This is a genomic window from Aquimarina algiphila, from assembly GCF_947494415.1.
GTDB classification, from domain to species: Bacteria; Bacteroidota; Bacteroidia; order Flavobacteriales; family Flavobacteriaceae; genus Aquimarina; species Aquimarina algiphila.
This window is the reverse complement of sequence record NZ_CANLVC010000004.1, coordinates 403,701-497,569: the sequence shown is the minus strand read 5'-3', so window position 1 is coordinate 497,569 and position 93,869 is coordinate 403,701. Positions and strand designations below refer to the sequence as shown.

The 93,869-nt window shown below is 33.4% G+C and carries 86 protein-coding genes and 2 tRNA genes (1 of these 88 only partly in view); 58 read left to right on the top strand and 30 right to left on the bottom strand.

Translation table 11 applies throughout. From position 1 onward, the window contains the following. Positions 1-2,542, bottom strand: a 2,542-nt coding sequence (locus PQF96_RS08955; protein WP_271765797.1) for a tetratricopeptide repeat protein, incomplete at its 3' end; no start/stop codon positions are given. 276 nt (positions 2,543-2,818) lie between these two features. Between PQF96_RS08955 and PQF96_RS08950 the strand changes: the two genes are divergently transcribed. Both PQF96_RS08950 and PQF96_RS08945 read left to right on the top strand, forming a co-directional pair. Beyond that, a complete protein-coding gene (locus tag PQF96_RS08950) occupies positions 2,819-3,400 on the top strand; it encodes an RNA polymerase sigma factor (RefSeq protein WP_109434202.1) in 582 nt (193 codons plus the stop codon). Between the two features lie 4 nt (positions 3,401-3,404). Continuing rightward, positions 3,405-4,151: a tetratricopeptide repeat protein gene (locus PQF96_RS08945; protein ID WP_271765796.1), complete on the top strand. Its 747-nt coding sequence runs from the start codon at positions 3,405-3,407 to the stop codon at positions 4,149-4,151. Positions 4,152-4,164: 13 nt separating this feature from the next. Here the strand turns inward: PQF96_RS08945 and PQF96_RS08940 are convergent, their stop codons facing one another. Beyond that, positions 4,165-4,512: an antibiotic biosynthesis monooxygenase family protein gene (locus PQF96_RS08940; protein WP_271765794.1), complete on the bottom strand. Its 348-nt coding sequence runs from the start codon at positions 4,510-4,512 to the stop codon at positions 4,165-4,167. Between the two features lie 47 nt (positions 4,513-4,559). Beyond that, positions 4,560-5,717 carry a cytochrome P450 gene (locus tag PQF96_RS08935; protein ID WP_271765793.1) on the bottom strand — a complete coding sequence of 386 codons (1,158 nt, stop codon included), beginning with the start codon at positions 5,715-5,717 and terminating at the stop codon, positions 4,560-4,562. A gap of 310 nt (positions 5,718-6,027) precedes the next feature. Between PQF96_RS08935 and PQF96_RS08930 the strand changes: the two genes are divergently transcribed. Further along, positions 6,028-6,300 carry a DNA-binding protein gene (locus tag PQF96_RS08930; protein ID WP_143919052.1) on the top strand — a complete coding sequence of 91 codons (273 nt, stop codon included), beginning with the start codon at positions 6,028-6,030 and terminating at the stop codon, positions 6,298-6,300. 6 nt (positions 6,301-6,306) lie between these two features. Here the strand turns inward: PQF96_RS08930 and PQF96_RS08925 are convergent, their stop codons facing one another. Beyond that, positions 6,307-7,485, bottom strand: a complete 1,179-nt coding sequence (locus PQF96_RS08925; protein ID WP_109434207.1) for an acyl-CoA dehydrogenase family protein — start codon at positions 7,483-7,485, stop codon at positions 6,307-6,309. Between the two features lie 400 nt (positions 7,486-7,885). Between PQF96_RS08925 and PQF96_RS08920 the strand changes: the two genes are divergently transcribed. Then, positions 7,886-8,191, top strand: coding sequence for a hypothetical protein (locus PQF96_RS08920; protein WP_109434210.1), 306 nt, complete (start codon positions 7,886-7,888; stop codon positions 8,189-8,191). Positions 8,192-8,568: 377 nt separating this feature from the next. Further along, complete coding sequence (locus PQF96_RS08915) at positions 8,569-8,877, top strand: hypothetical protein (RefSeq protein ID WP_109434211.1); 309 nt, start codon at positions 8,569-8,571, stop codon at positions 8,875-8,877. Positions 8,878-8,992: 115 nt separating this feature from the next. Here the strand turns inward: PQF96_RS08915 and PQF96_RS08910 are convergent, their stop codons facing one another. From PQF96_RS08910 to PQF96_RS08900, 3 genes are read right to left on the bottom strand one after another with little or no spacing between them, the layout of a single operon-like run. Continuing rightward, positions 8,993-9,706, bottom strand: a complete 714-nt coding sequence (locus tag PQF96_RS08910) for a tRNA1(Val) (adenine(37)-N6)-methyltransferase (RefSeq protein WP_109434212.1) — start codon at positions 9,704-9,706, stop codon at positions 8,993-8,995. Between the two features lie 54 nt (positions 9,707-9,760). Then, positions 9,761-10,285: a ribosome maturation factor RimM gene (rimM, locus tag PQF96_RS08905; RefSeq protein WP_109434213.1), complete on the bottom strand. Its 525-nt coding sequence runs from the start codon at positions 10,283-10,285 to the stop codon at positions 9,761-9,763. A gap of 15 nt (positions 10,286-10,300) precedes the next feature. Beyond that, positions 10,301-10,852, bottom strand: coding sequence for a 30S ribosomal protein S16 (locus PQF96_RS08900; protein ID WP_109434214.1), 552 nt, complete (start codon positions 10,850-10,852; stop codon positions 10,301-10,303). Positions 10,853-11,192: 340 nt separating this feature from the next. Here PQF96_RS08900 and PQF96_RS08895 point away from each other — a divergent pair, with 340 nt between their 5' ends. The 4 genes from PQF96_RS08895 to dnaE all read left to right on the top strand — a co-directional run bounded on the left by PQF96_RS08895 (position 11,193) and on the right by dnaE (position 20,280). Then, the gene (locus PQF96_RS08895; RefSeq protein ID WP_271765792.1) at positions 11,193-12,038 is read left to right on the top strand and encodes a DUF6252 family protein; all 846 of its coding nucleotides are present in this window, start codon (positions 11,193-11,195) and stop codon (positions 12,036-12,038) included. Between the two features lie 500 nt (positions 12,039-12,538). Continuing rightward, positions 12,539-13,846: a hypothetical protein gene (locus PQF96_RS08890; protein WP_271765791.1), complete on the top strand. Its 1,308-nt coding sequence runs from the start codon at positions 12,539-12,541 to the stop codon at positions 13,844-13,846. Positions 13,847-14,350: 504 nt separating this feature from the next. Further along, the gene (locus PQF96_RS08885; RefSeq protein WP_271765790.1) at positions 14,351-15,694 is read left to right on the top strand and encodes a hypothetical protein; all 1,344 of its coding nucleotides are present in this window, start codon (positions 14,351-14,353) and stop codon (positions 15,692-15,694) included. A gap of 200 nt (positions 15,695-15,894) precedes the next feature. Then, positions 15,895-20,280, top strand: a complete 4,386-nt coding sequence (dnaE, locus tag PQF96_RS08880) for a DNA polymerase III subunit alpha (RefSeq protein ID WP_271765789.1) — start codon at positions 15,895-15,897, stop codon at positions 20,278-20,280. Here dnaE and PQF96_RS08875 read toward each other — a convergent pair. Then, a complete protein-coding gene (locus PQF96_RS08875; protein WP_109434217.1) occupies positions 20,277-20,636 on the bottom strand; it encodes a hypothetical protein in 360 nt (119 codons plus the stop codon). The genes dnaE and PQF96_RS08875 overlap by 4 nt on opposite strands. A 265-nt stretch (positions 20,637-20,901) precedes the next feature. Here PQF96_RS08875 and trxA point away from each other — a divergent pair, with 265 nt between their 5' ends. The 3 genes from trxA (at position 20,902) to PQF96_RS08860 (ending at position 22,444) form a co-directional block, all read left to right on the top strand. Further along, the gene (trxA, locus tag PQF96_RS08870; RefSeq protein WP_103865399.1) at positions 20,902-21,219 is read left to right on the top strand and encodes a thioredoxin; all 318 of its coding nucleotides are present in this window, start codon (positions 20,902-20,904) and stop codon (positions 21,217-21,219) included. 135 nt (positions 21,220-21,354) lie between these two features. Then, positions 21,355-22,284 (top strand): DUF58 domain-containing protein, encoded by a 930-nt coding sequence (locus PQF96_RS08865; RefSeq protein WP_109434218.1) that lies wholly within the window; start codon positions 21,355-21,357, stop codon positions 22,282-22,284. A gap of 86 nt (positions 22,285-22,370) precedes the next feature. Next, a tRNA-Asp gene (locus PQF96_RS08860) sits at positions 22,371-22,444 on the top strand. Between the two features lie 239 nt (positions 22,445-22,683). On the opposite strand, the gene PQF96_RS08855 is transcribed toward PQF96_RS08860, so the two are convergent. Next, entirely contained in the window at positions 22,684-25,296 is a 2,613-nt protein-coding gene (locus tag PQF96_RS08855; protein WP_271765788.1) for a carbohydrate-binding protein, read from the bottom strand. Between the two features lie 254 nt (positions 25,297-25,550). Between PQF96_RS08855 and PQF96_RS08850 the strand changes: the two genes are divergently transcribed. Then, complete coding sequence (locus tag PQF96_RS08850; protein ID WP_109434465.1) at positions 25,551-26,282, top strand: SIMPL domain-containing protein; 732 nt, start codon at positions 25,551-25,553, stop codon at positions 26,280-26,282. Here the strand turns inward: PQF96_RS08850 and PQF96_RS08845 are convergent. Continuing rightward, positions 26,274-26,774, bottom strand: coding sequence for a DUF456 domain-containing protein (locus tag PQF96_RS08845; protein WP_109434220.1), 501 nt, complete (start codon positions 26,772-26,774; stop codon positions 26,274-26,276). The two genes, PQF96_RS08850 and PQF96_RS08845, sit on opposite strands and share 9 nt — an antisense overlap. A gap of 172 nt (positions 26,775-26,946) precedes the next feature. Between PQF96_RS08845 and PQF96_RS08840 the strand changes: the two genes are divergently transcribed. The 14 genes from PQF96_RS08840 (at position 26,947) to PQF96_RS08775 (ending at position 38,252) form a co-directional block, all read left to right on the top strand. Further along, positions 26,947-27,393, top strand: a complete 447-nt coding sequence (locus PQF96_RS08840; RefSeq protein WP_271765787.1) for a hypothetical protein — start codon at positions 26,947-26,949, stop codon at positions 27,391-27,393. 113 nt (positions 27,394-27,506) lie between these two features. Then, complete coding sequence (locus tag PQF96_RS08835) at positions 27,507-27,866, top strand: BlaI/MecI/CopY family transcriptional regulator (protein WP_271765786.1); 360 nt, start codon at positions 27,507-27,509, stop codon at positions 27,864-27,866. A gap of 41 nt (positions 27,867-27,907) precedes the next feature. Beyond that, on the top strand, positions 27,908-29,641 hold the full coding sequence (locus PQF96_RS08830; RefSeq protein ID WP_271765785.1) for a M56 family metallopeptidase: 1,734 nt from the start codon (positions 27,908-27,910) through the stop codon (positions 29,639-29,641). 145 nt (positions 29,642-29,786) lie between these two features. Next, positions 29,787-30,266 carry a hypothetical protein gene (locus tag PQF96_RS08825; RefSeq protein WP_271765784.1) on the top strand — a complete coding sequence of 160 codons (480 nt, stop codon included), beginning with the start codon at positions 29,787-29,789 and terminating at the stop codon, positions 30,264-30,266. 49 nt (positions 30,267-30,315) lie between these two features. Next, a complete protein-coding gene (ruvC, locus tag PQF96_RS08820; RefSeq protein ID WP_109434226.1) occupies positions 30,316-30,873 on the top strand; it encodes a crossover junction endodeoxyribonuclease RuvC in 558 nt (185 codons plus the stop codon). A gap of 129 nt (positions 30,874-31,002) precedes the next feature. Beyond that, positions 31,003-31,572, top strand: coding sequence for a hypothetical protein (locus PQF96_RS08815; protein WP_271765783.1), 570 nt, complete (start codon positions 31,003-31,005; stop codon positions 31,570-31,572). Positions 31,573-31,701: 129 nt separating this feature from the next. Continuing rightward, positions 31,702-32,838: a radical SAM family heme chaperone HemW gene (hemW, locus tag PQF96_RS08810; RefSeq protein WP_271765804.1), complete on the top strand. Its 1,137-nt coding sequence runs from the start codon at positions 31,702-31,704 to the stop codon at positions 32,836-32,838. A gap of 83 nt (positions 32,839-32,921) precedes the next feature. Then, positions 32,922-33,668 carry a cyclase family protein gene (locus tag PQF96_RS08805; protein ID WP_109434228.1) on the top strand — a complete coding sequence of 249 codons (747 nt, stop codon included), beginning with the start codon at positions 32,922-32,924 and terminating at the stop codon, positions 33,666-33,668. A 13-nt stretch (positions 33,669-33,681) separates the two neighbouring features. Then, on the top strand, positions 33,682-34,038 hold the full coding sequence (locus tag PQF96_RS08800; protein WP_271765781.1) for a DUF4260 domain-containing protein: 357 nt from the start codon (positions 33,682-33,684) through the stop codon (positions 34,036-34,038). A gap of 1 nt (position 34,039) precedes the next feature. Beyond that, complete coding sequence (locus PQF96_RS08795) at positions 34,040-34,657, top strand: DUF4230 domain-containing protein (protein ID WP_109434230.1); 618 nt, start codon at positions 34,040-34,042, stop codon at positions 34,655-34,657. Positions 34,658-34,663: 6 nt separating this feature from the next. Continuing rightward, on the top strand, positions 34,664-35,071 hold the full coding sequence (locus PQF96_RS08790; RefSeq protein WP_109434231.1) for a GNAT family N-acetyltransferase: 408 nt from the start codon (positions 34,664-34,666) through the stop codon (positions 35,069-35,071). Positions 35,072-35,073: 2 nt separating this feature from the next. After that, entirely contained in the window at positions 35,074-35,430 is a 357-nt protein-coding gene (locus PQF96_RS08785) for an MmcQ/YjbR family DNA-binding protein (RefSeq protein WP_109434232.1), read from the top strand. Positions 35,431-35,523: 93 nt separating this feature from the next. After that, positions 35,524-37,293 carry a MutS-related protein gene (locus PQF96_RS08780; protein ID WP_271765779.1) on the top strand — a complete coding sequence of 590 codons (1,770 nt, stop codon included), beginning with the start codon at positions 35,524-35,526 and terminating at the stop codon, positions 37,291-37,293. Between the two features lie 44 nt (positions 37,294-37,337). After that, complete coding sequence (locus PQF96_RS08775; RefSeq protein WP_271765778.1) at positions 37,338-38,252, top strand: alpha/beta hydrolase; 915 nt, start codon at positions 37,338-37,340, stop codon at positions 38,250-38,252. Between the two features lie 6 nt (positions 38,253-38,258). On the opposite strand, the gene PQF96_RS08770 is transcribed toward PQF96_RS08775, so the two are convergent. Next, on the bottom strand, positions 38,259-39,128 hold the full coding sequence (locus tag PQF96_RS08770; protein WP_271765777.1) for an AraC family transcriptional regulator: 870 nt from the start codon (positions 39,126-39,128) through the stop codon (positions 38,259-38,261). 124 nt (positions 39,129-39,252) lie between these two features. Between PQF96_RS08770 and PQF96_RS08765 the strand changes: the two genes are divergently transcribed. The 5 genes from PQF96_RS08765 to PQF96_RS08745 all read left to right on the top strand — a co-directional run bounded on the left by PQF96_RS08765 (position 39,253) and on the right by PQF96_RS08745 (position 45,944). After that, positions 39,253-40,170, top strand: coding sequence for a dihydrodipicolinate synthase family protein (locus PQF96_RS08765; protein WP_271765775.1), 918 nt, complete (start codon positions 39,253-39,255; stop codon positions 40,168-40,170). A 41-nt stretch (positions 40,171-40,211) separates the two neighbouring features. Further along, on the top strand, positions 40,212-41,795 hold the full coding sequence (locus PQF96_RS08760) for an aldehyde dehydrogenase (NADP(+)) (RefSeq protein ID WP_271765802.1): 1,584 nt from the start codon (positions 40,212-40,214) through the stop codon (positions 41,793-41,795). Between the two features lie 31 nt (positions 41,796-41,826). Then, entirely contained in the window at positions 41,827-43,569 is a 1,743-nt protein-coding gene (locus tag PQF96_RS08755) for a DUF885 domain-containing protein (RefSeq protein ID WP_271765774.1), read from the top strand. Beyond that, positions 43,562-44,572: a 4-hydroxyproline epimerase gene (locus PQF96_RS08750; protein ID WP_271765773.1), complete on the top strand. Its 1,011-nt coding sequence runs from the start codon at positions 43,562-43,564 to the stop codon at positions 44,570-44,572. The genes PQF96_RS08755 and PQF96_RS08750 overlap by 8 nt, the downstream gene beginning before the upstream one ends. Positions 44,573-44,696: 124 nt before the next feature. Beyond that, positions 44,697-45,944, top strand: a complete 1,248-nt coding sequence (locus PQF96_RS08745; RefSeq protein ID WP_271765772.1) for an NAD(P)/FAD-dependent oxidoreductase — start codon at positions 44,697-44,699, stop codon at positions 45,942-45,944. Here PQF96_RS08745 and PQF96_RS08740 read toward each other — a convergent pair whose 3' ends face one another. The 4 genes from PQF96_RS08740 to PQF96_RS08725 all read right to left on the bottom strand — a co-directional run bounded on the left by PQF96_RS08740 (position 45,945) and on the right by PQF96_RS08725 (position 50,985). Then, positions 45,945-47,045 carry a DUF4407 domain-containing protein gene (locus PQF96_RS08740; protein ID WP_271765771.1) on the bottom strand — a complete coding sequence of 367 codons (1,101 nt, stop codon included), beginning with the start codon at positions 47,043-47,045 and terminating at the stop codon, positions 45,945-45,947. It abuts the gene before it with no gap. A gap of 118 nt (positions 47,046-47,163) precedes the next feature. Continuing rightward, positions 47,164-49,101: a M56 family metallopeptidase gene (locus PQF96_RS08735; RefSeq protein WP_271765770.1), complete on the bottom strand. Its 1,938-nt coding sequence runs from the start codon at positions 49,099-49,101 to the stop codon at positions 47,164-47,166. Next, positions 49,098-49,469, bottom strand: a complete 372-nt coding sequence (locus tag PQF96_RS08730; RefSeq protein ID WP_109434244.1) for a BlaI/MecI/CopY family transcriptional regulator — start codon at positions 49,467-49,469, stop codon at positions 49,098-49,100. Before PQF96_RS08730 ends, PQF96_RS08735 begins: the two co-directional genes overlap by 4 nt. Positions 49,470-49,596: 127 nt before the next feature. Then, positions 49,597-50,985 carry a dipeptidase gene (locus PQF96_RS08725; RefSeq protein ID WP_271765769.1) on the bottom strand — a complete coding sequence of 463 codons (1,389 nt, stop codon included), beginning with the start codon at positions 50,983-50,985 and terminating at the stop codon, positions 49,597-49,599. Between the two features lie 296 nt (positions 50,986-51,281). Between PQF96_RS08725 and PQF96_RS08720 the strand changes: the two genes are divergently transcribed. After that, positions 51,282-51,363: transfer RNA gene (locus PQF96_RS08720), tRNA-Leu, on the top strand. Between the two features lie 120 nt (positions 51,364-51,483). On the opposite strand, the gene PQF96_RS08715 is transcribed toward PQF96_RS08720, so the two are convergent. Further along, the gene (locus PQF96_RS08715) at positions 51,484-51,993 is read right to left on the bottom strand and encodes a hypothetical protein (RefSeq protein ID WP_271765767.1); all 510 of its coding nucleotides are present in this window, start codon (positions 51,991-51,993) and stop codon (positions 51,484-51,486) included. Positions 51,994-52,242: 249 nt separating this feature from the next. Here PQF96_RS08715 and PQF96_RS08710 point away from each other — a divergent pair, with 249 nt between their 5' ends. Then, positions 52,243-52,629 carry a Fur family transcriptional regulator gene (locus PQF96_RS08710; RefSeq protein WP_109434247.1) on the top strand — a complete coding sequence of 129 codons (387 nt, stop codon included), beginning with the start codon at positions 52,243-52,245 and terminating at the stop codon, positions 52,627-52,629. 73 nt (positions 52,630-52,702) lie between these two features. Here the strand turns inward: PQF96_RS08710 and PQF96_RS08705 are convergent, their stop codons facing one another. After that, entirely contained in the window at positions 52,703-53,971 is a 1,269-nt protein-coding gene (locus PQF96_RS08705; protein WP_271765766.1) for a S8 family serine peptidase, read from the bottom strand. Positions 53,972-54,389: 418 nt separating this feature from the next. Here PQF96_RS08705 and PQF96_RS08700 point away from each other — a divergent pair, with 418 nt between their 5' ends. The 7 genes from PQF96_RS08700 (at position 54,390) to PQF96_RS08670 (ending at position 62,566) form a co-directional block, all read left to right on the top strand. After that, positions 54,390-54,704, top strand: coding sequence for a hypothetical protein (locus tag PQF96_RS08700; RefSeq protein WP_143916817.1), 315 nt, complete (start codon positions 54,390-54,392; stop codon positions 54,702-54,704). A gap of 279 nt (positions 54,705-54,983) precedes the next feature. Beyond that, complete coding sequence (locus tag PQF96_RS08695; protein WP_271765765.1) at positions 54,984-55,700, top strand: ABC transporter ATP-binding protein; 717 nt, start codon at positions 54,984-54,986, stop codon at positions 55,698-55,700. Beyond that, positions 55,697-57,100 carry an ABC transporter permease gene (locus PQF96_RS08690; RefSeq protein WP_271765764.1) on the top strand — a complete coding sequence of 468 codons (1,404 nt, stop codon included), beginning with the start codon at positions 55,697-55,699 and terminating at the stop codon, positions 57,098-57,100. The genes PQF96_RS08695 and PQF96_RS08690 overlap by 4 nt, the downstream gene beginning before the upstream one ends. Before the next feature lie 3 nt (positions 57,101-57,103). Further along, on the top strand, positions 57,104-58,537 hold the full coding sequence (locus PQF96_RS08685) for a DUF3526 domain-containing protein (protein ID WP_271765763.1): 1,434 nt from the start codon (positions 57,104-57,106) through the stop codon (positions 58,535-58,537). A gap of 1 nt (position 58,538) precedes the next feature. Further along, entirely contained in the window at positions 58,539-60,749 is a 2,211-nt protein-coding gene (locus PQF96_RS08680; protein WP_271765762.1) for a DUF5916 domain-containing protein, read from the top strand. A gap of 1 nt (position 60,750) precedes the next feature. Continuing rightward, positions 60,751-61,704: a DUF5829 family protein gene (locus PQF96_RS08675; RefSeq protein ID WP_143916812.1), complete on the top strand. Its 954-nt coding sequence runs from the start codon at positions 60,751-60,753 to the stop codon at positions 61,702-61,704. A 34-nt stretch (positions 61,705-61,738) separates the two neighbouring features. After that, the gene (locus tag PQF96_RS08670) at positions 61,739-62,566 is read left to right on the top strand and encodes a hypothetical protein (protein WP_271765761.1); all 828 of its coding nucleotides are present in this window, start codon (positions 61,739-61,741) and stop codon (positions 62,564-62,566) included. A 68-nt stretch (positions 62,567-62,634) separates the two neighbouring features. Here PQF96_RS08670 and PQF96_RS08665 read toward each other — a convergent pair whose 3' ends face one another. From PQF96_RS08665 to PQF96_RS08655, 3 genes are read right to left on the bottom strand one after another with little or no spacing between them, the layout of a single operon-like run. Next, complete coding sequence (locus PQF96_RS08665; protein WP_271765759.1) at positions 62,635-63,072, bottom strand: hypothetical protein; 438 nt, start codon at positions 63,070-63,072, stop codon at positions 62,635-62,637. After that, a complete protein-coding gene (locus PQF96_RS08660; protein WP_271765758.1) occupies positions 63,065-64,222 on the bottom strand; it encodes an ABC transporter permease in 1,158 nt (385 codons plus the stop codon). Before PQF96_RS08660 ends, PQF96_RS08665 begins: the two co-directional genes overlap by 8 nt. A gap of 41 nt (positions 64,223-64,263) precedes the next feature. Further along, positions 64,264-64,896 carry an ABC transporter ATP-binding protein gene (locus PQF96_RS08655; RefSeq protein WP_109434258.1) on the bottom strand — a complete coding sequence of 211 codons (633 nt, stop codon included), beginning with the start codon at positions 64,894-64,896 and terminating at the stop codon, positions 64,264-64,266. Between the two features lie 100 nt (positions 64,897-64,996). Here PQF96_RS08655 and PQF96_RS08650 point away from each other — a divergent pair, with 100 nt between their 5' ends. The 7 genes from PQF96_RS08650 to PQF96_RS08620 all read left to right on the top strand — a co-directional run bounded on the left by PQF96_RS08650 (position 64,997) and on the right by PQF96_RS08620 (position 72,790). After that, entirely contained in the window at positions 64,997-65,401 is a 405-nt protein-coding gene (locus PQF96_RS08650) for a MerC domain-containing protein (RefSeq protein WP_235010890.1), read from the top strand. Between the two features lie 6 nt (positions 65,402-65,407). Beyond that, positions 65,408-66,088, top strand: coding sequence for a GTP cyclohydrolase I FolE (folE, locus tag PQF96_RS08645; RefSeq protein ID WP_271765757.1), 681 nt, complete (start codon positions 65,408-65,410; stop codon positions 66,086-66,088). Positions 66,089-66,226: 138 nt separating this feature from the next. After that, positions 66,227-66,553 (top strand): hypothetical protein, encoded by a 327-nt coding sequence (locus PQF96_RS08640; protein WP_271765756.1) that lies wholly within the window; start codon positions 66,227-66,229, stop codon positions 66,551-66,553. A 232-nt stretch (positions 66,554-66,785) separates the two neighbouring features. Beyond that, a complete protein-coding gene (locus PQF96_RS08635) occupies positions 66,786-67,481 on the top strand; it encodes an ABC transporter ATP-binding protein (protein ID WP_109434260.1) in 696 nt (231 codons plus the stop codon). 24 nt (positions 67,482-67,505) lie between these two features. After that, complete coding sequence (locus tag PQF96_RS08630) at positions 67,506-69,992, top strand: TonB-dependent receptor (protein WP_271765755.1); 2,487 nt, start codon at positions 67,506-67,508, stop codon at positions 69,990-69,992. Positions 69,993-69,995: 3 nt separating this feature from the next. Further along, entirely contained in the window at positions 69,996-71,447 is a 1,452-nt protein-coding gene (locus PQF96_RS08625; protein WP_271765754.1) for an ABC transporter permease, read from the top strand. Next, a complete protein-coding gene (locus PQF96_RS08620; RefSeq protein ID WP_271765753.1) occupies positions 71,444-72,790 on the top strand; it encodes a DUF3526 domain-containing protein in 1,347 nt (448 codons plus the stop codon). Before PQF96_RS08625 ends, PQF96_RS08620 begins: the two co-directional genes overlap by 4 nt. A 637-nt stretch (positions 72,791-73,427) precedes the next feature. Here PQF96_RS08620 and PQF96_RS08615 read toward each other — a convergent pair. From PQF96_RS08615 to PQF96_RS08570, 10 genes are all read right to left on the bottom strand, one after another. Then, positions 73,428-74,294 (bottom strand): nuclear transport factor 2 family protein, encoded by an 867-nt coding sequence (locus PQF96_RS08615; RefSeq protein ID WP_244299615.1) that lies wholly within the window; start codon positions 74,292-74,294, stop codon positions 73,428-73,430. Between the two features lie 98 nt (positions 74,295-74,392). Continuing rightward, entirely contained in the window at positions 74,393-75,274 is an 882-nt protein-coding gene (locus PQF96_RS08610; RefSeq protein WP_271765752.1) for a helix-turn-helix domain-containing protein, read from the bottom strand. Positions 75,275-75,364: 90 nt separating this feature from the next. After that, positions 75,365-76,234 carry a metallophosphoesterase family protein gene (locus PQF96_RS08605; protein WP_271765751.1) on the bottom strand — a complete coding sequence of 290 codons (870 nt, stop codon included), beginning with the start codon at positions 76,232-76,234 and terminating at the stop codon, positions 75,365-75,367. Continuing rightward, entirely contained in the window at positions 76,216-77,559 is a 1,344-nt protein-coding gene (locus PQF96_RS08600; RefSeq protein WP_271765750.1) for an SLC5/6 family protein, read from the bottom strand. The genes PQF96_RS08605 and PQF96_RS08600 overlap by 19 nt, the downstream gene beginning before the upstream one ends. Positions 77,560-77,577: 18 nt before the next feature. Beyond that, entirely contained in the window at positions 77,578-79,008 is a 1,431-nt protein-coding gene (locus tag PQF96_RS08595) for a SusD/RagB family nutrient-binding outer membrane lipoprotein (RefSeq protein ID WP_271765749.1), read from the bottom strand. Between the two features lie 35 nt (positions 79,009-79,043). Continuing rightward, the gene (locus PQF96_RS08590; protein ID WP_271765748.1) at positions 79,044-82,265 is read right to left on the bottom strand and encodes a SusC/RagA family TonB-linked outer membrane protein; all 3,222 of its coding nucleotides are present in this window, start codon (positions 82,263-82,265) and stop codon (positions 79,044-79,046) included. Positions 82,266-82,312: 47 nt separating this feature from the next. Beyond that, positions 82,313-82,999 (bottom strand): TIGR04282 family arsenosugar biosynthesis glycosyltransferase, encoded by a 687-nt coding sequence (locus PQF96_RS08585; RefSeq protein WP_271765747.1) that lies wholly within the window; start codon positions 82,997-82,999, stop codon positions 82,313-82,315. Between the two features lie 1,123 nt (positions 83,000-84,122). Next, positions 84,123-84,791, bottom strand: coding sequence for a response regulator (locus PQF96_RS08580; protein WP_109434271.1), 669 nt, complete (start codon positions 84,789-84,791; stop codon positions 84,123-84,125). A 17-nt stretch (positions 84,792-84,808) separates the two neighbouring features. Next, complete coding sequence (locus PQF96_RS08575) at positions 84,809-86,785, bottom strand: tetratricopeptide repeat-containing sensor histidine kinase (RefSeq protein ID WP_271765746.1); 1,977 nt, start codon at positions 86,783-86,785, stop codon at positions 84,809-84,811. 91 nt (positions 86,786-86,876) lie between these two features. Next, positions 86,877-87,038 (bottom strand): hypothetical protein, encoded by a 162-nt coding sequence (locus PQF96_RS08570; RefSeq protein WP_271765745.1) that lies wholly within the window; start codon positions 87,036-87,038, stop codon positions 86,877-86,879. 358 nt (positions 87,039-87,396) lie between these two features. Here PQF96_RS08570 and PQF96_RS08565 point away from each other — a divergent pair, with 358 nt between their 5' ends. From PQF96_RS08565 to moaA, 10 genes are all read left to right on the top strand, one after another. Beyond that, the gene (locus PQF96_RS08565) at positions 87,397-87,951 is read left to right on the top strand and encodes a hypothetical protein (RefSeq protein ID WP_271765744.1); all 555 of its coding nucleotides are present in this window, start codon (positions 87,397-87,399) and stop codon (positions 87,949-87,951) included. Between the two features lie 313 nt (positions 87,952-88,264). Beyond that, the gene (locus PQF96_RS08560; protein ID WP_271765743.1) at positions 88,265-89,440 is read left to right on the top strand and encodes a molybdopterin molybdotransferase MoeA; all 1,176 of its coding nucleotides are present in this window, start codon (positions 88,265-88,267) and stop codon (positions 89,438-89,440) included. Positions 89,441-89,572: 132 nt separating this feature from the next. Then, positions 89,573-89,908: a winged helix-turn-helix domain-containing protein gene (locus PQF96_RS08555; RefSeq protein ID WP_271765742.1), complete on the top strand. Its 336-nt coding sequence runs from the start codon at positions 89,573-89,575 to the stop codon at positions 89,906-89,908. Positions 89,909-89,966: 58 nt separating this feature from the next. Then, a complete protein-coding gene (gene mobA, locus PQF96_RS08550) occupies positions 89,967-90,551 on the top strand; it encodes a molybdenum cofactor guanylyltransferase (protein ID WP_143916794.1) in 585 nt (194 codons plus the stop codon). Then, complete coding sequence (locus PQF96_RS08545) at positions 90,535-90,771, top strand: MoaD/ThiS family protein (RefSeq protein WP_109434277.1); 237 nt, start codon at positions 90,535-90,537, stop codon at positions 90,769-90,771. Before mobA ends, PQF96_RS08545 begins: the two co-directional genes overlap by 17 nt. A 28-nt stretch (positions 90,772-90,799) precedes the next feature. Beyond that, complete coding sequence (moeB, locus tag PQF96_RS08540; RefSeq protein WP_271765741.1) at positions 90,800-91,891, top strand: HesA/MoeB/ThiF family protein; 1,092 nt, start codon at positions 90,800-90,802, stop codon at positions 91,889-91,891. Between the two features lie 11 nt (positions 91,892-91,902). Continuing rightward, entirely contained in the window at positions 91,903-92,346 is a 444-nt protein-coding gene (locus PQF96_RS08535; protein ID WP_109434278.1) for a molybdenum cofactor biosynthesis protein MoaE, read from the top strand. Then, positions 92,328-92,753: a four helix bundle protein gene (locus tag PQF96_RS08530; protein WP_244299614.1), complete on the top strand. Its 426-nt coding sequence runs from the start codon at positions 92,328-92,330 to the stop codon at positions 92,751-92,753. Before PQF96_RS08535 ends, PQF96_RS08530 begins: the two co-directional genes overlap by 19 nt. Before the next feature lie 40 nt (positions 92,754-92,793). Then, positions 92,794-93,705, top strand: coding sequence for a bifunctional molybdenum cofactor biosynthesis protein MoaC/MoaB (gene moaCB / locus PQF96_RS08525; RefSeq protein WP_109434279.1), 912 nt, complete (start codon positions 92,794-92,796; stop codon positions 93,703-93,705). Continuing rightward, positions 93,698-93,869 carry the 5' end (the start) of a GTP 3',8-cyclase MoaA gene (gene moaA, locus PQF96_RS08520; protein WP_271765740.1) on the top strand. It continues 860 nt past the right edge of the window, so the window shows 172 of its 1,032 coding nt (coding positions 1-172); its start codon is at positions 93,698-93,700; its stop codon lies off the right edge, out of view. Before moaCB ends, moaA begins: the two co-directional genes overlap by 8 nt.

Genomic DNA, 93,869 nt, shown 5'->3' with positions numbered 1-93,869 from the left:
TACAATGCCATAATGGCCCATCGGGAACGATAATAAGTTCATCCCCTATGAATTGATCTTTGATCGGATGAATAAGTGTAGTATACAATTTATGGGCTATTGTTTTATAATGAGATAACTCTTGCGAAGTAATGGCCTCTCTTAGTTGTTCTATCTGACCTGTAAGATCTGGAGTGGATACTTCCTGTACCACCATCTTATGTTTAGAAACCGTAAACACATAGGTACTACTATCAGCAGTAAAAAACTCTACTACTGTTGTGCGTTCATTTAACTTCTTTTGAATATCAGCAATCGATACAATATTATTCTCATGCTTAAGTTGGTAATACTTGGGATAATTTTTTTCTAAAATAGCAGTGAGTGAGTCTTGTCTTCTATTGATCTCGAAGAGTTTGTTTTCATAATGAGTAATCTTCGATGAATCTATAGAGTTTACACTGAGTTTGTCGAAGGGCTCAGGACGAGCTTTGTTGAAGGATTCTGTAATTTTGGATTGATAAAACGCTTTGTCAATTCGTAATTCTTTTTCTAAGATTACTACATCATTGGGTAAGCCTGTAAAACTCTTGGCATTGGCTTCGCTAAGCAGTTCTTTAAGGGTATTGGCTTTACTTTTCTCTGCATAGTAAAAAGCACGCTCTAATGCTTTTTGCTTTTTTTTGGTATTATACAAGAGTAATTGTGTTTGTATCGCTCCTTGATAAACAACCTTTGCTTTTTGAGCAAAGCCCACTTTATCCTGATAGGTAGTAAACGTTTGTCTGATATCATTGATTAATGCATCTGCTTTTTTATAGGTAGTTATAGCCTGATTAAGGTCATCACTATTATTACTTTCTTGATACAAATGAGTATAGGTTTTGGCTTTGCCTAATAACGTGGTTAATAAGATGTTTCGATTTAAATACCGATTCTCCCTTATATTAGCCTTGACTGCTTTTTCATAATACAACAAACTATTTTTATAATCTTTTTGTAGTGTATATACATTTGCGATATCGTTATTGGATACTGCAACTTTGGGATGATGTGCCCCAAAAATATTTTGTCGTATCTCTAATGCTTTTTGGTAGTTTTCCAGAGCCAAATTATACTCTTTTGTATTTTTATAAATATTACCAAAATTCACATAAGAATCTGCTACATCGGAATGATATGTTCCAAACACATTTTGTCTTATTACTAATGCTTTTTTAGCATAGTTTATGGCTTTATTATACTCCTCTTTTATATTATATAATTCTCCTATATCATTATGTGAATCTGCTATATTCGAATTATTTTTATCAAGCATTCTTACTCTTATTGTTAAGGCTTTGTGATAATTTTCAAGAGCTTGATCGTAATTTCCTTTTAATCTATATATATTCCCAATGTTGTTACAGTTAATAGCTACTGCTAAGCTATTTTTCCCCTTGACTTCAAGATTAATATGAAGTGCTCTTTTATAATAATTCAATGCTTTATCATATTCTCCTTTATCCTTATAAATTACACCAATATTGTTATATATACTACCTCCAGCACTTCTAATACCAGAAAAAAAACGAGCTTCATTTTGCTTAGGAACATATTGTTTAATTTTAACTGCTTCTTTATAATAGCGTAAAGCCTTATCGTATTTTCCTTTATACTTATATATAATACCAATTTGATTAAGAGCAGTTGCTACAAGGTCGTGCTCTCTTCCATGTCTATGAATTAAAATAGATAAATACTTTTCTAGATATGGTAGAGCCTTGTCATATTCTCCTTTTTTTCTATACAGCCTACCAATAAGATTATTACAGTTAGCAATTTCTATATGATTTTCACTTAATTGCTTCTCCTTAATTAATAATGACCTATTCAGATATGGTAGAGCTTTATTGTATTCTTCTTTTCTATAATAAGCAAGACCAATACAAAAATTAGAAATACTAGCTTTGACATGATCCGATCCAAATTCTTTTTCTATAACCGCTAAAGATTTTTTATAGAAATTTATTGCTCTATCATATTCTAATTTAAAAAAATATGTACTTCCTAAATCAATGTAGGAATTTGCAATTTTTAAATTGTCTTTTGGAACAATTCTTAATTTGACCTTTAGAGCTTTTTGATAATACTCTAAAGCTATATTAAAATTTAAACTTTTATTATAATAATAATCCCCAATATTATCATACCCATACGCCTTCTCTCTATTATTTTTTGGCAAATATTGATCACTAATCGCTATAGCTTGTTTTGCATTGGTTAGAGATTCATCATACTTTTTATCTCGCCTTAGACTCTCAGAAATTTTATTATAAGATCGTGCTACACACTCCCAGGTTTTAGCTCTTCTATAGATCGGTAGTGCTTTTTTAAAATAGATTACTGCGCTGTCTAGTTTTCTATGGGTTAATAGGGTATCGGCTTTTGCAAAATATTGAGATGCGGGTATGGTGTCGACTGTGGTTTGGGTATGGCCTGTCGTGGATAAAAACAGCATACAACATAGCGTCCATAGTACAATGGAAGTTGTTTGTGATATGAGTATTATGTTGGTGGTCATCGCCTATTTATCATTTTTATTATTAATTATTTGTCATCCCAGCATAGGCTGGGATCTATTCTTAATTTTTGTTACTCTTATAGAGTCCTGTCTACACAGGAATGACAGGCCATTACTTCTCACTTCGTGCTTCCGGTTTCAAAAGTCATAGCACTTGATATGATATTACAATTATGTTCTTTCTTATTAATAGCAAAGAAACTAAAATTGTTACTTTTACGTTTAATTTTATTTCGTCTAAAAGGGTAACAATTTGTTGTATTAGCACATGAACTTATGAGTAGTACCGAAGAGCGCAAAATTTTGGAAGGTATCGTTGCGGGAGATGAAGTCATCATAACCACATTTTATAAACAAAACCTACAATATGTTAGGCAATACATCCTTCAAAACTCTGGTAATGAATCCGATGTAGAAGATGTGTTTCAAGATGCATTGGTTTTGATATACCAAAAATTAAAAGCAGACTCTCTGGAATTGCATTCTTCATTGCGAACTTATTTTTATGGAGTTTGTAAAAATATATGGAGAAACCGATTACGAAAAAATAAAAAAATGGTGATCACAGAAGAAATACCTGATGATGCAGAGAGTATACCTCCTGCTGTTATAGAATATATCGCACAAAAAGAACAAGAACATGTGTATCGCAAGCATTTCTTAAAGTTAAGTGATAGTTGTCGTGAAATACTGCAATTGCTTTTTCAAGGAAAAAGCATGAAAGATATTGCAACTATTACAGGGTATTCTGAAGGATATACCAGAAAGAAAAAATTTGACTGTAAACGATCTTTGATCCAAATGATCGAAAAAGATCCTATATACCAGGAGCTATATTTAACTCCTGAAAAAAAATAACGTTATGGAGAGAACTCCGGAAATATTTGAGAAAATAGAAGGGTATCTTACAAACACTTTACCCCAGGAAGAGCTAATCGCCTTTGAAAAAGCATTAGCAACTAACCAGGAATTACAAGAAGAAGTCGAAAAACACAGAATGATGCACAATGTTCTTGGAGATCAGGACACCTTGGATTTTAAAGAAAAACTTGCAAGTATTGGTACTACGATCAAAGAAGAAGAAGAAGAAAAAATAGTTACTACCTCTTCTTTTTCTTTATATTGGAAAGTTGCTGCATCTATTGTGATTGTATTTGGAGCAGGAACATTGTATTGGTACATCTCTAAAAGCCAGAACAAAACACAAAACCTATATGGTTCATATTATCAAGCTTTTCCTGCAGAAGACAACACTCGGGGAAATACAACTAATGAGATTCAAAAAGTTATAAAACAGTACACTAATGGTGTCTATGACAGTGTTGTTATAGCACTGGAAAACTATCCTAACCTAGAAACCCAAAAACGATTGCAATTATATTTGGGTAATAGTTATTTAAATCTTGGTCAGGAAAAAAAAGCAATTAACCAATTTACAGCTATTAGTGAAACAGATCGGTATTATGAGATTGGACAATGGTATCTGTCTCTTTCTTATTTAAAATTGAATAAACCTAAAAAAACCATTCCGATTCTGGAAGAAATTATGGCATATAATGGTGTATACAAGACCAAAGCGATGAAGTTATTAAAAGAGCTAAAGAAGTAGATATACTCCTTTGCTAATGATCATGAAAACCTTTACTATCATCGGGAGCTTCATCTCTATCAAACATCCCATAATCTCTGCTCACATCGGCAATACGTAAACGATATTCTTTAAAGATATGAGTTCTTCCTTTGGATTGTGCTCTGCGATGAGATTCTATAGTACGCCATTGAAGTATACTTTTTTCATCTCTCCAAAATGATAGCGACAATAGTTTTTCATTTTCTGAAAGGCTTTGAAACCTCTCTATAGAGATAAAACCATCTATAGTTTCTAGTTTTGGTTTTAGTTCCTTGGCAATCTGAAGATATTCTTCTTTACATCCCGTATTAGGAAAGAGTTCAAAAATTACTGCGATCATATTTTATTTTTTAAGTTATCTTTTACCATTTGCATTTTGAATTGGCATTAAAAAGAGAGTGTTATATATTTAGGAAGTCTTGCATGCATTACAGGCTCATACTGCACATCATTTTCGAGTAGTGTAATTGTTTTATACATTTTAAGAAAATGGTATATCGTTTCTGTCGCCAGGTGTATAGAAAAGTGTTTTGCCAAACACATATGACTCCCCATACCAAAGGTTAAGCATTCATTAACATTATGTCTCTCGATACTAAAATTGTTAGGATTATTAAATTTCTTTTTATCCCGATTAGCGGCTGCAAGCATTACAACTATAGACGCTCCTTTTTTAATAGTAATGTTATTAACTACCATATCTTTGCCAACTATTCTTTTTGTATGATGAAACGGGGGATCAAATCTTAAGGTCTCTATCACCATTTTTTCTACCCATTCTTGATGCATACATTTTTGCTCACTAAACTCTTTGGATTTTAGTATCCTCAATATTGCATTACTCAGGATCCCCCTGCATCCATCATAACTCTGAATAAGAAGACCTATCAGGTTACTTATGCACAAAAAAACAGCGTCATTATATTCTAATTTATACTTCATGACTAACCTACTAACCAAACCAGACTGTACTTCTAATATGTGGTTTTCTATGATCTTAAAAATTCGCTCAGCACTGCTATTAATTCTAGCTACTTGTTCTTTATTTTTATGAGGCAACATTATCATTTTGAGTAGCTCTATTTCTCCTAAAATAAGATCACATTCTTCGTCACCAAAATCAAAACTTTGCAAAATCACTAAAGCAGGAAGCTGCTTACAAACTGTATCAACCCAGTCTACTTTGTTATTTTTTGTTGTAGTTGATAATATAGATTGCAAAGTCAGATCAATGCTTATTTTTTTCATCCCATCAAATAAATACATTGTAATTTCTCTGGTTATTTCGTGCTGCATACCATTACTTAATCGAACTAAACCATTTTTTATATGTAATGCGAATTCATTTAATTGGTGTACATTCTTCTCATCAATTTGCGGAATAAGTACATCAGCACTATTTAAAATAGTAGTGCATGCATCATAAGAATATGAAACCCAGGTTTTATTTTCTTTATCCCAATGGATTGCACCTTCCTTCAGCATAATTTCATATAACGCAAATGGATTTTTTACTTCGGACTGTAAGAATAGTAGTTTCTTCATTATTCAATTAGATATAACACAAAAGTATATACCTCTATATCCAAATATTTCATTTTAGAGTGAACCATGAACACGTGCTTTTTTTCAGCTAATAAATACCCCTGACCAGATATCCAACTGAAAAAGCAGGATTAGTTCAACTATCTATTTTGAATGTATTGCTATGTAATTTCTCAAAATCGAGTTTCACTAAGAAAAATTTTAACATGATATCGGGTAACAAAGTCTAAAACCATAACATACACTTATATAACCCCGCAAATACATATTGCTTATTCAAAATCATTCAGTCACTAACAAAGAAGTAATTATGAACGTTATTATCAAGCACATTGAACTTATGGAGCGAATTGATCAGTTAATTCGTTTACAGGCCACGGGAAACCCTGTAGAATTGGCAGCAAGATTAAGAATCTCCAGAACCAAACTCTACCGTACTATCAATATGATGAAAAAACTAAATGCACCCATAGAGTATGACATCTCTATCCAAAGTTTTGTATATGCCGAAGAAGTTGGTTTTAAATTTGGCTTTTTTACAGAAGAAACATATTCCCACGAATTAAATCCATTCGTGGGATGAATACTTTTATTTAAATGCTGAAATACCGGTAATATCCAATCCTGTAATTAACAAGTGAATATCGTGTGTTCCTTCATAAGTGATTACACTTTCCAGATTCATCATATGACGCATGATACTATATTCGCCTGTAATTCCCATTCCGCCAAGGATTTGTCTGGCTTCTCTGGCAATATTGATCGCCATATCTACATTATTACGTTTTGCCATAGAAATCTGAGCTGACGTCGCTTTTCCTTCATTTCGCAAAACCCCTAATCGCCAAGCCAAAAGTTGTGCTTTGGTAATTTCTGTGATCATCTCTGCCAGTTTCTTTTGTTGTAATTGTGTCCCTCCAATAGGCTTATCAAACTGAATACGTTCCTTAGCATATCGCAAAGCAGTATCATAGCAATCCATAGCTGCACCAATAGCACCCCAGGCAATACCATAGCGTGCAGAATCCAAACAGCCTAACGGTGCACCTAATCCGCTTTTGCCAGGCAGTAAATTTTCTTTTGGCACCTTTACATTATCAAAGATTAATTCTCCAGTTGCAGAAGCACGAAGTGACCATTTATTATGAGTTTCTGGTGTTGAGAACCCTTCCATTCCCCGTTCTACAACAAGTCCATGAATCCTCCCTTCTTCATTTTTTGCCCAAACCACAGCGACATCTGCAAAAGGCGCGTTAGATATCCATAGCTTAGCGCCATTAAGTAAATAATGATCTCCTTTATCTTTAAAATTAGTGGTCATACCACTTGGATTAGAGCCATGATCAGGTTCAGTGAGCCCAAAGCAGCCCATAAATTCTCCTGACGCCAGTTTGGGTAAATATTTTTTTCGCTGCTCTTCAGAACCATATTTCCAGATGGGATACATCACCAAAGAGGATTGTACAGAAGATGTAGATCGCACCCCAGAATCTCCTCGCTCTATCTCTTGCATGATCAAACCATAACTGATCTGATCCAAACCAGCTCCCCCATATTCTTCTGGTATGTATGGCCCAAATGCTCCTATCTCTGCAAGTCCATTGATAATCTGTTTTGGAAATTCGGCTCGTTGCGCATAGTCCTCAATAATAGGTGACACTTCACGTTTTACCCAACTACGAGCAGCATCACGAACCAATTTATGTTCATCAGAAAGTAGTTCATCTAAATTATAGTAATCAGGAGCTTCAAAAAGATCAGGTTTCATCAGTTTCTATGTATTATATTGTGAATTCTATCTTGTTCTACAATGTATTTTGCAGTATTATCAAAATTAACACATATAAATGTGAAACAAATGTAAATACTAAAAAAAGAGTAGCTCATTTTATTGAATTTTAAAAAATTTGACATAAATATGGGTATAAACTTCAAAAATTAAAAATGTACACTAAAATCAAACATCTTCTCCAAGTCGTGTATAAATTCCGCAGATCATTACTTTTTTCTACACAAATAGTATACAATCTATAAAAATCACACTAACATTAAAACAATAACAACTGCCTGAAAAACAATGTGTTAAATCTAATTATCAGGTTTCAATTTCTTAATGGCATAATTCTTCTATATAGGTATAGCATAAAGAACGTTAAAACTAAAACAAGATGAAAAAATTATTTGTATTACCAGTAGTAGCTTTCGGATTATTAGTAGGAACTCAAAATATGATTGCTCAAGAAGTAGCTTCTAATGATACAGAAGTAAATGCTCCTGTTCAAGATAAATTTATTGAAATAGCAGTTGAAAATTTGCCCCAACCAGTTTTAGATGCTATAGCCAGTAAAATGCCAGATGTTACTATTGAAAAAGCAGAAGCCAAAGAAGACGCTTCAGAATTTAAAGTAACTGTAAAGCAAGGAGAAAAGACCTCAGAAGTTGTTCTTGATGCAGAAGGAAACATCAAAGGATAAATGTTGATAACAAACTAAGAGCTTTAATTTATAGTGCAATAAATTAAGCTTCATAGAGTGATTGAATTTTGGAAAAAGGAGAGTTTTAACGACTCTCCTTTTTTTATTTTAGAATACGAACCTACATGAACTCAAAAGAATGAAATATTTAATTATACAGTAGTGGTTCAATTCCGTGTATAAATTCCGCAGATCAACGTTTTTTTCCACACAAAAAAGCAATAAAAAAAGAAGTTTAGCTTATCAAATAAAAATATAAATGACTGGTAATTAGATTTTTAAATACATTTTGTTAACATTTCAAAAGCTCTGGCATAATTCTTCTATATAGATATAGTATAACAATAAAGGATTTAAAAAATTAAAACTTAAACAAGATGAAAAAATTATTTGTATTACCAGTATTAGCCTTAGGATTATTAGTAGGAACTCAAAATATGATTGCTCAAGAAGTAGCTTCTAATGATACAGAAGTAAATGCTCCGGTTCAGGATAAATATATCGATTTAGCCATAGAAAATTTACCTCAACCTGTAATTGATGCAGTAGCTAAAGATTTTGCAGGAGCAACTATCGAAAAAGCAGGTGCTAAAGAAGACGCATCAGAATTTAGATTAGTATTAAAACAAGGAGAAAAAGAGATGGAAGTTTTCTGTGATGCAGAAGGTAATTGGATTACCAAATAACAACATCTTTTGATGACAAATAAGACTTTAATTTATAGTGCAATAAATTAAATTCCATAGAGTGATTGAATTTTGGAAAAGGGGGAGTTTTAACAGACTCTCCTTTTTTTATGTATTACATTTTCAAATAAAAATCTTTAGTCAAATCAATATAGGATTTAGTATATTCATGACGAGTATTTTCAATAATCAATTCGTCAATTTCAGGAGTCTTCTTTTCTCGATCAAATAACAATAAACTCCTCTTAACTTCTGAAGTAAGAGTTCCTTTTACTCTTGTAATCTTAAGGGGAAATAATGTTACTTGTGAAGCAAGGTCAATAATACGCTCTTCTTCTTTATAGGGTACAATTACTGCAAATTTTCCTTGATCTGATAGTAATTTTGATACTCCTACTAACAAATGTTCAAAAGGAAGAGCATCTTCAAACCTGGCCATATCTCTTTTTGTATCTGAGGTTTTATAATCTTCTCTATAAAAAGGAGGATTGCTAATTAACAAATCATACTGATCATCTATCTCTGCCATAAACTCCTGAAAGGATGCATGATAACAAAACAACCGATCTCCCCAGGATGAAGCTTCAAAATTCTCTACTGCCTGCTCATAGGCATCTGCATCAATTTCGAGAGCATCGATAACCTCTGCATTAGAACGTTGGGCTGACATCAAAGCAATTACTCCCGTTCCTGTACCGATATCCAAAATCGAATCCACAGCACCATCAATTGGCACCCAGGCTCCCAGTAAAACCCCATCTGTTCCTACTTTCATAGCACAACGATCCTGATGAAGAGTAAATTCTTTAAATTTAAAAGGCTTTGACATCCTAATTAAGATATTGAAAATATTAATCCTATAAAGTATAGTAAAAGGTCTGTATTATAAATAAAGGTCTATCAACCCTTCGGGAGTTTTGACATGAATCACATTAGACTCTCTATCTATCTTATCAATAAACTCATCATTCATAGGAATAAGAATCTCAGTCCCATTGTGATCAATTTCAAACAAAGCCTGAGCCGTTGTATCATTTACAGCTTTAATTATTCCTACTTCTCCAAAAGAAGCATCAACAATTTTAAAACCTATGATTTCATGATAATAAAACTGATCTCCATCAAGTTTAGGTAATAATGTAAGTGGAAGATACAGCTCAGCCTTCATAAGGTCATCCGCATCCTCTTCTGTATCTACATCTTCAAATTTTATACGTAGTAAATCGCTTTTGTGCAAAGCACATCTTTCAATAAAAAATGGAACCAGATTATTGTTATAATTAACAAATACTGATTCCATTCTTGAATAACTTTCGGGTTCATCGGTATCTAGTTTTACTAATACCTCCCCTTTAAAGCTAAATTTACTTACGATTTTTCCTAGATAGAAGCATTCTTCTTTCTTCATCGTTAATAATTGCAACTATTCTTCCTCGTTGCTAGCTTCTTTGGTTACTTCTTCGGTAGTTGCTTCTGCTTCCTCAGCGGCAGCTTCTACAGTTTCTTCTGCTTCTGCTTCTGCTTCTTCAGCTTTTGCAGCAGCTTCACGTTTTGCATTAACTTCTTTTTCAGCTTCAAGTGCTTTTGCTTTTGCAGATGCATCAGCTTTTGCTAATTCTTCTTTCTTAGAATTAACAGCTCCTTCTTTTTCTGATAACCAAGCTTCAAATTTTTCTGCAGCTTGTTCTTCTGTTAAAGCACCTTTCTTTACTCCACCTGCAAGGTGGTTTTTAAGCAAAGCTCCTTTATAAGATAAAATTGCTCTTGCAGTATCAGTAGGTTGTGCACCATTCTGTAACCATTTTACAGCTCCATCAACATCTAAGTCAACACTTGCCGGGTTTACATTAGGATTATACGTACCTAATTTTTCAAGAAATCTACCATCTCTTTTTGATCTAGCATCAGCTGCTACGATCCAGTAAAAAGGTTTCCCTTTTTTACCATGTCTTTGTAATCTGATTTTAACAGGCATAAAAATTAATTTTTGGGTACTCGACCCTATTTATAATTAAGGGCGCAAAGATAACTTTTTTTAACTAAAAAGAATCATTGAAGTGAAGTTTATTCATTGAACTACAAATATTTATATTTTGATCCTAAAAAAAGAACATTTCAAAAGTAGATTTTTAAACAAAAAACGACTATTTAACCTACTTTTTATTCTCACTAAAGCCTATTTTGTGTATTTCATCGATTAAATATGCTTTTTTTCGATCAAAAAATTGTTTTCTTGAAATTTTACCTTTATGTTTGTACACATAACGATGTAATTACGGTAATTCCGTAAAAAAATCATACTAAAGCCCCATACTATGATTAAAAAAATTACTCTATTAATGGCAGTAGTCTGCTTAATTTTTACTTCTTGTTCAACCGATATCGAAATCAACGATCCTGCTCTTCAAGCAAAAGTTGATGGAGAACTATTTAGAACTTCCCTTAAAAAAGCTGTTATCTATGACGATGGAACTTTAGTAATATCTGGAAGTGCAGGAGATCAATCTATAAGTTTTACCACTACATCAACCAAAGTAGGAACGTATAAAACTTCCCAAAAAACGGTAAGTAAAGCCAGTTTTCAGAAAAACCAAACAAAATTTCTTTCAAAAAACGGAGAGACCACTGGACAAGTAACAATAACAGAAGTTTATAATAATGAGGTTTCTGGTAATTTTACTTTTAAAAACCTTAAAGATGATAAAGGTAACATCTTGAATTTTAGTGATGGATGGTTTTATAGACTCCCACTCGAAAATGGAGTGATCGAAGAAGAAGACAATATTACTGAACAAATCAACCCTTGCTTGCTTAATGCATCATTAACTGCTATGGTTAACGACTCTGAAATGATTACCGATAATCATACCGCCAAACTATTTGGTGTTGATGACGCTTCTATATTAATTACTGCAAGTAATGAAACCGAGGAAATTACTGTAGTATTTTTAGCAGATGTAGCTCCAGGAGAATATCCATTATCTGGGTCAGGAAATTATAGTGCTTCATATGCACTAGATAAGGACAAATCATCGGCCTCATCTGGAAAACTTATAATCACAGAACATAATACTGAATCAAAATGTATTAGCGGAAGTTTCGAATTTAGTACCAGAAGTGGTGTCGAAGTATCAGAAGGTTCCTTTGATTTTGGATATTAAACGTATAATTACCCCTAAATATCACTCAACTTTGATGAAAAGCGCTCATATAGATTAATGAGCGCTTTTTAATTTTTAAGAATCAAAAATTTCAAAGGTTGTCATAAACGATGTAGAAGAATTTTTATGTTCTGACTATAAATACAAATCCCTGAACTCCCTCTAAATGTGTTAGCTACCTAACATTTACGGACTTCAATCTCTCTTCCAAAACGTTATCATTCTGTTAATTAATTACTAATATTTCAATAAAAACATTTGTTTTTGAAAAAAAATATTTAGTCAGTTTTCCATCCTAAACCCTTTAGAATAAGATACTTTTTACTTATTACAAAGAAAATATCCATAAATTTTATTTATTCTGTAAGTTTTTATCCTGTAAGTACAAAATATTGTTGTCGTCTCAACTTATATCAAAATTAAAACATCAGTTTTTGATTCATAGAAACGATTGGCCAATTGTTTTTTTTAATAGACACAAACATTTAAAAAACACAAAAATGAAAAAGTTAAAATTAATATTTTTAAGTATAATAACAGCCTCAATCTTTACCGCCTGTAGTGACGATGATGCAGTAATAGTAGTAGAACCACCAGTAGTATCAGAATCCAGTTTATTGTTAGAAAGTATTAGACAAGACGGAGGAATTCCTTTTAATGCAGACAATCCTGCACTTACGTTTACTGCAGAACAAAATGTCTTTCTACCAAGTATATTGGGTATTGATTTTAGAACAGATAGATCAGTAGTTCCGGCAGGTCCAACAGCCAGATTTCCGATGTTTCAAGGTTGGGAAACTACACCTAGTGGGCCTAGAGAATGTTATTATGTAATTACAGAATCATCTGATAGAGAAATGTCAAGAGAATTAGGGGTTATTTTCTCACCTAGAATGGCAGAAGCTATAGGTTCTGGAGGAGAACAAAACGCTACTTGGACCGATGACGGGAGGCTTGTTTTTGAAGGATCTGTAGATTTTTCACCAAAAAGATCTTTGACCGCCGGAGGAACATCAGCAGATGGATTATTATTTGGTTTCCCACCAGCAGAAGTTAATCCTGGTGCGATAGCAGATGGAGCATGGTCTTCTTATGTTGTTTTACCTAGTGGTGTGGTAATCAATGCTCAGTTAGTAGCTAACAGCACTGGTATTCATGATAGAATCCCTCATCCAGATGGTAATGGCCCTGCTCAAGAAGATGATTTAAACAACCCAAATCTTGCTATAGATCAAGCATCTGTTGTAATGCAACTTTTGGATGGATGGCATAATGGTAGTCCTTACTACTTCCATATTGTAACAGATACTTCTGACCCAGGACCGGCAACTATAGAATTAGGAGTTTTTGCTCCAAGATTGGCTAACTTACCAACATTTGGATTATTTCCAGGAGGTTCTATGTTACCTTTTAGCCCAACGGCAAATGGTAGAACTACAGATACTGATGGTTTTGGAGTGCAAGGTTTAAATTCAGCTTCCTTAAGTGATCGACAAGTACAGGATCCTACAAATACATTCCCAATTGATCCTAGTGATGAGAGATATGCTCCTATGTGGGATGCGCATATCACTGAGTTTACAGTTCCTGAATCAGAACGTCCAATACTAAGAAGTTTTGATCAAATCAATCAACTTTTGGCAGATGGTACTTTAATCCCTTTTAGAGGAAATGCAAATCCAAGTCCTTTAGCGAATTCATTATCTGATTTATTAACTGCAACAGGAGCAATTATTAACTGCCCGGTAATTACACAACCTGGAGCAAGTGTAATAGGCACTCAAATCGGGTCTCCTCGTAATAATTAATTAAGCATTAAAAGAACTTATATCTAAAGCTTAGGAGAATTAATTCTCCTAAGCTTTTTTTGTACCTCAAATACAATATTAAGACTAAAAACCTTACTTTTTAATTAAAATCAAATCGACCACTTTTTAAAAAATCAGATCGAATCGTTTATTTTCATTTTTATTGACATTAAAAACCTGCTCTAATATGTTAGCTATCTAACATTTGCGCTTTTCTATCTCATTTATAAGACACAAAAATTCTGTTAATTAATTGCAAAAATCATTGATTTATTATGTTTTTCGCTTAAGCCACATTCCTCCAAAAGACCAATAAAATCAATGCTTTTCTTCAAATTGAACACATAACACTTATAAATCTCAATATTTTTTATTTTTTTTCTCTGTAAGTATGAAATATTGCTGTCGTCTCAATTAACATCAAAACCTAAAGAATATTTTGATACTCTTAAAACGATTGGCCAATTGTTTTTTTAAAGACACAAAAATTTAAAAAAACAAAACATGAAAAATTTTAGAATAATACTTTTAAGCCTATTTGCTGCTACACTATTTTCAGCTTGTAGTAATGATGACAATGTAATAACAGATGACCAATCTGTAGCAGATTCAAAATCCTTTCAATCTTTTAAAGCCTTAAAGGAAGCTAAACTATTACTAAACAGTATTCGCCGAGATGGAGGGACTCCTTATAATGTATTTCGCCCTGCACTTACTTTTACTACAGAACAAAATGTCTTTCTACCAAGTGTATTAGGTATTGATTATCGAATAGATAGGTCAGTAGTTCCGGCAGGTCCAACAGCTAGATTTCCGATGTTTCAAGGTTGGGAAACTTTGCCCGATGGAAGTCGTAGAAAAGGTTATTATGTTATAACTGAAGCATCTGACAAAAAAATGGCTAAAAAGTTAGGTGTTATTTTCTCACCTAGAATGGCAGCATCAATTGGTTCTGGAGGAGAACAAAATGCTTATTTCACTCGTAAAGGGAGGCTTGTTTTTGAAGGATCTGTAGATTTTTCACCAAAAAGATCTTTGACCGCTGGAGGAACATCAGCAGATGGATTATTATTTGGTTTCCCGCCAGCAGAAGTTAATCCTGGTGCGATAGCAGATGGAGCATGGTCTTCTTATGTTGTTTTACCTAGTGGTGTGGTAATCAATGCTCAGTTAGTAGCTAACAGCACTGGTATTCATGATAGAATCCCTCATCCAGATGGTAATGGCCCTGCTCAAGAAGATGATTTAAACAACCCAAATCTTGCTATAGATCAAGCATCTGTTGTAATGCAACTTTTGGATGGATGGCATAATGGTAGTCCTTACTACTTCCATATTGTGACAGATACTTCTGACCCAGGACCGGCAACTATAGAATTAGGAGTTTTTGCTCCAAGATTGGCTAACTTACCAACATTTGGATTATTTCCAGGAGGTTCTATGTTACCTTTTAGCCCAACGGCAAATGGTAGAACTACAGATACTGATGGTTTTGGAGTGCAAGGTTTAAATTCAGCTTCCTTAAGTGATCGACAAGTACAGGATCCTACAAATACATTCCCAATTGATCCTAGTGACCAAAGATATGCTCCTATGTGGGATGCGCATATCACTGAGTTTACAGTTCCTGAATCAGAACGTCCAATACTAAGAAGTTTTGATCAAATCAATCAACTTTTGGCAGATGGTACTTTAATCCCTTTTAGAGGAAATGCAAATCCAAGTCCTTTAGCGAATTCATTATCTGATTTATTAACAGCAACAGGAGCGATTATCAACTGCCCGGTAATTACACAACCTGGAGCAAGTGTAATAGGCACTCAAATCGGGTCTCCTCGTAATAATTAATTAAGCATTAAAAGAACTTATATCTAAAGCTTAGGAGAATTAATTCTCCTAAGCTTTTTTATTGATTATATTTTACCTCCATAATTAACTAGAAAAGAATTAGTTAATAATTAAGGATAACTTTTGAAAAATGAATTCTTGATTTTGGTTATTTTTGAATCTCCTTTGTAAGGGATGATTTTCTAGAAATACTTCTTTTTATGTACTTAGTTTTTGATACTGAAACCACCGGGTTACCAAAACGATGGGATGCCCCTATTAGTGACACAGATAATTGGCCAAGATGTATCCAGATTGCATGGCAATTACATGATGCTATGGGAAATTGTATTGAACATCAAGATTATCTGGTAAAACCTGATGGGTTTAATATTCCATATGATGCCGAAAAAATTCATGGTATTTCTACAGAGTTAGCAGAACAAGATGGTATTACACTAGAAGAAGTTCTTGAAAAATTTAATATAGCCCTATCAAAGACTAAATTTGTTGTAGGGCAAAATGTTGGTTTTGATGTAAATATAATGGGGGCCGAGTTTTATCGCTTAGGCGTAGAAAATGACTTACAAAATCTTCCGGTTCTTGATACTTGTACAGAAACTACTGCTTCGCTTTGTCAGATCCCAGGTGGTCGTGGTGGTAAATTTAAGCTTCCAACACTTACTGAGTTACATCAACATCTTTTTGGTGTTGCTTTTGGAGAAGCCCATAATGCCACTGCTGATGTAGAAGCTACTACACGATGTTTTCTTGAGCTAATTCGTAAACAAATTTTCACACAGGAAGAACTTGATGTAGAATCAGATTACTTTCAAAATTTTAATGAAGCACACCCAGAACCGATCCAACTTATCGGTTTAAAGCATATTAATCTCAAAAAGGCTTCGCAAAAAATACAAGAAGCTCTTACTAAACAAGGATCATCTGATCTATCTCAGGAAGAGATTAATAATAATATTGCAGCACTAGAAGAAGCTAATTTTGCACACCTTCATAACCATACTCAGTTCTCAGTACTTCAATCTACTACTAGTATTCCTGATCTGATTAAAATTACAGCAAAACACAAGATGAATGCAGTTGCCATGACCGATCATGCAAATATGATGGGAGCATTCCATTTTGTTCAAGGCGTTGCTAATCACAATAAAAGTGTAAAAGCTGCAAATGCAGAAGCTATAGAAAATGCGCAGGAACCTGAAGGAATAGAAATAAAGCCTATTGTAGGATGTGAGTTTTTTGTTTGTGAAAATCACACCGACAAATCCAGAAAAGATAATGGATATCAAATCGTATTGTTAGCCAAAAACAAAAATGGATATCATAATCTAGCCAAGATGTCCTCTACCGCTTTTGTCAATGGATTTTATTATATCCCAAGGATTGATAAAAAAGTCATACAACAGTATAAAGAGGATATTATCGTGCTTACAGGAAACTTATATGGCGAGGTACCTAGTAAAGTTTTGAATATTGGCGAAAAACAAGCTGAAGAAGCACTTTTGTGGTGGCACGAGGAATTTGGTGATGACCTGTATATTGAGATTATGCGTCATAACCAAGAAGATGAAAATAGAGTAAATCAAGTACTCATTGAATTTGCAAAAAAACATAATATAAAGACTGTAGCATCTAACAACACCTATTATTGCGAAAAAGAAGATGCTAATGCCCATGATATACTATTATGTGTAAAAGATGGGGAAAAACAAGCTACCCCCATCGGTCGCGGTAGAGGATATCGATATGGTTTACCAAATCAAGAATATTACTTCAAAACTCAGGAAGAGATGAAAGCATTATTCAAAGATTTGCCAGAAGCCATTATAAATATTCAGGAGATCATTGATAAGGTTGAGCCTTTTGAACTTGCCAGAGACGTTCTCCTTCCTGCTTTTGATATCCCCGAAGAGTTTCAGTTTAAAGAAGACCAGATTGATGGAGGTAAACGTGGAGAAAACAAATACCTGAGACATATCACTTATGAAGGTGCAAAAAAACGTTATGGAGAGATCACTCCAGAGATTGATGAACGCCTGGATTTTGAATTAAAAGTAATTGAAAAAACGGGATATCCTGGATATTTCCTGATTGTGGAGGATTTTATCAGAGCGGCACGAGGCATGGATGTTTCTGTAGGTCCTGGACGTGGGTCTGCTGCAGGATCAGCTGTAGCTTACTGCTTATGGATCACCAATCTAGATCCTATAAAGTATGACCTGCTTTTTGAGCGTTTTCTTAATCCGGATCGTGTAAGTATGCCAGATATCGATATCGATTTTGATGATGAAGGTCGTGGTCGGGTAATGGATTATGTAATCGAAAAATATGGTGCTAATCAGGTAGCACAAATCATTACTTATGGTACAATGGCAGCAAAATCCTCTATACGAGATACTGCACGAGTACTAGACCTACCTCTTGGTGATGCCGATCGAATTGCCAAACTTATTCCTAATATGTCTAAGTTAGGAAAGATTTTTGGTGTTGACGAGGCAGTACTAAAGAAAAAATTTAGAAGTGATGAATTAGAAAAAGTCAATGAACTCCTAAATATAGCAGAAGGCAGTGATCTTGAAGCAGAAACTTTAAATCAGGCACGTGTACTGGAAGGGTCTGTTAGAAACACAGGAATACATGCTTGTGGTGTAATTATCACCCCAGATGATATTACCAAATTCGTTCCCGTTGCTTTAGCAAAGGATTCTGATATGTATTGCACCCAGTTTGATAACTCGGTAGTAGAAAATGCAGGATTACTAAAAATGGATTTCCTGGGATTAAAGACATTAACACTAATCAAGGACACTGTTAAAATTGTAAAAGCAAAACATGGAGTAGAACTCGATCCAGAAAACTTTCCTCTAGACGATGAAGAGACATATGCACTGTTCCAGCGAGGAGAAACTGTAGGGGTGTTCCAATATGAATCCCCTGGGATGCAAAAATACATGAAGGAACTAAAGCCTACTGTTTTTGCAGATCTTATTGCAATGAACGCTTTATATCGCCCTGGGCCTCTAGAATATATCCCTAGTTTCATTAATAGAAAACATGGTACCGAAGAAATTATCTATGACCTTGAGGCTTGCGAAGAATACCTGAAAGAAACTTATGGAATCACAGTATATCAGGAGCAAGTGATGTTGCTTTCGCAAAAACTTGCTGATTTTACAAAAGGTGAAGCTGATGTATTGCGTAAAGCAATGGGTAAAAAACAAAAAGCGGTTCTGGATAAGATGAAACCCAAGTTTATCTCTCAAGCATCTGCCAAAGGTCATGCCGAGGATAAATTAGAAAAAATATGGAAAGATTGGGAAGCTTTTGCTGCCTATGCTTTTAACAAATCTCACTCCACATGCTATGCCTGGATTGCATACCAAACAGCATACCTTAAAGCACATTATCCCGCAGAATATATGGCTGCTGTACTTTCTAATAACATGAATGATATTAAACAAGTTACATTCTTTATGGAGGAATGTAAACGTATGAAACTAGACGTTTTGGGCCCTGATGTAAATGAATCCTATCGTAAATTCTCGGTTAACAAAGATGGTGCGGTACGTTTCGGGATGGGAGCTATAAAAGGAGTAGGAACAGGAGCAGTAGCAACAATCGTTGAAAATCGAAAAGAGGACGGCCCATATAGATCTATTTTTGATCTTGCCAAACGCATTGATCTTCGCGCTGCAAATAAAAAAGCATTCGAAAGTTTAGCTCTTGCAGGAGGGTTCGATTCTTTTTCCGACACCCATAGAGGACAATATTTTCACGAAGAAGGCGATGGCGTCACATTTCTAGAAAAAGCAATGCGTTATGGATCCAAATATCAAGAGAGTGAGAATTCATCACAAGTAAGTTTATTTGGAGAAGCAAGTGACGTACAAATCCCAGAACCTATAGTCCCTCCCTGCGAAGAATGGGGTACAATGGAAAAACTGGCTCGAGAAAAAGAGGTAGTAGGAATATATCTTTCTGGACATCCTCTGGATGATTTTAAATACGAAATGAAATATTTTTGCAATGGTACCCTTCTTAATTTTGCTGATCTGGAAAGCAATGTCAACAGAGAAATTTCTTTTGGAGGGGTTATCACAAATGTAGAACACCGTACCTCAAAAAACGGAAAAGGCTGGGCTACTTTTTCTATCGAAGATTATAACACTGCACACGAATTTAGAATTTTTGGTGAAGATTACCTTAAACATAGACCATTTCTTGTAAAAAGTACATTTGTTTATGCAAAAGCATTTATAAAGGAAGGATGGGTCAATCGTGATACCGGTAAAAAAGGAGATCCGAGAGTACAATTTAATAGTTTTCAATTATTACATGACGTAATGGAGACCTATGCAAGAAAATTAACCATACAACTTGATATTAATGACCTTTCTGATCATAGAATCGATGGATTAAAGAATTTGTTAACTGACCATTCTGGTAATCATACTTTAAATTTTGTAATATTCGAAATGGCAGAAAAACTAAAACTACATATGCCTAGTAGAAAACAGAAAGTAAATATATCACCAGAACTACTGGCTGCTTTAGAAAATGATGCAGTGTATTATAAACTAAATTAATCAAAAAAACTAGTGGCCCAATTTTCTGCTTCTTCCAGAGTTGTGAAAAAAGTAAAAGCTTCATCCCACAAGGATTGTTCTTCCATAGCTCTTTGCATCTCTTCTGGATCATCAGAAACTATGGCAAAGCCTATCATATTTTTTAATATTCTGCCTTTATACACATTAAGATCAATATCGTGAGGAAATTTTCTATGGGTAATTAATATAAAGTTTTTTCCCTTATAGTAACTTTCTAAAATAGATGTGATCTCCGCAGCTATTTCTATGGTCATAGCAGACCCCTCATGCATCACTAAAATCACATGAGTATCCTTGAAAAAAAGATCACAATAAGGTAGTTGGGTTTCTCTCATTATCTTTGGCTCATACTCACAAATATAATGTTAATTTTATTTTAAAACATTTCTTTTGCCACTAGAATATGCTTCTTTTTCATGTTTTTCAAAGTGCATAGGCTAAATTGTATTTTAAATCTTTAATTTTATTTTACCTTTGGTATCAGAAAATCAAATGGCTCAATAGTCAAAACAAATATTACGTGTGTAAGCTTTGGCAGAATAATTGACTAATTTTGTGAACATTAAAAATAAGTAAGAATTTTTTAAACAATAAATAACTATGGCACTAGAAATAACCGATGCTACTTTTGATGAAGTAGTACTTAAAAGTGATAAACCTGTATTAGTTGATTTTTGGGCAGCATGGTGTGGTCCTTGTAGAATGGTAGGCCCAATCATTGAACAAATTAGCGATGAATATGATGGCAAGGCCGTTGTAGGAAAAGTTGATGTTGATGCTAATCAAGAATTTGCAGCCAAGTATGGAGTAAGAAACATTCCAACTGTTTTAGTTTTCCAAAATGGAGAAGTAGTAGGTCGTCAAGTAGGAGTTTCTCCTAAAAATGTATATGCAGAAGCACTGGATTCACTTTTGTAAGAGAATTCAATTAGATATAAAAAAAGGTTTGGTCAATGATCAAACCTTTTTTTATGAATACTATTTTGTAATACGTATATTGTTGACATCAATCAATTGACATAGCCCCTCATCTTTCATACAAAAGATTACATCATGGATATACAAAAAGAGATCAACAAAACCGGTGGGTTTACTAACCTGGAACTACTTGCAAAACAAGTTGTAGAAGGCTTTATCTCTGGCATGCACAAAAGTCCCTTTCATGGTTTTTCTGCAGAATTTGCAGAACACAAAGTGTATAATAATGGTGAAAGCACAAAACATATTGATTGGAAACTTTTTGCCAAAACTGATAAACTGTTTACCAAGCGATATGAAGAAGAAACAAACCTTAGATGTCATATCATCATTGACAACTCTTCTTCAATGCATTATCCTGCTGTAAAAGAACATCATTTAGGATCTTTGAATAAAATCAGTTTTTCAGTTCTTGCTACGGCTTGTTTGATGAATATTCTTAAAAAACAACGTGATGCTATAGGTTTAAGTATCTACAGCGACGAATATGATTATTACGCTCCAGAAAAAGGTAGTGAAAGACATCATCAGATGTTACTTAACACGTTAAACAAAACCATACTTCATCAATCGAATAATAAAAACACAGATACTTTTAAATTTTTACATTTAATAGCCGAAAAAATACATAGGAGATCATTACTATTTTTATTTACCGATATGTTACAAGCTTCATCTAACCCAGAAAAGTTATTTGAAGCACTCAGGCATCTTAAATACAATAAGCATGAGGTTATCCTATTTCATACTTTTGATAGTGAAAAAGAATTAAACTTTGATTTTAGTAATCGACCTACCCGCTTTGTGGATGTAGAAACTGGTGATTTCATCAATTTATATGCAGACAATATCAAAGATAATTATCGAAAAGAAGTGTCATCTTATTTTTATGATTTGAAAATGAAATGTGCTCAGTACGGCATTAAGTATGTTGAAGCAGATACCACTAAAGATTTTGACAAAATATTAACCACCTATTTTGTTGAAAGACAGAAATTTGCTTAAACAAAAAAATATAATTGCAAAAAAAACAAAAAAAATATTTGCGGGTATTAAAATGAGGTGTATATTTGCATCCGCAATAAGGCCTTGGTCTGGTAGTTCAGTTGGTTAGAATACCTGCCTGTCACGCAGGGGGTCGCGGGTTCGAGTCCCGTCCAGACCGCAAAATTGCAAAAGCTTCAATTAACATTGAAGCTTTTTTTGGCAATTAAAAATGTTGTGTTGTCTCACGCTAAGCGTGAGTGGTTTCGTAGTAAACCGATGAGAAGCTTTTCCATATAAACTTGGAGAGGCTTTTTTTAATTGCTACCTAAGCAAAGTTTATAATGCACACTAAAAGACTAATTAAATCAAGCCTAAAAATTATATAAGCACAATTTTAGGCTTGATCCAGTTTAAAAATTATTGCATTAAGGTTTTAAGAACTTTTCTTTTTGTTCCTTTATTTAACTCAAGTATATAGATTCCCTTTGGAAAACCTTGGGTAGAAATTACCGAAGTAGTTAAAACACCTTTTTTAACGATTTGACCTGATAAATTATATAATATATACATTACATTTTCAACATCTCCATGTAGCTCTAAATCACTTCCTCTGGTAGGGTTTGTATATACAGCAATCCTTAATTCTTCCTCATTTCCATGCTTAGTTGATACTCCGCTTGTAGAAGCCATAACTACAGGAGCAACCGAACTAGCTCCCGGGTTGCCCCCAGAACATAAAGCTCTAAATACAAAATCATAGTTCGTTCCTGATTGCAACCCTCTAATAGTAACAGAAGAGTTTCCAGCTTCGGCCGCAGCATAACTAACTGCTCCAGAGTTTATATTTCCGGCAAAAACACCTTGCGGAAATGCTCTTAGTTCAAATCTCCTGGTATCAGTACTCGAATTATCAAAAGAAAATGTAATCGAATTTGCAGTTGTGTTAGTTACTTTTAATCCGGTAGGTGCATTGCTACAATCTAATGTAGATGGTGTAGTAGTATTTATATTAAATTCTGCACGATCAAAATTAAACAAGAACCCCGCTGATCCTGTATACGTAAAACGAATTTTCTGAACCCCTGCAACCAAATCTAAATTTGCAGTCACCGGGGTATTATAAGTATGCCATGCATTATTTACAGGTACTGCTAGTGTTGCTAAATTTGTTCCTCCGACTGAAACCACAACATTACCCCCGACTCCGTTTGAAGAAGTAAAAATATCTAGCTTATACGCTCCTGTTTCAGCAACATTGATATTATATTCAGTATAATTATTATTTTTTATAAACCCAAGATTTTGTCCTCCTCCAGGAGTGTTTTCAGTTTTTACATCTCCATTTTTAACTACATAATTTTCTACTTGAATAACTCCCGGAATTACAATACCTGTTGGTGTAGGCGGTGGGGACGGTACTCCCGTGCAATCATTAAGACCACCAATATTAGCAGGTAGTGAATTAGCACCTAAACACATATCTACTATGTTATTAGCAATAATATTAGGATTAGTTTTATTTGAAGTTGTAGTAGTAACTTCAGCAAACGCTGACATATTAGCTTCTGGGATAAATTGATTATTACCACTCCCCATTAAAGGAGCTTTTACCTGCTTAATATTTGTGCTTGTATTGGTACGATAAAATATAGAGTTGTTTAGTGTAACTCTTGAAGGCACTGTGCTCTGCCAAAACATGATATCATTGGCAAAAGTTCCATTTCTAGGTTCATTTTTATAAAAAGTACAGTTATTAAATGACCCTGATTCTGGTATTTTTTGTAAAAAAACAGCTCCTTGTTGTGGTGCATCTACAACATTGAGAAATTTAGTGTTTGCAAAAGTACAGTTACTAAATTCAAAATTATTAATTAATCTAACATTGGCTTGTCCTACTTCATTATTATCAAATACAGAGTTGGTTAACTTCATTTTAGCACTATCCCCATGAAAAACAACACATCCTGCAAAAAAAGCTCTTTGAAAGTTACTTACACCTGCATAATTATTATATATATTGTCTTTAAACTCACAATTATCAATAACTAGAGCTGGTTCATTGGTAGGATAGCCTGGTGAAGACCCAAAAACCGGAGCTATAAATACTTCCATTACTGATACTTTTACATTTGCAGAATTTCTGGTAAAACTAGTTCCATAGATTTCAAGAGGTTTTGTTGTTCTATCCACTCGTAAAGCACCAGCACCCTCTACTACATCCATATAACCAGTAGTCGATTTATATCCATTAGATAAATTAGAGTCAAAAGAACTATTGATAATAGTAAGTCTTTCAATTGAAGTTGCTCCTATGGCTCCTCCTGTAACTGCCTGGTTGTTTTTGAAACTACAACGAAATACCTCTGCAGTACTTTTGTTATTAATTCTAATTGCTGCACCGTTTTGGTTTTCACCTATACCTTTAAAATGTGATACCTTATTGTTAATAAATTGGCAGTTTCTTACTCTTAAAGATGCAAAAAATGATCCGGCTTGTGCTACTTCTATCGCACCACCACCAGAACGAAAGATACTCTTAAGATTTGCTTGAGAGACTCCTTTAAAGTTGGCATTTGTCAACTTTGCATCTTGAATTACTAATTTAACACTACCCCTAATCAAAAAAAGACTAGTATTGTTTTGACCATCAAATGTGATATTCTTTCCTTGAATTATAATTGTTCTTACTTTATCTCTATTTTGATATGACGGATTAAGATGAATAACATTGTTAAAATTAATAGTGGCTGGAGCAGTATTATTGAAACGAAGAATTCCACCATTATTATCCAGAAGAGTTTTTAGCGCTGTTTCTAGGTTACCAAAAGTAGGATCAATTACTATTTGATCTATATTAGAGTTCACATTGAGCGGCACTGCATTGGGCATTTGTGAGGGATTACTTGGATTTCTCCCATAGGCCTCCCATAATGCATTGGCGGCTTGTCGGTGTGATTCAATTACTTGTGCTATACTTAAGTTAACACAGAATAATACGATCATAGTACTAATAAATGTTTTGTGTTTCATGGTTTAAAAGAGTTTAGTTTTAAGAATAAACGTATTAAATAAGTTTTTATGTTTGATAATTGATTAGATATAGAACATAAATAAAAAGCAATAGTAAATCAGGAGGGATTTTTTAATTTAAAATAGCTTCTATTAAGTTAAATTCTAAAACACATTAAGCCTTGCAACTAATCATTTAAATTCAAATACCCCAGAATTCAGGGGATTCTAATATGTTTTTTATCAATATCTTAGACTCATATAAAATCAAAGAAATGAAAACCAATATTAGTTCTATCGTATTTTCAACAGCTATTGTTATTTCGTCCATTGTTCTAGGAAACGCATACATGAATCGAAATAAACCAGAACGAACAATTGCGGTGACTGGACATGGAGTTACAAATTTTACTTCAGACCTGATTGTATGGGAAGGAGAGTTTACTAAATCAAATACTGATTTACAGCAAGCTTATATTGATCTTAAGAAAGATAAGAAAGTAGTAATGGATTACTTAGCAACTCATGGAATCGACGCTACTACAGCGGTTTTTAATGCCGTGATAACAGATCGTAAAACACAATCCAACTACTCTGCTACCGGAACATACATAGGAGAAAATTTTATTGGTTATGAACTCTCTCAAACCATAATGATAAGCTCAAATGAAGTAGAAAAGATCGAAAAAATATCAAGAGAAATTACAGAACTACTTAATAAAGGAGTGCAGTTTTATTCAAAAAAACCTCGATACTATTATACAAAACTTGCAGAACTAAAAATTGAAATGATATCAAAAGCAACAGAAAACGCTAAATTAAGAGCTGAGAAAATAGCTGTGAACTCAGGATCAGAACTAGATGAATTAACGGTTGCTAAAATGGGGATTTTTCAAATAACCGGAAGGCATTCTGGAGAAGATCATTCTTGGGGAGGTGCATTAAACACTTCGTCTAGAGAAAAAACTGCTTCTATCACTACAAAATTAACATATACTCTAAAATAGTGCTCCCCAATTTTCCCATACTTTAATAAAATAAAATATCAAAAAACCAACAGATACAATAAACTTAAGAAAAGTACCTGCCAGAAAACCAATAAAAGAGCCAAAAGCTGCTTTAAGCGCCTTTGAAGACTCACTACTATCTCGTATAAATTCTCCTATAAAAGCTCCTGCAAAAGGACCTACAATGATGCCAAATGGTCCCATAAATATAATTCCGACAATAAGCCCCAGAGAGCTGCCAATCATCCCATATTTTGTACCCCCAAACTTTTTTGTACCTAAAGCAGGAACAATATAATCCAGCACCCATACAACAAGGGATATGGCCAAAGTAATTCCTAAAAATGTCCAGTTTTGTGGAATAACATCAGTAAAATGAATAATCAACAATCCTATCCATGAAGTAAATGGCCCTGGTAACACAGGTAGAAAACTTCCTATTATCCCTAAAAGACAAAATAAAAGACCAATTATGATTAATGCTATATCCATATTCTTTTGCTTATATGACGATAATGTTTCTGATTTGTTACGCTAATATGATTTAACTCTACACTCATGCTTTTAATTTACCTAGTATAGCTTTAAATACATTTTTATTTAATTATTTTGTTTCTGAAAATTATAATCAACATTTAATTGATATAAAACTACCCCCTAAATTATGCAATCTTTTTTAGTATTATCCATCGCGTTAATGATGTCCACTATTTCTTTTTCGCAAAGTAATTTTACTACTATAAAATGCAAAAGCGAAACAAATCAACGTCTCATAAAGAATTGTATCACTAATGAAATCAAAGCATTTGTAGATACTAATTACGACATCCCTAGCGTATTATCTTACACTAAACCTGGTCTTAATAGAATTTATACTCGATTTAAAGTAGACCAGAAAGGTAAAATCATAGACATTCAGGCAAAAGGATCTGCTATGCAACTAGAACTAGAAGCTATAAGAACATTACAATCGTTCCCAAATTTGATCCCAATACCAAAAGAAGTTTCTAAAGAACAGATTTTTGAAGACATTTTCACATTACTCATTACTTTTAATGCTGAAGCACCCAAAATTGATTTACCACAAAAAAGACTAACAGGTAACGACTGATTTGATATATCTATCTCTTGTTAAGAGTACTTTTTGATTTTTTTTAACTAAAAAATTAGTTATAACTAAAAAATTAGTTACATTTGTTTCATTCAACTAGATCTTTAGTTAAAATGAAACAACTTACAAAAGCAGAAGAAGAAATTATGCAATGGTTATGGCAATTAGAAGAAGCCAATGTGGCCTCTATTATAGATAAAATGCCTAACCCCAAACCTGCATACAATACAATCTCTACTATTATTAGAATTTTGGAGAATAAAGAATTTGTATCCCATCGCAAAGAAGGTAAAGGATATATTTATTTTCCTTTAGTCAAAAAAGAAGAATATAGCAATCAATCTCTAAATAAGTTGATGAACAACTATTTTAATGGATCTTTCAGAAATATGGTTTCTTTTTTTGTAAAAAAGAATGATATGGACATCAAAGATCTCGAGAAGATCTTAAAAGAATTAAACAACGAAAAATAATCATCATGCTCCATTATATCCTCCAAATACTGATTTTTCAGATGCTGTTTTTAGTAATTTATGATCTACTTCATAAAAAAGATACATTTTTTAACTGGAACAGATTATACTTAATTATCACTCCAACATTATCTTTTATCTTACCATTTGTAAAGATAGAGTCCTTTAAAACAACAACATCACAAATCTATGCCTCTCAAGTAGAAAGTGTAATTACCATTTCTTCTGAAAGTTTTGCTTCTTTTAGCGCTACAGAAATCAATCAAAACCCAATAAATTGGTGGCTAGTGGCTTATTGCATTGGTGCAGGAATAAGTTTATTATTACTCCTATTTAAACTCTATAAGCTTAAAATTTTAAAATCTGTTGCTGTCAAAACAACATTTAGCAAAAAAAAAATAGCTATCCTACCCAATAGTAGCCAGGCATTTTCTTTTTGGAATACTATTTATTTGGGCGATGCCTTAAATGCTGAAGAAAAAAAACAAATCTTATTGCATGAAATCGTGCATATTGAACAAAAACATTCTATCGATCAGATTTTCTTTGAGTTTTTAAGAGTCCTATTCTGGTGGAATCCTCTCATTTATGTATTTCAATCAAGAATAACCGTATTGCATGAATATATAGCTGACGCAGCAGTAATCAAAGCAGTAGATAAAAGAAATTACATCGAACAATTATTAAATGTAGCTTTCCAAACTCAGGAAATCACATTTGTAAATCAATTTTTTAATCAATCCCTAATCAAAAAAAGAATACTTATGTTACAAAAATCCAAATCCAAAACTATCGCCAAATTTAAATACCTACTGTTAATACCTTTAGTTATAGGAATTTTGACGTACACCGCTTGTAGTGAAGAATCAGATCAATCAACCAAAGCCGTTGAAAATTCTAAAAATAATGAAAGTTCTGATTATTCAAACTTATCTATAAGTCATGAACCTCAATGTCCCAATCAACAGTCTTCATATAATAAAAACCTTGACAATTATTTAAGAGTAAGGAATGGAAAAAACTCTGAAGCTATTCTTGATATTATTTCTACAGCATCTTCAGAAAAAATAAGAACGATTCACTTTTTTAAGAATCAAACCTTTTTTGTTCGAAACATACCTGAAGGGAAATACAAATTATATCTTTCATATGGCGAAGACTACGCAGAAAAGACTGTAGATGGAGTATGTAAAGGCTATTTTAAAAATGAAATATCAACAGAAATAGGCGAAAACATTCTCGATTTTAATGTTACACAAACCGAAAAAGGAGTAAATATACCATCATATAACCTATCCATTAATTTAACAAAAAAAGAATCAGAAGTACCTAATGAAGCTTCTCAAGAACCAAACACAAATGTTAATGACAATAATAATGGAGAATCTGAACCAAAATGTCCCAACCAAAATTCTTCTTACGATAAAAAGCTAGATAATTACCTAAGGGTTACCACTGGTGATAATGCTGACGTTATAGTGCAAATTGTTGCGTTAGCAACAGAGCAAAGTATAAGAACAGTTTATATAAAACGAGATAAAACATATTCTATTAGAAATATACCCGAAGGTAAATATAAACTCGACATTAAATATGGTTATGATTATGCCGAAAAAACAGTAGATGGAGTTTGTGTCGCCTACTTTAAAGATAAAAAAGCAAATGAAATTGGTGAAGATATTCTTGACTTTACAGTTTTTAAAACCGATAAAGGCTATAATGTTCCGTCTTACAATATCTCTCTTGATTTAAACGATACTGATCATATTCATTAAGACTTAAAGATAAATAGAATCTAATATAGATCAAAAATGTATTCAACCATAAGCCGAAGTATGCAACTTCGGCTTTAACAATTTGATCATTTCTCACTCTAAAAAAAAATATGTAGCTTGGCAATCCGAAATAGTTTATGGATTAATGAGTACTAAAAATTGGCATATCATTCTATTGATTTTTACTTTATTTTCTTGTAAAAATTTTGTTCTTAAAAAAGAGAACAAAGAAGATATTGTAAAAGAAGGAATGGATAAATTAAATCGTAATGAAGTAGAACAACCTCCTCTATTTTCTGTTTGTAAAGGAAAAGCAGAAGATGAGTTAGATTCATGTTTTCAAAATACAATTACCAAACACATACATGACTATCTTACCAAATATCCTATCACAGTAAAAAGAACAATTAATGACACTATTTGGGTACCTTTATTAATTACCAAAGATGGTAAAATCATACTTGAAGATTTCACATTACCAGATACTACAATTGCTCAGATTCCAGACCTTAAAAACAGGCTAGAGCAAAGCATTGATTCTTTACCAGAGGTTGAACCCGCACACACGAGAAGTACCCCTGTAACAACACGTTATAAACTTCCTATTGTAATACACATAGATTAGCAGTATACTTATTTTGAATTGCGTAGTTTTGTAAAAACTCTGTATTTCATTGGAAAACGAAAAAATTATATTAGGCATTGACCCTGGAACCACAATTATGGGTTTCGGACTTATTAAAATACGAAATAAGAAAATGTCTTTTTTACAACTTAATGAACTTCAACTTGGCAAATATGATGATCATTATTTAAAACTAAAGCTAATTTTTGAACGTACAATAGAGCTTATAGACACTTATCATCCAGATGAAATTGCTATCGAAGCTCCTTTTTTTGGAAAAAACGTACAATCTATGCTTAAACTCGGACGCGCTCAAGGAGTGGCTATGGCAGCTGGGCTTAGCAGAGAAGTACCTATCACAGAATATTCTCCAAAAAAAATTAAGATGGCTATTACTGGTAATGGAAATGCCAGTAAAGAACAAGTAGCTAAAATGCTACAGAGTTTACTAAAACTAAAAACACTTCCAAAAAACCTCGATTCTACTGACGGACTAGCTGCTGCTGTGTGCCATTTCTATAATATGGGGCGAGCAGATATTGTGGGAAAAAGTTATACTGGCTGGGCTGCTTTTGTGAAGCAAAATGAAAAGAGAGTAAAAAAATAATTTTTTATAATAAAAGCTATACATCAATTAGTTTTCTTATCACTGAAAATAGGGTAATTTAATAAAGGTTAGATGTTTACATTTGTTCTTCGCAGGAATAAACTATATTATTATGATTGAATTAATCTCATGAATTATATAAAGAACCTTATTAAAAACCCTATAAAAATTTCACAACTGTCAATCTTAGTATGTGGTTTTCTTATTATTCTTCTCGGATGTTCTCAAAAAAACAAACAGAATAGCAACGTAATAAAAGAAAACAAAATAGTCGATAAAGTTATTACACAAGAAAAAAATGGATATGAACTCCTTAAGGAAATTCCTAAAGATTGGATAGCATTAACCCAGTACAACAACCAAGATGTTATTTTTCAACCTTGCGATTCTGAAAACCTGAGTATAACTATTCGTAAAAATGCTAATTCTTATGATCTAGGAATATCTCATGGCCATGATATTACTTTTGATTCGATTATCAGGATCACCAAAAAGAATAATAATTATATTTTTCATTGTTCTAATACATCAAACGAACGATTATTCTCACTAACCATCATTAATAACAAAAAAGGAATCGGATTATGGAAAAATGATTTCATTTTTAAAGATGGTGCCAAGTATGTAAATCGTGATCGTGAAAATTTATTTCCAAAAATAGAACAACCTTGTCAAGAATGTTGGGATGATTGTGATTAAACTGTTCTCAACAATGTCTAAGAAGAAGCTTTATATGAAAAATACTATAATAGATCATATAATATAACCAAATTAATTACGATTTTTGACTTCAAATATTTAAAATTTGTAATTCCAAAACCTAAAGTTATTAGCGGTATTTACATCCATATTCCTTTTTGCAAACAAGCTTGTCACTATTGTGATTTTCATTTTTCTACTTCTATGAAAAAAAAAGATGAAATGATTACCGCACTATGTGATGAAATACTGTTGCGGAAATCAGAAATTGATCCTAATGAAAATATCGAAACTATTTACTTTGGAGGAGGTACACCTACCGTATTGTCTATAGAAGAACTCACACGCATTATAGAGGTCATTTATAAGAATTATTCGGTTATCCAAAATCCAGAAATAACAGTAGAAGCAAACCCGGATGATCTAACCGAAGAAAAGATAAAATTACTATCTAGTAGTGATGTAAACCGTTTAAGCATAGGTATTCAGTCTTTTTTTCAAGAAGATTTACAGCTCATGAATCGAGCTCATAATGCAAATGAAGCAAAAGAATGCCTCGCAATGGCTAGTCAGTATTTTGAAAATATTTCGATTGATCTGATTTATGGCATCCCTAATATGTCGATTGATCAATGGAAACAGAACATTCAAGTGGCAATGGACTTTAAAGTACCTCATATCTCTTGTTATGCGCTTACTGTCGAGCCCAGAACTGCTTTAAAAAAACTAATTCAAAATGGTAAAATAGAACCTGTAAGTGATGATCTTGCACAAGAACATTTTGAAATTCTTGTAGATACATTAGAAAATCGAGGATTCGTGCATTATGAACTCTCTAATTTTGGAAAACCCGGGTACTTCAGTAAAAATAACACCGCATACTGGATAGGGAAAAACTACTTAGGTATTGGGCCATCTGCACATTCTTTTAATGGAAAACAACGAAGCTGGAATATCAATAACAATATAAAATATATTAAAGCCCTGCAGCAGCAACAAATCCTCAGAGAAGTTGAAGATTTAAGTAAAACTGATAGGTATAACGAATACATAATGACAGGTTTGAGAACCATTTGGGGAGTGTCATTACAGAAAATAGAACATGAGTTTGGTGAAAAACATAAAGAGTATCTTATGAAACAAGCTCAAAAACATATTGACAAACACCTACTATTTATAGATGATGATACTTTATTGATTACTAAAAAAGGAAAGTTTTTAAGTGACGGCATCGCAAGTGATCTTTTCTTACTAAATTTAGGATAAATAAATAACCATGGGGGTTATTCAAGAAAAATATACTTGTATTGAAACCCAGTACAATATCAAAATAGCCTGAAATCTATGATATGATTACGACAATTGAACACAACAAAACATCCTATACAATTGATCTTTCTAAACCTCTGGATATATCCATACCACTAAGAGCTTCTAAAGAAAACGTAAATGCCTGGTATATTGATGAACCAAAGATTGAACCTGTAACAAATGGTGATTGGATTGGAAAAGTATCTAAAGGAGCTTCTACTAATTTTAATACGATCACATTTAACCCTCATAGCCATGGGACCCATACAGAATGTGTTGGCCATATCACTACAGAGTTTCATAGTATAAATCAGGCTCTACAACACTTTTTTTATATAGCAGAAGTTATTTCTGTTACCCCTAAAAAACAAGAAGAGGATTACGTAATAACAAAAGATTGTATTAAAAATATGATTACTTCATCCACCTCTGAAGCCTTAATTATAAGAACAATCCCTAACGTAAAAGACAAACAGAACAGACAATATTCGAATACTAATTGGCCTTATCTCACCAAAGAAGCAGCTGCTTATATTTCAAAACTAAATATTGAACATTTACTTATTGATTTGCCCTCTGTTGATAAAGAAAAGGATGATGGGAAATTACTTGCGCATAAAGCATTTTGGAACTACCCCTCTGCTCCCCGTTATCATGCTACAATCACAGAAATGATTTATGTAAATGATATAATTTCTGATGGATTATATATACTTAATCTTCAGATAGCATCGTTCGAAAACGATGCTTCTCCAAGTAAACCTATCCTTTATAAAATACTTTAAAATTAAAATCCAAATGAAAACTACTATACAGCTTGAAGAAATTGCAATGTTTGGATTAGGTATTTATGCATTTAGTTTACTTCCTTATTCCTGGTGGTTATTTTTAGCTTTATTTCTTGTTCCCGACATAGGGATGATAGGTTACGTAATAAATAGTAAATTTGGTGCTTTGAGCTATAATATATTTCATCATAAAGGGCTAGCAATTATTATATATGGTATAGGAATTTCTATCTCAAATGAAACGCTTCAATTATCAGGAATCATTCTTTTTGTTCATTCTGCTTTTGATAGAATTTTAGGTTATGGTTTAAAATATGAAAAAGGATTTAAATTTACACACTTAGGTGAAATAGGGAAAAAGAGTTAGAATGGAATTATTATTTGTTGGACTTTTGGGAGGTGCTATTTTAGCATATTTTATTTTTGCACGATTTAGTGCTGCACAAAGAAAATCATCTGTACGAACACAATCTACTGTTCTTATGGAAAAAATCAAAAGCGTTTGTAAACTTGTTACTGTAGAAGGAGATTTTGCAGAAATATACCATTATGAAAGTGTTAAAGATAAATTTTTTAAACTCCTGTCCGGAACTAAAAAAGCATTGATTATTATTGAAGCCAAAGCTTATGTTGGATTTGATCTGTCAAAGGTTTCATTAGAAAGCGACACCAAGAACAAAAAGATAATTCTTACTCATTTCCCACAACCAAAACTATTGACCATAGAGACTGATTTTAAATACTATGATAAAAAAGAAGGATGGTTAAACCCATTTACCTCTTCTGATCTTACTGATCTTAATAAAGAAGCTAAACAATTTATTAAAGATAAAATTCCACAAAGTGGACTCATGGAGTCTGCAAGAAAAGAAGCGTTAACAGCAATTGCACTTATGGAAACTCTGGCCGAATCTATTGGCTGGACATTAGATTACTCTGCTTTACAGCTAGATGACAATAATCCCAATACAAAACAGTTAGAATAGAGAACAATGAGCATAGTTATTTCTACTGATAATGAAAAATTAGATATAGATTTTATTCATCAGTTTTTAACCCATTCATATTGGGCCGAAGGTAGAACCAAAGAAGAAGTAAGTATAAGCATGAAAAACTGCTTGAATTTTGGCATTTACCTTAATAAAAAACAGATCGGTTTTGCAAGAGTCTTAACCGATTATACTGTTTTTGGATACTTGATGGATGTATTTATTACAGAAGAGCATAGAGGAAGTGGATATGCAAAACTAATGATGAAAGCCATAATGGATCATCCAGATTTACAAAATATTAAACGATGGATGTTAGCTACTCATGATGCACATTCATTGTATAAAAAGTTTGGTTTTAGTGCTATTGAGGACCCTTCTAAACTTATGGGAAAACTTGTAAATAATTAAAAATGAATATAGAAGCATTCAGAGAATATTGTCTTGCAAAAAAAGGAGTTACAGAAGAATTTCCATTTGATGAAAATACACTTGTTTTTAAAGTAATGGGCAAAATGTTTGCTTTGACCGGATTAGAAAGAATTCCGTTTAGTGTTAATCTAAAATGTGACCCAGAACGTGCCATCGAACTTCGTGAATATCATCCTGAAATCACTCCTGGGTACCATATGAGTAAAAAACATTGGAATACTGTTAACTTTTCTGAAGGATTAGCTACTAATATAATACTCGAGTTGATAGATCACTCCTATGATTTAGTAGTAAGCGGCTTGACTAGAAAGGTAAAACAAGAATTAGAAAAACTTTAATTAAAAGCACTAGAGAACAAAAAGCTTATAAATAAGAAGTGTATTTGAAACTATACTTTCTTTTATATTATATTCACGTTCTCCTCAAAATATATGAATAATCCACACAAATTTTATAGAGAACAAATTGCTCTACATACCATATCACTCAAAAAAATAAAAAAACAACTAGCTGTTTCCAGTACCATACGATTGTTTGTTTTTTTGATTCTCGTTGCAGCTGTATATTTTGGTTATCCCAACACTCAAATTATTATTGCTAGTATTGTTATAGGAATTACTGCTTTTATATTTTTGGTCAATAGACATACTAATCTTACATATACCAAAAACAAAATAAAACAGTTGATTGATATTAATCAGCTAGAACTTGATGTTTTTGAAGGTGATATAAGTCTACTTGATGACGGAGCATCTTTTATTGATTCGACCCACCCTTATAGCCATGATATCGATTTGTTTGGGAAACAATCTTTCTTTCAATATGCCAATCGTACCACCACTTTGGCAGGAAAAAGTAAATTGGCAAAGATACTTACTGCAAATTCGATAGATTATATTGAAAAAAAACAGGAAGCTATAGAGAATTTATCTAAGTTACCCGAGTGGCGGCAAGAATTCAGTGCCATTGCTTCTCTAGTGAACGTTACAGTTACCGTTTCTTCGATTCAAAAATGGCTTCAGCACTATACTTCTTTTGTTCCTAAACTTATGAGGGTGCTTCCCGCTATTGTTTCGGGGATTTCAATTATCATGTTAATATTACTATTTACAGAGGTAATCACCTTTAATATCTTTTTATTATGGTTTTTTATCGGACTCGGAATAACAGGAACACAAATCAAAAAAATCAATAAACTCTATAGTGATGCCAATAAAGTAAAAGACACATTCGAACAATATTACAAACTTGTCGATAAAATTGAAAACACAGATTTTCAAGCTTCTCTATTACAAGAAAAGAAACAACTAGTCATTAGTGAAACAGAAAAAGCTTCACATACACTAAAACAATTTGCAAGTATCCTTAATGCTTTTGATCAACGTAACAATATGATGTTTGGTGTCTTGGCTAATGGATTAATACTTTGGGATATTTTACAAAGTTATCGTATCGAAAAATGGATTGCCAAAAACCATGATAAAGTTTCTCAATGGTTTGAAGTAATTGCGTTTTTTGATGGGTATAACTCTCTTGGGAATTTTGCGTTTAACCATCCAGAGTATATTTACCCAAAAATAACCTCAGACAATATTATACTTGATGCTAAGGATTTGGGACACCCTATGCTTAACACTCAAAAAAGAATAGATAATGATATAACCATTCATAAAGAAGAATTCTTTATCATCACTGGAGCCAATATGGCAGGAAAAAGCACCTTCTTACGTACTGTTGCATTACAACTTGTGATGTCAAATATAGGCTTACCAATTTGTGCAGCATCTTGCGAGTATCGCCCTATTAAACTTATTAGTAGTATGCGTACATCAGATTCTCTTAGCGATGATGCCTCATATTTCTTCTCAGAACTTACTCAACTAAAAAAAATCGTAGATGCCCTAGAAACTGATGAGTATTTTATCATTTTGGACGAAATCCTAAAAGGCACTAATAGTAAAGACAAAGCTGCGGGATCTCGTAAATTCGTAGAAAAATTAGTAAAAGCTAAAGCCACTGGGATTATTGCTACTCATGATTTAAGCCTTTGTGAAATAGCATCAGAATTACCTCAAGTGAAAAATCGCTTTTTTGATGCACAAATTGTCAACGATGAACTTTATTTTGATTATAAATTTAAAGATGGAATTTGTCAGAATATGAATGCTTCTTTTTTACTAAATAAAATGGGGATCGTTTAATGTTTCAATTAAAAATGAGTTAATTACAACAAATCATAATAACTATGAAAGCATGTTTTTGCTTCTGTCTCCTTTTTTTATTTACTATAATAATATGTTCTGGTCAAGAAAACATTGTTGAATTATGGGAAGGAAAAATTCCAAATCAAAAAGAAACTGATGAAGTTGAGATCAGGAAAAATGAAAACATAGTTAGCATTAAAAATGTACAAAAACCTACACTTGAAATTTATTTACCGTCCAAAAACAACACTACCGGAAAAGGTATAGTGATTTGTCCAGGAGGAGGTTATGGCTCTTTGGCATATGATTGGGAAGGTACCGAGATCGCAAAATGGTTAAATTCTAAGGGAATTGCTGCATTTGTTTTAAAATATCGATTACCACAATCCAAATCTATTATCATTGCTAACGAAGCACCTCTGCAAGATGCACAAAGAGCAATTCGATTGGTTAGGCACCATGCAAAAAAATGGAATGTATCTCCAGAACAAATTGGTATTATGGGGTTTTCTGCAGGTGGACATCTTGCTTCGACTTTGGGAACTCACTTTGACAATAAAACTAGTCAAGTAGATGCTATAGATTCAATTAGTGCTAGACCAAATTTTATGGTGTTAATGTATCCAGTAATCACCATGAAACTTCCTTATACTCACCAAGGATCTAGAGATAATCTTTTGGGCACTTCTCCAAAACAAGAGTTAATCGATTTCTATTCAAATGAATTACATGTAACTCAGAATACACCGCCTACCTTTATTGTTCATGCAACCGATGACAAAGCAGTCCCTGTTGAAAACAGCCTCCTGTTTTATCAAGGTTTAAAAGATGCTGGTGTATACTCAGAAATGCATATCTATCCCAAAGGAGGACATGGATTTGCTTTAGCTATTGGGCGTGGATATTTACAAACATGGAATGATCGTCTTCATGACTGGATACAAAATTTGAATTGATAAATCTCAATCATTCAAAACACGAATATCATATAGATTTTTCCGAAATTGAGAAGGTGTAATTCCTTTAATCCTTTTAAATTTTCTATTGAAATTTGATACATTTTTAAATCCGCTGGAATACGATGCTTGTGCAATAGATATATCTGGTTCTTTTGATAAGATCCTGCAAGAGTGTGTTATTCTCACTTCGGTCAAAAACTGAAAAAAAGTCTTATTCGTTCGTTGTTTAAAATAACGACAAAAAGCATTAGGTGTCATATTTGCCAAATCAGACACTTCCTGTAAGCTAATATCACTATAAAATTTCTCCATGACAAATTGAAAAACATCAGCCATTCGTTTTCCTTCATAATCTGTGTAGTTTTTTCTGGTAATCGATGAAGATATAGTTTCAGTTTTCGCTAGGCTAAAAAACTTTAATATCTGCAAAAATATCACAAAACGATCCAGCCTATGTTTCTTCTTTTTAATAGTAAAAAACAATTCTCTTAATTCTTCTTTTTCAGAAAGTACTCTAATCCCATATGACAAGCTATCAAAAAAAGTAAACAAATCATTAAATTCAGAAAGTTCAAAAAACCCGCTCCCAAAAGATTCTTTGGTGAAAAATAATGAAATCATATATGATTCTTCAGAAGATGAAATACTTTTCAGTACATGAGGAACCTGGCTTCCAAAAACCAGAATATCATTAATACGATAATTAGTAATCGTATCACCCACAATCACACTTCCTTCTCCTGACACAATAAACGATACCTGAATCTCCTCATGCTGGTGTAATGTATCATAAAACTTAAGCCCTCTATCTTCCTGAATGATAAGAGTATCTGTTGAAGTCTTTGGAATTTTAAAAGGTAATACCTGTGTCATATTAGATCAATAATATCCATTTATCAATCAAATTACAAAATATAAGGTAATATAGTATCATATTTGGGTAATTTCAAAAGATATCTCCTCTTAGTTTCATTATACTTTTGAATAAAAATACATTATGACTATAGACTGGAAAGGCGTAATGCCCGCCGTAACAACAAAATTTACAGATCAAGATACGCTGGACTTACAAATGTTTGAGGTGAATATTAATGCACAAATAGAAGCTGGTGTTCATGGTATCATACTTGGTGGAACTTTAGGAGAAGCCAGTACATTGAGCGACGAAGAAAAAAGAATCCTTGTAAAAACTACGGTTAATATTGTAAAAAGCAAAGTTCCGGTAATCATAAATATTGCTGAGCAAACTACAAAAGGAGCGATTGAAGCTGCAAGAAAGGCAGAAGAAGATGGAGCGAGTGGATTAATGATGCTCCCTCCTATGCGATATAAAGCTGGAGACCGGGAAACTGTAATCTATTTTAAAGAAGTAGCCAAAAGTACTCACCTCCCAATTATGATATACAACAATCCAGTAGATTATAAGATTGAAGTGACTCTGGATATGTTTGAAGAATTATTGGCATTTGATAACATTAAGGCAGTAAAAGAATCTACACGAGATATTTCTAATGTCACCCGCATTAAAAATAGGTTCGGAGATCGTTTAAAAATCCTATCTGGGGTAGACACATTAGCTCTCGAAAGTTTATTGATGGGTGCAGATGGCTGGGTTGCAGGGTTGGTTGATGCTTTTCCTGCAGAAACGGTGGCTATTTATGAGCTTCAAAAAGCAGGAAAAATTAAAGAAGCAATAGCAATATATCGTTGGTTTTTACCTTTGCTAGAGTTAGACATAAACCCTAAATTAGTACAGAATATCAAACTGGCAGAAGTAGCTACAGGAATCGGTACCGAAAATGTTCGTGCTCCTAGATTACCACTTGTTGGAGAAGAACGAAAAACGGTATTGAAAGTCATTGAAAATGGACTAAAAACAAGACCAGAATTACCCGATTATAAATCATTGAACTAACGTATTATCGAATTAATTATTAATCCATGACCTCATCAACTATGATAACTGGAAAAAACTATATCGGAAATCAGCTTTCCTCAGAAGGAAATAGAACCTATAAAACATATAATCCCAAACTAAATCTTGAAAACGAACATATATTTTATGAAGCTTCTGATCAAGAGATAGAAAAAGCAGTCTTATTAGCTGCTGAAGCATTTAAAACATATAAAAAAACTTCTGGAGTAAAAAAGGCCGAATTTATAACTGCTATTGCAGATGAGATTTTGGCTTTAGGTGATCTTTTAATACAAACCTATATATCTGAGACAGGCTTACCTGAAGGAAGGGCAAAAGGAGAACGCGGAAGAACCGTTGGGCAACTAAGAACTTTTGCAGAATTAGTATCCGAGGGTTCCTGGGTAGAAGCTACTATAGATACTGCTGATCCCGATAGAGCTCCGATTCCTAAACAAGATATTAGAAAAATGTTAGTGCCATTGGGACCTATAGTCGTTTTTGGAGCTAGCAACTTTCCGCTGGCTTACTCTACTGCTGGCGGAGATACAGCTGCTGCATTTGCTGCGGGGTGTCCTGTGATTGTAAAATCACATCCTATGCATGCCGCAACAGGAGAACTGGTCGCTTCTGCAATTCACAACGCTGCTCAAAAAACAGGAATGCCAAATGGTATATTCTCTAATCTAAATAGCTCGGGTATTGAGGTAGGAGTACGATTGGTAAAGCATCCCAAGGTAAAAGCCGTTGGTTTTACAGGAAGTATTCGAGCAGGTAGAGCATTATTTGATCTTGCTTCGCAACGACCAGAACCCATACCTGTATTTGCTGAAATGGGAAGTATCAATCCTGTTATTTTGCTTCCTGAAGCAACAAAAAAAAGAGGAGAAATTTTAGCTAAAATCTATGCTAATTCCATAACATTAGGAACTGGTCAGTTTTGCACTAATCCGGGCTTGATTTTGAGCATAAAAGGAGAAGCTCTCAATAATTTTATCAATATACTCTCTGATGAAATCATTAGTATGGAACCTTCATGTATGTTACACCCCAATATTATAGCCAACTATGAGAACAATAAAACCAATGTTTTACAACAAAATGGTATACATGTAACCGCAGAATACAATGGTGATTTATTAGTCAATCATGCTAGACAAACGATAATAAAAGTAGAAGGAAAAACATTTTTAGAAAACCCTAAACTTCATCAAGAAGTATTTGGACCTTTTTCTATGATCGTACAATGCAAGGATACTGAGGAATTAGAGCATATAATTTTGAATCTTGAAGGACAGCTTACAGGAACTATTCTTGCAGAAAAAGAAGAAGCTGTACACTACAACTCTGTGATCGAAGCATTACAAAACCGAGTTGGCAGAATCATCTTTAATGGCGTTCCTACTGGAGTAGAAGTATGTCCCGCTATGCTACATGGAGGTCCTTATCCAGCATCTACTGACAGTAGGTTTACAGCAGTTGGCATTCACTCTATAAAGCGTTGGGTAAGACCTTTTAGTTATCAGAGCTGGCCAAATCATTTATTACCTGATGAACTTAAAAACGAAAATCCTTTAGGGATTTCAAGACTTGTTGACGGTAACCCTAGTCAACGTAAAATCTGATTTTAAAATCTACATTTAACATCAATATCAAATGAAAATTTCCAAAATTATCATCATTACAATTTTACTTTTAAATTTTGGGTGCGCCGAAAAAAATGAGGTGAAAGACAAAAAAAATCCATCAGATCAACTTCATGCTATTATCACTGAAATTGATGAAAGAGAAAGTTATGATAAAGAAGAATATCCTTTAGGCATCTTCACCAAAGAATATTTCAAAACCGAAGCAGATTTTGCACAAAAAAAACTACTAGAACTCTCTACCGTTGATAGAAACCAACTTAAAGAGACTGATAGAATATCTTTTGATCTTTTAAAATTTGTTTTACAGAATAAAGTAGATCATTATGAATTCGAAAATTACTTAAATCCATTACTATCAGATTCTGGTTTTCATAGTAATCTTAACTATATGGTTAAGCCATTAACCACCTATGAACAGGTAAAAGAATATCTAAGTAAACTTAATGCGATCCCTGTATTTGTAGATCAACATTTTGTAAATTTAAGAGAAGGTCTCAAAAAAGGAGTTTCGCAACCAAGAATTATATTCGAAGGATATGAATCCACTTACAATAACCATATTATTGATAACATTGAAGATAGTTTCTTCTACTCTCCATTTAAAAATTTGCCAGAGACATTATCACAAACTCAAAAAGATTCTGTAATCACTTCTGCAAAAGAGGCTATAAAAAATAATGTTGTCCCTCAATTTAAAAGAATTAAAGCCTTCTTCGAAACCGAATATCTTCCCAATACAAGAACTACAATTGGCGTATCTCAAACTCCAAACGGAAAAGAATATTATCAAAATAAAATAAACTTTTATACCACCAGTACCAAGTATACTGCAGATGATATTCATAATATTGGATTAAAAGAAGTATCTCGTATAAAAACTCAAATGGAGCAAATTATAAAAGACCTCGAATTTCAAGGTAGTTTTGCTGACTTTTTAAAATTCCTTCGTACCGATGAGCAATTTTATGCTAAGACTCCAGAACAATTATTAATGATTGCCAGAGATATGGCAAAGCGAGTAGATGAGCAGTTACCCAGGTTTTTTAAAACATTACCCAGAAAACCATATGGCGTAGCTCCTGTACCCGATGCAATTGCACCTAAATATACAACGGGAAGGTATGTAGGAACAAAAGCAGATAGCTCAGAACCTGGATATTATTGGGTAAATACCTATGATTTACCAAGCAGAACACTATATACATTACCTTCTCTTACTGTTCATGAAGCTGTCCCGGGACATCATTTACAGGGGAGTCTTAATAACGAACTGGGAGATAGCATCCCAAAATTTAGAAAAGATCTCTACTTATCTGCATATGGAGAAGGCTGGGGATTATATTCAGAATTTCTGGCAGAAGAAATGGGCATGTACACTACTCCTTATGAGCATTTTGGTAAATTAACCTATGAGATGTGGAGAGCTTGTCGATTGGTTGTCGATACAGGAATTCACGCAAAAGGTTGGACCCGCGAACAAGTAGTAGACTATATGGCTTCAAATACTGCATTATCGTTACACGAAATACATACAGAAACAGATCGATACATCTCTTGGCCCGGACAAGCTTTATCTTATAAAATCGGAGAATTAAAAATAAGAGAACTTAGAAAAAAAGCTGAAACTGAATTAGGTAGTGAATTCGACATACGAGAATTTCATGAAGTTATTCTAGAACAAGGAACGGTTACGCTTTCAATTTTAGAAAATAGAATTATTGCTTATATCCAAAGAACAAAAAATGGCTAGTACTTCTTTTAAATGTATTGATGCACATACTTGTGGAAATCCAGTAAGAGTAGTAACTACAGGGCATCCTAATCTTATAGGAAATACAATGAGCGAAAAACGTCAACATTTTCTAAGAGAATATGATTGGATTAGAACTGGATTAATGTTCGAACCAAGAGGGCATGATATGATGAGTGGTAGTTTTTTGTTTGATCCACATGATCTACAGAATGATTTTGCTATTCTATTTATCGAAACCTCTGGTTGCCTTCCCATGTGCGGTCATGGCACGATAGGAACAATCACAATTGCAATCGAAAGAGGTTTGATACAACCAAAAACACCAGGCAAAATTAGAATGGAAGCCCCTGCAGGTTTGGTAGAAATCGAATACCAACAAACAGGGAAAAAAGTAGATTGGGTAAAACTAAAAAATGTAAAATCTTATCTCGCTGCAGAAGATTTAAGCATTGATTGTCCAGAGCTAGGTGAGATAACTTTTGATGTAGCTTATGGTGGTAACTATTATGCTATTATTGATCCTCAAAAGAATTTTAACGGATTACAAAATTATACTGCAGGAAAATTGATTCAATACTCCCAGATCATAAGGGAGCGTGTTAACAAAAAATATCCTAATACGTTTATTCATCCAGAAAATGAGACCATAAGAGATGTAAGTCATATCCTTTGGACGGGAGAACCTATTCATTCTGATTCGTCTGGCAGAAACGCCGTCTTTTATGGTAATAAGGCTATAGATCGATCTCCATGTGGAACAGGAACCTCTGCTAGAATGGCACAATTATATGCTAAAGGAAAGTTGAAAAAAGGAGATGAATTCATTCACGAAAGTTTTATAGGAAGCACATTTACAGGACGTATCGAGGAAGAAACAACACTAGACAATAAAAAAGCTATTGTTCCCAGTATTCAGGGTTGGGCAAAAATATATGGTGACAATATTATTTATATTGATGATGAAGATGACCCTTATGCATATGGATTTCAGGTTATTTAAAATTTCTTCGCACCCTTAAACATCATTTGATAAAGTAAAAAGAAGGCATGAAATTAATAGAATATAACAGAATAAATCAAGTGAAATTATTATCATCCTTGAGCTTGTCTAAGTGTTTATTGTTATGAATAAAGAAGTCATTATCATTGGCGGTGGAATTATCGGATTATGCACAGCATACTATCTAAATAAAGAAGGGCATCAAGTAACTATACTGGATCAATCCTCTATGGATTTTGGAGCATCATATGTCAATGCAGGATATCTTTCACCAAGTCATATCATTCCCCTTGCAGCTCCTGGCGTAATGAAAAAAGGATTGAAATGGATGTTTAATTCTTCTAGTCCTCTATATATAAAACCCCGTCTTAATGCAGATTTTTTACGTTGGACCTGGGCTTTTAATAAATCGTGCTCATTAGAAAATGTAAATCAGGGTATTTCGGCAATCAAAGATATAGCTATATTAGGACGAGATCTTTATGCAGAAATAAAGGAAGAAGAAAAGTTTACATTTCAACTAGCTCAAAATGGACTTCTAATGATCTGCCAGACAGAAAAAATGTTGGAAGAAGAAGCTCATGTTGCAGAAATTGCCAGAAAAGAAGGATTAGCAGTTCGCGATCTCTCTTTAAAAGAATTACAAGATATCGAGCCTAATGTAAGATTACATGCAAAAGGAGCCGTATTGTATGAATGTGATTGGCATACAACTCCGCAAGTATTCATGGAAGAGATGAAAACTCATCTTACTGCAGCAGGTGTTGTTATTCATAAAAATGAAAAGGTACAGGATATTACTTTAGAACATGAGAAAATAATCGCCGTACAAACTACAAGCACTTCCTACAAAGCAGATGAATTTGTTCTGGCTGCTGGATCATGGTCAAATATCTTGAGTAAAAAACTAGGTCTTAAACTATTATTAGAAGCCGGTAAAGGATATCGTATTAATTCGGAAAGAGATTTGGGTATTTCTATGCCTGCAATCTTAACTGAAGCAAAAATAGCTGTTACTCCAATGCAAGGCTTTACAAGATTTGCAGGAACTATGGAAATTGCGGGTATTAATCATAATATTAACAAAGTGAGAGTGGAAGCTATCGCCCGGGCAACCCGTAATTATTATCCAGATATCGAAATTTCACAACAAGAAAAAGATGATGCAGCTTGTGGGTTAAGACCCGTTTCTCCAGATGGAATACCATATATTGGCAAATCCCATCTCTGTAAAAATCTAACTATAGCTACAGGACATGCCATGATGGGATGGACCATGGGAACATCAACTGGAAAATTGGTTTCGGAAATTATATCGAACAAAAAGACATCGTTAAATATTGATGCCTATCATCCTGATCGTAGGTTTTAGCTACAAAATCCCTGTTTGACGTTTATAAAAAGCATCTTGCTGTTTTTTCATCATCTCTCTCGCAATTTTCTTTTTATATTCATATAACTCTTCTTCTTCGGTGAGATCACCATAAACTCGATCATTAATTGCATGATCTGTTTCTAAGGACACTTTTCTTTGATCTTCTTTTTGGGCCACCCATGTCTTTACTTCACTTTCTAGATCTTCTAATTTAAAATCATATTCTCCTTTTGGCGAAAGTAACTTTGCAAAAATAGGAGAGGTTTCTATAGCCAGAAAAAGTAAAAAGATAAAAAACGAAGGGAGCCATGGTAACTCATTCAAAGCAGTAACTCTTGCCATCAAACCATCAAAATTATCAATTACAGGTTGTGAAGTGACTACCTGACTCTCATATTCTGTTGCTAGTTGTGATTTTTGAATTTCTAAGCCAGCTATTTTCTCTGTATTATTTTTTTTTAATGCTGCTAATTCAGCTAGAGCCGCATCGTGTTTTTCTCGTTTTTCTTTATAAACAGGACCTTTTCCTATAATTTCTGTCCCTTTTCTACCTTCTGCTTCTGCGATATACGTTTCATAAAGGGTATTAACCTCTGTCTCTTTTGTTGTCACCTCTTGCTTTAGTGAACCGATTTCAGTTTCAATTGCTGCAATAGCGGGTGTATACTGCGTTGCTATTTGTTCTTTATTTGCAAGTGTAAAATCATTCTTTTGCTCAAGTAATACACGGTCGATTTCTTTTTCAAAAATCTTTAATTCCAAGGGTTTCGAAATAACTATTGCAATAATTATAGCCAAGATAATTCTTGGTGTTGCTTGTAACAATTCATCTATAAAGTTTTCTTTTTTCTTTATAGTCGATACAATAAAACGATCTAAATTAAAAATCAAGAGCCCCCAAATCAATCCGAAAAAAACCGCTGAAAAATAGTTATCGAATACAGTATATAAGGCATAACTAGCAGCGATAAAAGCCATGATTGCAGTAAAGAATACTGTTGCTCCTATACCAGCATATTTGTTCTGCTCTCCTCCAGAACTATCGGCCAATATATCTGCATCGGCTCCAGAACATAAAATAAAAAAACGTTTTAACATGATCTAAGGGTTTTTGATTGATAATAGATATAACGCTGATTTATAGCCAAATGTTGCACAAAAAAACTCCCAGGCGGGAGTTTTGGCTATTAAAATTGTTTGAGAAATGAATATTACATTAATTTTTTCTTTTGTCGATTTTTTCTCTCTCCTTTCTAGCTTTCTCTACAGCCTTACGCGCTTTTTCCCTAGCTGCATTTGCTTCTTTTCTAACTTGCTTACGGGCTTTTTCTGCTTCTTTCCTTGCCTTTTCTGCATTATATCCTGCCATTTCTCTAGCTTTCTCTGCTTGCTTCATTACCATTTTAACCTCTTCCCTTGCTAGTTTTGATCTATGCAAAGCTCGTTCTTCAGCTTTCAATCTCGATCTTTCTGATCTTCTTAATGCTTGTTCTCTTAACTCATGCGATCGTTCCCTTTTAACTCGCACTTCTTCTCTGGCAATCGCTCTAGCTTCATGCGCTTGTTCCATAGCTTCTCTTCTAACTCTATGCGCTTCATGCATAGCATTTCCAGCAGCTTCCATCGCAATTGCTCTTGAGATCTCTGCTTCTTCTCTTGCTTCTTCGGCATGTTTCATTGCAAGAGCTCTTGCTTCTTCGGCATGCTCCATCGCATTTTCAATCTCTTGTTCTGCTATTATTTCGGACTCTTCTCTTGCTATTTCGGCTTCATATCTCGCTTTTTCTAATTCTTCTTCTACTATTTCTGCTTCATTTTCAATTACACTATAATCGGCTTCTATATCAGCATTAGATAAAGGAACTTCGACTGGTTTTAGGTTTTTCACACTTTGTGATACTTTTGGTGCTTTGGCTGGCGGTGGAGGTTTTACAGCTGATGGCGGAGCAGGTGGTAGAGAAACTGCTCCAACTCCTATAGCTTCTGGTGAAGGAGGACTTGGTGGAACAAGATCATGCCCATCAGGATTTGCTTTATATAATCTGGTTTTTCTATATGCTGTATTTAATTTCTTCAGAAAGGTATCTGTGGTATTTTCCATTTTAACATCAAAATGAAATTCTGTAAGTTCATTATCTTTCCATTGCTTAGTAACATCATCAATTACTTTTGCAAAACCAGAAATATCGGTATTAATACCATTTACATTTATCTTTTCTCCACTTAATTTGATTTTGATATTTTTATCTGGATGAGTTGGAGCAATAGTAGTAGTACTCGTTTTTTGTTGTGCTACTATTTTATTATTAAATAAAAGTACACATCCAAAAAGGATTGGTAAAAGCAACAGCATTCTAGCTGTTGCTCTTGTTTTCGAAAATTTTTGTGACATCATAACAATTCGTTTTTTGGTTAATGAATAATTAATGGGACTTGTCAACATAGTGTGATTAGTACTATTTGGATAGCTAACAAGTAAATCCATATATCGATGTATTGAACATTGTTGTTTCAATACTTTTTGATCTGCAAGAAATTCGTGATTTAATCGTACAGATTTTTTAATCCAAAACCATATAGGATTGAACCAAAAAACCATTTGAAAAATCTCTATGCATAAAATATCTAATGTATGTTTTTGTCGTACATGTGTTTTTTCATGTAACAATACTTCTTGAGGGATAGCTTTTTCCCGAAATTCCTTTTTAGGAACAAAAATGTATTTCAAAAATGTATGCGGAACAATGGTATTGTTTAATAATACATTAATATGGGAAGTTTCTTTGAGGTTTTCATTTTGCTTTACCTTTTTTATCAAACTATACATATTTTTAATGAACCTAATTGCAAAAATCAGGAAGCCTGTTCCATATATACTCCATAACACTATAGGCAGATAGTTAATAGAAGATTCTTCTACCTGTGGATCATTCATTACAGGGGCATAAGTAACGTTTGGCTGAAATTCTTCTGGATTGATGACAATATCAGTTTCATATGTTATTGTGATCAAAGGGATTGTATATGCAAAAATCAAACTAAAGAGAAGGTAAAATCTTTTAAGATGATGCATGTTTTCTCGTTCTAGAAACAAGGTATAGAAACCCCATAACAGCACTAAACAAAGAGATGATTTTATGATATATATGATCATTGCTTTTGTTTTTCGATTTGTTGATCCACTATCTTTTTAAGTTCTTCTAATTCTGTAGTAGACAAGTTAGTTTCTGAAGTAAAAAAAGATGCAAATTGTGAAGCAGAATTATTAAAAAAATTCTTAATTAATCCATTCACATGCTTAGAGAAATAATCTGTCTTTTTTACCAAAGGATAATATTCTCTGGACTTCCCGTATAATCTATAATCTATAAATCCTTTATCTGTCATTCTTTTGAGTAACGTAGCCACAGTTGTCGTTGCAGGTTTTGGTTCTGGAAAAGCATCTAATACATCTTTCATAAAGGCTTTCTCTAGTTTCCAGAGATATTGCATCACTTGTTCTTCTGTTTTTGATAATTGCATTTGTTCTACGTTATTAGAATTAACTCTACAAATGTAGAATAAAATTTTATATTTCCAAATTATTTATTCCTAAAAACAAAAAAACCACTCATAATGAGTGGTTTGTATATCTACTTTTATACTTGAATCATTTACTCAATTCTGTAAAGTACTTATAAAAAAGAGGAATAGTTTCGATACCTTTTAGGTAATTCCAAACTCCAAAATGTTCATTGGGAGAATGTATAGCATCACTATCGAGTCCAAATCCCATCAAAATTGTTTTACTTTTTAATTCTTTTTCAAATAATGAGACAATCGGAATACTTCCTCCACTACGTTGCGGGATCGGAGTTTTACCAAAGGTATCCTGATATGCCTTGCTTGCCGCTTTATATCCAATATTATCTATCGGTGTTACATATCCTTGTCCTCCATGATGCGGGGTCACTTTTACCGTTACTGCTTCTGGAGCTATGTTTTCAAAATGTTTGCTAAACAATTCTGTTATTTCTTCCCAATCTTGATTGGGCACTAACCGCATCGATATTTTAGCATAGGCTTTGCTTGCAATCACCGTCTTTGCTCCTTCGCCGGTATATCCACCCCAAATTCCGTTAACATCTAGTGTAGGACGAATAGAATTACGTTCATTCGTTGTATATCCTTCTTCTCCATAAACAGCATTAATATCTAATGATTTTTTATAGTTATCAAGCGAAAAAGGTGCTTTTGCCATCTCAGCACGTTCTTCTGCAGAAAGATCCTCTACTTTATCATAAAAACCTGGAACAGTAATATGATTATTCTCATCATGCAAAGATGCAATCATTTTTGTTAGGATATTGATTGGATTAGCTACCGCTCCACCATACAAACCACTATGTAAATCTCTATTAGGTCCAGTAACCTCAACTTCAACATAACTTAATCCCCTTAGCCCTGTTGTGATTGAAGGTACATCTTTGGCAATCATTCCCGTATCACTAATCAAGATTACATCATTGGCAAGTTTTTCCTGATTTCGTTCTACAAACCAACTTAAACTCTTACTCCCTACTTCTTCTTCCCCTTCTATCATAAATTTAACATTGCAAGGCAATTGACCCGTTTTTGTCATAATTTCTAATGCCTTAACATGCATATACATCTGACCTTTATCATCGCAGGATCCTCTAGCAAAAATAGCCCCTTCGGGATGAATTTCTGTTTTTTTTATTACAGGTTCAAATGGCGGACTGTCCCATAAATCTATTGGGTCTGGAGGTTGTACATCATAATGACCATATACCAATACTGTTGGAAGGTTCTTATCTACAATTTTTTCGCCATATACAATAGGATAACCGGGAGTTTCGCATATTTCAACGATATCGCAACCTGCTGCTCTAAGGCTTTTTTCTATCTCTTCTGCGGTTCTGATTACATCATCTTTATATGCTGTGTCAGCACTAACTGATGGAATTTTAAGGAGCTCAAGAAGTTCGTTTATAAATCGATCTTTATGTTCTTGAACATAGGTGTGTATGTTTTGCATGAATCTGAGTTAATTTTGGTCTAAATGTACTAATACCAATTCTTATATGAAATAACCTTGTAAAATAGTTTCTTTTGATTCTATACTTCGTCACAAAATAGTATCGATAGCTAAGGCTATCCATAGATTTTCTTCCTTGCCTAAAATCAAAACAACTCCATTTATAAAACAGTCATTTCATATAAGAATTGATATAAAAGTTATATTTTTTTAAATGGGTCTTTTTATTTTAAAAGTATTGTTTATATTTGCACTCGCTTTTACAAAGAGTCCTAAGTATTGTAAAGGTTTTTAATGCGGGCGTGGTGGAATTGGTAGACACGCTAGACTTAGGATCTAGTGCCGCGAGGTGTGAGAGTTCGAGTCTCTCCGCCCGCACAGTAAAACAAAAGCTTCTCTTAACCGAGAAGCTTTTTTTGTTTGGGCATATTTCCAAAAAAAGGCCAAATTGAACATTGATGCTCAACATGACCTTACAATAATTAATCTATTACTAATCTATTTTTGGTCTGATGTGGCTTCTGCTTCTTTCTCCTGATCTTCTTTCATCATTTTTTGATCTTCCTCGGTAATATGTTTATGCTCGGTAGATATTTGTTGATGTTCCTTCTCCATATTTTCATGCTCAGCTTTCATTGATTCATGTTCTGAAGTCATTTGTTCTAATGTAATCTCTCCAGAGGCATGTTTTGTTTCTAATTCGGCATGTTTTTCTATCAACGTTTTATGAGCTTCAATAAGTTCACCATGTTTAGCTAATAAAGCTGTGTGATTCTTTTCAGTTATCATGTGAAGAGAATCATTTTCTATGGTTTTATGACCATCTACCATTTGTTGATGATCATCTTTCATGGCATTGTGCTCTTTGGCCATAGTTTCATGAGAAGTTTCCATTTCTTTATGGTTTTCTATCATGGCTTTATGTTCTGGGGCTTCAGCTGGATTTTGTTTACAAGAAACAAAGAAAAATGCTACTGCAATTACTGTTAACTTACAAAGTGTTTTCATGATTTTGTGGTTAATGTGTTTATTATTCAAATTTATCTATTAAAACTGTTTTTTTGATAAAATATTCTCTTTAATATTCATGGATGTTGAGTAATTTATACAAATACTCTGATCTAATATAATTATTGAGGACAAACATTTAAGAATTTCTAAAAAAATGCCAATCCTTTCAATTTTTCTGAAAAGTACCTCTAATGCTTAAAAAATTACTATTTTCGATAAAAGTATAGGGGTTTGAATAACTATCTTATGGAATCCAAAAAAACAAGAAATACCGAAAAGCAAAATCTCGTAAGGAATATTTTATCCAAAACGGAACACACTATGTCTGCCGAGGATATTATTCATGCTATGCCTATCAAAGTAAATAAAACTACTATTTACAGGATTTTAGATCGATTTGCAGAAAAAGGTGAAGTTCACTTTATTACGGGTAAAAATGGCAAGGCGTATTATGCGCTTTGCGATAATTGCGGTGTTTCTCATAAAATTCATAATCATATTCATTTTGAATGTCAGGAATGTAAAGAAGTGACTTGTCAACCAAACACCCTACACATTCCAAATCTAGAAGGGTTTACTATACAGGAAACTCAATTTTTAGTCATCGGTATTTGCAATAAATGTAAAAAATAGGAGAAACCACCTGTTCTCCAACAAGTGGTTTCGTAACTACACGTTCCCAACGTAAGTAAAATGATTATGTCTTTTATCTTACTGCTATGGGATAATTTTCTCCTCTATTACTTACAGAACCCGATGTTCTAGGTCCGCTTCCTCTGGCATGCATAATTCCTGCAACATGAGGAGAGGCCATCGAAGTACCACTTAATGTCGCATATCCTCCATTCAAATATGTACTTGTTACACTACTACCCGTTGCAATAACATCAATTGGATTCATATTATAGTTAGAAAAAGATGAAAACCCACGATTACATGTCATTGAAGCCACAGTGTATATATTACTTCCATTAACACAAGCAGGCTGATAACTAGCCGCATTAGCACTACTATTACCAGCAGCGATAGCGACCAAAGTTCCTGCATTTCCTAGTGCTAATAGTGCATTTCTATATGATGAATTACTTGAACAACCAGAACCAAAGAATCCTCCAAGGCTTAGGTTAGCCACATCTCCTGGTAAATCATACTGTCCTACATGATTTATTCCTGATAATATGGTAGACGTACTACTACCACCACTACATCCAAAAACTCTTACTGGTACAACGCTTGCACCTGCAGAAACACCTACAACACCAACACTGTTGTTAATAGCAGCAGCTGTTCCAGCAACATGAGTTCCATGTCCATTACAATCATTAGGCGACCCTCCTACAAAAGATCTTGCATATGTAGAGTTAGTAACCACATTAAGATCTGGATGGTCCAAATCAATACCACTATCGATTACCCAAATCCATTGATCTTTACCAGCACCGTTAGCTGCCCCTCCTGCTCGTGAGATACCACATGGCGTTTGTTGGGCCATTTTTTGTGATGCATCACCTGGAATAATTTCTTCAATTTGGAATTTTGGCAGCTCTACTACTCTATCATACTCAATACCAGCTACATTAGGATCTTTTGATAATTTTTGAAATTCATCATCTCCCAATTTAATCGTCATCCCAGAAATCTTTGTGGTGTAATAGTCCAGGACTTTAGATTGATCCAAATTATTATCCAATAAAATAGAATTCATCTTCTTGATAGAAACTTCAGAAATATCCCTAACCGATTTGGCTTTTGTCTCCCTACTATAAAATGATGTTTTTTCAAGGACTTTTGAAGCTGGTTGAATTTTTGAATTTTTGAAAACAACAATGTATTGGCCTGGAATAATTTTTCCTTCAGTACTTGTTGGTTCTACGACTGATTCTACCACACCATCAGAAACATTTTCGTCCTGACATGAAGTAATTACTAATGCAGTGAGCAAAGCACTCAACGCAAGTTTGCTAAAATTTTTCATTTGAGTTAAATTTGTGTTAGTTCCCAAAAGTATAAATTCAAAAAAAAAATACACTGTGGTAAAACCGTAGGCTAAACTGCTGATTGACAAAAATTAAGAGGGAATTTTGAGTTAAAAAATAAATTATTGCAACAATGTTGCTTTAGAGAAATCAGTGCTTAGAAAAGTATTTAATAAGAAAAATCTTTCAGGTCAGATTTGTAGGAAAATGGCACTTTAAATACTCTGAACATTTAACACATATTAACTTTAATTAACTTTTTGTTAACTAAATAATATAGATTAACACCTTGTTCTTGTTTGACAAACCCTGAATTTATGTTAAACAAATAAATCATTTTACTTAAAGTTTTACAAAAAAAACATTCTTATAAATATCTTAAGATTAAAGTTTGGAACTAATTCCTATATTTATCAAATGAGGATTAATGTTCTAAAAAATATAATTTCTCTCTTTTTTGTTTCAGCCTTTCTATTTCTTAGAATTGTTGATTTCCATACGTATTCTCATTTTTCTGACGACGAAGATCAGTTACATTGTGAGTTATGTGAAATTATTACCACATCTCATAAACTTACGCCTTTTACAGGTAATACATTTGTTGAAGTAGAACAAAAATTTACAATATACTTTCCAGAACATAAAACTACTTTTGTTTACGAAACATCACAATATAGTGTTACACTACCTGAAAGTATTTACAATAAACCTCCTCCTATAGTAAAATCATAGTATTGTTATACTTTATTAGGGACATCAATTAATAATTGTACACTTCATTTTATTCTAATTTTTAAGTTTGAAACGTATTCAAATCATTAGATTCTGATTTAAGTCAGAGTGATAGGTCTATATTTAATTAGCATTCTTCCTAGTAGTTTTTGAGTTATAAAAATACTTCCTATTTCACCGGATCATATTTTGCAAGACTTCTTAATGATCAATAATTTAACAGATTAGCATTCTATAACTAGTGCTTTTCTTCTTTATACAAATATAAATTCAGTCAAAATGATTACCACAAATAACCTTACAAAAAAATACAACGATCAAACAGCTCTTGATCAGTTAAACCTTCAGGTAGGCAAAGGAGAAATTTATTGTTTACTTGGAGCCAATGGTGCTGGTAAAACTACAACTATCAATCTTCTATTGGGGTTTATTGAACCTACTTCTGGGGATGCTTTGATTAATGACCTTAATGTGTCTGAAAATTCTAAAGAAACTAAAAAATTCCTTGCGTACATCCCAGAAAATCTAATGTTGTATCCAAGTCTCTCCGCAATAGAAAACTTAGATTACTTTTCGGGAATTGCGGGTAAAAAGCTTTCTAAAGAAAGCTTAATCTCCTTTTTGATAGAAGCAGGGTTACAAGAAGATGCCTTTGAAAAACGAGTATTAGCTTTTTCAAAAGGAATGCGACAAAAGGTAGGTATTGCCATTGCTCTTGCTAAAGATGCTAAGGTTTTATTATTAGACGAACCCACTTCTGGTCTTGATCCAAAAGCCAGTAACGAATTTGGACAGCTCCTTCGAAAGCTTTCACAAAAAGGAGTAGCAACATTAATGGCAACACATGACCTATTTAGAGCAAAAGAAGTAGCCACACATATTGGCATTATGAAAGATGGTCAATTAAAAGACGAATTCATTGCGAATGATATTTCTTTACTTGATTTAGAACAAACCTATTTGAGTACCATGAACTATAAAGAAGTAGTGCTATGATCAGAAAAACATTTATTAAAGAAAGTAAAGAGCTTTTTCGTGATGGACGTGTACGTATAGCAATGATTATCGTGGTATTATTAATGGGTGTATCCATATGGATTAGTGCACGACAATATCAAAACACTAATGAACAATATGAAGCAGCCAAAACAGCAGAACGTACTATTTGGGATAACCAGGGTAAAAAAAACCCTCATTCTGCTGCACATTATGGCACCTATGCTTTTAAGCCCAAATACCCCTTATCTCTGGTGGATCAGGGAGTAGACAAATATGCTGGTACTTCTATTTTTTTAGAAGCACACAAACGCAACGAAGCACAGTTTAGCTCAGCAGCCGACCAAACAGGCTTAGCAAGATTTGGAGATTTAACTCCAGATTTTATGTTGTTATTTATGATACCACTACTTATTATTCTTTTGGGGTACAACAGCTTTACAAAAGAAAACGAAATGGGAACACTTACCTTATTGAAAAGCCAGGGAATTTCTTCTTGGAAATGGATTTTAGGTAAATGGACAGCACTTTTTCTTCCCATTTTGATCTTGATTACTGCACTATTTATAGTAGCAGGTTTAATCCTATCGAATCTAAAAGATTTTGGTGTTTTTGATTGGAATTCTTTGCTATGGATGTACCTGATTTATTCTTCGTATTACATTATTTTTATTAACCTCGTATTATTCATTTCAGCCAAAACAAAAAAATCTGGAATTTCTCTAGTAATATCTCTATCCCTATGGATCTTATCATGTTTGGCTATTCCTAAAGTCGCCAGTAATATTGCAGAAGATACATACCCATATCCTACCCGACAAGAATTTGTTGCTAACGTTCTTAAAGATAAAAAGCAAGGTCTAGATGGTCATAATCCCTGGAGTAAAGAAGCCAAACTATTAAAAGAAGCCGTATTAGCAGAACATGGAGTTGATAGCCTGCATCAACTCCCTTTTAATTTTGATGCATATCGAATGCAAAAAGGTGAAGAACATGAAGCCGAAATATATTTTAAACATTATAATCATCTTAAAGATCAGTTTGCAAAACAATCTAATGTTTACAAAGGATTAGCTGCATTTTCTCCTTATTTACCTACCCGATTTATGAGTATGGCTATTGCTCATACAGATTATGCTACTCATTGGAATTTTGCCGATGCTGCAGAAAACTATCGTATAGCGACCCAAAAATTTCTGAATGATGACTTTGCCAAGAATTCAACTTACGGTAACTGGGGATATCGAGCCGATGCTAATTTTTGGAAACGGTTACCTGCTTTTGAATATTCACCACCTAAATTAGGCACAGTACTCTCTGGAAACATCACCAATCTAGGTGTTTTAGGGTGCTGGCTTATAGGTTCTTTTCTCTTACTATTATTCATCAAAAAAATTTAAACAATGTTCTCATACAATTTTAGATACGAACTAAAACTACTTTTACGAAGTAAATGGATACAATTATTAAGCATTATTTTATTGCTATTGTTTGGATTTTCGATTTATAACGGAAAAGGAAAAGTAACAAAACGAAAAACAGATATTGTTGCTGCCAAAGATGAAGTGAAAGAAAATGATGAAATGATGCTTAAATTATTAGATTCTGTAGAAAAAGGAATGCAAGTAAGTGCTTCAAGATGGACTATTCCTACTAGTCCCATGGTAGTAGGTAATTACCATCCTCGTGTTGTTGCTATGGAGCCCCAATCTATGGCATTTATAGCGACAGGACAGGCAGATCTTTTTACACATTATGTAAAACCAAAAGTTACTGGGGATGATTTTGCATTAAACTTTACTGAGATGACCAGCCCAGTTCAATTGTTGTTTGGTAGTTTTGATTTAGCCTTTGTCATCGTATACTTATTACCCTTACTCATTATTGCCTTTTCATACAATGTGCTTTCATCAGAAAAAGAAAGTGGTTCGATACGATTACTTGCATCTCAACCTATTCGAATTCAAAATTGGGTATTACAAAAGCTGTCACTACGCTTTTTTTGGTTATCTGTACTTGTGATATTATCTCTATTAGTTACATTTTTAATTTTCAATATAGAATGGTTTTCAATATTTCAATCATTCTCTATGTTAATCGGGCTTATATTAACGTATATGCTTTTCTGGTTTGCCCTGGCCTTTCTGGTTAACCTTTGGGTAGGAAGCTCTGCCAAGAACGCCATTTCATTGTTGGGATTATGGGTACTCTTTGTTTTATTGGTCCCGTCTATGCTAAATCAATTAAGTACTACCTTATATCCGATGCCTTCGCGTACCTTAATGATAAATGAAATGAGGGGGTTAAAAGCCGAGGTTGCTAAAAAACAAGATAAAATTCTGGATAATTTCCTAAGAGATCATCCCGAATATGCAATAAATGACACAACACAAACCCGTGGGTTTTATCATCGTTATATGGCTTCTCAACGGCTGGTCAAAGAAGAACTAAAACCAGTACTTACGGCTTATGAAAACCAACTAAAAAAACAACAGGCATGGGTAGAAAGATTAAAATGGGTATCACCAGCAATTACAATTCAAGAATCATTAAACAAAATGGCAGGAACCTCTACTGGGGATTATGAACATTTTCGAAAACAAGTAGTTACTTTTTCTGAAACCTGGAGGAGTTTTTTAATTCCTTTTCTGTACAATAATCAAAATTTTACACCAGCAGATTATCCTAAGCTTCCTCAATTTACTTTTCAACCAAAACCAAAAACAAAACAAGCTATGGTTCCAGTTCTTCTTTTAATTATAACAACATTACTTTTCGGCATTGGATTTATTACTTCCAAAAAAGCAAAAGAAAAAAGTATGTTAACTACATCTTGATATGCGGTATTATTTAATGACTCTCGTACTCATGTTGCAATCAGTACTCATAGCCCAACAACGAGGAACAGATAATTTTCCTCCTCCCGAAATACCTGTAGAAATTAAAGCCTCCAGAACTTCGGGAAAAATAATTATTGATGGTAAATTAAATGAAACGGAATGGCAAAATACTGAAGCAGTCACAGATTTTTTTAGAGTAGAACCAGCACAAGGAGGAGTAATCAAAAACCCTACAACAGTTCGCGTACTTTATGACAACAAATACCTTTACTTTGGAGTGTTTGCTAAAGATTCTCTTGGAAAGAAAAATATACGAATGCAGGATTTGCGACGTGACTTTAATAGTGGAGAAAATGATGTATTTGGTATCCAAATTGATGCTCAAAATACTAAACAATATGCCGCATCATTTCAAACCACTCCTTACGGAAATCAGTTAGACCTTCAGAGTTTTAATGATAATAATACCGATCGGGATTGGAATGCCCTTTGGAGTGTACGAACACAACGAACAGATGAAGGATACTATGCTGAGTTTGCCATCCCATTCAAATCTATACGCTATGATAAATTAGTTGAGGGCGTTCCTGTTGAATGGGGAATTACTTTTTATAGACTAGCTCGGAAAGATTTTGAAAAGACAGTATTTCCTGCTATTCCTCAATCCTTCTCACAAAACAGGATGGTTTATGCAGCCAAACTTACAGGATTAGAAGTTCCTCCTCCTTCAGCTAATATTCGCATTGAACCTTATGCTTTGTACCAATATGACGAAAGTAAAACTGGTAATACAATTACAAATAAATTGAATGAACCCAAAATTGGAGGCGATGTAAAATGGGCGATCAATCCAAATGCTGTATTAGATCTTACCATTAATACTGATTTTGCACAGGCAGATGTTGATAGAGCCGTAAATAATTTGGAGCGTTTCAACATATTCTTCCCCGAAAGGCGGCAATTCTTTCTGGAAAATTCAGGTATCTGGGCCGGAGGAGGTAATTCTGAGTTACGTCCTTTCTTTAGTAGAACCATTGGGCTGGAAAACACGTTTAATGCTGCTCCTGCTCCTCTAGATGCCGGAGCACGGTATACAGACAGAAATGAGAACCGAACCATCGCAGCTCTTGCAGTTCGTCAACGGGATACTGACAATAGTCCCGCTAGTACATTTGGAGTAGCGAGATACACCCAAAATTATGGTAAAGAAAATAATGTGGGAGCTATGGTCACATACCGATTAGATGATTCTTCTGAAGATTTAGGTGTTTCTTCGCAAAATAACACAACCATTTCTGTTGATGGGTTTATTCGTCCTAAAAGCGAGATTACACTTTCCTATTTGCTGTCGACCTCATTGCATAGTGAAACCGGAGACACGGGTTATGCCGGAAGAATATTTGCCGGATCCAGGACCAATAAATACTATCTTGGATATGTTAACACCTTTGTAAGCGACACATATACTCCCAGTATGGGGTTTGTCTTTCAGAAAGACGTAATGTACCATAGTCCGGGAGGATATGCAATTTTACGTCCTAAAGGGTTACCTTTTGTGAGAAGATGGGATCCTGGAGCCTTTTTCAATTATTATCACGATTTTGAAGATTTTGGTAACTTTCAACAAGCAAGCATTTACATATTCCCTATTTATACATGGTTTAAGGATAATAGTTTTGTTGAAGCTTCTTTTACTCCTACCTGGCAAAATATCAATTTCAATTTTGCTCCCTTAGGCCTTGAAATCGAAGAAGGAGAATACCATTATACTCGATTTTTAGTTCGATACAATACTGATCAATCTAAAAAGTTATCAGGGTCTATTCGATATGATTTCGGAAATTTCTATAACGGCACACGTACTACTGTCCTCGCTGGATTGCGTTACGCGCCGTCGCCACATATCTCTTTATCTGCAGATTATGAGCACAACAATATTAATGGAGTAGGAATTTTACAGGGGGATTTAGACACAGATTTATATACCGCAAGCCTCAGACTTGCATTAAATCCCAGAGTTCAACTATCTACCTTTTACCAATATAATAGTTTTGATGAACAAGGTAGATGGAATATACGTTTTAGCTGGGAATATATGCCTTTATCATTTATCTATCTCGTATTTAATGATACTCAAACTGATGTCTTTGACCCCATACAACGGAATACACAATTTATAAGTAAAATCACTTTTTTAAAACAATTTTAATATGTTAAATCGCATCACTTTATTTGTTTTATGTTATGTACTGCTCATTTCTTGTCAGAAACCAATACAGCAACCTAAAGAACCTTCTGTTATTGACAGAAAAAAGATTGATGCTGTTTTTCGTAAAGATGTGTCTAAAGTGCTATTAGATCATTTATATGTTGTTGTAGATAGTATTACCTATGCTAAATTAACAAAGGATAATGAATGGAAAGATACATATGCAACCATGGATTTAGGACTTCCTGATTTTGCTCCGGTAACCAATTACTCCTCTACTTGCTATTTGCGTGGACACCAACATTACATTGAAATCTTAGGTCCAAAAAATAAATACAATGAACCAATAGGAAAAAGTGGTATTGGTTTCTCTCTAAAAAATGATGATGAACATTTTCATCTGGGTGTAGAGCCTAAATTTAAAGTAACAAAAGACTCATTTCTTTATGCTGCCGAAACTGTAGAAATGCCTTTGGGCGAACACAAACATACTTGGTTCAAAGCTTTCTACACACCAAGCCCAGGAACCGCCTTGCATACTTGGTATGGTTTTTATAATCCAGCTTTTTTAGAAAGTCTTTATGGAAAGCAATATACGTCATATTCACGCGAAGCCTTTCTTAAATCTACCTATGCAGATCAAAAACTTTTTAATGGAATTAAAGAAATTTATCTCAACTGTATCCCAAATGATTATCGCCGTATCGTCCAAGAGTTAAGATATTTGGGGTGTAAATTTTTAGAACAAAACGATAACGTACTCACTATTGCTGGTGGTGATGTAAAAATTAATATTGGATATTCGAACAATATCGAATATAGCAGAATTACTAAAATAGTTTGTCGACTAAACAACATGAACGACGGCATCACGCAATTAGGCAACCTTACTATTAGTAATAAAGGTACCAAATCCATCTGGAACTTCGATGAACTATATAAAAACAACCCATAGAAGAATTTAACATTATTTAAAAAACTAAAACAAAATGAACAAACACACACACCATCTAGTTATTACAACACTCTTAATGTTTTTTACAATTACAGCGTGCAAACAGGAAAAAAAAGCTCCAAACGAAGAAGATAGCTTAAATAACAACACCAAAAAAGAAGTAGAAACTGTTAGACCTAAAATTACACTAGAAAAATTAGAAGACTCTCCCACCTATGTTAATGCATCACTTGTTTTGGATACTCCAGAGAATATAGAAGTAGTTAAATCAGGAGAAATGGAATTTTCTTTTAAAGTAGAAAACTACGAATTAGGGGCTCAGACTAAAGGTCCAAATGCTCAAAAGCTGGCAAATTCAGGAAAAGGACAACATATACATTTTATTTTGGATAACCAGCCCTATTCTGCTCATTATGAATCAAGTTTCAAGAAAGAAGTTCCTGAAGGGGTACATCACTTGGTTGCTTTTTTGAGCCGTTCATTTCATGAATCGGTAAAAAATGATAATTCGGTTATTGTGCGTAAACTCATAGTAGGAGATGATCCCAAAGATACTCTTGGATTAGACATGAAAGCACCTACACTTATTTACAGTAGGCCAAAAGGAGAATATGTTGGAAAAGACACAGAGCAAATTTTATTAGACTTTTTTGTACTTAATACAACGCTTTCAGAAAACGGTCATAAAGTTCGTGCCACTATTAATGGCGAAGAATTTATGATTACAGAATGGGCTCCACAGGTTATCAAAGGGCTTCCAATGGGGGAAATTACAATTCAATTGGAATTACTGGATGAAACCGGTGCATTAATCCCTGGCCCTTTCAATAAAGTTACTCGCACTGTTGTATTAAAAGAATAAATATATAAAATTAACAGAAAAAACCTGTTATCAAATACTGAGATAGCAGGTTTTACTTAGGTAGGTATTTAATGTATCAATTTACCTATTGCTTCTTTCAAGATATAATTACAGTGATCCACATCATCAGCATTAAGTTCTAGGATTCCGGTAACCTCTACTATTTGATCTGTTTTAAAAGCTGATTTTTGTTTAAAAATAACTTCTACAATGGTTTCGGGGCCAGCACCTCCACAGAAAAAACAAGAAGACATAGGATTTCTAGAAATTATGTAAAATTCTTCTTCATGAGAAAAATCCAAGAAATAACCTTTGATGGTAATTTTGGAACCTTCATAAGATTTTATAATAGGCCCAAATGTAGGTTTCAAAAAATAATCATCATAGTGCACGTTATAAACATCATGAAAACTAACATCTGTTAAATTATTCCAAGATAATTTGTGCTGAGCAAAGAGATGAAATGGAATACTTATAAAAAAAAGTAATAAAAGGATTTTACGCATCAGCAAGAATTTTAGAAACGTTTAATTTATATAATGATGATGAGGCTAAAATTGAGGCCAAAAAAGTGGTTAAAATCACTAGAGCCAGCAATAGTAACTCTTCTTGATTAGGAAAGTCAAACACCAAAAGATGTCCATATGTGTCTTCTATAAAAACTGAAAATACCCAAATACTTATTCTTCCTAAAAACCATCCTAAAACAAATCCTACAAAGGATAAAAAAAATGCCTCTATGAAAACTAATTTTATCAACTGAAAAGTATTGACACCATAGGTTCGTAACAAAGCCAACTCCTGTTTTCTTTCACTTACCGTTTTTATTAAATTAATAAATATACTAAGCCCTGCTACGAATAAGATAGCAATAGAGATGTTATTAACTACCTTGAAGCCAATCCCTAAAAACCTCATTAATCGCTCTACTTCTAATTTTGGGAGCGCTGCCTGCATTGCTGTTTTTTCATTAATAAATCTAGACATTTGTAAAGCTCCTATGGGATTTCTAAATTTCACTAACAAAGAGGTTATTTCTCTTTGTTCTTCATGCTCCTCTTCAGGATGATTGTGATCTTCGGTATGTTCATGTACTTCCCAAATACTTTCCAGATTTGTAACGATAAGGTGATCAATGACTGTACCCGTTGGCTTTAATATTCCGGTAACAATAAAAGGTTTCTTTGTATGAGTTTCTAATGTGTTTTCGGCCAAACCATGTGCACTTGTAAAAGTATTACCAATTTGTAGATTGATTTTTTTTGCTACATTATCTCCAATAACTACCTCTAATGGTTTTTCATACAGTTTCCCTTCTCGAAGTTCTGCATCATATCTAATCAAATATTGTTTTGAAGTACCTAAAATTCTATAACCCCTATAATTATCCCCATAAGAAACCGGTATCATTTCTTTAACCATGCGATTTTTATTCATCTTTAAAGCTTCTTCTAATGGTATATTACCAGTAGGAGTATCAATATGTAAAACAGAAGATAAAACAAGTTGTAGCGGGCTTCCTTTAGCACCTATAACCATATCAAATGGTTTAATATTATTTTCTAAATGTTGGTTAAGTTGATTTCTTACTTGTAATACAAAAGTAGCTAACGAGATACTTAGTATTAAAAGCAGAACACTTAAAGTTGTATTCAAAGGTTTAGAAATCAAATTTTTATAGGCCAGATGTAACAATGTTATAAAATTATATGATTATCAAAATGTGTTTTAACTCTTTGATCATGAGTTATAATTACTAAACTACTTTTACAGGTTTGGGCCTCTTTTTTAAGTAGAGAAATGACGTTTTCACAATTCGCATCATCCAGATTAGATGTAGGTTCATCAGCCAATATAACTTTAGGTTTGTGTATAACTCCCAAAGCAATTGAAAGTCGTTGTTGTTGTCCTTCACTTAACTGATAAACTCTTTTGTTTTCGAGATTAGACAGCCCCAATTGCATAATTAATTCTTCTCTTCGATATCGATTACTTTTGTTCTTAGGAAATCGTTGGCGTAGAGTCAAATTCTCTGATAAAGTTAAAGACCTAATAAAATAAGCTCGTTGAAAAATCAATCCAATTTTTTGTCCTCTAAAATAATCTAATTGCTTTCTTGTAAGTTTATTTAAATATGTATCGCCAATAAAAATATCTCCTTCTTTTGGAGGCAAAAGACCTGCCAGAAGATGTAACAATGTTGTTTTACCAACACCAGAAGGCCCCAAAATCAATATATCTTCTGTAGGAGGCAAATCGATATCTGGAAAACAAAAGGTGTTATTTTGTGTATCCTGATAGGTAAACTGAAGAGAATCGGTTCGTATCATAATATTATTTCGCCAAAAATAAATAAATATTACTAACGCAACAAAGTTGCATTTATAAAATAATGTTATATTTGCCTCACTTAAACAAATTCATTTTTTTGTGAAAATATTACATATACATAGTAACTCGGATACTTTAGGAATCTTAGCCAGTGGCTTATGTTTATTACATTGCTTATTTACTCCTTTTTTATTCCTTGCGCATACAGGATCTGCTCTATTTCAAGAAGGATATTCTTTTTGGTGGAAATCACTGGATATTATCTTTTTGGGACTTTCCTTTATAGCAATTCGTCAATCCACCAAAACCACTACAAACCTAAAAATAAAATATGCTTTTTGGTCAACTTGGCTGTTGTTGTTTATTATTATACTAAATGAAAAACTATCCATATTTCCTTTACCGGAAGAAGTCATTTATGTAGTATCTCTATCATTGGTGGGGTTACATTTTTATAATAAAAAATACTGCAGCTGTGAAGGTGAAAAATGCTGTACAAATTAATTTATAATGAGCTCAAAAAGTCAAAATGAAATAGAATTAATTGGAGATGCTCATATTTCCAATTCGACAGAAACACCTTTACGGGCAGATGCTTTTGAAAAATCTGATCATGACAAAATCAAAAGTATTCAACATCATTTTTCAGAGATCATGAAAGAGTTGGGGCTTGACTTAACAGATGACAGCCTTTCTGGAACACCCTATAGAGTTGCTAAAATGTATGTAAAAGAACTCTTTTATGGTTTAAACCCAAAAAACCGTCCCAAAATTTCCACTTTTGAAAACAAATATAAATATCAAAAAATAGTAGTTGAACAAAACATAACGATCGATTCATCCTGCGAACATCATTTTCTTCCCATAATTGGTAATGCCCATGTAGGGTACATCCCTAAGAAAAAAGTGATCGGACTGTCAAAAATTAATAGACTAGTAGATTATTATTCACATCGTCCTCAGGTACAAGAAAGACTTTGTTTACAGATTCTAGAGGATTTACAGCAAACTTTGGATACCAAAGACGTTATTGTTATAGTGAATGCCAAACATTTATGTGTTTCTTCCAGAGGAATTAAGGACAAAAGTAGTTATACTACTACAATGGAGTTCGGAGGTGAATTTATAGAAACTGAACTCAGAAATGAGTTTTTGAGGATCATCAAAGAGAGAAGAAACTCCTTTGAATAATACAAGTTTTACTTCTTACCATGTATTTAACTTTTTGTACAAACTAGAATTTCCTAAAATTCAACGATATGTCTAAATAACAACTTAAAATTTTGTTAAATCAAAAAATCTTTTTTTTATATTTCTGAAATTGCGGTCATGCGCCGACAGGTAATTACAAATATTATTACTTTGCTGTTCACAGCAACTTTCCTTGTTCCAAGGGTTGCCAACTTGCACGCATTAAGCCATCTATCAGATGATGACGAACCTATTTCTTGTGAGCTTTGTGATATTATATCCAATTCTCATCAATTTGACTTGATTACTAATGATACTTATTGCTTAGAAGATACCCAAATAAATATTCCAAGCTCATTTGTGATCTTTACTCAATATAATACTCCAAAGGAGAAAATTGCCTCTCCTATTTCTATTTACAATAAACCCCCTCCTGTTTTCTCAGGAATATTCTTACTATCCTAAAAAGCATTGTGCTATGTGAATTTATACTCACTATAGTCATTTTATTTAATATCAATTTGTCATCAGAGCTTGCATCATTGTTAGGTCATCGGGAAAAAATTGTATACAAAGGTATTTGTAGTTCAAAATAGTGTACTACTTTGTATTTAAGGTATTTCTTCAAAAACAGTCAGTTATCGGTTCTAACCGAATTTAAACACATTAGTCGTCAATCTTATTTTACATTATAAAAATGCTTAAAGCAATAAATCTTACCAAAACATACGGTAAGCACCAAGCGCTAAGTCAACTAAATTTATCTGTTGACAAAGGTGAAATATTTTGTTTACTCGGTCAAAATGGTGCGGGTAAAACAACAACAATCAATCTGTTTTTAGGTCTTATTGAACCTACAAGTGGTGAAGCATTGGTCAATGGTGTTACCGTAAAATCAAATAATAACGAAACCACCAAAATGATTGCATATATCCCAGAGGTCGTGCAACTTTATGGAAATCTTTCTGGAATAGAAAACCTTAATTTCTTCAGCAGATTAGCGGGATTTAAATATACGAATACTGACTTGTCTAATTTTCTATCAAAAGCTGGACTTCAAGAGGTGGCACATCAAAATAAATTGTCTTCCTACTCAAAAGGAATGCGACAAAAAGTTGGCATTGCCATAGCACTTTCAAAAAATGCAGATTATATTTTTATGGATGAACCTATCTCAGGTCTAGATCCCATTGCTACACTCGAATTCACCAAAATTTGTAAAGAATTAAGCAATGAAGGTAAAGCTATTTTTATGGCTACTCATGACATCTTTAATGCAGTAAATGTGGGAACCAAAATTGGTATTATGAAAGAAGGACAATTAGTTCATACTTCAAACACCGATACTATCAATGCAACTCAATTACAAGATTTATACTTAAAAACTATCTAAACGTAAAACAAATCAATTCACATAATGAAACTTTTTAAATCACTATCCATCCTTTTACTTGTATTATGTAGTTGTGCCACATTTGCACAAGTACAAGTAACAGGAACTATCATCGATACTGGAAATACACCAATAATTGGAGCTACAATTTTATTAAAAAACGCAGAAAATACTTTTGGAAAATTAACAGATAAATCAGGGAAATTTGAAATAGATGCTCCTTCGGGAAATTATGATATCGAAGTACGTTATTTAGGATTACAGTCCTATAAAAATACAATTGAAATTAGTGATGGTTCAACATTTGATGTAGGGACTATTCAATTAGAAGAAGGTACAGAACAACTACAAAGTGTAGAAGTCGTTGGTCGTGCACGAACAGATTACAACAGTGATTATTCGTTTTCTTCGACAAAGGTTGCCATAAAAAACAGAGAATTACCTCAGGCAGTATCAACCATTACTAAAGAATTAATTAACGATCGACAAGCCTTTCAGATAGCAGATGCTATAAAAAATTCTAGTAGTGTAACACATACAGGGTTCTATAATCATTTTAATATTAGAGGTATCATTCAGGCAGAAGACGGCCAGCTTATTAATGGTATGAGAACTCGTCAATATTATTTTTTACAACCTATTACATCACATATAGAAAGAGCAGAAGTTATTAAAGGACCTTCTTCTGTAACTTTTTCTAGTGTTGATCCTGGTGGATCAGTTAATTTGGTAACTAAAAAACCTTTAAAGGAAAAAAGAAATGAAGTAAGTGCCACAGTAGGAAGCTTTGGAACACTAAGAGCAACCGCAGATTTTACAGGCCCCTTAAATGATTCTGGAACTTTATTATATCGTTTTAACACTGCAGTTCAAGAAGCAAGGTCTTTTAGAGATTTAGTACAGAACAATCAATTTCTGATAACACCGTCTATCACGTTTCTACCAAATAGTACTACAGCACTAAACGTAGAAATGATATACAGCAATGGAGTAGGAAATCTTGATCGTGGTCAACCGCTTTTTGGCCCTATAAATGGCCAATTTGATTTAAACAGTACAGATATCTCAACAAATGTTGGAGCTGCTAATGATTTTTATTCATCCAAAGAGTTTATGGTCATCAGTAATTTTAGTAAGCAAATTACTGATAACATAGGGTTTAATGCTTCTTATATGAAGCAAACCTGGGAGGAAGACCTTGCAGAGCATCGTGTTGCCGGTTCTGCCGCTGTAGATATTGATGGAAATGCGATTCCTACACTTGCCGAATTACGTTACGTAGAACGACAACAGTTTTGGATTACAGATAATTACACGGGATACATCAATTTTGATATTGAAAATGATTCGTTTACCAATAAACTATTAGTAGGATATGATGGTAGCAGATGGGAACGAACTATAGGTGGAGCATCAAATGGTGCTCGTAGATATAGAAGATTGAATGGTACTGCAACTTCTTTTGACCCTGCTGAAGCAGCTCAATTTGAAACTATTGACATCAATGGTGTAACTGCACCTAGACCCAATGTTGACCATTTTAATCTCGCGGATCCTAATAATACAGCCAGAGAAACTTCAGGCTATATCACTTCAGAATTTGCTATCCCAGCAAACCTTACCACTTCAAACGGTATTTATATCCAGAACCAATTTAAGATCGGTAAGTTTTCTGCATTACTAAATCTTCGATATGATTGGTATGAAGATATTTTTGATTACAAATCAAATAATGAAGAGTCTAATAAGAACGAGGCTTTTATACCTAGAATAGGGCTAACATATGAAGCTACTGAAAATATTAGTGTTTATGGTTCCTATGTAGAAGGGTTTCAGCCACAGTCTAACACCGTTACGCTTTCACCTGCTACCGAAGACTTTTTCTGGGCAGGTTCTCCTGCTAGTTTTGATCCTTTAGAAAGTGACAACATAGAATTTGGTGCTAAGGGAGAATTTTTAGGCGGAAAAGTAATAGTTAATGCTGCTGTATATCAAATAACTCAAAAAAATCTATTACAACAAGATCCTAATGATGAATCCATATTGACAGAACGAGGAGAACAACGTAGTCGAGGTTTTGAGTGGGATCTTACTGGATATGTATTACCTAACTTTCAAGTAAGTGCTTCCTATGCCTTTATTGATGCAGAAATCATAGAAGATGATGATCCAGCTTTAATTGGTGAACGCATTGGAGGAGCACCTGAACATAGCGCTAATTTTTGGGGACGATATGATTTTACGCATGGAGCTTTAAAAAATATCGGAGTAGGTTTTGGTACAGAATATCGTGGAGATCGTTTGTCATGGTATGGAGATCGTATAGAATTACCATCATACACGATATTTGATGCAGCAGTATACTATCGCCCTTCTGGAATCGATATGCAAATTGCTTTAAAGCTTAATAATCTATTGGATGAAACCTATTGGAATGGTGCATTAAACGCTACCAGGCTTTTCCCTGGCGCTCCAAGAAACGTATTGTTAACCACAACGTATAAATTCTAAAAGATGAAGTGGGCAAACGTTCGGTTATTCGCATCAAACTTTTGGCACAATGCGACTACGCCAAAAACTTTTTATCTCTTATATTCAATTTTTATACTGCTAACAGCTTTTGCAGCTGTTAGCGGTATTCAAAATCATATCACTCAAAATGATATTCGACAAGATCACCAAATTAAAGCCCGACAAAGCTGGGAAGCCAACCCTGATAAACATCCTCACCGAATGGCTCATTTTGGTACTTTTGCATTTCGAGTAAACCCATCTTTGGGTATTTTTGATTACGGATTAGAAAGTTTTACAGGAAGTACTGTGTTTCTGGAAGCTCACAGGCAAAACAGTGTTAACTTTTCTGAAGCAACATTTTCTACGGGTACGTTGCGATTTGGAGAATTGAGTTTAGCTCTACTATTACAATTAGTGCTGCCATTGATCCTATTTTTCATAGGATTTTCAAGTATTGCTGCCGACAAACAAAATGGAACCTTAAAAATAGTACTATCTCAAGGAGGAAACTGGAAAGAAATTCTGTTTGGAAAATCAATTGGACTTTTCGGAATTTCAACTCTATTTTTTATTCCCGCTATATTAGTGGTAATTATTACGCTTTTGGTATTAGAAAATCAAATGACAAATAGCCTTCAGTGGTTTCGAGTTTCACTAATAGGCTTGGGGTATTTAGCATTCCTGTTTGTCATTTCTACCTTTACCATCGTAGTATCTGCTAGTAGTAGTAGCCCAAAAGATGCTTTATTACGGTTATTAGGCATTTGGTTATTACTGGTCGTGCTTTTGCCTAAATCTGCTCAAGCTATGGGAAATTACTGGTTTCCAACACCTACAAAATTAGCTTTTCAATCGGCAATAGAGAAAGAAGAAATCCAAAAAGGGGACAGCCATAATCCTAATGACCCTCACTACAACAAGCTACGGGATTCGGTATTAGCCGTACATAATGTAAGTAAGGTTACCGATTTACCTTTTAATTATTCTGGTTTTGTGATGCGGGAAGGTGAAAAAATCACTTCTACTTTATACAAAAAACATCATGCAAATTTGGTAAACACGTATACTAATCAAAATAACATAACTAGATTTTCATCTTTTATCAATCCATTTACAGCTATCAAACAATTATCAATGACGATAGCAGGAACAGATTTTTCGTCTTATATAGATTTCCAAAATCAGGCAGATGACTATCGTTATCAGTTATCTCAAACGATGAATGAACTTCAAATGGAATATATCAGTCCAAAGAAAGAAAGTGGTTCTGAAGGAAAAACTCATGTAGTGGATCATGAGCATTGGGAAGAATTCTCAGATTTCCACCATAAGCCTATAGAATTTGGTGCTTCATTTAAAGAAGCCATTCCGGCAATAATTTCGATACTATTATGGACAATAATTGCTTTCGCGTTGTTGCTATTCACCTCAAAAAGAGCTAAAGCGATATGATAAAATACAGGTTATTTTTGCAACAATGCATTCGGTCAAAAGAAGTCTGGATTAGTTTATTGCTAATTACATTATTGGGTATCTTATCTATAATCATTGGGAGCAAACACCTCTCACGACAACAAGAAGCAATTACTGAAGTAAAAATGTATCAAGAGCAACATTTTGATCGACAAGTGTCTCTTCATAATGAGGATTTAGGATTGTTACTATATTATTTGAAGTTTGCCCATATCAATACTTTAAATCCATTGGCAGGAATATCTATTGGTCAAGGAGATATCAATCCTACAGTTAAACGAATTACAATCAAAACCTTTGAAGCGCAAAAGTTTGATACCGATTTGGTCAATCCTATGAATTTACAATCTGGCAATCTTGATCTTTCTTTTGTAATTATCTATTTATTCCCTCTATTGGTTATTGTTTTAACCTTTAATGTTATTTCTGAAGAGACAGAAACCGGTACCTGGCGCCTGGTGTCGATTCAAACGAAATCCAAACTAGGATTTATTGTTTCCAAACTTTTGATCAGATTAGGGTTATTATTTGTGGCATTGATATTCCTTTTTTGCCTTGCAAAATTTATACTCAATATACCTATAAATAGCGGTTTTCTTTCTATACTGGGATTATCTATGCTATATATCATATTTTGGTTTACACTCACTTTTTTTGTTATTGTTTTTAAGAAGTCTTCTGGTTTTAATGCACTGTTACTGCTATCGATTTGGCTGGTTTTAATTGTTCTATTACCTGCTGGAATCAATGCTTATATATCCTCGAAATATCCCGTACCAGAAGCTTTAAGTACGGCAATAGCGCAACGAGATGGATATCATACCAAATGGGATACTGATAAGCTGGCTACAATTGAAAAGTTTTATCAGCATTATCCACAATTTAAAAAATACGGATATCCTACAGATGGATTTAATTGGTTATGGTATTATGCAATGCAACAAATGGGAGATGATGACTCAAAAACTCAGCGAGATGCATTAAGTGAGAAGATCAAATTGCGGGAACGTACCAGTAAGCAAATTGCTTCAATAGTCCCCAATATGTACATTCAGCTTGCTTTTAATTTATCAGCAGGCACCAGTATGAGTCAACATATAGAATACCTTAATGAAACCGAAGCATTCCATGAGAAGTTAAGGCTTTTTTTCTATCCAAAAGTATTTGAAGAACAGCATGCGGATACTATTGATTGGAATCAATTTACTCCTGAATATTATAACACAAAAGCTAATTTAAAACCCGTACAGGATATGTTACCCTTATTATTAGCATCAGTGTTTATGATGTTAATTTCAATACCAATGGTACGGCGTTTATAATGAAAAAACTTTTAAAAACTTAAGGAATTATAGCAACATTCATAATGGTTTCATCTTTATTGATGGGTGGAGTACCTATCATATAAAGTATCATACCGTTTTGCGATGCTTTAATATCCTCTAATTTGTTACCAAAAAAATCCGTAATGTAACCAACCGGCTCTCTCTTTTCAATTAAATTACCAGCCTTTTTTTTAGTATAGAAGAGTCTGGTTGAGTTACTTTTATCGTAAATCAATTATTATGGGTCTTGTTTTCGTTAAATCGGATTGTTTGTTTGAGTTAATCATTTTTAAGTTCATAAACAATGAGAACATTTCATTTACAATTCGATCAATTTCAGTTTTGGTAGGAATACCCAATCGTCCACATTCGATATCCACAGATGGAATCTTGCGATGGAAGGCTTCTTATGAACAATATAAACTAGGTTTTTTTAGTCGTTCCTCAGAAACATTAAAAATAATCGAATAATCAAATCCCATTGCCAATACCATTTCACATCCTTTTTGTGAAACTTTAGGAAGTGCACCACCAACATGCATATCTACAAAAGGTAATTTTGATAAAAAAGGTTGTCTTTGTAATCAAGCAACCTTTTTTACTATCTATTATTCTTTAAAAAAGTCGATTTTATTTAAAAATTAAACTTTCCGTTGTTGTTTTTTCTTTCCGCTTCTGGTAATATGGTTTCAACAATATCCCAATGTTCAACAATTTTTCCATCTTCTACACGAAAAAGATCATAATATGAAGTTGGAATACCTCCAAGTTTACCTTCACTGACGGAAAGTACAAAATTACCTTCTCCCAATACTTTATGAATAGTCGAATACTCCATAGCAATTCCTTCTTTCGCCATTCCCTCTAATGCTTGACCTAGTCCTGATAATCCATCAGCGATAACAGAATTATGTTGTATATAATTCTCTGCACCTTCATTAATAAAGTTCCCTATTTTATCCATTTCGCCTTTCATTAAAATCGCTGAAATAAAATCTTTCACCAAAGCTTTATTGGTTTCTGTTTTATTTAAACTTTCAGGTTTTGTGGGACCATCAGTTTGTGTATGTCCACTTGGATTTGCAGGAGTTACTGCAGTCAAATTATCCCAATGCTCTACAATCAGACCTTCTTCAAATCTAAATATATCGAAACCGATTTTTGGTCCAAAAAAGTCATAAATCGTATGGATAAATACATATTCTTCATCTTGGTATGCTCGTACCACATTAGCTTTAAAACCTCCTTCAGGAGCATTCTTCATTATGGCTCCAAAACCTGATAAACCATCACCCACAGCCAAATTATGTTGGATATATTTATTTGGATTGATGTACCCTATTGCTGTTTGGTCACCTGTATTAAAGCTGTTTAATAATGCTACTGCTTTTTCTTTATTAGATAATTCCATCTTTTCTTCTTGTTTTATTGGTTTTACTTCTTTTTTTGCATTGCAAGCCACCGTAGCAAGCATAAGCAACACTATGATTGAGTATTTCATACTTTTTAAGTTTTGATTATAGCACAAAATTAGCGTGAGAATATGAAGTATCGTGGGTTAATGTTGATGTAAAATAGGTTAATATCGAACCTACATTTCTAATCATGCAGTTTTTTAAACATATTTGGGGTTAATCCCGTATGTTTCTTGAAGTATTTGACAAAGTTACTGGATTCTTCAAATCCCATAGAAAAAGCCAATTGAGTACTTTTTATAGATGAATTTATCAGGCTCCTTTTTGCTTTTAGGATAATAAATTCATCTATAAACTTTTTGGCAGTAATATTTATAATCTCTTTGCTAACGGTATTCAAATGTTTGTAAGAAATGTGCAATTCGGAAGCGTAGAAATCGGCATTTCTACTTTTATAAAAATTATTTTCTAAGAGTGATTTGAATTTTAAAAAAGTGTTGAGTTTACCAGAGTCTTTAAGATAGAATGTCTGATATTGCTGTAGTTGTTCTAATTTTGAGAAGAGAATGTTATATAAATAATTGATAATATTCTTTTTATTGTACTGACTATCATCCTCATCATAAAACTCCTTATATAATAATTGAATATAATTGTTTACACTTGAGCTTGCAGGAATTTTAATTTTTGGAGAAAATAAATGCGAAGTAAATAATCTAATTACAGCATCACTTGGAAGGTGATTTAATCTCTCATTAAAATACTCTTCGGTAAAAAGTATGATAAAACCTTTCACATTTTTCTTGAAATTGAATGCGTTAACTTGTCCTTTAACCAAATAGACAATAGTATTCTCTTGTACTTCATGCCAAGTAAAATCTACCAAATGCTGCGTTGTTCCACTAGTATAAAAAGCTAACATATAAAATTCTAGCTGGTGTGCTTTTTCTGGATTATGATCCAAATTATCCTTTCTTTCAATTAAGTCTTCAAATAAAAATATCTCTATCCCTTTTATTTCTGGATATTGAGTCTTAAATGAAATATTTGGGATTTCTTTGGACATATACTGATGGTTTGGATGGTAAACATATATGCTATACCTGCACTGTAATAATATCTTTGGTTAAACATTAAATTTATTAAACTATACGTTTCAGATCACCTCCTGATTTTTATTTTTTTCATGCTTCATCATTATAGTATCATTAATATCATTTCCACATAACATTTTTTCTTCTTCAGGAAGAATTTGCATGTTATCCCATAAACCTGTTTGCAATGTATGCGCATATTCTTTTGGCAGACCTCTGGATAACATTAGTTCATTAGCCGTTTGATTATCATACTCTAAGGTATGATATCGGAAAGAAAAACCATTAAGGTCATCCATAACCGCATACCAAACCCTTGTTTTTCCTTCATTTGCCGGCATGCCAATTACCCCAGGATTTAACCAAAGTAATTCTTTATGAATATCATAAAATGGCAATCCACAATGCCCGGCCACTATAATATCACTTTTAACCGCATCAAAAGATTGTTGTTTTATTTCCCAAGGAGATGATCTGAATATAAATTCTGAAATATGATCATAGCTCCCATGAACTAAAGTTACCTTTTTACCTGAAAAAACGAACGAGATATGGTTTGGTAATCCTTTCATCCAATCAATAGAATCTTTTGACAATTCTTTTTGAGCAAAAGGATACCACTCTTTAGAGAAGTTATCACACCTGGAACCTACACTAAAATCACAGCCACAATCCAGCGCTCCTGATCGTAATTGTTCTTCTACATTACCAATAATAGATTGTGCTCCCCAACTTATAAAACGATCTACTGTCTCTTCTGGTTGTGCACAATATCCAACTATATCACCGGTACAGAAACAATTTTTGGGAGAGATTCCTTCCTTTTCTGCTATAGCAATCAAACTTTCTAAAGCTTGTAAATTGCTATATACTCCTCCAAACAGTAATACCTTACCTCTTATTTCTCCCAGATTTATCGTTTTTTTATCCATGTTGGTATAAAATATAAAATGAAACAAACTATCAATCCCCAAATATTTACCCATAATAAATCTGCATATTTCCCAGTAGTAAATATGAATTGCTGTGGAAATATATCAAAAACTAATAGTACTCCAAATACTAATCCGCTACCCACAGATAAGAAAAAACTGATTTTAGGGACTTCTTTTTTCCAGCACAAAAATATAGGTGTTAATCCAATCACCATCGTACCACTAATTGTAGTAGCTGATAAAATTTCTGCATTAAGAAATACTGGTATTGTCCCTACAATAGCAACAATGACCATCATCCAACGTCCAAAAGATACTTCCTTTCCTAATTTTAAATCAATAGCTATAAGTTTTGCCGACGATGAAAAAGTAGAATCTAATGTAGAAGCAGCAGATGTAATCATAATAAAATTTACTACCAGGAGTATGAACACTCCAAAAGTCTTACTTACTGCTACGGCAGCTTGTCCTTCAATTCCTTGTTGTTTTGCAAAAACACCTACAACACTAAACAAAATAATACATAATCCACCCAGCACAGTAGCCCATAAAAAACTCTTTAGTGTTGTTTTTGGAGCACTTATAAATCCTCTATCGGTCAATACAGGATCATGAAACGGATAACTAAATGATTGTATGATTGCTGCAAGTAATAAATTTCCCCCTAAAGCCATTGTCCATTCTCCGGATAATGCAACATCCTTAATAGAGAAATCTTTTACTTCGAATATATTCCATAATATAATACATAACAGTATAGAAAATAACCCCATCTGTATCACATCTGTAAAAATACTACTACTCAAACCTCCTTTTAATGCATAAGCAAGTGTTAATACTGTAAAAACAATGATCGCTAAGTAATAAGATGAGCTTCCTACAGTTCCAAAATAGGATCCTATCACCATTGTATTGGACCACACCTCATTAAACAACCGAAAACCAATTAATACAGAAAAAAGCAATACAGACCCTTGCCCGAAGCGTGATCCTAAAAAGTGATGTATACTTTTAAACCCTCCTTTGGTTCGTAATTGATATATAATGACTCCAGCAATTGCAAATGAGAGATAATACCCTGCGTATGCTACTCCACCAACAATTCCAAAACTCAACCCCAAATTGGCGGCATTCGTAATACTTTTGGCAAAGATCCAGGAAATAACCAGACTTCCTGTTAACATCCATAATGTAGGTCGCTGCTTTTCGTTCTTACTAGCCTGATAAAACTGTTCCCTTGTTTTTGCTAATGGAGACCACCAGAAAAACAAAAGACTAGAAAGTACAATTAAACTCCATTGCCAAATTTCGATTTCTTTCATCAAACAATCCTTATTTTACTATTGATCCCACCATGCCGGAAAATTGATACTATTGTTATCGGTTCTCTCTGCTGCTCTATTATAATTAGTAGTGTTAAGCGTAGCTTCTTCTGCCGGATATGGCATTCTTATAGGAATTACTCCATTATTTAAACTAGCAGAAACGTTTCTAAGAACAGGAAAACCCGTTCTGCGATACTCTATCCATCCCTCATAACCATTAATTGTATTGGCTATCCATTTCTGGGTAATAATTTGTTCTAATGCACTGGTACTATTATATGCTGCTGTGGTTGCTAAATAATTTGATGGTAATTCGGTATTCCAATACTCAAAAGCTTGTACTACTCCTTCTTCATATAATGTCTGTGCATTTTCTGTAATAATTCCTTTTAATGCAGCTTCAGCTAATAAAAAACTAGTTTCCCAGGCTGTCATATAATTGGCATTAAGATCACCTGTGTTTTCTCTAAATACAGTTCCCGCAAGTGAGTAATCAGATAAAGAAATTGTTGTCTGAGAAGCATCAATACCGTTAACCAATCCATTATATGCTATACCGGTTGCATTACCAAATGACCTGAATAATACATTTACACGGGGATCATTTAATCCAGTCAGGACATCTTCTATAGTCTCTGACATCACAAAATTATTAAAATCTCCAGCTCTCAATCTGGCCATTCTAAAATTATTCGGCTCTCCATCGGTAAATTCAAAAATGGCATTTTCTGTATTGGTTTTTATATAATTCCCTTCAGTTACAATATCCTGCAGCGTTGTCGCTATATTTTCTTGTGAAGATATTCGTATCAATGCTTTAATTCTTAAAGAATTGGCAAACTTAATCCAATTATCTAAATTTCCGTTATATAGAATATCACCTTCCAAAGTAATTACTCCAGAATACATATTGATTGCCTCTATACCTTTTTCCAGATTATCCAAAATTCCTCCTTCAGCCAGATAAATATCTTCTTGCGTATCATAAATTGGTCTTACCACTCCGACATCTCCTGTAAAAGCCTCACTGTAAGGTACATCTCCAAAAAGATCTGTTAACGCCATTGTCATGTATGCTTTAAAAATTAAAGCAGGTCCTTCATATACAGCAAAAGTCTCTGATGTTCTCGATTTTCTTATAATGAGTTCATTATCCCGAAGGTTTTTATAAAAAATCGACCAGGGATTCCCTCCCAATTGTGGAGAATTGAGTGCATGACGATCAAATAAATTAAAATCCAATGCTGTTAAATGCTGTCCTAGTAAATTACCTGCAACAAAACCTTCATAAGACATCTGTTCTCCATAATCATAGATTACTTGTCTGAGCAATAAGCTAGGTTGTACATCAACAGGCGCATTAGGATTCGTATTTATATCTTCAAAATCTGAAGTACAGCCAATAAAAAATATGCTGCTCAAAATAATATATATGTATTTTTTCATTCTTTTATTTTTAACAATTCACTATTGTCGTACGATTAGAAATTAACACCTAATTTGAGTCCAAAACTTCTTGATGTAGCATATGATAAATCTTCTACACCGCTAACTAGTCCTTGCCCTTGTACTGCTAACTGTTCTGGATCAAAATGAGGAATATCACTAATCGCAAATAGGTTTTTGCCAACCAGTGAAACCTTAAAATCCGCACTTCCTTTTAAGAAGTTTATCTTATTTTCATCAAGACTAAATGAATATCCGATCTCAAACTGGCGCATTTTTAAATAGGAGGCATCATATACATTATTCTCTTCATGATTACGGTCATAAAACTGGCGATAAAAGCTCTCTGGTGTTACTGCGGTTGTATTTGGCACATATACAGGGTTCTCTGCTGTTCCTGTGTTTACAACTCCTTGAGCAATAATTCCTTCTTCGGGTCTAAAAGCAGTTTCTTCTAATTGGCCTCCAACAGCAGCTAGTGATAAAGTTCTGGAAACAAGCTCTCCTCCTTGACGCCAATCTAATACAAAATCAACATCCCAATTTTTATATGAAAAATGATTCGTCAACCCTACTACAAAATCAGGGTTATAATTCCCAAGTTTTTTTAGCGTGGGATCTGCGATAAAACGCCCTTCAGAAGTCAATACAAAATCCCCATTTTCATTACGAAGATATCCGGTACCATAAAAATCCCCTATACGCCCTCCTTCTTCTACCTGAAACCATACCGTCTGATCAGGGTTATCATATACTCTGGAGTATGCCAAAGTAATTCTGCCATCTTGCTGCGGTAAAGATTCTATTGTCGATACATTTTTGTTAAAATTGACAGTTGTGTTCCATTGAAAATTTTCACTCTTAATGGGTATCGCATCTAATACAATTTCTAAGCCTTTAGATCGCACTTCTCCTCCATTAACTACTTGTTGACTAAATCCCGAAGAAATCGGAATAGGCAAAGAAAGAATTTGATCTTTGGTTAAGGAATTATAGTACGTAACATCTAAGTTCAACCGATCTTTAAAAAAACGAAGATCTGTTCCAAATTCAAAAGAAGTAGTTTTCTCTGGTTTTAGATCTGGGTTTGGAATAAAATCCTGGTTACTAAACGTAGGTTGAGAATTAACAGCTGTCTGGGATACAAATGCTCCAGAAGTTTGATATGGATTGGTATCATTACCTACCTGAGCAGCACTAAACCTTAGTTTGGCAAACGAAATCATTTTTGGTAGTTTAACCACATTACTCAAAATAAAACTTGTAGAAACTGAAGGGTAAAAAAATGAAGTATTATCTGCAGAAAATGGTGTTGCCAGAGCGCTGGACCAATCATTTCTTCCTGTAATATCCAAATACAAATAATCTTTATATCCTATTTTTAACAACCCATACAAGCTATTGATACGTTTCTCGGATTCGAAACCAAAACTTTCGATAGGTGATGCCGCGTTATTAAAACTAAAAATCCCTGGTTGTGCCAATTGTGTAGTCTGCGTCTGGGTTGTTTTGGCTTTTTGATCTAAACGATTTCCTCCTACAGATACATCAATATCAAAGTCTTTTATTTTTTTAGTGTAATTGACCAGGAAATCTGTGTTGATTTCTCTATAAAAAACATCATGTTCTGCATAGGCTCCATTTCTAAAACGATTGGTGCTAAAATTTCTTAGAAACTGTCTATCTTCTTTGGAATAGTCCATTCCTGTACGAATGGTTATATTAAAATTTTTAGTCAATTGCTGTCTTACAGCGATATTCCCAAAAACACGATCCCTATTGAAGCTGTTACGATTTTCAGATAAAATAAAATAAGGATTATCAAAGAAGGTATAATTAAAAGAGTATTGTTGTACTCCTTCTAAGCCTGGTTGCCAATATTGTTGTAAATTATCTATATTTAAAGACCTTGGACCCCATGCTACCAATGAATAATTCACGTTTTCTGACCCATACCCATTAGATGGCCTATTATCACTACTTGTGTTTACATAATTAATACTAGTCGTTACTTTTGTTTTATCAGTTGGTGAAAAACCTAAGCGAGCTGCAACCGTTTTTCTATCTAAATTAACTCCCGGAATAATAGATTCACTTCTTAAATCTGTAAAAGACAATCGATAATTTCCTTTATCAAAACCCGAAGAAATCGATACATTATTTATCGTTGTTACTCCTGTCTCATAAAAATCCTTCAAATTATCTGGATTAGACACAAAAGGCGTTGCTGTAATTGGTATCCCACTATATAATGAAGTATCACCCCCGCGAACTATAGTACCATCTGCCAAAGTAACCGGGCTATCAAATTGTGGAATCAACGTTCCCTGATTTAATCTTGGTCCCCAACTATAAGTGATGTTATCATTAATTCCACCCCCTAATCCATCAACAAATTCGAATTGCCCCGAATTACCTTGCCCATATTCATTCTGAAATTGAGGTAATTGAAAAGCAGTATCTATAAATATACTAGAGTTAATACTAATTCCTAGGCCCTTACTTTTAGAACCATCTTTAGTATTAATAATAATAACTCCATTAGAGGCTCTGGTACCATATAACGCTGCAGCACTTGGCCCCTTGAGTACCGATACTGAAGCAATATCATCTGGATTTACTTCCATCGCTCCATTACCAAAATCAACTTCTTGAAAACCAGCTGCCACTTCATTAGTGAAATTAAAGACTGTATTATTATTAATAGGTGTACCATCAACAATAAATAAGGGGTTATTATTGGTAAACGATTGCTCTCCCCTAATTATAATTTTAGAAGAAGAACCTACTCCTGTTGCTCCTCCAGGAGTAATGGTAACTCCTGCTATTTTACCTGCCAAATTATCCAAAAAATTAACTGATTTTACCTCAGCAATAGCAGAAGGTCCAATACTCTGTATCGCATAGCCTAATTCCTTTGCTTCTCTTTCCCTGTTAAGAGCTGTTATAACTACTTCTTCCAAACCTGTAGAACCTTCTTCTAGAGTCAAATTAATCGTAGATTGATTTCCAACAAAAACTTCTTTAGTTTTAAATCCTAAAGATGAAAATATAAGGATAGCATTCTGGTCATTAATCTCGATAGTATAGTTACCATCAATATCAGAAGTTGTTCCCTGATTAGTATTTTTAATTACAATATTCACAAATGGTAAAGATGTACCATCGATAGAAGAGGTCACTGTACCTGTAACTGAATTTTGGGCATAACTACATGATATCAAACATAGTGTAAGCCCTAATAAAAAGTGTTTCATCAAGCTTAATAATAATATAAATAGTGAAAAATTTAATTTAGGATTTACTAAATCAAACTTGGTGAACCTTTATTAAAATGTAACGTAGTTACGACTTTGGAAATAAAGACATCCTGAAATCGAATTTCCTGAAAAGAAGTTTTAAAAATTGTCAGCAGAATATTCTTAAATATTGATGACAAATTTCTTATATCTCTTAAAAATTGTTTTAAATCCTTTAGATTATCAATGTCCTTAAGGTATTTTAAGAAGTGAACCGTTAATCCAAGCTTTAAAATCTTATTGATAAATGTTTTAGCTAGTGTATTCGTTTGCCAAGGTAATTCTAGAAATTGTAGCTTATTAAAAGATTTTCTATGAAGCCCCATTAAATAGACCCCTCCATCCATAGATGGACCAATAACAGCATCATTATGGGATAGTTTTTTACTAGCCTCAATAATATGAGAAACTTTTAAATTAGGACTATCATTACCGAGTGTAATGATTTTTTCATATCCTTTATTAAAAAGATCTTCAATTGCATTTGCAAAACGTTCTGCAAAATTATTACCCAACTGATCTTTTTCTGAATAAAGAAAGAAAGGTAAATTGGTTTTACGAACTTTCTTAAGTGTTTGAGAATTAAAATAATTAAATAAACCTTTCCCTTTAGGAATGCATTTATGTTTTAATTCTTCTTCTGAAGAATTAGCAAATATGAGAACCGCTATTTGCTCATGTTGGGCTATCAATTCATTATAAAAATTAGATGAGTAAACTATTTAGTCGTATTAAAAAAAGTGCATTACAAAAAATAATCTTTTTGTAATTTATTTTTTATTAAAAACTCAATATCAACACATTAAAATCCAAATTAGTTAAAAAATTTAATACGATAATAAAACATCCCTTTCTCAAACTTGTGTTATTTGATGTAATTCGCTTACTATAAGATTAATAATTGATTATCTCAATACTTCCCGGGGTTTTTTAACATATTTCTTTCTTACAAAAGAATTCTAAAAACCCCATCTCGGTCCCCTAAATTAGATTAAGTTCTAATGACAAAGTAATTCTTAATCACATTCTTGTAATTATAGACTGATATCAACGACTACTTTTTATAAAGCATTGAATTTTAAATTTTAAAGCTTGCGGGAATAAGATTATTTTAAACCTCTTTTTAAAAAAAAAAGAATAAATAATATACGGGAAACCGTAAAAATATAAAACCTTCTTACTATATTGTGCCTGTAGGAATATAAAAAACATTAGTTCTGTAAGAATTTACACACGTACTTAACGATAAATCATTCAAAAGCACTGAAGTGCTTTTGAATGATTTGTTATTATAAAAATACCATTATAATGGTTGGTTTTATTAGATCAATCGTTATTCAGACCCTGCTTTTGTTGGCTCGCCAAAGTTTTACAATTGCGGGGTTGTTATTTTTATAATAGTCAGTTTTTCTATTCAATTTCGAGAGTTCTGTAAAGCTATTATTAATCCCTAGCAATTTATTACGGATTTCCATAACATTTGTGTATTTAACACAATTTTGATGCAAATCAGCAGGAGTTAACAATTAGGGAGAGAATGAATTTGCATGACCTTATACTTTCTCTATGTATGTGATCATGATTATTTTTAACTAAAAAATGAATTTCTATACTATTTTATTCGATCAAACTCTTGCAGGGAATGCAACGTATAATAATCTACGTCTATTTGAGATATGAATATTTGGTAAAAAAAGATTCCGGATCAAGTCCGGAATACCACAAGAAAGTACTTTTATCTAATTACAATACACCTTGATGTCTAGAAGAAAGGAAAGAAGGTATAATGTATTTGATTTATTTCTAAATTTCAATTTATAACAATCCTAAATCTTTAGTCATTGCAACCAGGTGAATCGCGTTTTTAGCTTTAAAATTGAATTTTAATTTATTAAGTCTTTTTTCTATAGAACTAATACTGCTTGGAGAAATATGATTCTTTTTAAAATAATCTCCTATTTCATCCTGGGTCAGCCCATCAGATAAATGTTTAAGTAATAAAATATCATAGTCCATAAGTTCGAAAACATTGTTTTTACTCATAGAACTTTCTAACTGTGGAGATAAGTATGCATTCCCATTATATACCTCGGTAACCGATTGCACCAATTCATTTAATCCATACCTCCCTTTACATACATATCCATTAATCGCCTGATCAGCAAAAAACGATTTGATCTTACCAGGTCTGTCTTCCATAGAATATATGATAACCCGTATATCGGGTTGTATAGCACGTACGGCCTCTACAAGCTCAATACCTGATTTTAATTTACGTTCTCTATGACTCTCTTTAAAAGAAAGGTCAGTGATCAACAAATCAAAAGGTTTGCCGTCACTTATAGCTCTTCTCACCTTTAGGTGTGCATCATCACAATATTGTGCCTGATCTATTTCATTAATGCCAGTTCTTTCATGAAGAATCTGTGCTATACCGTGATTAATACTACCAAGGTCTTCTGTTACTAAAACTTTCTTGAACATAAGTGTTATTATTATAATTAATTTGGGAAACTAATCCTGGCTCTAAAGCCTTTTCCTTTTTCTGAATCAAAGATAAACGATCCTCCGATGGTTTTTATACGGTTTTCCGCATTTCGGAGTCCGTTACTATGTATTATTTCATTTTCTGACACTCCAATTCCGTTGTCAGCATATGTAATTCCTACGTTTTTCAGTGTTTTCTTAAATGTCACCGCAACCAGCCCTGCTTCACTATGTTTTTTCATATTGATCATTAATTCCTGTAAAGTACGGTGTACAATGATCTTTTTTTCGGGGTCTACAGCCTCCCAATTGACATCCTCGATGTCTTTTATGATAATTTTGGTCTCATTAGAACTATACCCACTCAACATATTGGTGAGCTCTGCAGCGTAGTTTTCTCCTGTCGTAAAACTATTATGCTCTCTAGAGATATCCCGGGTCGTATTATAGATCTCTTCTAATTTATCTAATACATCAGGACTATTTTGTTCATTTTGTATCTGCACCATTACATTATATACATCATTGGCCAGCTCATCATGTAATTTTTTAGAGATACGGGTTTCTGCATCATACACTTCTCGTATTTTTTCTCGTTTATACCGTTGTTGTAATAGATAAAACACAAAACCTCCTGATAATGCAAGAATAACTGTACCTAAAAGATACATAATTTTCTGAGAACGTTGTCTCGCCGTTTCAGATTCTTGTTGTGCTTTTTGCGCTTTTAATTTTAAATTCTCATTCGTTAGATTATCATTTTCATATTTGGTCACCGCATAAATCTCTCGGTTACTCTGATTTGCTTCTTCCAGTTCATTATGAATCCGACTATAAACCCTAGCTTCTTCATTAGTATTTCCTCTAAGTTTAAATATAAAATCTAGCGCTTCAAGAATTGGGGTCAAACCACGTCGTTTTTTAGCATTTTCGTAGTTAGATTCAGCATGATATAAAGCTTTTGTTTTATCCTTATCAAGATAATATTTTGTTAAATCATTATTACTGGCTACTAAACCTCCAATATCGTTAATTTCCTTTCGTATTGTTAACGCCTTAAGAAGTAACTTTTCAGAATTTGGGTTTTCTTTATTTTCAAGCCATTGAACATATCCCAAATTATTAAGTACTCTAGCATATTCTATTTTATTATTGAGCACTATACTATCAGATGCTAATTCTTTTAATAATACTATTGCTTGTTGATAATTACCCTGATTAGCTAATATAAGTGCTTTTGTATTTTTAAAAATTAAAATATACATTACCCCTATTTTTTTAACAGACAAACTATCTTTCCCAAGAGATAATGCTAGATCATTATATCGAAATGCTTCTTCATAATTTTTTTGTTCTCTATTAGCAACAGAAATAATATGATATAACCCCGCCAAATTTCTTAAATCAGAAGTATTCTCCAAATAAGTCACTCCATCTATCGCCGTGGTCTTACTTCCTGAATAATCTCCTAATGAAACTTGAATATTAGCCATTTGGAGTAAACTTTTCCCTGACTTCATGCTATCATTAACAATTCTGGATATTCTAAAAGCTTCATTATAATATTTAAAAGCTTCGGTTAATTGATTATTATTTTTATGGTAGAACCCTAATTTAGTAAAGCCTTTTACTAAATATACAGTGTCCTTATTTTGTCTTGCAAAATCACATAATTGATGAGAGTATACAATGGCGCTATCATACTGTTTCGTTTTACCTAGCAACCATGTTTTTGTCATCAAACCATTATATATAAGAGAATCCTGATTAGATAATCCTGCTCCTTTTAAAAACAACGTAATATTGTATAATCTTTCTTTTATGGATAATGAATCTGCTTTGCTTAAGGTATAATATTGAGTAATGCTATCTACTTGTTTTTTGGATAATGAAGTTTGCGCTAGTGGTTGACCAAAAGCAAATGTGATGATATACATTGTAAACACCCAAAATTTTGTAAGTAAAGGGAAATCGACACGCCAAAGTTTCATCCCTCTAAAATACTAAAATAAATCCGGTGTTTATGTTATTCTAATACCATAGACACCGGATTTAACAATATTTATATTTTAGATGATTTACTTAGTTTCCACTTTCATCTTCGTCTGATACTTGTCCATCATGTCCATCTGTAGCAACTAGCTCAGCAGAGATATCTTCATCATTGGCTACACTATCCGCAGTACAAGAGGTTAAATTAGCAGTTATAAAAAGTGCAATAAGTAGGTAAGTAATCGTTTTCATAATTTTTGGGTTTTATTTTCGATTTAAAAAAAGTGGTTGCCGTCCGGATCTTTATCCAGATATTTATTTTGGGTTGTCAACAACCGTTAATACTCGGGTATTTGTTAATTTTTTAACATAAAAAGAGCCTGCGCAGTGGTGTTTTTCCTCTTCTCATGTAAGTTTTTACCATAGAATTACGGGTTACCGTAAAAACTAAAGCCGTACATTTACTATGTTAGCAATATGAAACCGGAGTCATTTTGTTGATGTGAATTTATAAAGAACCCAAATCTGGATTCACATCCCATTCCAAGGATTCCAAAGATTCCTTGGAATACCAAAAGATTCCTTTAAAAACCTATTTATATCTATGAGAATGAAAACAAGTATGTCCTACAAGAATGAAATTCTTGACCAGTACAACAGGGAAAAAGGTGGAGACATGAGTAGTTATCTTTTAAAGCCTACTCGAAAACAAATTAAAGAAGCATGCATATGGCTGCTCGACAAAAGAAAAGGAAAGTATGACGAGCAGATCTTAAACCGCTTTTTTAAATTTAAAGATGGAGAGGATAAGCTTCAAACCATCGAAAACATGAAAGGTGACAAGTTTAAGCCCATTGTAAATTTTTTAATAGGAGAAACAAAGTCTACCACTCCTGCCAACATGGAGTTGATTAGCTGGCTTATTGATTTTGAACAAAGGCCACTATCGGTTTACCTACGACCTAATGCCAAAAGTTCGTCTAAAGATGAAATCAAATTACCTGAAGTAAGTAAACCAAAAATTAATCCTGTATACCGGGATAAAGAAATCGATCTGATTAATATCGTACCTGAAACCAAGGTGATCGAAAAAACAGATAAAAGTATTACCATTATTTCTCAAATTAATCCTACTTTAAAGATTACAACTATCGTGTCTTTATAATTTGAAAAATATGATAAAATCAAAAACGGGGCTGCATAAAAAATATCTTAAGGAATACACTGTTATATCAAAACGTATTGGAATACTCGACATAACAGCTAAGAACATTTTTTAGACAGCTTTTGCATTTGATCTTTTATTTTGTTCATTAAAAAACCTCCCAGAAATACTATTACGTTTAGTATAATCTTGGGAGGTTTTTTGAATATATAAATCTTTCTCAACTTATTTTTATACCACCCATTCATTGTTAATGTATAATTTAAAAAATATTAGAATTTCGTAGTACCTTTACCTATAGAAAAAATTACCAATGATCACTGTAGAGAAAGCCCTTCAATTAGCCCAAGACAATATTCAAAAAACAACTATAACTTCTGATATTCTCATATCAAAATCACTTGGATATGTCCTTGCAGAAGATATTCTTTCTCCGATTCATATGCCCCCATTTCGACAATCTGCAATGGACGGATATGCATTAGGCTCTATAGACGAAAAAACCTTTACGCTTATAGGTGAAGTTAAGGCTGGAGATGATACCGATCCAAAGTTAGAACAAGGAGAAGCGATTAGAATTTTTACAGGAGCTCCAGTACCTTCGCAAGCTCAAGCAGTGATTATGCAAGAAAAAGTAACTGTTCAAAATAATCAGGTTATACTAAACGAACATGTCGTTTCTAATGCGAATATTCGTCCTTTTGGCGAACAAATCAAAAAAGATGACATCGCACTAGCAAAAGGAACCTTAATGACGGCTGCGGCTATTGGATATTTAGCTAGTTTAGGAATTACTCATGTTCCTGTGTACCAAAAACCTTCGATCGCAATTATTGCAACAGGAAATGAATTAGTACCTCCCGGACAAGAACTAAAATACGGTCAAATCTATGAGAGTAATTCAATTATGTTATCCAGCGCACTCAACAAAGCTGGATTTACAGATATATCATATTATAAAATAGAAGATGAATATGATCTTACGCTTTCTATTTTAGAGACTGTTATTGACCAATATGATGTGGTATTGATTTCTGGCGGAATATCGGTAGGAGATTATGATTTTGTTGGCAAAGCATTACAAGCCCTGGATGTCGAAGAGATATTTTATAAAGTAAAGCAAAAACCAGGGAAACCACTTTACTTTGCTAAAAAACAAAACACAACTATCTTTGCATTGCCAGGTAATCCAGCCTCTTCTCTAAGTTGTTTTTATATTTATGTACTTCCTTCTTTATTGAAAATCGCAGGCTATGAAAACCATAACTTAACCCGAAGTACTGCTATTTCTGCTAGTCATTATCAAAAAAAAGGGCAACGAGCAGAATTTCTAAAGGCTCTAATAGATGGTAATAAAGTAACCATTCTAGATGGGCAAGCATCTTCTATGCTTAGATCGTTTGCACTAGCCAATGCAATGGTATACCTTCCTGAAGAAGTAACCGAAGTAAACATTGGAGATACTGTTACCATGATAAATCTGCCATAAAAACACACTCTTCACTAGAGAATTATAAAAAAACAGATCGAAAAATCATTATTTGCTAAAATTCTGATAAAGAAAAAACTATCCATAAAAATCGTTGTATCTTTGAAAACCAAACGCTAGTAAACATGGATTATGGATTACAAAATAAAGAGTAGGATTTGGATCGAATCAGAGAACGGTGTTTTTCTTGGTGAAGGAAGAGTAAAATTATTAAAAGCCATAGCCCAAACAGGTTCTTTAAGTAAAGCAGCAAGTAGTTTGGAAATGTCTTATAAGAAAGCCTGGAATTTATTGGATAGCATGAATAAGGCTACCAAGGAGTCTTTAGTTATTACTTCTACAGGAGGAAAAGGCGGTGGAGGTGCTTATTTAACTCCGTACGGAGAAAAGATGATTCAAACATTTGATACTATTAATCAAAAATGTTGGGAGTTTCTTGATCAACAATCAAAAGAAATAGCACTATAAATTAAAAAAAGGAGAACTTTTTCTAGAAGTTAGATTTATGTATTAGAGTATTGTATTGATGAATAAAGAAAAAGACATAACGGGAATTATTCTAGCGGGCGGAAAAAGCTCGAGAATGGGACGTGAAAAAGGCCTGATTCTTTTACAAAACAAACCTTTTATACAACATATTATCGATGCAGTACAACCATTAGTAACTGAGCTCATCATTGTAAGTAGTAACCCTGATTATGATACATTCAATATAAAAAGAATTGAAGATATCGTACCTGAATCAGGACCAATAGCAGGAATTCATGCAGGATTACTGCATTCAAAAACAAAGAATAATCTTGTTATAAGTTGTGATGTCCCATTAATTAATACTGGGGTTTTACAACAACTTTTAGAATATAGAACCGAGAACTATGATATTGTTCAGTTTGAAAGCAAAGGAAAAACAATTCCCTTAATTGCTTTATATAAAAAACAATGTGCAGAAAAATGTTTTGAATTATTAAAAAACGGAGAGCGACGTTTACGTAAACTGGTTTTAGCAATGCGTACAAAAACAATCACGGTTTCTGAAAAAGAAGAAGCATTGGTTATAAATTTAAATACTATTGAAGATTTAAAAACAATTACAGATGCAATTGACTATTAAATATTTTGGTATGCTGGCAGAGGCCACTTCGATTAATGAAGAAGAGGTCCAAACTGAAGTATGTTCGGTATCTCAATTAGTAGAGAAACTAAAACATCAACATCCCAAATTAAGCGATAAGAATTTTAAAATAGCTGTAGATCAAAAATTAGTAGATCAAAATTATATGATCGACTCTAAGGCAGAAATAGCTTTATTGCCTCCTTTTGCAGGAGGATGATAGAATAAAAACTATTAACATAATACAAATGAATTTCAACCCCAGATATCATAGACAAGTCATCTTACCAGAGATAGGCACTTCTGGTCAGGAAAAACTTAACGCTGCCAAAGTATTAGTTATTGGCGCTGGAGGTTTAGGCTGTCCGGTTCTACAATACCTTACTGCAGCAGGAATCGGCACCATAGGTATTATCGATTTCGATACGGTAGACATCTCTAATTTACATCGCCAGATTTTGTATGGAAATAGTTCTTTAGGAATGAATAAATCATTAGCTGCAAAACATCGTCTTGAAGATCTCAATCCAGATATTACCATCAACGCATATCCAGAAAAACTAACTACAAAAAATGCAGTTTCTCTTTTTTCTGAATATGATATTATTGTAGATGGCACTGATAATTTTTCTACTCGATATCTAGTAAATGATGCCTGTGTAATTGCTAAAAAGCCTCTGGTATACGGAGCTATTTTTAAGTTTGAAGGGCAAGTTTCTGTGTTTAATTATCAAGAGGGACCTACGTATCGCTGTTTATTTCCAGAACCTCCAAATGCAGGAAGTGTACCTTCTTGTTCAGAAATAGGTGTTTTAGGAGTACTACCCGGTATCATAGGAAGCATGCAAGCAAATGAAACATTAAAAATTATTCTACATTTAGGCAATATCCTTAACGGGATATTATTTACCTATGATTGTTTGACAGCACAATCTTCTTCTTTTAGTATTCCCAGAGTTGAGTCTGAAGTCTCTAAGGTAATTGCCAATGCTAAAAACTTTGAAACTACAGATTATGATGTATTCTGCGGAATATCAAAAATATCAGAGATAGACGCCAGGGATGCTTTTGAGATGAATAATATACTATTCATTGATGTACGCGAACCCCATGAACAACCAAAAATAGACAATTTAAACCCTGATTATGTTCCATTAGGTCAGCTTCAACAATACATCAATAAAATAGATAAAGAGCAAGAAATCATTGTATTTTGTCAATCAGGTATTCGAAGTAAAAAAGCAGTAGAAATTCTTCTGGAACACGATTTTAAAAATGTTTCTCATGTTAAAGGAGGAGCAATGGCACTTTATGAATTTCAAACCATAAAAGAAGTATAGAAATTAAATATATGGAAAAAAAGAAACCAAAAAATGTATTTGTTCAAGGAGCAATTTCATCTGAATTCATAGGCAATTCTATTGCCAAGCATCAGACCAAAACCAGTATTGGAGCGCACAATATCTTTTTGGGTCAAGTACGGGCAGACGAAATCGATGGAAATCGCATTGTCGCAATTGATTATACCGCATATGAAGATATGGCAAATCAAAAATTCCATGATATACGAGAAGCTACATTTGAAAAATTTGATCTCACTTGCATGCATATTTATCATAGTTTGGGAAAAGTAAATGCAGGAGAGATTTGTCTATTTGTTTTTGTCTCTTCTCCTCGAAGAAAAATTGTTTTTGAAGCTCTGGAATATGTCGTTGAAGCCATTAAAGCAGATGTCCCCGTTTTTGGAAAAGAACTATTTGAAGACCAAACACATCAATGGAAACAAAACAGTTAAAACTGTTTTGCAAACCTCAAAAAGTAAGTTTCAAACTTCAAAAAATACAAATGACAACATCAAAATATGATTTAGAAGATAGAGCTTTCAACTTTGCGGCGGATGTGAGACTTTTTTGCAAAAATTTGACTAAATCTCTAATTAATATGGATGACATTAAACAGGTAATTCGTTCTTCTGGTTCTGTTGGAGCAAATTATATTGAAGCCAACGAACCGTTGGGTGCAAAAGATTTTAAAATGCGTCTGAAAATCGCCAGAAAAGAAGCAAAAGAAAGCAGATATTGGTTAAAATTAATAAAAATCTCTTCAGAAATTGAAGAAGTAAACAAAATAGAAGAACTTATTCAGGAGGCGACCGAATTAAACAAAATTTTATCTAGTATTATTAATAAAGCTAAAGATTGAATTTTGGCTCTTGTTTTTTGAATTTTTTTATTTATACAATATGGTAGACATCACACATAAAACATCAACATTAAGAATTGCAACTGCTCAAGCTATTGTTAAGGTTAGTAAACCAGAAACTATAGAAGCTATAGAAAAAGGCACTGTACCCAAAGGAGATGTATTTGCTATGAGTAAAGCTGCCGGTTTACTGGGTGTAAAAAAAACACCCGAGTTACTTCCTGATTGCCATCCACTACCAATAGAATATACTGGTATCGAGTATACCATAAACGAACTGGAAATTACAGTTCTGGTTACTATAAAAACCATCTATAAAACAGGGGTTGAGGTCGAAGCCATGCATGGGGCAAGTGTTGTAGCCCTAAACATGTATGATATGCTAAAACCTATTGATAAAGGCGTAGAAATTCATCATATCAAACTCCTTGATAAAAAAGGAGGAAAATCTGATTATAAAGATAAGTTTAGGAGAGACCTTAAAGCAGCCGTAATTGTATGTTCAGATTCTATTTCTGAAGGAAAAAAAGAAGATAGAGCTGGTAAAGCTATTATAACCAAATTAGAGGCTTGTGAAGTGGATATCATGGATTATATTATCATTCCTGATGAAGCCGAAGTGATACAAGAAAAAGCAAAGTTATATCAGAAACAAGGAGCTGATCTTATCATTTATACCGGCGGTACGGGATTATCCCAACGTGATGTCACTCCAGAGGCTTTAAAACCGTTGTTAAATCGAACTATCCCAGGTATTGAAGAAGCTATTCGTAAATATGGACAAGATCGTATGCCTTATGCCATGCTTTCAAGAAGCGTAGCCGGAACTATTAAAAATACATTAGTACTGGCGCTTCCTGGATCTACCAAAGGAGCCAAAGAATCTATGGATTCTATTTTTCCTGAAGTATTACATGTATTTAGAATTTTAAAAGGAGCTAGACATGACTAAGTCAGACGCTGGACATCGCAAACCTGTAGCCACTGATATTCTTACCGATACCTTTGGTAGAAAACATGATTATTTACGTATTTCGCTTACAGAAAGATGTAATCTAAGATGCACCTATTGCATGCCTGCAGAAGGAATCCAGTTATCTCCCAAGGCGCACATCA

Excerpts from the sequence above, each read along its gene's own strand:
- PQF96_RS08950 (WP_109434202.1), top strand. The coding sequence starts at position 2,819 with ATGAGTAGTACCGAAGAGCGCAAAATTTTGGAAGGTATCGTTGCGGGA.
- PQF96_RS08945 (WP_271765796.1), top strand. The coding sequence starts at position 3,405 with ATGGAGAGAACTCCGGAAATATTTGAGAAAATAGAAGGGTATCTTACA.
- PQF96_RS08940 (WP_271765794.1), bottom strand. The coding sequence starts at position 4,512 with ATGATCGCAGTAATTTTTGAACTCTTTCCTAATACGGGATGTAAAGAA.
- PQF96_RS08935 (WP_271765793.1), bottom strand. The coding sequence starts at position 5,717 with ATGAAGAAACTACTATTCTTACAGTCCGAAGTAAAAAATCCATTTGCG.
- PQF96_RS08930 (WP_143919052.1), top strand. The coding sequence starts at position 6,028 with ATGAACGTTATTATCAAGCACATTGAACTTATGGAGCGAATTGATCAG.
- PQF96_RS08925 (WP_109434207.1), bottom strand. The coding sequence starts at position 7,485 with ATGAAACCTGATCTTTTTGAAGCTCCTGATTACTATAATTTAGATGAA.
- PQF96_RS08920 (WP_109434210.1), top strand. The coding sequence starts at position 7,886 with ATGAAAAAATTATTTGTATTACCAGTAGTAGCTTTCGGATTATTAGTA.
- PQF96_RS08915 (WP_109434211.1), top strand. The coding sequence starts at position 8,569 with ATGAAAAAATTATTTGTATTACCAGTATTAGCCTTAGGATTATTAGTA.
- PQF96_RS08910 (WP_109434212.1), bottom strand. The coding sequence starts at position 9,706 with ATGTCAAAGCCTTTTAAATTTAAAGAATTTACTCTTCATCAGGATCGT.
- rimM (WP_109434213.1), bottom strand. The coding sequence starts at position 10,285 with ATGAAGAAAGAAGAATGCTTCTATCTAGGAAAAATCGTAAGTAAATTT.
- PQF96_RS08900 (WP_109434214.1), bottom strand. The coding sequence starts at position 10,852 with ATGCCTGTTAAAATCAGATTACAAAGACATGGTAAAAAAGGGAAACCT.
- PQF96_RS08895 (WP_271765792.1), top strand. The coding sequence starts at position 11,193 with ATGATTAAAAAAATTACTCTATTAATGGCAGTAGTCTGCTTAATTTTT.
- PQF96_RS08890 (WP_271765791.1), top strand. The coding sequence starts at position 12,539 with ATGAAAAAGTTAAAATTAATATTTTTAAGTATAATAACAGCCTCAATC.
- PQF96_RS08885 (WP_271765790.1), top strand. The coding sequence starts at position 14,351 with ATGAAAAATTTTAGAATAATACTTTTAAGCCTATTTGCTGCTACACTA.
- dnaE (WP_271765789.1), top strand. The coding sequence starts at position 15,895 with ATGTACTTAGTTTTTGATACTGAAACCACCGGGTTACCAAAACGATGG.
- PQF96_RS08875 (WP_109434217.1), bottom strand. The coding sequence starts at position 20,636 with ATGAGAGAAACCCAACTACCTTATTGTGATCTTTTTTTCAAGGATACT.
- trxA (WP_103865399.1), top strand. The coding sequence starts at position 20,902 with ATGGCACTAGAAATAACCGATGCTACTTTTGATGAAGTAGTACTTAAA.
- PQF96_RS08865 (WP_109434218.1), top strand. The coding sequence starts at position 21,355 with ATGGATATACAAAAAGAGATCAACAAAACCGGTGGGTTTACTAACCTG.
- PQF96_RS08855 (WP_271765788.1), bottom strand. The coding sequence starts at position 25,296 with ATGAAACACAAAACATTTATTAGTACTATGATCGTATTATTCTGTGTT.
- PQF96_RS08850 (WP_109434465.1), top strand. The coding sequence starts at position 25,551 with ATGAAAACCAATATTAGTTCTATCGTATTTTCAACAGCTATTGTTATT.
- PQF96_RS08845 (WP_109434220.1), bottom strand. The coding sequence starts at position 26,774 with ATGGATATAGCATTAATCATAATTGGTCTTTTATTTTGTCTTTTAGGG.
- PQF96_RS08840 (WP_271765787.1), top strand. The coding sequence starts at position 26,947 with ATGCAATCTTTTTTAGTATTATCCATCGCGTTAATGATGTCCACTATT.
- PQF96_RS08835 (WP_271765786.1), top strand. The coding sequence starts at position 27,507 with ATGAAACAACTTACAAAAGCAGAAGAAGAAATTATGCAATGGTTATGG.
- PQF96_RS08830 (WP_271765785.1), top strand. The coding sequence starts at position 27,908 with ATGCTGTTTTTAGTAATTTATGATCTACTTCATAAAAAAGATACATTT.
- PQF96_RS08825 (WP_271765784.1), top strand. The coding sequence starts at position 29,787 with ATGAGTACTAAAAATTGGCATATCATTCTATTGATTTTTACTTTATTT.
- PQF96_RS08815 (WP_271765783.1), top strand. The coding sequence starts at position 31,003 with ATGAATTATATAAAGAACCTTATTAAAAACCCTATAAAAATTTCACAA.
- PQF96_RS08805 (WP_109434228.1), top strand. The coding sequence starts at position 32,922 with ATGATTACGACAATTGAACACAACAAAACATCCTATACAATTGATCTT.
- PQF96_RS08800 (WP_271765781.1), top strand. The coding sequence starts at position 33,682 with ATGAAAACTACTATACAGCTTGAAGAAATTGCAATGTTTGGATTAGGT.
- PQF96_RS08795 (WP_109434230.1), top strand. The coding sequence starts at position 34,040 with ATGGAATTATTATTTGTTGGACTTTTGGGAGGTGCTATTTTAGCATAT.
- PQF96_RS08790 (WP_109434231.1), top strand. The coding sequence starts at position 34,664 with ATGAGCATAGTTATTTCTACTGATAATGAAAAATTAGATATAGATTTT.
- PQF96_RS08785 (WP_109434232.1), top strand. The coding sequence starts at position 35,074 with ATGAATATAGAAGCATTCAGAGAATATTGTCTTGCAAAAAAAGGAGTT.
- PQF96_RS08780 (WP_271765779.1), top strand. The coding sequence starts at position 35,524 with ATGAATAATCCACACAAATTTTATAGAGAACAAATTGCTCTACATACC.
- PQF96_RS08775 (WP_271765778.1), top strand. The coding sequence starts at position 37,338 with ATGAAAGCATGTTTTTGCTTCTGTCTCCTTTTTTTATTTACTATAATA.
- PQF96_RS08770 (WP_271765777.1), bottom strand. The coding sequence starts at position 39,128 with ATGACACAGGTATTACCTTTTAAAATTCCAAAGACTTCAACAGATACT.
- PQF96_RS08765 (WP_271765775.1), top strand. The coding sequence starts at position 39,253 with ATGACTATAGACTGGAAAGGCGTAATGCCCGCCGTAACAACAAAATTT.
- PQF96_RS08760 (WP_271765802.1), top strand. The coding sequence starts at position 40,212 with ATGATAACTGGAAAAAACTATATCGGAAATCAGCTTTCCTCAGAAGGA.
- PQF96_RS08755 (WP_271765774.1), top strand. The coding sequence starts at position 41,827 with ATGAAAATTTCCAAAATTATCATCATTACAATTTTACTTTTAAATTTT.
- PQF96_RS08750 (WP_271765773.1), top strand. The coding sequence starts at position 43,562 with ATGGCTAGTACTTCTTTTAAATGTATTGATGCACATACTTGTGGAAAT.
- PQF96_RS08745 (WP_271765772.1), top strand. The coding sequence starts at position 44,697 with ATGAATAAAGAAGTCATTATCATTGGCGGTGGAATTATCGGATTATGC.
- PQF96_RS08740 (WP_271765771.1), bottom strand. The coding sequence starts at position 47,045 with ATGTTAAAACGTTTTTTTATTTTATGTTCTGGAGCCGATGCAGATATA.
- PQF96_RS08735 (WP_271765770.1), bottom strand. The coding sequence starts at position 49,101 with ATGATCATATATATCATAAAATCATCTCTTTGTTTAGTGCTGTTATGG.
- PQF96_RS08730 (WP_109434244.1), bottom strand. The coding sequence starts at position 49,469 with ATGCAATTATCAAAAACAGAAGAACAAGTGATGCAATATCTCTGGAAA.
- PQF96_RS08725 (WP_271765769.1), bottom strand. The coding sequence starts at position 50,985 with ATGCAAAACATACACACCTATGTTCAAGAACATAAAGATCGATTTATA.
- PQF96_RS08715 (WP_271765767.1), bottom strand. The coding sequence starts at position 51,993 with ATGAAAACACTTTGTAAGTTAACAGTAATTGCAGTAGCATTTTTCTTT.
- PQF96_RS08710 (WP_109434247.1), top strand. The coding sequence starts at position 52,243 with ATGGAATCCAAAAAAACAAGAAATACCGAAAAGCAAAATCTCGTAAGG.
- PQF96_RS08705 (WP_271765766.1), bottom strand. The coding sequence starts at position 53,971 with ATGAAAAATTTTAGCAAACTTGCGTTGAGTGCTTTGCTCACTGCATTA.
- PQF96_RS08700 (WP_143916817.1), top strand. The coding sequence starts at position 54,390 with ATGAGGATTAATGTTCTAAAAAATATAATTTCTCTCTTTTTTGTTTCA.
- PQF96_RS08695 (WP_271765765.1), top strand. The coding sequence starts at position 54,984 with ATGATTACCACAAATAACCTTACAAAAAAATACAACGATCAAACAGCT.
- PQF96_RS08690 (WP_271765764.1), top strand. The coding sequence starts at position 55,697 with ATGATCAGAAAAACATTTATTAAAGAAAGTAAAGAGCTTTTTCGTGAT.
- PQF96_RS08685 (WP_271765763.1), top strand. The coding sequence starts at position 57,104 with ATGTTCTCATACAATTTTAGATACGAACTAAAACTACTTTTACGAAGT.
- PQF96_RS08680 (WP_271765762.1), top strand. The coding sequence starts at position 58,539 with ATGCGGTATTATTTAATGACTCTCGTACTCATGTTGCAATCAGTACTC.
- PQF96_RS08675 (WP_143916812.1), top strand. The coding sequence starts at position 60,751 with ATGTTAAATCGCATCACTTTATTTGTTTTATGTTATGTACTGCTCATT.
- PQF96_RS08670 (WP_271765761.1), top strand. The coding sequence starts at position 61,739 with ATGAACAAACACACACACCATCTAGTTATTACAACACTCTTAATGTTT.
- PQF96_RS08665 (WP_271765759.1), bottom strand. The coding sequence starts at position 63,072 with ATGCGTAAAATCCTTTTATTACTTTTTTTTATAAGTATTCCATTTCAT.
- PQF96_RS08655 (WP_109434258.1), bottom strand. The coding sequence starts at position 64,896 with ATGATACGAACCGATTCTCTTCAGTTTACCTATCAGGATACACAAAAT.
- folE (WP_271765757.1), top strand. The coding sequence starts at position 65,408 with ATGAGCTCAAAAAGTCAAAATGAAATAGAATTAATTGGAGATGCTCAT.
- PQF96_RS08640 (WP_271765756.1), top strand. The coding sequence starts at position 66,227 with ATGCGCCGACAGGTAATTACAAATATTATTACTTTGCTGTTCACAGCA.
- PQF96_RS08635 (WP_109434260.1), top strand. The coding sequence starts at position 66,786 with ATGCTTAAAGCAATAAATCTTACCAAAACATACGGTAAGCACCAAGCG.
- PQF96_RS08630 (WP_271765755.1), top strand. The coding sequence starts at position 67,506 with ATGAAACTTTTTAAATCACTATCCATCCTTTTACTTGTATTATGTAGT.
- PQF96_RS08625 (WP_271765754.1), top strand. The coding sequence starts at position 69,996 with ATGAAGTGGGCAAACGTTCGGTTATTCGCATCAAACTTTTGGCACAAT.
- PQF96_RS08620 (WP_271765753.1), top strand. The coding sequence starts at position 71,444 with ATGATAAAATACAGGTTATTTTTGCAACAATGCATTCGGTCAAAAGAA.
- PQF96_RS08615 (WP_244299615.1), bottom strand. The coding sequence starts at position 74,294 with ATGAAATACTCAATCATAGTGTTGCTTATGCTTGCTACGGTGGCTTGC.
- PQF96_RS08610 (WP_271765752.1), bottom strand. The coding sequence starts at position 75,274 with ATGTCCAAAGAAATCCCAAATATTTCATTTAAGACTCAATATCCAGAA.
- PQF96_RS08605 (WP_271765751.1), bottom strand. The coding sequence starts at position 76,234 with ATGGATAAAAAAACGATAAATCTGGGAGAAATAAGAGGTAAGGTATTA.
- PQF96_RS08600 (WP_271765750.1), bottom strand. The coding sequence starts at position 77,559 with ATGAAAGAAATCGAAATTTGGCAATGGAGTTTAATTGTACTTTCTAGT.
- PQF96_RS08595 (WP_271765749.1), bottom strand. The coding sequence starts at position 79,008 with ATGAAAAAATACATATATATTATTTTGAGCAGCATATTTTTTATTGGC.
- PQF96_RS08590 (WP_271765748.1), bottom strand. The coding sequence starts at position 82,265 with ATGAAACACTTTTTATTAGGGCTTACACTATGTTTGATATCATGTAGT.
- PQF96_RS08580 (WP_109434271.1), bottom strand. The coding sequence starts at position 84,791 with ATGTTCAAGAAAGTTTTAGTAACAGAAGACCTTGGTAGTATTAATCAC.
- PQF96_RS08575 (WP_271765746.1), bottom strand. The coding sequence starts at position 86,785 with ATGAAACTTTGGCGTGTCGATTTCCCTTTACTTACAAAATTTTGGGTG.
- PQF96_RS08570 (WP_271765745.1), bottom strand. The coding sequence starts at position 87,038 with ATGAAAACGATTACTTACCTACTTATTGCACTTTTTATAACTGCTAAT.
- PQF96_RS08565 (WP_271765744.1), top strand. The coding sequence starts at position 87,397 with ATGAAAACAAGTATGTCCTACAAGAATGAAATTCTTGACCAGTACAAC.
- PQF96_RS08560 (WP_271765743.1), top strand. The coding sequence starts at position 88,265 with ATGATCACTGTAGAGAAAGCCCTTCAATTAGCCCAAGACAATATTCAA.
- PQF96_RS08555 (WP_271765742.1), top strand. The coding sequence starts at position 89,573 with ATGGATTACAAAATAAAGAGTAGGATTTGGATCGAATCAGAGAACGGT.
- mobA (WP_143916794.1), top strand. The coding sequence starts at position 89,967 with ATGAATAAAGAAAAAGACATAACGGGAATTATTCTAGCGGGCGGAAAA.
- PQF96_RS08545 (WP_109434277.1), top strand. The coding sequence starts at position 90,535 with ATGCAATTGACTATTAAATATTTTGGTATGCTGGCAGAGGCCACTTCG.
- moeB (WP_271765741.1), top strand. The coding sequence starts at position 90,800 with ATGAATTTCAACCCCAGATATCATAGACAAGTCATCTTACCAGAGATA.
- PQF96_RS08535 (WP_109434278.1), top strand. The coding sequence starts at position 91,903 with ATGGAAAAAAAGAAACCAAAAAATGTATTTGTTCAAGGAGCAATTTCA.
- PQF96_RS08530 (WP_244299614.1), top strand. The coding sequence starts at position 92,328 with ATGGAAACAAAACAGTTAAAACTGTTTTGCAAACCTCAAAAAGTAAGT.
- moaCB (WP_109434279.1), top strand. The coding sequence starts at position 92,794 with ATGGTAGACATCACACATAAAACATCAACATTAAGAATTGCAACTGCT.